Source organism: Pseudomonas sp. FW305-3-2-15-C-LB1 (assembly GCF_058787615.1).
In genome coordinates this window covers 230,686-346,028 of the sequence record NZ_JBYSZX010000003.1, presented here as the reverse complement: position 1 = coordinate 346,028, position 115,343 = coordinate 230,686, and the positions used below count along the sequence as shown (strand labels likewise).

General features: G+C 60.8%; 103 protein-coding genes and 2 tRNA genes (2 of these 105 only partly in view). 46 read left to right on the top strand and 59 right to left on the bottom strand.

Going from position 1 to position 115,343, the window contains the following annotated elements:
• Positions 1-1,439 carry the 3' portion of a methyl-accepting chemotaxis protein gene (locus AC3WP7_RS08365; protein WP_093121397.1) on the top strand. Its footprint begins 469 nt before the window's first position, so 1,439 of the gene's 1,908 nt are visible here — the last part of the coding sequence; its start codon lies off the left edge, out of view; it ends in the stop codon at positions 1,437-1,439.
• A 3-nt stretch (positions 1,440-1,442) separates the two neighbouring features.
• Here the strand turns inward: AC3WP7_RS08365 and AC3WP7_RS08360 are convergent, their stop codons facing one another.
• The 19 genes from AC3WP7_RS08360 to hutU form a co-directional block, all read right to left on the bottom strand.
• A complete protein-coding gene (locus AC3WP7_RS08360; RefSeq protein ID WP_071492395.1) occupies positions 1,443-2,177 on the bottom strand; it encodes an amino acid ABC transporter ATP-binding protein in 735 nt (244 codons plus the stop codon).
• On the bottom strand, positions 2,170-3,129 hold the full coding sequence (locus tag AC3WP7_RS08355) for an amino acid ABC transporter permease (RefSeq protein ID WP_071492396.1): 960 nt from the start codon (positions 3,127-3,129) through the stop codon (positions 2,170-2,172). Before AC3WP7_RS08355 ends, AC3WP7_RS08360 begins: the two co-directional genes overlap by 8 nt.
• A gap of 131 nt (positions 3,130-3,260) precedes the next feature.
• Entirely contained in the window at positions 3,261-4,058 is a 798-nt protein-coding gene (locus AC3WP7_RS08350) for a transporter substrate-binding domain-containing protein (RefSeq protein WP_071492533.1), read from the bottom strand.
• Positions 4,059-4,277: 219 nt separating this feature from the next.
• Entirely contained in the window at positions 4,278-5,078 is an 801-nt protein-coding gene (locus tag AC3WP7_RS08345) for a transporter substrate-binding domain-containing protein (RefSeq protein WP_092246342.1), read from the bottom strand.
• 186 nt (positions 5,079-5,264) lie between these two features.
• On the bottom strand, positions 5,265-7,835 hold the full coding sequence (mdoH, locus tag AC3WP7_RS08340; RefSeq protein WP_092246339.1) for a glucans biosynthesis glucosyltransferase MdoH: 2,571 nt from the start codon (positions 7,833-7,835) through the stop codon (positions 5,265-5,267).
• Positions 7,828-9,564: a glucan biosynthesis protein G gene (locus tag AC3WP7_RS08335; RefSeq protein ID WP_071492534.1), complete on the bottom strand. Its 1,737-nt coding sequence runs from the start codon at positions 9,562-9,564 to the stop codon at positions 7,828-7,830. The genes mdoH and AC3WP7_RS08335 overlap by 8 nt, the downstream gene beginning before the upstream one ends.
• A gap of 267 nt (positions 9,565-9,831) precedes the next feature.
• Positions 9,832-10,269: a D-aminoacyl-tRNA deacylase gene (gene dtd, locus AC3WP7_RS08330; RefSeq protein ID WP_102591506.1), complete on the bottom strand. Its 438-nt coding sequence runs from the start codon at positions 10,267-10,269 to the stop codon at positions 9,832-9,834.
• Positions 10,266-11,237 carry a prolyl aminopeptidase gene (pip, locus tag AC3WP7_RS08325; RefSeq protein WP_102591505.1) on the bottom strand — a complete coding sequence of 324 codons (972 nt, stop codon included), beginning with the start codon at positions 11,235-11,237 and terminating at the stop codon, positions 10,266-10,268. Before pip ends, dtd begins: the two co-directional genes overlap by 4 nt.
• Positions 11,238-11,340: 103 nt before the next feature.
• The gene (locus AC3WP7_RS08320) at positions 11,341-12,276 is read right to left on the bottom strand and encodes an alpha/beta hydrolase (protein ID WP_102591504.1); all 936 of its coding nucleotides are present in this window, start codon (positions 12,274-12,276) and stop codon (positions 11,341-11,343) included.
• Positions 12,273-13,205 carry a choline ABC transporter substrate-binding protein gene (locus AC3WP7_RS08315; protein ID WP_092246327.1) on the bottom strand — a complete coding sequence of 311 codons (933 nt, stop codon included), beginning with the start codon at positions 13,203-13,205 and terminating at the stop codon, positions 12,273-12,275. The genes AC3WP7_RS08320 and AC3WP7_RS08315 overlap by 4 nt, the downstream gene beginning before the upstream one ends.
• Before the next feature lie 204 nt (positions 13,206-13,409).
• On the bottom strand, positions 13,410-14,210 hold the full coding sequence (gene hutG / locus AC3WP7_RS08310; RefSeq protein WP_092246324.1) for an N-formylglutamate deformylase: 801 nt from the start codon (positions 14,208-14,210) through the stop codon (positions 13,410-13,412).
• 12 nt (positions 14,211-14,222) lie between these two features.
• Positions 14,223-15,428, bottom strand: coding sequence for an imidazolonepropionase (gene hutI, locus AC3WP7_RS08305; protein WP_092246322.1), 1,206 nt, complete (start codon positions 15,426-15,428; stop codon positions 14,223-14,225).
• A gap of 151 nt (positions 15,429-15,579) precedes the next feature.
• Entirely contained in the window at positions 15,580-17,118 is a 1,539-nt protein-coding gene (gene hutH / locus AC3WP7_RS08300) for a histidine ammonia-lyase (protein ID WP_093513492.1), read from the bottom strand.
• Between the two features lie 20 nt (positions 17,119-17,138).
• Entirely contained in the window at positions 17,139-18,650 is a 1,512-nt protein-coding gene (gene hutH / locus AC3WP7_RS08295) for a histidine ammonia-lyase (RefSeq protein ID WP_092246676.1), read from the bottom strand.
• Positions 18,651-18,786: 136 nt separating this feature from the next.
• Positions 18,787-19,611, bottom strand: a complete 825-nt coding sequence (locus AC3WP7_RS08290) for a quaternary amine ABC transporter ATP-binding protein (RefSeq protein WP_058423708.1) — start codon at positions 19,609-19,611, stop codon at positions 18,787-18,789.
• A complete protein-coding gene (locus tag AC3WP7_RS08285) occupies positions 19,608-20,459 on the bottom strand; it encodes an ABC transporter permease (protein WP_012721776.1) in 852 nt (283 codons plus the stop codon). The genes AC3WP7_RS08290 and AC3WP7_RS08285 overlap by 4 nt, the downstream gene beginning before the upstream one ends.
• 72 nt (positions 20,460-20,531) lie before the next feature.
• The gene (locus tag AC3WP7_RS08280) at positions 20,532-21,497 is read right to left on the bottom strand and encodes an ABC transporter substrate-binding protein (protein ID WP_071492407.1); all 966 of its coding nucleotides are present in this window, start codon (positions 21,495-21,497) and stop codon (positions 20,532-20,534) included.
• Positions 21,498-21,566: 69 nt separating this feature from the next.
• Positions 21,567-23,012, bottom strand: a complete 1,446-nt coding sequence (locus AC3WP7_RS08275) for a purine-cytosine permease family protein (protein ID WP_102591503.1) — start codon at positions 23,010-23,012, stop codon at positions 21,567-21,569.
• A gap of 42 nt (positions 23,013-23,054) precedes the next feature.
• A complete protein-coding gene (gene hutU, locus AC3WP7_RS08270) occupies positions 23,055-24,758 on the bottom strand; it encodes a urocanate hydratase (RefSeq protein WP_071492409.1) in 1,704 nt (567 codons plus the stop codon).
• 436 nt (positions 24,759-25,194) lie between these two features.
• On the opposite strand from hutU, the gene AC3WP7_RS08265 reads away from it, so the two are divergent.
• The gene (locus AC3WP7_RS08265; RefSeq protein ID WP_092246313.1) at positions 25,195-25,593 is read left to right on the top strand and encodes a hypothetical protein; all 399 of its coding nucleotides are present in this window, start codon (positions 25,195-25,197) and stop codon (positions 25,591-25,593) included.
• Positions 25,594-25,635: 42 nt separating this feature from the next.
• On the opposite strand, the gene AC3WP7_RS08260 is transcribed toward AC3WP7_RS08265, so the two are convergent.
• Together AC3WP7_RS08260 and hutC are read right to left on the bottom strand one after the other, a co-directional pair.
• Complete coding sequence (locus AC3WP7_RS08260; RefSeq protein WP_092246310.1) at positions 25,636-26,193, bottom strand: HutD/Ves family protein; 558 nt, start codon at positions 26,191-26,193, stop codon at positions 25,636-25,638.
• Positions 26,190-26,900: a histidine utilization transcriptional repressor HutC gene (gene hutC / locus AC3WP7_RS08255; protein ID WP_173668614.1), complete on the bottom strand. Its 711-nt coding sequence runs from the start codon at positions 26,898-26,900 to the stop codon at positions 26,190-26,192. The genes AC3WP7_RS08260 and hutC overlap by 4 nt, the downstream gene beginning before the upstream one ends.
• Positions 26,901-27,047: 147 nt before the next feature.
• Between hutC and AC3WP7_RS08250 the strand changes: the two genes are divergently transcribed.
• Entirely contained in the window at positions 27,048-28,412 is a 1,365-nt protein-coding gene (locus AC3WP7_RS08250) for a formimidoylglutamate deiminase (protein ID WP_102591502.1), read from the top strand.
• Positions 28,413-28,525: 113 nt separating this feature from the next.
• Here the strand turns inward: AC3WP7_RS08250 and AC3WP7_RS08245 are convergent, their stop codons facing one another.
• The 6 genes from AC3WP7_RS08245 to AC3WP7_RS08220 form a co-directional block, all read right to left on the bottom strand.
• Positions 28,526-29,095, bottom strand: a complete 570-nt coding sequence (locus tag AC3WP7_RS08245; protein ID WP_058423714.1) for a lipocalin family protein — start codon at positions 29,093-29,095, stop codon at positions 28,526-28,528.
• Positions 29,096-29,125: 30 nt separating this feature from the next.
• Positions 29,126-29,380, bottom strand: coding sequence for a hypothetical protein (locus AC3WP7_RS08240; RefSeq protein ID WP_092246304.1), 255 nt, complete (start codon positions 29,378-29,380; stop codon positions 29,126-29,128).
• 176 nt (positions 29,381-29,556) lie between these two features.
• On the bottom strand, positions 29,557-30,567 hold the full coding sequence (locus AC3WP7_RS08235) for a class 1 fructose-bisphosphatase (protein ID WP_092246301.1): 1,011 nt from the start codon (positions 30,565-30,567) through the stop codon (positions 29,557-29,559).
• A gap of 109 nt (positions 30,568-30,676) precedes the next feature.
• Positions 30,677-32,032 carry a DUF3999 domain-containing protein gene (locus AC3WP7_RS08230; RefSeq protein WP_093528632.1) on the bottom strand — a complete coding sequence of 452 codons (1,356 nt, stop codon included), beginning with the start codon at positions 32,030-32,032 and terminating at the stop codon, positions 30,677-30,679.
• Positions 32,032-35,091 carry a DUF2339 domain-containing protein gene (locus tag AC3WP7_RS08225; protein WP_102591501.1) on the bottom strand — a complete coding sequence of 1,020 codons (3,060 nt, stop codon included), beginning with the start codon at positions 35,089-35,091 and terminating at the stop codon, positions 32,032-32,034. The genes AC3WP7_RS08230 and AC3WP7_RS08225 overlap by 1 nt, the downstream gene beginning before the upstream one ends.
• A gap of 159 nt (positions 35,092-35,250) precedes the next feature.
• On the bottom strand, positions 35,251-37,701 hold the full coding sequence (locus tag AC3WP7_RS08220; RefSeq protein WP_102591500.1) for a glycogen/starch/alpha-glucan phosphorylase: 2,451 nt from the start codon (positions 37,699-37,701) through the stop codon (positions 35,251-35,253).
• A gap of 228 nt (positions 37,702-37,929) precedes the next feature.
• Here AC3WP7_RS08220 and AC3WP7_RS08215 point away from each other — a divergent pair, with 228 nt between their 5' ends.
• Positions 37,930-38,364 carry a YkgJ family cysteine cluster protein gene (locus AC3WP7_RS08215; RefSeq protein ID WP_012721764.1) on the top strand — a complete coding sequence of 145 codons (435 nt, stop codon included), beginning with the start codon at positions 37,930-37,932 and terminating at the stop codon, positions 38,362-38,364.
• 192 nt (positions 38,365-38,556) lie between these two features.
• On the opposite strand, the gene typA is transcribed toward AC3WP7_RS08215, so the two are convergent.
• Both typA and thiI read right to left on the bottom strand, forming a co-directional pair.
• The gene (gene typA / locus AC3WP7_RS08210; RefSeq protein ID WP_058423717.1) at positions 38,557-40,377 is read right to left on the bottom strand and encodes a translational GTPase TypA; all 1,821 of its coding nucleotides are present in this window, start codon (positions 40,375-40,377) and stop codon (positions 38,557-38,559) included.
• A gap of 139 nt (positions 40,378-40,516) precedes the next feature.
• Positions 40,517-41,971 carry a tRNA uracil 4-sulfurtransferase ThiI gene (gene thiI, locus AC3WP7_RS08205; RefSeq protein ID WP_071492415.1) on the bottom strand — a complete coding sequence of 485 codons (1,455 nt, stop codon included), beginning with the start codon at positions 41,969-41,971 and terminating at the stop codon, positions 40,517-40,519.
• Positions 41,972-42,305: 334 nt separating this feature from the next.
• Between thiI and glnA the strand changes: the two genes are divergently transcribed.
• The 5 genes from glnA to ntrC all read left to right on the top strand — a co-directional run bounded on the left by glnA (position 42,306) and on the right by ntrC (position 47,756).
• Entirely contained in the window at positions 42,306-43,712 is a 1,407-nt protein-coding gene (gene glnA, locus AC3WP7_RS08200) for a glutamate--ammonia ligase (protein ID WP_017529544.1), read from the top strand.
• Between the two features lie 190 nt (positions 43,713-43,902).
• Positions 43,903-44,439 carry a chorismate mutase gene (locus AC3WP7_RS08195; RefSeq protein ID WP_102591499.1) on the top strand — a complete coding sequence of 179 codons (537 nt, stop codon included), beginning with the start codon at positions 43,903-43,905 and terminating at the stop codon, positions 44,437-44,439.
• 77 nt (positions 44,440-44,516) lie between these two features.
• Entirely contained in the window at positions 44,517-44,942 is a 426-nt protein-coding gene (locus AC3WP7_RS08190; RefSeq protein WP_092246286.1) for a cupin domain-containing protein, read from the top strand.
• Positions 44,943-45,237: 295 nt separating this feature from the next.
• Positions 45,238-46,323, top strand: a complete 1,086-nt coding sequence (gene glnL / locus AC3WP7_RS08185; RefSeq protein WP_056860661.1) for a nitrogen regulation protein NR(II) — start codon at positions 45,238-45,240, stop codon at positions 46,321-46,323.
• Entirely contained in the window at positions 46,320-47,756 is a 1,437-nt protein-coding gene (gene ntrC / locus AC3WP7_RS08180; protein WP_058423720.1) for a nitrogen regulation protein NR(I), read from the top strand. Before glnL ends, ntrC begins: the two co-directional genes overlap by 4 nt.
• A 472-nt stretch (positions 47,757-48,228) precedes the next feature.
• Here ntrC and AC3WP7_RS08175 read toward each other — a convergent pair whose 3' ends face one another.
• Entirely contained in the window at positions 48,229-48,669 is a 441-nt protein-coding gene (locus tag AC3WP7_RS08175; RefSeq protein WP_071492417.1) for a hypothetical protein, read from the bottom strand.
• On the opposite strand from AC3WP7_RS08175, the gene AC3WP7_RS08170 reads away from it, so the two are divergent.
• Entirely contained in the window at positions 48,668-49,123 is a 456-nt protein-coding gene (locus tag AC3WP7_RS08170; protein WP_003171120.1) for a tRNA (cytidine(34)-2'-O)-methyltransferase, read from the top strand. The genes AC3WP7_RS08175 and AC3WP7_RS08170 overlap by 2 nt on opposite strands.
• Before the next feature lie 126 nt (positions 49,124-49,249).
• Here the strand turns inward: AC3WP7_RS08170 and secB are convergent, their stop codons facing one another.
• From secB to AC3WP7_RS08155, 3 genes are read right to left on the bottom strand one after another with little or no spacing between them, the layout of a single operon-like run.
• Entirely contained in the window at positions 49,250-49,729 is a 480-nt protein-coding gene (gene secB / locus AC3WP7_RS08165; protein ID WP_010213875.1) for a protein-export chaperone SecB, read from the bottom strand.
• Positions 49,730-49,770: 41 nt separating this feature from the next.
• Positions 49,771-50,025: a glutaredoxin 3 gene (grxC, locus tag AC3WP7_RS08160; protein ID WP_033896917.1), complete on the bottom strand. Its 255-nt coding sequence runs from the start codon at positions 50,023-50,025 to the stop codon at positions 49,771-49,773.
• Between the two features lies 1 nt (position 50,026).
• A complete protein-coding gene (locus tag AC3WP7_RS08155; RefSeq protein WP_010213877.1) occupies positions 50,027-50,440 on the bottom strand; it encodes a rhodanese-like domain-containing protein in 414 nt (137 codons plus the stop codon).
• A gap of 151 nt (positions 50,441-50,591) precedes the next feature.
• Here AC3WP7_RS08155 and gpmI point away from each other — a divergent pair, with 151 nt between their 5' ends.
• From gpmI to AC3WP7_RS08125, 6 genes are all read left to right on the top strand, one after another.
• Positions 50,592-52,118, top strand: a complete 1,527-nt coding sequence (gene gpmI / locus AC3WP7_RS08150) for a 2,3-bisphosphoglycerate-independent phosphoglycerate mutase (RefSeq protein ID WP_093513496.1) — start codon at positions 50,592-50,594, stop codon at positions 52,116-52,118.
• Between the two features lie 258 nt (positions 52,119-52,376).
• Complete coding sequence (locus AC3WP7_RS08145; protein WP_092246283.1) at positions 52,377-53,672, top strand: murein hydrolase activator EnvC family protein; 1,296 nt, start codon at positions 52,377-52,379, stop codon at positions 53,670-53,672.
• Between the two features lie 30 nt (positions 53,673-53,702).
• Complete coding sequence (locus AC3WP7_RS08140) at positions 53,703-55,010, top strand: S41 family peptidase (RefSeq protein ID WP_102591498.1); 1,308 nt, start codon at positions 53,703-53,705, stop codon at positions 55,008-55,010.
• Position 55,011: 1 nt separating this feature from the next.
• Entirely contained in the window at positions 55,012-55,782 is a 771-nt protein-coding gene (locus AC3WP7_RS08135; RefSeq protein ID WP_092246280.1) for a divergent polysaccharide deacetylase family protein, read from the top strand.
• 70 nt (positions 55,783-55,852) lie between these two features.
• Positions 55,853-57,436: a trypsin-like serine protease gene (locus AC3WP7_RS08130; RefSeq protein WP_102591497.1), complete on the top strand. Its 1,584-nt coding sequence runs from the start codon at positions 55,853-55,855 to the stop codon at positions 57,434-57,436.
• Positions 57,437-57,494: 58 nt separating this feature from the next.
• Complete coding sequence (locus AC3WP7_RS08125) at positions 57,495-58,790, top strand: Vps62-related protein (RefSeq protein ID WP_093121470.1); 1,296 nt, start codon at positions 57,495-57,497, stop codon at positions 58,788-58,790.
• Here the strand turns inward: AC3WP7_RS08125 and AC3WP7_RS08120 are convergent.
• From AC3WP7_RS08120 to AC3WP7_RS08090, 7 genes are all read right to left on the bottom strand, one after another.
• Entirely contained in the window at positions 58,743-59,498 is a 756-nt protein-coding gene (locus AC3WP7_RS08120; protein ID WP_092246272.1) for a substrate-binding periplasmic protein, read from the bottom strand. The genes AC3WP7_RS08125 and AC3WP7_RS08120 overlap by 48 nt on opposite strands.
• A gap of 66 nt (positions 59,499-59,564) precedes the next feature.
• Positions 59,565-60,335: an imidazole glycerol phosphate synthase subunit HisF gene (gene hisF / locus AC3WP7_RS08115; RefSeq protein WP_003171107.1), complete on the bottom strand. Its 771-nt coding sequence runs from the start codon at positions 60,333-60,335 to the stop codon at positions 59,565-59,567.
• A gap of 9 nt (positions 60,336-60,344) precedes the next feature.
• Positions 60,345-61,082 (bottom strand): 1-(5-phosphoribosyl)-5-[(5-phosphoribosylamino)methylideneamino]imidazole-4-carboxamide isomerase, encoded by a 738-nt coding sequence (hisA, locus tag AC3WP7_RS08110; protein WP_016972250.1) that lies wholly within the window; start codon positions 61,080-61,082, stop codon positions 60,345-60,347.
• Between the two features lie 39 nt (positions 61,083-61,121).
• Positions 61,122-61,379, bottom strand: a complete 258-nt coding sequence (locus AC3WP7_RS08105; RefSeq protein WP_071492426.1) for a DUF2164 domain-containing protein — start codon at positions 61,377-61,379, stop codon at positions 61,122-61,124.
• The gene (gene hisH, locus AC3WP7_RS08100) at positions 61,379-62,017 is read right to left on the bottom strand and encodes an imidazole glycerol phosphate synthase subunit HisH (protein WP_071492427.1); all 639 of its coding nucleotides are present in this window, start codon (positions 62,015-62,017) and stop codon (positions 61,379-61,381) included. The genes AC3WP7_RS08105 and hisH overlap by 1 nt, the downstream gene beginning before the upstream one ends.
• On the bottom strand, positions 62,017-62,610 hold the full coding sequence (gene hisB, locus AC3WP7_RS08095) for an imidazoleglycerol-phosphate dehydratase HisB (protein WP_017849940.1): 594 nt from the start codon (positions 62,608-62,610) through the stop codon (positions 62,017-62,019). The genes hisH and hisB overlap by 1 nt, the downstream gene beginning before the upstream one ends.
• A gap of 250 nt (positions 62,611-62,860) precedes the next feature.
• Positions 62,861-64,522, bottom strand: coding sequence for an OFA family MFS transporter (locus AC3WP7_RS08090; RefSeq protein WP_071492428.1), 1,662 nt, complete (start codon positions 64,520-64,522; stop codon positions 62,861-62,863).
• A gap of 325 nt (positions 64,523-64,847) precedes the next feature.
• Here AC3WP7_RS08090 and AC3WP7_RS08085 point away from each other — a divergent pair, with 325 nt between their 5' ends.
• The 4 genes from AC3WP7_RS08085 (at position 64,848) to AC3WP7_RS08070 (ending at position 68,570) form a co-directional block, all read left to right on the top strand.
• On the top strand, positions 64,848-67,058 hold the full coding sequence (locus AC3WP7_RS08085; protein ID WP_102591496.1) for an AsmA family protein: 2,211 nt from the start codon (positions 64,848-64,850) through the stop codon (positions 67,056-67,058).
• Positions 67,055-68,122 carry an A/G-specific adenine glycosylase gene (gene mutY / locus AC3WP7_RS08080; RefSeq protein ID WP_071492430.1) on the top strand — a complete coding sequence of 356 codons (1,068 nt, stop codon included), beginning with the start codon at positions 67,055-67,057 and terminating at the stop codon, positions 68,120-68,122. Before AC3WP7_RS08085 ends, mutY begins: the two co-directional genes overlap by 4 nt.
• A complete protein-coding gene (locus tag AC3WP7_RS08075) occupies positions 68,119-68,391 on the top strand; it encodes an oxidative damage protection protein (RefSeq protein WP_028615361.1) in 273 nt (90 codons plus the stop codon). The genes mutY and AC3WP7_RS08075 overlap by 4 nt, the downstream gene beginning before the upstream one ends.
• 103 nt (positions 68,392-68,494) lie before the next feature.
• Positions 68,495-68,570, top strand: a tRNA-Phe gene (locus AC3WP7_RS08070).
• Positions 68,571-68,701: 131 nt separating this feature from the next.
• Here AC3WP7_RS08070 and AC3WP7_RS08065 read toward each other — a convergent pair.
• Both AC3WP7_RS08065 and AC3WP7_RS08060 read right to left on the bottom strand, forming a co-directional pair.
• Positions 68,702-70,294 carry an ArnT family glycosyltransferase gene (locus AC3WP7_RS08065; protein ID WP_102591495.1) on the bottom strand — a complete coding sequence of 531 codons (1,593 nt, stop codon included), beginning with the start codon at positions 70,292-70,294 and terminating at the stop codon, positions 68,702-68,704.
• A gap of 87 nt (positions 70,295-70,381) precedes the next feature.
• A complete protein-coding gene (locus AC3WP7_RS08060; RefSeq protein ID WP_102591494.1) occupies positions 70,382-71,347 on the bottom strand; it encodes an arsenic resistance protein in 966 nt (321 codons plus the stop codon).
• Between the two features lie 178 nt (positions 71,348-71,525).
• On the opposite strand from AC3WP7_RS08060, the gene AC3WP7_RS08055 reads away from it, so the two are divergent.
• Positions 71,526-72,503 (top strand): alpha/beta hydrolase family protein, encoded by a 978-nt coding sequence (locus AC3WP7_RS08055; RefSeq protein ID WP_102591493.1) that lies wholly within the window; start codon positions 71,526-71,528, stop codon positions 72,501-72,503.
• Positions 72,504-72,515: 12 nt separating this feature from the next.
• Positions 72,516-72,929: a hypothetical protein gene (locus AC3WP7_RS08050; RefSeq protein ID WP_071492434.1), complete on the top strand. Its 414-nt coding sequence runs from the start codon at positions 72,516-72,518 to the stop codon at positions 72,927-72,929.
• Positions 72,930-72,971: 42 nt separating this feature from the next.
• On the opposite strand, the gene gabP is transcribed toward AC3WP7_RS08050, so the two are convergent.
• Positions 72,972-74,363, bottom strand: coding sequence for a GABA permease (gene gabP / locus AC3WP7_RS08045; protein WP_093121497.1), 1,392 nt, complete (start codon positions 74,361-74,363; stop codon positions 72,972-72,974).
• A gap of 554 nt (positions 74,364-74,917) precedes the next feature.
• On the opposite strand from gabP, the gene AC3WP7_RS08040 reads away from it, so the two are divergent.
• The 5 genes from AC3WP7_RS08040 (at position 74,918) to AC3WP7_RS08020 (ending at position 79,123) form a co-directional block, all read left to right on the top strand.
• On the top strand, positions 74,918-75,691 hold the full coding sequence (locus AC3WP7_RS08040) for an ABC transporter ATP-binding protein (protein WP_012721734.1): 774 nt from the start codon (positions 74,918-74,920) through the stop codon (positions 75,689-75,691).
• A 13-nt stretch (positions 75,692-75,704) separates the two neighbouring features.
• Complete coding sequence (locus tag AC3WP7_RS08035) at positions 75,705-76,457, top strand: ABC transporter substrate-binding protein (protein WP_071492436.1); 753 nt, start codon at positions 75,705-75,707, stop codon at positions 76,455-76,457.
• Between the two features lie 74 nt (positions 76,458-76,531).
• Positions 76,532-77,227: an ABC transporter permease gene (locus AC3WP7_RS08030; protein ID WP_016979103.1), complete on the top strand. Its 696-nt coding sequence runs from the start codon at positions 76,532-76,534 to the stop codon at positions 77,225-77,227.
• 38 nt (positions 77,228-77,265) lie between these two features.
• Positions 77,266-77,955, top strand: coding sequence for an ABC transporter permease (locus AC3WP7_RS08025; protein ID WP_092246670.1), 690 nt, complete (start codon positions 77,266-77,268; stop codon positions 77,953-77,955).
• A complete protein-coding gene (locus AC3WP7_RS08020) occupies positions 77,936-79,123 on the top strand; it encodes a methyltransferase (protein WP_092246251.1) in 1,188 nt (395 codons plus the stop codon). The genes AC3WP7_RS08025 and AC3WP7_RS08020 overlap by 20 nt, the downstream gene beginning before the upstream one ends.
• 241 nt (positions 79,124-79,364) lie before the next feature.
• Here AC3WP7_RS08020 and bcsQ (AC3WP7_RS08015) read toward each other — a convergent pair whose 3' ends face one another.
• The 10 genes from bcsQ (AC3WP7_RS08015) to bcsQ (AC3WP7_RS07970) form a co-directional block, all read right to left on the bottom strand.
• The gene (gene bcsQ / locus AC3WP7_RS08015) at positions 79,365-80,267 is read right to left on the bottom strand and encodes a cellulose biosynthesis protein BcsQ (RefSeq protein WP_102591492.1); all 903 of its coding nucleotides are present in this window, start codon (positions 80,265-80,267) and stop codon (positions 79,365-79,367) included.
• Positions 80,268-80,444: 177 nt separating this feature from the next.
• Entirely contained in the window at positions 80,445-81,569 is a 1,125-nt protein-coding gene (locus AC3WP7_RS08010; RefSeq protein ID WP_093513502.1) for an alginate O-acetyltransferase AlgX-related protein, read from the bottom strand.
• A gap of 12 nt (positions 81,570-81,581) precedes the next feature.
• Complete coding sequence (locus tag AC3WP7_RS08005) at positions 81,582-82,997, bottom strand: MBOAT family O-acyltransferase (RefSeq protein WP_102591491.1); 1,416 nt, start codon at positions 82,995-82,997, stop codon at positions 81,582-81,584.
• A gap of 17 nt (positions 82,998-83,014) precedes the next feature.
• Complete coding sequence (locus AC3WP7_RS08000; protein WP_102591490.1) at positions 83,015-83,680, bottom strand: cell division protein FtsQ; 666 nt, start codon at positions 83,678-83,680, stop codon at positions 83,015-83,017.
• The gene (locus AC3WP7_RS07995; protein ID WP_071492442.1) at positions 83,680-84,345 is read right to left on the bottom strand and encodes an SGNH/GDSL hydrolase family protein; all 666 of its coding nucleotides are present in this window, start codon (positions 84,343-84,345) and stop codon (positions 83,680-83,682) included. Before AC3WP7_RS07995 ends, AC3WP7_RS08000 begins: the two co-directional genes overlap by 1 nt.
• Positions 84,346-84,362: 17 nt before the next feature.
• A complete protein-coding gene (locus AC3WP7_RS07990; protein WP_102591489.1) occupies positions 84,363-88,190 on the bottom strand; it encodes a cellulose biosynthesis protein BcsC in 3,828 nt (1,275 codons plus the stop codon).
• Positions 88,172-89,368, bottom strand: a complete 1,197-nt coding sequence (gene bcsZ, locus AC3WP7_RS07985; protein WP_102591488.1) for a cellulose synthase complex periplasmic endoglucanase BcsZ — start codon at positions 89,366-89,368, stop codon at positions 88,172-88,174. Before bcsZ ends, AC3WP7_RS07990 begins: the two co-directional genes overlap by 19 nt.
• Positions 89,365-91,632, bottom strand: coding sequence for a cellulose biosynthesis cyclic di-GMP-binding regulatory protein BcsB (gene bcsB / locus AC3WP7_RS07980; protein WP_092246230.1), 2,268 nt, complete (start codon positions 91,630-91,632; stop codon positions 89,365-89,367). The genes bcsZ and bcsB overlap by 4 nt, the downstream gene beginning before the upstream one ends.
• Positions 91,629-93,848, bottom strand: coding sequence for a UDP-forming cellulose synthase catalytic subunit (bcsA, locus tag AC3WP7_RS07975; RefSeq protein WP_092246227.1), 2,220 nt, complete (start codon positions 93,846-93,848; stop codon positions 91,629-91,631). The genes bcsB and bcsA overlap by 4 nt, the downstream gene beginning before the upstream one ends.
• Positions 93,845-94,879, bottom strand: a complete 1,035-nt coding sequence (bcsQ, locus tag AC3WP7_RS07970; RefSeq protein WP_371917380.1) for a cellulose biosynthesis protein BcsQ — start codon at positions 94,877-94,879, stop codon at positions 93,845-93,847. Before bcsQ (AC3WP7_RS07970) ends, bcsA begins: the two co-directional genes overlap by 4 nt.
• Before the next feature lie 585 nt (positions 94,880-95,464).
• Between bcsQ (AC3WP7_RS07970) and AC3WP7_RS07965 the strand changes: the two genes are divergently transcribed.
• Entirely contained in the window at positions 95,465-95,689 is a 225-nt protein-coding gene (locus AC3WP7_RS07965) for a DUF2790 domain-containing protein (protein WP_093121538.1), read from the top strand.
• A gap of 53 nt (positions 95,690-95,742) precedes the next feature.
• On the opposite strand, the gene AC3WP7_RS07960 is transcribed toward AC3WP7_RS07965, so the two are convergent.
• Positions 95,743-96,150 (bottom strand): hypothetical protein, encoded by a 408-nt coding sequence (locus AC3WP7_RS07960; RefSeq protein WP_093513508.1) that lies wholly within the window; start codon positions 96,148-96,150, stop codon positions 95,743-95,745.
• A 184-nt stretch (positions 96,151-96,334) separates the two neighbouring features.
• On the opposite strand from AC3WP7_RS07960, the gene AC3WP7_RS07955 reads away from it, so the two are divergent.
• A tRNA-Thr gene (locus AC3WP7_RS07955) sits at positions 96,335-96,410 on the top strand.
• 188 nt (positions 96,411-96,598) lie between these two features.
• Here the strand turns inward: AC3WP7_RS07955 and AC3WP7_RS07950 are convergent.
• Positions 96,599-97,717 carry a phage integrase gene (locus AC3WP7_RS07950; protein WP_102591487.1) on the bottom strand — a complete coding sequence of 373 codons (1,119 nt, stop codon included), beginning with the start codon at positions 97,715-97,717 and terminating at the stop codon, positions 96,599-96,601.
• Positions 97,718-97,719: 2 nt separating this feature from the next.
• Positions 97,720-97,956 carry a helix-turn-helix domain-containing protein gene (locus tag AC3WP7_RS07945; protein ID WP_093513510.1) on the bottom strand — a complete coding sequence of 79 codons (237 nt, stop codon included), beginning with the start codon at positions 97,954-97,956 and terminating at the stop codon, positions 97,720-97,722.
• Positions 97,957-98,055: 99 nt separating this feature from the next.
• Here AC3WP7_RS07945 and AC3WP7_RS07940 point away from each other — a divergent pair, with 99 nt between their 5' ends.
• The 7 genes from AC3WP7_RS07940 to AC3WP7_RS07910 all read left to right on the top strand — a co-directional run bounded on the left by AC3WP7_RS07940 (position 98,056) and on the right by AC3WP7_RS07910 (position 103,592).
• The gene (locus AC3WP7_RS07940; RefSeq protein WP_102591486.1) at positions 98,056-98,289 is read left to right on the top strand and encodes a hypothetical protein; all 234 of its coding nucleotides are present in this window, start codon (positions 98,056-98,058) and stop codon (positions 98,287-98,289) included.
• Positions 98,289-100,970, top strand: coding sequence for a toprim domain-containing protein (locus AC3WP7_RS07935; RefSeq protein ID WP_102591485.1), 2,682 nt, complete (start codon positions 98,289-98,291; stop codon positions 100,968-100,970). The genes AC3WP7_RS07940 and AC3WP7_RS07935 overlap by 1 nt, the downstream gene beginning before the upstream one ends.
• 450 nt (positions 100,971-101,420) lie before the next feature.
• Positions 101,421-101,693 carry a hypothetical protein gene (locus AC3WP7_RS07930; RefSeq protein WP_102591484.1) on the top strand — a complete coding sequence of 91 codons (273 nt, stop codon included), beginning with the start codon at positions 101,421-101,423 and terminating at the stop codon, positions 101,691-101,693.
• Between the two features lie 19 nt (positions 101,694-101,712).
• Positions 101,713-102,348: a DUF7673 family protein gene (locus AC3WP7_RS07925; protein ID WP_177468522.1), complete on the top strand. Its 636-nt coding sequence runs from the start codon at positions 101,713-101,715 to the stop codon at positions 102,346-102,348.
• Entirely contained in the window at positions 102,345-102,596 is a 252-nt protein-coding gene (locus AC3WP7_RS07920) for a hypothetical protein (protein WP_028615339.1), read from the top strand. The genes AC3WP7_RS07925 and AC3WP7_RS07920 overlap by 4 nt, the downstream gene beginning before the upstream one ends.
• A 124-nt stretch (positions 102,597-102,720) precedes the next feature.
• Positions 102,721-103,029: a hypothetical protein gene (locus AC3WP7_RS07915; RefSeq protein WP_102591483.1), complete on the top strand. Its 309-nt coding sequence runs from the start codon at positions 102,721-102,723 to the stop codon at positions 103,027-103,029.
• 347 nt (positions 103,030-103,376) lie between these two features.
• Positions 103,377-103,592, top strand: coding sequence for a hypothetical protein (locus AC3WP7_RS07910; RefSeq protein WP_146012676.1), 216 nt, complete (start codon positions 103,377-103,379; stop codon positions 103,590-103,592).
• On the opposite strand, the gene AC3WP7_RS07905 is transcribed toward AC3WP7_RS07910, so the two are convergent.
• Positions 103,565-103,825, bottom strand: a complete 261-nt coding sequence (locus tag AC3WP7_RS07905) for an ogr/Delta-like zinc finger family protein (RefSeq protein ID WP_102591481.1) — start codon at positions 103,823-103,825, stop codon at positions 103,565-103,567. The genes AC3WP7_RS07910 and AC3WP7_RS07905 overlap by 28 nt on opposite strands.
• Before the next feature lie 329 nt (positions 103,826-104,154).
• On the opposite strand from AC3WP7_RS07905, the gene AC3WP7_RS07900 reads away from it, so the two are divergent.
• From AC3WP7_RS07900 to AC3WP7_RS07890, 3 genes are all read left to right on the top strand, one after another.
• Entirely contained in the window at positions 104,155-105,921 is a 1,767-nt protein-coding gene (locus AC3WP7_RS07900) for a retron Ec67 family RNA-directed DNA polymerase/endonuclease (RefSeq protein WP_102591480.1), read from the top strand.
• A 565-nt stretch (positions 105,922-106,486) separates the two neighbouring features.
• On the top strand, positions 106,487-106,777 hold the full coding sequence (locus AC3WP7_RS07895) for a DUF3077 domain-containing protein (protein WP_102591478.1): 291 nt from the start codon (positions 106,487-106,489) through the stop codon (positions 106,775-106,777).
• A 112-nt stretch (positions 106,778-106,889) separates the two neighbouring features.
• Complete coding sequence (locus tag AC3WP7_RS07890) at positions 106,890-107,591, top strand: hypothetical protein (RefSeq protein WP_102591477.1); 702 nt, start codon at positions 106,890-106,892, stop codon at positions 107,589-107,591.
• Positions 107,592-107,693: 102 nt separating this feature from the next.
• On the opposite strand, the gene AC3WP7_RS07885 is transcribed toward AC3WP7_RS07890, so the two are convergent.
• Together AC3WP7_RS07885 and AC3WP7_RS07880 are read right to left on the bottom strand one after the other, a co-directional pair.
• Positions 107,694-108,539, bottom strand: a complete 846-nt coding sequence (locus AC3WP7_RS07885; protein ID WP_102591476.1) for a phage portal protein — start codon at positions 108,537-108,539, stop codon at positions 107,694-107,696.
• Complete coding sequence (locus AC3WP7_RS07880; RefSeq protein WP_102591475.1) at positions 108,451-110,424, bottom strand: terminase large subunit domain-containing protein; 1,974 nt, start codon at positions 110,422-110,424, stop codon at positions 108,451-108,453. The genes AC3WP7_RS07885 and AC3WP7_RS07880 overlap by 89 nt, the downstream gene beginning before the upstream one ends.
• Before the next feature lie 162 nt (positions 110,425-110,586).
• On the opposite strand from AC3WP7_RS07880, the gene AC3WP7_RS07875 reads away from it, so the two are divergent.
• From AC3WP7_RS07875 to AC3WP7_RS07845, 7 genes are all read left to right on the top strand, one after another.
• Positions 110,587-111,390 (top strand): GPO family capsid scaffolding protein, encoded by an 804-nt coding sequence (locus tag AC3WP7_RS07875; RefSeq protein WP_102591474.1) that lies wholly within the window; start codon positions 110,587-110,589, stop codon positions 111,388-111,390.
• Positions 111,387-112,439, top strand: coding sequence for a phage major capsid protein, P2 family (locus tag AC3WP7_RS07870; RefSeq protein WP_371917381.1), 1,053 nt, complete (start codon positions 111,387-111,389; stop codon positions 112,437-112,439). Before AC3WP7_RS07875 ends, AC3WP7_RS07870 begins: the two co-directional genes overlap by 4 nt.
• The gene (gene gpM, locus AC3WP7_RS07865; protein ID WP_102591472.1) at positions 112,436-113,122 is read left to right on the top strand and encodes a phage terminase small subunit; all 687 of its coding nucleotides are present in this window, start codon (positions 112,436-112,438) and stop codon (positions 113,120-113,122) included. The genes AC3WP7_RS07870 and gpM overlap by 4 nt, the downstream gene beginning before the upstream one ends.
• A 94-nt stretch (positions 113,123-113,216) precedes the next feature.
• Complete coding sequence (locus AC3WP7_RS07860) at positions 113,217-113,678, top strand: head completion/stabilization protein (protein WP_102591471.1); 462 nt, start codon at positions 113,217-113,219, stop codon at positions 113,676-113,678.
• Entirely contained in the window at positions 113,678-114,133 is a 456-nt protein-coding gene (locus tag AC3WP7_RS07855; protein WP_102591470.1) for a phage tail protein, read from the top strand. The genes AC3WP7_RS07860 and AC3WP7_RS07855 overlap by 1 nt, the downstream gene beginning before the upstream one ends.
• Complete coding sequence (locus AC3WP7_RS07850; RefSeq protein ID WP_102591469.1) at positions 114,114-114,575, top strand: phage virion morphogenesis protein; 462 nt, start codon at positions 114,114-114,116, stop codon at positions 114,573-114,575. Before AC3WP7_RS07855 ends, AC3WP7_RS07850 begins: the two co-directional genes overlap by 20 nt.
• 12 nt (positions 114,576-114,587) lie before the next feature.
• Positions 114,588-115,343, top strand: the 5' portion of a protein-coding gene (locus tag AC3WP7_RS07845) for a DUF2586 domain-containing protein (protein ID WP_102591468.1). The gene runs 360 nt beyond the window's last position; only the first 756 of its 1,116 coding nucleotides appear in the window; the start codon lies at positions 114,588-114,590; the stop codon falls past the right edge of the window.

The following is a 115,343-nucleotide window of genomic DNA, read 5'->3' as shown; positions in this document are numbered from 1 at the left end:
AACTGCCTGACCAGCAGGACCAGCAGGCACTGGATGCCATCGAGAACCTGCGCCAGGCTATGGAGCAAGCCGAGGACCGCGCCCGAAGCCCCGCCTGGGCGGAGGAGTCGCTGCAAGCCTACGCCGAAGCCGTCGGCCAGGCCCTCGATGCCCTGGACATTGCCCAAGCGGCCGTGACAGACCTGCCGATCGATTCCACCTTGCTTAAAACCGACCTGGCGAACTATCGCGCGCAGTTGATCAAGCTCAAGGACGCTCAGCTCACCACCGAAACTGCGCAAGGGCGGTTTGAAACGCAGCTCAACCAGTTGCTTGAACACAGCGAAGCGGTGAGCAATGGCCAGATTCTCAAGCGCGGTAAGGAAGCCGACTACACCCGGACACTGCTCATCAGCGTCACGGTGGCTGCCCTGCTGCTCGGTGCCCTTGCAGCCTGGTGGATCGCCCGCCAGATCGCCGTGCCGCTACGCCAGGTGCTGGTGTCTGCCAACCGCATCTCCCAGGGCGATCTCAGCCATGAGATCCAAGTGGAACGCCGCGATGAGTTGGGGCAATTGCTGCGAACTATCAGCGACATGAACCGCAACCTGCGCAGCCTGATCAGCGGCATCGGCGACAGCGCCCGCCAGGTCGCCAGCGCCGCCACACAGCTGTCGGCCGTTACCGAACACAGTCACACCGGCATCAACCACCAAAAAGACGAAACCGATCAAGTGGCAACCGCCATGAACGAAATGCTCGCCACCACACAGGAAGTTGCCCGGCACGCCGAGCAAGCGTCGATCGCGGCGAACGAAGCCGATCTGCAAGCCAGCGCCGGGGAGAAAGTGGTGACCCAGGCCGTTGAGCAGATAAGCCAACTGGCAGATGAGATGGCCCTCGCGGGCCGGGCGATGCTGGCGTTACAGCAAGAAAGCCGGAAGATCGGCAGTGTGCTGGACGTAATCAAATCGGTGTCCCAGCAGACCAACCTGCTGGCGCTGAACGCCGCCATCGAAGCCGCACGCGCGGGCACGGCCGGCGAAGGCTTTGCGGTGGTGGCCGATGAAGTACGCAGCCTTGCACAGCGCACCCAGGAATCGGCCGAAGAAATCGAAGGACTGATCCAGGGGTTGCAGACCGGCACCCAGCAAGTCGCCGACATCATGGACAGCAGCCGCAGCCTGACCGACTACAGTGTCGGGCTGACCCGCGACGCAGGTGACGCCTTGGCGGCGATTGCGCGCACGGTCTCGGTGATCCAGGAAATGAACCCGCAGATTGCCGCAGCGGCCGAACAGCAAAGTGCAGTGGCCGAAGAGATCAATCGCAGTGTGTTGAAGGTGCGGGATGTGTCGGAACAGACCGCCGCCGCCAGCGAGGAAACGGCGGCGGCGAGTGTCCAACTGACCAAACTGAGCCTGGACTTGCAGACGCTGGTCGGCAAATTCAGGCTCTGAGTCTTACAGAACCTGGCGCAGGAACGCCTGGGCCCGTGGGTCTTTGGGTGCATCGAAGAACTCGGCCGGGGCGGCATCTTCGAGCAACTTGCCATGGTCGAAGAACAGCACGCGATCGGCCACCTCACGGGCAAAGCCCATTTCGTGGGTGACGCAGACCATGGTCATGCCTTCCAGGGCCAGGGTCTTCATCACGTCCAATACTTCGCCGACCATTTCCGGATCCAGCGCCGAAGTGGGTTCGTCGAACAGCATCACCTTGGGCTCCATCGCCAGGGCCCGGGCAATCGCAACCCGTTGCTGCTGGCCGCCGGACAGGCGTGACGGAAATTCATTGGCCTTCTGTGCAATGCCGACCTTTTCCAGCAGCGCCAGGGCCTTGGCCTCGCGCTCCTGCTTGCCGCGCTTGCGCACGACTTTTTGCGCCAGGCACAGGTTCTCCAGCACGGTCATGTGGGGGAACAGGTTGAAGTGCTGGAACACCATGCCGACTTCACGGCGATAGGCGTTCACATCGGTCTTCGGATCAGCCAATTGCAAGCCGTCGATGCTCACTGAGCCGGAATCGAACTCTTCCAGGCCGTTAAGGCAGCGCAGGAAGGTGGACTTGCCGGAGCCGGAGGGGCCGATCACCACCAGCACTTCGCCCTTGGCCACATGCGTGGTGACGTGGTCCACCGCGCGGACCACGTGGCCACGGGTGTCGAAGACTTTTACCAGATCGCGGACTTCAATCACTTTGTGCGAGCCTCCGCTCAAGCCGGCTGGCCATTTTCGACAGCGGCAGGTTGATCAGCAGGTACAGGCCTGCAACACAGAACAGGATTTCAAACGGTGAGAACGAGGTGGTGATGACTTCACGACCGCTCTTGAGCAGCTCGGTAATCGCGATCACCGACACCAGGGACGTGTCCTTCACCAGGCTGATAAATTGCCCGGCCAACGGCGGCAGCACACGCTTGAACGCCTGCGGCAACACCACGTGGCGCATCGACTGGCTGGCACTCAGGCCCAGGGAACGGGCAGCTTCGTTCTGGCCACGGGTGATGGACTGCACGCCGGCGCGGACGATTTCCGCCACGTAGGCACCGGTAAACAACGACAGCGCCGCGATGCCGGCAAACTCCCGGGACAGGTTGAGCACCGTGCCGATAAAGAAATAGAAAATGAAGATCTGCACCAACAGCGGCGTACCGCGTACCAGTTCGACGTAGATCGTCGACAGATCCCGCAGGGTCGGGTTGCTGGACAAGCGACACAAACCGGTGGCCAGCCCGATCGCCAAACCGAGGATGCCGGACACCACCGACAACCACAGCGTGGTCCACAAGCCCCACATCAACGGGCCCAACGCCCACTGCCGGGTCACGCCGACCACATCGCCTTCAGCCACATCGTCGCCACGGGCCACCTGCAGGCTGTTGTCGGCCACGGTCAGCTTTTGCTCGGCGCCCGCGTCGTTGCGCAGGGTCACCTCGGCCACATCGCCTTTGCGTACCAGCTCGACCACGGTGGAGATGTCAGCGGCGCGCTGGGACGTTTCGGCCTGGTAGGCGAAGTATTGCGGTACACGGTTCCAACGCCACTCGTAGGACATCAGCGAAGTGGCGTAGTACAAGGCGCCGGCCAGGCCGACCAGCACGACCACGGTCAGCAGGTGCCAGGGCCATTGGGCTTTTTTCTGTTTCATTTCACTTTCCGCGATTTGTGTTGCCTGTGAGGCCGCCATCGCGGGCAAGCCCCCTCCCACATGTTGATGTGTGAACACCGTCAAATGTGGGAGCTGGCTTGCCTGCGATACAGGCAACTCGGTCTGAAGCGTTATTCCATGTCCTTGAGCCACTCGGAGCTCTTGAACCACTTGTCATGGATGCGATCGTAGGTGCCGTCGTTACGGATCTGGTGCAGGAAGTTGTTGATGAAGTTGATGCTGTCGTAGTCGCCCTTCTTCAAACCAAACGCCAGCGGTTCGAAGGTGAAGGGTTCTTCCAGGAACACCAGCTTGCCGTTACCGACTTTCTTCTCGGCGACCACGTTGTACGGCGCGTCATACACAAAGGCATCGGCCTTGCCGTTGACCACGTCCAGCACGCCTTCCTGCTCGTTGTCGTAGCCGTGGTACTTGGCCTTGGAGATCAGCTTCTTGGCGACCATTTCGCCGGTGGTGCCCAGCTTGGAGGTGAGGCGGTATTTCTCGTCGTTCAGGTCTTTGTAGGACTTGACGGTGCCTTCCAGCTCCTTGCGGATCAGCAGGGTCTGGCCGACCACGATGAAGGGTTCGCTGAAGTTCAGGCGCAGGTTGCGTTCCTGGGTCAGGGTCATGCCGCTGCCGATCATGTCGAACTTGCCGGTCAGGAAGGCCGGGATGATGCCGTCGTAGCCGGTGGAGACCAGCTCCAGCTTGACGCCCATGGACTTGGCCATGGCCTTGAGGATGTCGACTTCGAAACCGATGATTTCGCCGCGTTTGTCTGTCATTTCGAACGGCATGTAGGTCGGGTCCATGCCGACCTTCAGCGTACCGCGCTTGACGGCATCGTCGATCGCGCCGGCCTGGGCCGCATTGGCCGCGACCAGCGCGGTGACGCCGAGCAGCAGCATCGAAAGATACTTTTTCATCATCAAGTCCCCTGAACCATTCTTATAAGGTCGGCGCGCAAAAGGGCTGCACCATTTCGGGGTGCGATCCTAACCCACTCGTCTGCCGTCACAAAGGTTTCACGGCTATTTGTTGTCGGCGTATGTCGGAAAAGCCCCACAACACTGCAGCAAAGCGCAGGGGTAGACACTCGCGCAGACCGCCCGGGCAACGGATTGATATGTAAGCAGTTATGACTTTCAGTCGATTTCCACCAGCCAGTCGGTGTCTTTAAACCACTTGTCGTGCAAGCGATCATAGGTCCCGTCCTGCGCTACCTGATTGAGGAAATGGTTGATCCAGTTGAGGCTGTCGAAATCACCCTTTTTCAAGCCGAACGCCAGGGGTTCGAAGGTGAAGGGTTGTTCCAGCGCCAACAGCGTGCGGTTTTCCGGGCGGCTCAGGGCGATCAGGTTGTAGGGGGCGTCATGAATAAAGGCGTCAGCCTTGCCCTGCACCACCTGGCGCACCCCTTCCTCGGGCGTGGCAAAACTGCTGATCCGAGCCGCCCCCAGAAACCGTCGGGCCGCCGCCTCGCCCGTGGTGCCTTCGGTGGCAGCAATTCGGTAGCTGGCGTCGTCAAGGTCTTCGACACCGTTGACCTTGCCCGCAAGGCTTGGGTGCAACAACACCGACTGGCCAACGACGATGAACGAATCGCTGAAATTCAACTTGAGGTTACGTTCCTGGGTGACGGTCATGCCGCTGCCGATCAGGTCGAATTTCTTCGCCAAGAGCCCCGTAACCAGTTCGGTGTAGGGCACCGCGACCAGCTCAAGCTCGACCCCGAGGGACTGGCTCATGACCTTGAGCAGGTCGATTTCAAAACCGACGATGCGCCCCTGTTTATCGGTCATTTCGAAGGGCACGTAAGTGGGTGTGGTGCCGACTTTCAGCACGCCGCGCCGAACGGCGTCATCGATTGCACCGGCCTGGGCCAGGCCCATGTGAATGAAAGCGACAGCGCCGATCAGCAGCGCCGAACCATACCGTTTGATCATGAATCCCCCCGTACCAAGTCAAATTCGGGGGCGATGCTAACGCAGCCACGCGCACGGCAATACGCCTCGAACGAGGGTCTTTTGTTTCGAAAAAACAAGGGGTTAACACAAAGAAGGAAGAACCGGGAAACGCTGTAGGATCAGCGCTTGAAGCACCCCCGAGGTGAGCCCTCGGGGGTATCCGAATCAGGCCGGTTGGGCCTGGGACGACAGCGGTTTCAGCGGCAGCAACGGTGCATGCGGATCTGCCTTGATCGAGTTCCGCCAGGCGGCGAGCCACTCGGCGTGACCTTCGCTCCAGACCTGATCGTGCAGGCGAGCCAAGGCGACCGGGTCGCTGAGCAACGCCAGGCGCTCGCCGTTGTTGAGGCCGGCAGGGCCGACTTTCAACGCGTGGCGCACACGCTCGGTACGCAGGTACTCGATCGGCTCGGCCTGGGCGTGACGCGAGGTTGCCAGGGCGCAAGCCAAAGCGTTCTGCTGCGGATCGACCACCGAGCGCACAAAGCCGTCATTCAGCGCGTGCCAGCGGTTTTCGTGGGTGTACTTGTCGGTGGACAGCAAGGCTTGCGGCGGGTTGTATTCCTCAGGGATCAGGAACAGGCTCTCGTCGCGAGACTTGAGGCCCAGCCCGACACGGCTGGAAATCACCGACACCGGGATCGACAGCATCAGCGAACCGACGATCGGCACCAGCCACCACAGGAAGCTCGGGTTCAACCATACCACCAGCAGCGCCCACAGGAAGCCCAGCACGGTTTGCGGACCGTGGCGCTTGACCGCCTCGCTCCACGGGGTGGAGTCGTCGTCACGTTGCGGCGAGTTCCAGGTTGCCGCCCAGCCGAGGAATGCGGCGAGCACGAAGCGGGTGTGGAAGATCATCCGCACCGGCGCCAGCAGCATGGAGAACAGCATCTCCAGCAGCATCGACAAGGTCACCTTGAACTTGCCACCGAACTCTTTCGCGCCCTTGGCCCAGATCAGGATGATGCTCAGCAGTTTGGGCAGGAACAGCAGCACGATGGTGGTGGAGAACAGCGCTACCGCCTTGTCCGGATGCCATTGCGGCCACAGCGGGTACAACTGACGGGGTGCCATGAAGTACTGCGGCTCCATCAATGTGTTCACCGCCAGCAGGGCCGTGGACAGCACCAGGAACAGGAACCACAACGGCGCCGACAGGTAGGACATCACACCGGTCAGGAACACCGCACGGTGCACCGGGTGCATGCCTTTGACGAGGAACAGGCGGAAGTTCATCAGGTTACCGTGGCACCAGCGACGGTCACGCTTGAGTTCATCCAGCAGGTTCGGCGGCAGTTCTTCATAGCTGCCCGGCAGGTCGTAGGCAATCCACACGCCCCAGCCGGCACGGCGCATCAGCGCAGCTTCTACGAAGTCGTGGGACAGGATGGAACCGGCGAACGCGCCCTTGCCCGGCAATGGCGCCAGGGCGCAGTGCTCGATGAAAGGCTTCATGCGGATGATCGCGTTGTGACCCCAGTAGTGGGATTCACCCAACTGCCAGAAGTGCAGGCCGGCGGTGAACAGCGGGCCGTACACACGGGTGGCGAACTGCTGCATGCGCGCGTACAGGGTGTCCATGCCCGACGCACGCGGCGCGGTCTGGATAATCCCGGCATCCGGCGTGGCTTCCATCAGGCGCACCAGGCTGGTCAGGCATTCGCCGCTCATCACGCTGTCGGCGTCGAGCACGACCATGTATTTGTAGTCACCGCCCCAGCGACGGCAGAAGTCGTCGAGGTTGCCGCTTTTACGTTTGACGCGACGGCGGCGACGGCGATAGAAAATCTTGCCGAAACCACCGGCTTCGCGGCACACGTCAAGCCAGGCTTGCTGTTCGGCGATGCAGATGTCGGCCTCGTTACTGTCGCTGAGCACGAAGAAGTCGAAGCGATCCAGGTCACCGGTGGCGGCGACTGACTCAAACGTGGCGCGCAGGCCTGCAAACACCCGGGGCACGTCTTCGTTGCAGATCGGCATCACCAGCGCGGTGCGGGCGTCTTTCGGGATCGGCTCGTCGCCGGCACTTTTACCGGAGATGCGGTATTTATCATGACCGGTGAGCAATTCCAGGAAGCCCATCAACGCAGTCCAGAAACCGGCCGACACCCAGCAGAACAAGATGCCGAACATGATCAGGATGCTGGTTTGCAGGGCGTACGGCAGTACCTGGGTCGCGGTTTGCAGCAGGGTCTGGTTGCGGATCTCGTCGAAGTCGACCAGCGACCAGCCCTGGTAAGGCATGATGCCTTTCATGTACCAGCCGGCCACGAGGGTCTGGCCGATCATCAGCACCAGCAGGATGTAGCGGCGGATCGAACCGACGGTACGCCAGCGGGCAGCCGGCAATACGCGCTCGTCCTTCGGCGGGGCCGGCGGGTTGCTGCGCCCGGTGATACGGCGCCAGCCACGCACCAGGATATTGGTGCGCCACGGCTCCGGGACCACGCGAGTGCGACGGATCGGCGGGGTGGCCTTGAGGCACACGCGGCCTTCGGCATCGAGGGCCAGCATTTCGGCGTCCTGCAGCTCTTCGGCGGTGCTGAGGGTCAACCGCGTGCCCACCGACGCCTGGGCGGCGTCGATGGGCGCGTCGAAGGTCTTCGACGACAAGCGCTCGTGCAACTCGCTGAAGGAGGTGCAGCCCGCCAGTTCGGCGCGCTGCTCAGCGGTCATGGGCAGATGCGCCAGATACTCGGAGAGGGTCTCTGGCTGGATTTGAGAATTACTCATCGGCAGGCAACTGATAGCTCCAGGTTTCGGTCAGGACTTGTTCGGTCTTGATCGGCTCCGGCGTGGCTGGGGCAGCTTCTGGCTGCTTGGCTTCCTTGTCTTTGGCGTCTTTCCTGGCCTGCTTCTCGTGTTGCTTGGCCAGGACCTTGTCGGCCTTGAGCACGTGGCTCGTGTCCTGCTCAGGGGCCGGAGGCGGAACGTCCTGCACCAGCGCTGCGCGCATTTCGGTCGGCTTGCCTGCGTCCTTGATCTTCATGCGCAGGGTCAGGCGCCAGCCTTTGGTGTGCTCGTTGTAGCGCACGCTGTTTTCAACCAGTTCGGCGTTGTCGCTGACGCTCACCTGGCTGCGCACTGCGGCATCCGGCGGCAGGGCCTTGAGGGACGGGCCCTCGAAGTCCACCAGGTAGGCCACGCTGCCATCCGGCTGGCGGATCAGGTTCGATTGCTTCACGTCACCGGTGGAACGCAGGGTCTGCTTGACCCAGGCGCTGTCGGCCGGGTGCAGGGCTTTTTCGTCCATGGTCCAGTGCAGGCGGTACGAAACGTCCAGCGGCTGGCCCACTTCCGGCAGTTTTTCCGGGCTCCAGAACGCAACGATGTTGTCGTTGGTTTCATCGGCCGTCGGGATCTCTACCAGGTTGACAGTGCCTTTGCCCCAGTCGCCTTCAGGCTCGATCCAGGCGCTTGGGCGCTTGTCGTAGTTGTCGTCCAGGTCTTCGTAGTGGCTGAAGTCGCGACCGCGTTGCAGCAGGCCGAAACCTCTCGGGTTCTCGACGGTGAAGTTGCTGACCGACAGGTGTTTAGGGTTGTTCAGTGGGCGCCAGATCCACTCGCCGTTGCCGGCATGGATCGACAGGCCGCTGGAATCGTGCAGCTCACGACGGTAGTTGAGCACCTTGGACGGCTGGTTCGCACCGAACAGGTACATGCTGGTCAACGGGGCAACGCCCAGCTTGCTGACCTTGTCGCGCAGGAACATCTGGGATTTCACATCGACAATGGTGTCGGTGCCCGGACGCAGGATCAGACGGTAAGCACCGGTAGCCCGTGGGGAGTCCAACAGGGCAAAGATCACCAGTTGTTTTTCACCCGGTTTTGGACGTTCGATCCAGAACTCGGTGAAGCGCGGGAACTCTTCGCCGGACGGCAATGCCGTGTCGATCGCCATGCCACGGGCGGACAAGCCATAGGCCTGGCCCTTGCCGACCACGCGGAAATAGCTCGCGCCCAGCATGGTCATGATTTCGTCTTGCTTGTCGGCCTTGTTGATCGGGTACAGCACACGGAAGCCGGCATAACCCAGCTGTTCGGTGGCCTTGGGATCAAACTTCACGTCGCCGAAATCGAAGCGCGTCGGGTCGTACTTGATTTCCTGGACGCTGTCGGCGGTGACTTCGTTGATTTTCACCGGTGTATCGAAATGCATACCCTGGTGATAGAAGGACAGCTTGAACGGGGTGTTCTGATCAGCCCACTCGGCTTTTTCGTTGCGGAAACGAATCTTCTGGTAGTCCGCGAATTTCATTTCGCGGAATTCATTCGGCAGATTGCTGCGCGGAGCTTCGTATTTCTGTCCGGCCAGCTCTTTTGCCTTGGCCGACACATCATCCAGACTGAATGCCCACAGTTGACCCGCGCCGAACAGGCAAAACAGGGCGGAGCCCGTCACCAGTGCGTTTCGTAACCGTTTGGCAGACAATTTTGGTGCATTACAGGGACTAACAATCACGAGCAACCCTCGCCGAAAACAGATCAAAAAACCAACGGCCAGCTATCTATATGCCAGGTTGGCGAGCATTGTTCCGACTCCCCGGGGGCAAAATGATTCCCCATTGGTTGTCGGACAAGTCTCTACCTAAGTCAAAAATGGACCAAACAACGCTGATCCCCGTAGCGCGCGATTATCTAGTAGCCCGCGAGACAACGCATCAGGGACAACGAAGTATTTGTAGCGAAACCCTGCGTTTTTAGGCATTAAAAGTCGTTTTTAATACATTCACGTCTGCAAGAGGAAGGTCACAGGGCCATCATTGACCAAATGCACCTGCATATCGGCGCCAAAACGCCCCGACGCCACCCTGCCATGCAATTGTTGCGCTTGTAACAGCAAGTGATCAAAAAGCGCCGCTCCCAGGGCCGGCGGGGCCGCTGTGGAGAAGCTCGGCCGCAGCCCGCTCTTGGTATCCGCCGCCAGGGTGAACTGCGACACCAGCAACAAACCGCCGTCGATATCCTTCAACGACAGGTTCATCTTGTCTTGGTCATCGCTGAACACCCGGTAGTTCAGCAGCTTATGTAGCAGTTTATCGGCACTCTGCGGCGTATCCGCAGGCTCGACGGCCACCAGCACCAGCAAACCCTGGTCGATGGCGCCGACGATTTCGCCCGCGACCTCCACCCGGGCGCCTCTCACCCGTTGCAACAGGCCCTTCATGCTTCTTCAGGCGGCAGATCGAGCAAGCGACGTGCCATTTGGCTGGTCGCACGCACCAAGGCATCGGTGATGCCGGGTTCGGACGCCGCATGGCCAGCTTCGCGAATCACCTGCAGCTCACTGTTCGGCCACACCTGGTGCAACTCCCAGGCGTTATCCAATGGGCAGATCATATCGTAGCGCCCGTGAATGATTACGCCAGGCAGATGGGCGATCTTGTGCATATCGCGGATCAGCTGGTTGGGCTCAAGGAACGAGTTGTTGGTGAAGTAGTGGCACTCGATTCGCGCGATGGACAGGGCGCGTTGTGGCTCGGAAAAGCGCTCCACATGTGCCGGGCTCGGGCACAGGCCCAGCATGCGCCCTTCCCAGCCGGACCAGGCCTTGGCCGCGTGCATCTGGGCGATCTGGTCGTTGCCGGTAAGACGCTTGTGGTAGGCCGCAATCATGTCGTGGCGCTCTTCCGCCGGGATCGGCGCAAGGTAGTCCTGCCAGTAATCCGGGAACAGGCGGCTCGCGCCCTCTTGGTAGAACCAATGGATGTCCTGCGGCCGAGCCAGGAAAATGCCGCGCACGATCAGGCCATGCACGCGTTCCGGGTGGGTTTGCGCGTAGGCGAGGGACAGGGTCGAGCCCCAGGAACCGCCGAACAGCACCCATTTGTCGATGCCCAGGTGCTCGCGGATGCGCTCAAGGTCGGCGACCAGGTCCCAGGTGGTGTTGTTTTCCAGGCTGGCGCGGGGAGTGGAGCGCCCGCAACCACGCTGGTCGAAGGTGACGATGCGGTACAGGTTCGGGTCGAAATAGCAGCGGCTCTGGGCATCGCAACCGGAACCAGGGCCACCATGGATGAATACGACGGGCAAGCCTTCGGGGGAGCCACTTTCATCGACGTACAGGGTGTGGGTGTCATCGACTGCCAGATCGTGCCGGGCGTAGGGTTTGATCTGCGGGTACCAAGTCTGCATTGCGCGCTCCGTAGGGGGTCGGGTTCATCCCTGGGGGGACGTCTTTTATTTTGCCGTCTGGCACTATAAACCCGAATTGTGCAATGAGCATGTCCTAGAGCGCTTAGACCTGTGTCAGCCCTTCGCTCCCCAGGTAATCCAGCAGGAAATCGTAGAGCCGATCCACCTCCGGCACGTGCCGCCGCGCCCTCAGGCAGCCGTGCACCAGGCCTTTGCCCGGATACAGCACGGTGCTCACACCCGCTGCTTGCAGACGCTCGGCGTAAAGCATGCCGTCATCGCGCAGCGGGTCGAACTGGGCCACGGCGATGAGCGCCCTGGGCAAACCGCTGAAGTCATTGGCCAGCAGCGGCATGGCATAGGCTATGGGCTTGCCGCTGCCCTGCAGGTACAGCGCCAGATAACAGTCAGTGTCGGCGCTGCTGAGCAAGGGGGCATCCGCGCAGTCGCGTCTCGACGGCAAGTCAGGCGGGCCGCCCAGCCCCGGGTAAATCAGCACCTGGGCCAGCGGCAGTGGCTGCCGGTCGTCGCGCAACCCCAGGCACAACGCCGCGGCCAGGTTGCCGCCCGCGCTGTCGCCGATCACCACCAGACGTTGCCGGTTGATGGCATGCGGCCCCTGCCCCGCCTGGATCGCCTGCCACACGACGCGGCAATCCTGATAGGCAGCGGGGAACGGATGCTCCGGCGCCAGCCGGTAATCGATGGCGATCACCAGCACCTGCAAGGTACTGGCCGGTTCGAAACAGATGAAATCGTGGGAATCCAGCCCACCGACCACCCAACCACCACCGTGCATATAAAGGAGGCACGGCCAGCCATCCAGGGGCGTGGGGGCAGTGGGCAAATAGCTGCGCACACTCACGCCAGCCAGGGAAAAATCCGCAATCGTCAGCCCCTCGGGCACCGGCGGGGTAAACGCCAGGCACATGCGGTCATAGCCGTTGCGCACCCCAGCCAGCGACGTGTCGTCGCTGGTGAAAGACTCGGTCCTCGCTACGAACGCTGCCAGTTCAGGCGAAATCGGGTATGGATTCATTTAAGGCTCGCCTGCACCGCCGCCACACCATCGCCGCCATCAAACGCCTTTACCCCGGCCAGCCAGCGCTGCAAATCCTCGGGATGGTCGCGCAGCCATTGTCTGGCCACGTCCTGCGGCGACTGGCGTTCCATGATCGGCACCATCAGTTGGCTTTCCTGGGCGGCGGTGAAGGTAAGGTTCTCCAACAGGCGGTTGGCGTTGGGGCAACGCTCGGCAAAGTCCGGCGCGGTGACGGTGGACACGGTGGCACGGCCTTCGTCGGGGCCGAACACGTCTTCGCTGCCGGTGAGGTAGGCCATTTTCATGTTGATGTTCATCGGGTGCGGGGTCCAACCGACGAACACCACGAACTCCTTGCGATTCACCGCGCGCTGCACGGCGGCCAGCATGCCCGCCTCACCCGAGGCCACCAGCTTGAAGCCGCCCAGGCCGAAACGATTGGTGTCGATCATTTTCTGGATATCGGTATTCGCGCCGCTGCCCGGCTCGATGCCATAGATCTTGCCGCCCAGTTTGTCCTTGAAGCGGGCGATGTCGGCAAAGGTCTTCAAGCCTGCGTCGGCTACGTACTGCGGCACGGCCAGGGTGGCCTGGGCGTCGGCGAGGCTCGGGGTGTCGAAGACCTTGACCTGCCTGGCCGCCAGGAACGGCGCAATGTTGTTGTCCATCGCGGGTTTCCAGTAGCCGAGGAAGATGTCCAGACGCTTGTCACGGATGCCGGCGAAGATGATCTGCTGCACCGCGCTGGTCTGCTTGCTGTCGTAGCCCAGGCCATTGAGCAGCACGTCGGCCATGCCCGAGGTGGCGATCACGTCGGTCCAACTGACCACGCCCATGCGGATGCTTTTGCAGGAGATCGGTTCGGCGGCCATGGCGTGTGCACTGAGCAGTGCGACACAGGTGAGGGGCAACAACAGTTTTTTCATGGGTGAGCACTCACTCGGCTGTTTTTATTAAACAACCTTACGCAGTGAGCATGCATTCAACACGAACTGTGGCGACCGGCAGTTGCACTGGGGCGACGGTGAGACCGCCATCGGGGGCAAGCCCCTTCCCACATTTGACTGGGTTCACCAATCAAAAGGTGGGAGGGGGCTTGCCCCCGATAGCTATTTCAGGAGCCCCCCAATTCACCGATAGCGCGCTTGCCCCCAGGCCAATACCCCCTCCAGCAATTGCTTCAACACCACCCGCGTCGGTTCGGCCAAATCAGGGCGATACCGAAACGGTTCAACCTCTTCCATATAAGTGCTCTGGCACAACTCCAACTGCACCGCGTGGACATCCTGAGCCGGATCGCCGTAATGCCGGGTGATGTGGCCGCCCTTGAAGCGCCCGTTCAGTACATGGGAGTACTGCGGGTGCGCGGCGCAAATGGCTTCCAATTGGCAGGCCAATTCGGGATCACACGCGGCGCCATTGAAAGTGCCAAGGTTGAAGTCCGGCAGCTTGCCGTCGAACAGGTGCGGGATCACCGAGCGGATCGAGTGCGCATCGAACAGCAAGGCATAGCCGAACTCGGCCTTGAGGCGCGCCAGTTCTTCTTGCAGGGCACGGTGGTACGGCCCCCAGATTTTCTGGAGGTAGCTGACGCGTTCCTCCGGGGACGGCTCCAGCCCTTCGCGGAACAACGGCACGCCGTCGAACAGCGTTGCCGGGTACAGCCCGGTGGTCGCGCCGGCGTACAGCGGCTTGTCGTCGGATGGCCGGTTCAGGTCGATGACAAACCGCGAGTATTCGGCGGCCAGGGTGCTGGCGCCCAGCTCTTCGGCGAAGTCATACAGCGCAGGAATGTGCCAATCGGTATCCGGCAGGCTTTGCGCCTCGGGGATCAACCCCGCTTCGACCGCAGGCGTCAGGCGCAGACCGGCATGGGGCATGCTGATCAGTAGCGGAACGCGGCCTTGTTTGAAGTTCAGAACCTTATCCACAAGCAGTACTCCTCACACAGTGACGTCGACGCCATGGCGCACGACGCGTTTATCCAGCTCGCCACCCAACCAGTAGGCGAGGTCGGCGGGGCGATCGATTTGCCAGGCGACAAAATCCGCGACCTTGCCCACTTCCAGGGAGCCGTGGGTGTCGCCCATGCCTAATGCGGTAGCCGCATGTTGCGTGGCACCGGCCAGGGCTTCTTCCGGGGTCATGCGGAACAGGGTGCAGGCCATGTTCAGCATCAGGCGCACCGACAGCGCTGGCGAGGTGCCGGGGTTGAGGTCGCTGGCGATGGCGATCTTCACGCCGTGTTTGCGCAGGGCGTCCATCGGCGGCAACTGGGTTTCGCGCAGGAAGTAGAACGCGCCCGGCAGCAACACCGCGACGGTGCCGGAGGCGGCCATGGCGATGGCGTCTGCTTCGGTCATGAACTCCAGGTGATCCGCCGACAGCGCCTGGTAACGCGCGGCCAGGCTGGAGCCGTGCAGCGACGAAAGCTGCTCGGCGTGCAGCTTCACCGGCAAGCCCAGTTGCTGGGCGACCTTGAACACCCGCTCCACCTGCTCGGTGGAAAACGCCAGGTATTCACAGAACGCATCCACCGCGTCCACCAGCCCTTCCGCGGCCAGGGCCGGCAGCATCTCGGCGCAGATGTGCTCGATGTAATCGTCGGCGCGGTCCTTGTACTCCGGCGGCAACGCGTGGGCCGCCAGGCATGTGGCGCGCACGCTGACCGGCAGGGCTTCACCGAGGCGACGGGCCACACGCAGCATCTTGCGCTCGTTGGCCAGGTCCAGGCCGTAGCCGGACTTGATCTCCACGGTGGTGACACCGTCCCGTAGCAGACTGCGCAGGCGTTTTTCAGCACTGGCAAACAGCTCATCTTCGGTTGCGGCGCGAGTGGCGCGCACCGTGCTGGCAATACCGCCGCCCTTGGCCGCGATCTCGGCGTAGCTCACGCCTTCGAGACGCTGCTCGAATTCGCCGCTGCGGTTACCGCCGAACACCGTGTGGGTGTGGCAGTCGATCAGCCCGGGGGTGACCCATGCGCCACGCAGGTCATGCACCTGGGCGTAATCCGCCGCAGGGACTTGACTGCGCGGGCCGACCCACTCGATGAGCGAACCGGCGGTGACCAGGGCGGCATCCTCGATGATCGAGTATTTGCCCTGGGCCATGGTTGCAATGTGGCAGTGTTGCCATAGCGTTTTCATCAACGCCTCCGTCTGTGGTCGGTGAAACTAATCCCTGTGGGTGGCTTGCCTGCGAAAGCGGTGGTTCAGGCTCAACATCTCCATCGCCAGTGCCGCCGTCTTCGCAGCCTCGCTGGGGCTCGACAGCTCCCACATTGGATCGCGTGCGCAGTTACAGGCTCGGCAGCAACCGAGCTGGCAGCAGCTCGTTGAGGCAGCGAGTGGCGAGCAGTTCGCTGGCGGCATTGATGTCCGGGGCGAAGAAGCGGTCCTTGTCATAGAAGCCCACTTTGGCGCGCAGGATGCCACGCGCCTTTTCCAGCTTCGGCGAAGTTTTCAGGCCTTCGCGCAGGTCCAGGCCCTGGCACGCGGCCAGCCACTCAACCGCGAGAATGCCACGGGTGTTCTCAGCCATTTCCCACAGGCGTTTGCCCGCAGCCGGGGCCATCGACACGTGGTCTTCCTGGTTGGCGGAGGTCGGCAGGCTATCGACGCTATGGGGATGAGACAACGCCTTGTTCTCGCTGGCGAGCGCGGCAGCGGTCACCTGGGCGATCATGAAACCGGAGTTCACACCGCCATTGCCCACCAGGAACGGCGGCAGTTGCGACATGTGCTTGTCCATCATCAACGAGATACGGCGCTCACTCAGGGAGCCGATTTCGGCGATGGCCAGCGCCATGTTGTCGGCCGCCATGGCCACCGGTTCGGCGTGGAAGTTGCCACCGGAAATCACGTCGGCTTCAGCGGCAAACACCAGTGGGTTGTCCGACACGGCATTGGCCTCGACCACCAGCACTTCAGCGGCCTGGCGGAACTGGGTCAGGCAGGCGCCCATGACTTGTGGCTGGCAGCGCAGCGAGTACGGGTCTTGCACCTTGTCGCAGTTCTGGTGCGACTGGGACACCTGGCTGCTTTCGCCGAGCAAGTCGCGGTAGGCCGCTGCCGCGTCGATCTGGCCGCGCTGGCCGCGAGCCGCGTGGATACGCGCGTCGAACGGCGAACGCGAACCCAGCACCGCTTCCACGGTGAGGCCGCCGCAGGCCAGGGCGCCGGCGAACAGGTCCTCACCTTCGAACAGGCCACGCAGTGCATAAGCCGTCGACACCTGCGTGCCGTTGAGCAACGCCAGGCCTTCTTTGGCGGCAAGGGTCAGCGGCGTGAGGCCGGCGACTTTCAGCGCGTCGATCGCTTCCAGCCACTCGCCTTTGTAGCGTGCCTTGCCTTCGCCCAGCAGCACCAGGGACATGTGCGCCAACGGCGCCAGGTCGCCGGAGGCACCCACCGAACCTTTCAGCGGAATATGCGGGTATACCTCCGCGTTGATCAGCGCGATCAGCGCGTCGATCACCTGGCGGCGGATGCCGGAGAATCCACGGCTCAGACTGTTGACCTTGAGCACCATGACCAGCCGCACCAGCGCATCGCTGATCGGCTCACCGACGCCGGCGGCGTGGGACAGCACCAGGGAACGCTGGAGGTTTTCCAGGTCTTCGCTGGCGATGCGGGTCGAGGCCAGCAGGCCGAAACCGGTGTTGATGCCGTAGGCGGTGCGGTTCTCGGCGAGAATCTGCTCCACGCAGGCCACACTGGCGTCGATCTGCGCCGTAGCGCTGTCATCCAGACTGAGGGTTACCGGCTGCTGGTAGATGGCTCGCAGCTGGGCAAGGCTCAGTTGGCCTGGAATCAGGTTTAGCGCAGTCACATTCATACTCCTTCTGAATTGTTCTTTTAAAAGTGCACATTCGGTAAATCGGTGTTTTTCAGCAACTGAGCGGCGGCGGCAATGTCCGGCGCCAGCCAGCGGTCCTGTTCATAGGCCGGGACGACTTCACGCAACAACCGCCAGGCACGGTCGGTGCCGGCGCCGAAACGTTGTTCCTTGAGAAACTCGAACGCCTGGGCCGCCAACAAGTACTCGATGGCGAGAATCTGGGTCACGTTGGCCAGCACCTGGTGCAGCTTGAGCGCGGCATTGGTGCCCATGCTCAGGTGGTCTTCCTGCAGGCCCGAGGTGACGAAGTTGTCGAGCACCGCCGGTTGCGCCAGTTGGCGGTTTTGCCCGCACAGGGAGGCGGCGACGTACTGCACGATCATCATCCCGGAGTTGACCCCGGGGTTGCTGACCAGGAACGCCGGCAAGCCGCTGACGTGCGGATTGATCAGGCGGTCCAGGCGACGTTCGGCCACCGAACCGATTTCGGCCATGGCGATCGCCAGCATGTCCGCCGCCAGCGCCACGGACTGGCCGTGCGGGTTGGCCTGGGACACCACGCGGTAGTGTTCCGGCGTGCCGAGCACCAGCGGGTTATCGGTGGCGCTGTTGAGTTCGGTCTCGATCTGACGGGTGGCGTGCTCTACCTGGTCGCGGGCCGCGCCGTGGATCTGCGGGATCGAACGAATGCTCAGGGCGTCCTGGGTACGGATGCCTTTGCTGCTGGCGATCACTTCACTGCCATCGAGCAAGGCGCGCAGATGGGTCCCCACGTGCTGCATGCCCGGGTGCGGCTTGAGCGCGATGATTTCTTCATCGAAGGCATCGATCTGCCCACGCTGGGCTTCGAAACTCATGGCGCCGATCACGTCAGCCCATTGCAGCAAGTGATGGGCGTCAGCCAGGGCCAGGCAGCTCAGGCCGGTCATGCACGGCGTGCCGTTGACCAGGCACAGGCCGTCCTTGGCGCCGAGCACCACCGGCTGCAGACCTTCCGCGCTCAATGCCTCTTGAGCCGGAACGACCCGACCTTGGTAACTCACGTTACCCACGCCCAGCAAAGCCACACCAACATGGGCCATATGGGTCAGGTAACCCACCGAGCCCTGGGATGGCACTTGCGGCGTGATGCCGTGGTTGAGCAGCGCCAGCAGCGAATGCACCACCTGCGGATGCAGGCCGGATTTGCCGTGGCTGTAGTTGATGATGGCGGCGCAGATGATCGCGCGGGTCTGCTCGTCGCTCAGCACCGGGCCGACGCCACAGGCGTGGCTGAGCAAGGTGTTGCGCGACAGTTGGCTGAGTTGCTCGCCCTTGAGCGACACATTGCACAGCGCGCCCAGGCCGGTGTTCACCCCATAGGCGCGCTCACCGCTGGTGACGATGCGCTGCACAATGGCCTGGGCATTGTCGATGCGCGCCCAGGCCTGGCCCGAGAGTTCGAGCACGGCGCCGTGGCGGGCGACGGCGACCACGTCCTGCCAGCGCAGCGGGGTGTCGGCGATGGTGATTTTTGTTGCCTGGGACATGTTCATACTCTCTTCAATTCTTGTGCAGCCTTACCGGCCTTATCGGGGGCAAGCCCCCTCCCACATTTGGAATGCATTCCCCTGTGGGAGGGGGCTTGCCCCCGATGAGGCCATCAGCCTCACCAACACATCCAGATCAGACCACCGCCGCCCGCCGCTGGACAAACCGATCCACATACTCATCCGCCGGCGAATGCAGGATCTCCCGAGGCGTGCCGACCTGGATCAGCTTGCCGTCCTTGAGGATCGCAATGCGGTTGCCGATACGCACGGCCTCGTCGAGGTCGTGGGTGATGAACACGATGGTCTTGTGCAGGGTCTTTTGCAGTTCCAGCAACTGGTCCTGCATCTCGGCGCGGATCAGCGGGTCGAGTGCGCTGAAGGCTTCGTCCATCAGGATGATGTCGGTGTCAGCCGCCAAGGCGCGGGCCAGGCCGACACGCTGGCGCATGCCGCCGGAGAGCTGGTGCGGGTATTTGTTTTCGTAGCCCTTGAGGCCCACGGTTTCGATCCACTGCAACGCGCGCTCGGCGCAGACCTGCTTGGTTTCGCCACGCACCTTCAGGCCATAGGCGACGTTGTCGAGCACGCTCTTGTGGGGCAGCAGGCCGAAGCTCTGGAACACCATGCTGATCTTGTGCCGACGGAATTGGCGCAGGGCTTCCATGTCCAGTTGCAGGATGTCTTCGCCGTCCACCAGGATCGCGCCGCTGGTGGGGTCGATCAGGCGGTTGAAGTGACGCACCAGTGTGGACTTGCCGGAACCCGACAGCCCCATGATCACAAAGATCTCACCGGTGCCGATGCTCAGGGACAGGTCGTTCACACCGACCACGCAGCCGGTCTCGGCCAGCACCTGGTCCTTGGTCTTGCCCTGGCCGATCAACGACAGCGCATCCTTGGAACGCGCGCCGAAGATCTTGAAGACGTTTTTGACTTCGATTTTGCTGACAGTAGTCATTTGCTCGCCTCATGCCGTGGACGACCATAGGCCTGGGTAATGCGGTCGATGACCACTGCGAGAATCACGATGGCCAGGCCAGCTTCAAGGCCACGCCCGACGTTGAGGGTCTGGATGCCGACGAGTACGTCTTCACCCAAGCCACGGGCGCCGATCATCGAGGCGATCACCACCATCGACAGCGCCATCATGGTGGTCTGGTTGATACCGGCCATGATGCTCGGCAACGCCAGCGGCAGTTGCACACCGAACAGTTGCTGCCAGCGGTTGGCACCGAAGGCGTTGATGGCTTCCATGACTTCACCGTCGACCTGGCGAATGCCCAGGTCGGTGAGGCGAATCAGCGGTGGCGCGGCGTAGATCACCGTGGCGAAAATCGCCGGGACCTTGCCCAGGCCGAACAGCATCAGCACCGGGATCAGGTACACGAAGCTCGGCATGGTCTGCATGATGTCCAGCAGCGGCATCAATACCGAACGCAAGCGATTGCTGCGCGCCGACAGGATGCCCAGCGGAATGCCGATCAGCACCGAGATCACCGTAGCGACCATCATCAGGGCCAGGGTCTGCATCAGCTTGTCCCACAGGCCAACCGCGCCCACCAGGAACAGCAGGCCGACGATCACCGCCGTGGTCACCACCTTGCGGGTCGCGTGCCAGGCGACGGCGCCGACGATGGCCAGCATCAGCCACCAGGGCGCTGCGCGCAGCAAGCCTTCCAGGTTGACGATGGCCCACAGCAGGGTGTCGGAGATGTGCCGGAACACATCGCCGTAGTTGGTGACCAGTGAGTCCACCCAACCGTTGACCCAGTCGGCGATGGAAAACGTAAAACTCTCAGGAAACATATCGTGCTCTCGATCCAGTGGGTTGTGGCCAGGCGCCCGGCCGGCCCTTCAGGGTAGCCGGGCACGCTTGACCTACAAGGCCGCGTCGATTTTCTTGGCTGCGTCGTCGCTCACCCAGGCGTGCCAGACTTCAGGATGTTCCTTGAGGAAAATTTTCGCCAGTTTTGGCGACTCAATTCGCTCCTTGGCCATGCGGCCCAGGTTCTGGTTCAGCAGGTCGATGGGCAGGTTGACCTTTTCCAGCACGGCCACCAATTCAGGGGCTTGCTCGTGGAAGGTCTTGGACAAGCCGACCTTGATGCTCACGCTTTTATCCACGCCGGGTTTTTCTTCCAGCTTGACCAAATCGACCTGGCCCATCAGCGGCGTGGGCGACCAGTAGTAGAACAGGATCGGCTCGCCACGCTTGTAGCTCGACAGCACCGCCGCATCCAGCGCCGGGCCGGTGCCTGGGCGGAAGTTGGTGTAGGTGCTTTCCAGCCCGTAGCTTTTCAGCATCTCGCTGTTGTCGAGCTCGCAGGTCCAGCCGGCCGGACAGTTGTAGAAACGGCCCTTGGAGGGCTCTTCCTGGTCCTTGAACACCGAGGCGTACTTGGCCAGGTCGGCGATGTTTTTCAGGTCCGGGGCCTTGGGTTCCAGCTTGCGCTTGGCGTCGCCTTCGATCACATAGCGCGGCACGTACCAGCCTTCGATAGCGCCCACTACAGGGGCACCGACGCCGACGACTTTGCCGGCCTTCTCGGCCTTGTTCCAGACCTCGCTGCGGCCGACCCACTCTTCGGCAAACACCTGGATATCATTGCTGCTCAGGGCGTTTTCCATGGTGATGGAGTTGCCCGGCAGGCTGTCGGTTTTGCAGTCGTAGCCTTTTTCCAGCACGGTTTGCAGGATGTCAGTGAGCAACATGCCGCTCTCCCAGTTCAGCCCGGCGAATTTCACCGGTTTGCCGGATTCGCACCAACCGGCTGCCTGGGCGCCAGCGCTGGCCAGCAAGCCCGCAGAGAGCAAGGTAGCCATCAGGGTTTTATGCATTTTCATTGTTGTGACGCTCCCAATCTTGAAATGGATTACGGCAGTCAGTAGGCATCCTGCCCTGTCCACGTCCCATCAGGCCTGTGCAGCCAGCCCGTTTGTTGTGGGTATAGCGCCCTGCTCTGTTGGCAGGATCAGTTGATCGGGCACGGTGCCGTGCCATTTTTTCGCACACAGGTAATACAGCGCTGCGGGCAGTATCAGGCCGATGATCCAGGAGATATCCACATCACCCAGCGCGGCCACCAAGGGACCTGTGTAGAACTTGGTGGAGATGAACGGCAACTGCACCAGCACGCCGAACACGTAGACGCTGATTCCCAGCAGGTTCCAGCGGCCATAGCGACCGTTCGGGTCGGCCAGCGCCGGTACGTCATAGCGCTCGCGAGTGATGCAGTAGTAGTCCACCAGGTTGATCGCGCTCCAGGGCGTGAAGAACGCCAGCAGGAACAGGATGAAGGACTTGAACGCCCCCAGGAACGAGTGCTGGCCGAGCAATGCGATCAGGGTCGCCGTGCCGACAATCGCCAGCACGAACACCAGGCGCTGCAGGCGCGTGACCTCCAGGCGACCACGAAAGCCGCTGATGATGGTCGCGATGCACATGAAGCTGCCGTAGGAGTTCAGCGTCGAGATGGTGACCTTGCCGAACGCGATGCTGAAGTACAGCAACGCAGCGGTAGCACCCGTGCCACTCAAGCCCACGATGTACGCCACTTCATGCCCGGCGAACTGACCGTTGGACATGGCCGCGGCAAACACGCCCAGCACCATGGCCACCTGCGCGCCCACCACCGAACCGGCGCCGGCGGCGAAAAAGGTTTTCACCGATGACGTCTTGCTTGGCAGGTAACGCGAGTAGTCCGCCACGTACGGGCCGAAGGCAATCTGCCAGGAGGCCGCGAGCGATACCGCCAGCAGGAAACTGCTCCAGCTGAAGTGGCGGATTTGCAGGAGTGCGCCCACATCGGTCTGGCTCATCAGCCGGCTGAACAGGTAGACAAAGGCGACCACGCCAATGACGCTGGCGACGCGACCAATGAAATGGATCACCCGGTAGCCGAGCACCGTGACCAGCACGATCACACTGGCGAAAATCAGGATGCCCACGCTGTCGCTGACCCCGAACAACTGGCCCAGCGCCTGCCCCGAAAGCACGGTGCCGGTGGCGGTGAAACCCAGGTACATCAGGCACACCAGCACGATCGGAATCGCCGCGCCATACACACCGAACTGCACCCGGCTGGAGATCATCTGCGGCAGGCCCAGCTTGGGCCCTTGCGCCGCATGCAACGCCATGACCCCACCGCCGATCAGTTGACCGATCAACAGACCGATCAACGACCAGAACACATCACCGCCCAGCACCACGGCCAGGGCCCCGGTGACAATCGCGGTGATCTGCAGGTTGGCGCCCATCCACAGGGTGAACTGGCTGAACAGACGACCGTGTCTTTCCGCTTCCGGGATGTAGTCGATCGAACGCCTTTCGATCAACGGGGTGGTGTCATTTGCAGCCATGTCGGTTCAACCTCTGATGGATTGTTTCAGGGTGGTGCTGGCTTACTTGATCATCGGCAGGTTCAAGCCCTGCTCCTTGGCGCAATCGATCGCGATCTGGTAGCCGGCGTCTGCGTGGCGCATCACCCCGGTGGCCGGGTCGTTGTGCAGCACACGGGCGATCCGCTCAGCCGCTTCATCGGTACCGTCGCAGACGATGACCATGCCGGAGTGCTGGGAGAAGCCCATGCCCACACCACCACCGTGGTGCAGCGACACCCAGGTCGCGCCGCTCGCGGTGTTGAGCAGAGCGTTGAGCAGCGGCCAGTCGGATACGGCGTCGGAGCCGTCCTGCATGGCTTCGGTTTCGCGGTTCGGGCTTGCGACCGAGCCGGAATCGAGGTGGTCACGGCCGATCACCACCGGTGCCGACAACTCGCCGCTGCGCACCATTTCGTTGAACGCCAGGCCGAGCTTGGCGCGCTGGCCCAGGCCAACCCAGCAGATACGTGCCGGCAGGCCCTGAAAGCTGATGCGTTCGCGGGCCATGTCCAGCCAGTTGTGCAGGTGCGCGTCGTCCGGGATCAGCTCTTTGACTTTGGCGTCGGTCTTGTAGATGTCCTGCGGGTCACCGGACAGCGCCGCCCAGCGGAACGGGCCGATGCCACGGCAGAACAGCGGGCGGATATAGGCCGGAACGAAACCCGGGAAATCGAAGGCGTTTTCCACGCCCTCTTCCTGGGCCATCTGGCGGATGTTGTTGCCGTAGTCGAAAGTCGGGATGCCTTGCTTCTGGAATTCCAGCATGGCTTTGACGTGCACGGCCATCGACTGCTTGGCGGCCTTGATCACGGCGGCGGGCTCGGTCTTGGCGCGGGCGCGGTATTCGTCCCAGGTCCAGCCAGCGGGCAGGTAACCGTTGAGGGGGTCGTGGGCGCTGGTCTGGTCGGTGACCATGTCCGGGCGCACGCCACGCTTGACCAGTTCCGGCAGGATTTCGGCGGCGTTGCCCAGCAGGGCGATGGAGATAGCCTTGCCTTCCTTGGTGTATTTGGCGATGCGTGCCAGGGCGTCGTCGAGGTCGGTGGCTTGTTCGTCGACATAACGGCTGTTCAGGCGGAAATCGATGCTGACCTGCTGGCACTCGATGTTCAGCGAGCAGGCGCCAGCCAGAGTGGCCGCCAGCGGCTGGGCGCCGCCCATGCCGCCGAGGCCGGCAGTCAGTACCCAACGGCCTTTGAGGTCACTGTTGTAATGCTGGCGACCGGCTTCGACGAAGGTTTCGTAGGTGCCCTGGACGATGCCCTGGCTGCCGATGTAGATCCAGCTGCCGGCGGTCATCTGGCCGTACATGGCCAGGCCCTTGGCATCCAGTTCGTTGAAGTGCTCCCAGCTAGCCCAGTGCGGCACCAGGTTGGAGTTGGCGATCAGTACACGCGGTGCATTGCTGTGGGTCTTGAACACGCCGACCGGCTTGCCGGATTGCACCAGCAGGGTTTCGTCGTCATTCAGGTGGGTGAGGCTCTCGACGATCTGGTCGTAGCACTCCCAGTTGCGTGCTGCGCGGCCAATACCGCCATACACCACCAGCTCTTTCGGGTTCTCGGCCACTTGTGGATCGAGGTTGTTCATCAGCATGCGCAGCGGCGCTTCAGTCAGCCAGCTTTTGGCGGTGAGCTTGTTACCGTGGGCGGCACGGATTTCGACGTCACGGTATTTTGTAGGCCTGGCTTTAGAAAAATCGGTCACGACTGGACTCCTCGGCATGATGCGCGAACATGGATGGTGCGAAGGAGAGTCTTACGCACACATCTTTACTTGTACATACAAGCATATGCAATCAAGCGGCCAACTTTAGAAAGGCGTTGTCGGGATTTTTTGTGAAGGGGTGTGCAAGCCTTGGAAATTGAGGCTTTGAGGCTTGATGAAATTTCTTGCAGACGTTTCTTCCCGGGAGAGGGGTTTGTCACCCCAATGCAGCATTGCGCCGCATTGGGGCATTCGGTAACAAAATGGTGCGCACGGTTGGGAATCGAGGGTGGGCATGCGTAGCAGTGAAATGGCGCGCCTGGCCTGCCAGGTAAAAGGCGCGTCCCAACGACGATTTTTCTGAGTTATCTGTAGCCCAGTAAAAACGGATTTTTTTGTATATTCAGTGGTTTAGAGTCGGCTTTCACACACCCAACACCATGGAAGACTTATCGTGACCACTCTAAAACGGGCAGGCATCTTTATCGTACTCATGGCGACAAGCATGGCTTCAGTCCAGGCCATTGCCGACACCTTTACTGCGACCCTTGATAAAACAGGAAAAATTACTGCGCAGTCACCCAAGTGGATCAAGGACGTGAAACTCACCGCCCAACCTGATTACTTCTCCGATTACAAAGTCAGGTTTGTGCCGGGAGTGTTCAAGGACGCGCCACGGTTTTGCACCGTGTCGGTGACGGACGTCAGCTCCAATGATCACATCTTCTACGGCCACGCCAAGTTGGGGAGCGTCCCGGCGATCAACTACGTCAACGTTTTAACGCTGAAAGTGGGAGACAACAAACCCGCGGGCGATTCTTCGATGGGCTTTCAACTGATGTGCGTTAAGTAAACCCATCTCCCCACGCTGGCTGAGCGCCGGTGATACAAGCGCTCAGCTGTTGCTCAGTTCGATAACACAACAGCGACCGCTCACGGCAACCTCCAGCAGGCCAGTGTTACCGTCCACTTGCAGGCAGTCGTGATGGCCTAGCTTTTGGTCCAGCACCTTCACTTCATCCGCGACACTGAACACCAGCACTGTCTGCGCCGTGCTGAAGAAGCGCTGTTCGCCATCGATCCATTGCAGCCGTGCGTGGTAACGCTGGGGCGAATAGATCAGGTTGAAGTCGCGGATCGGCCCGGTGATCAAACGGCATGACACCTGGCTGTCACCCTTGAACGCAAAAGCTTGCAGCGGCAGCAACCCGCGCTGCTCCTCGCCGTCCACGGTCAAGACCATGCCGGCGCCCTTGATTACGGTGATCACGCGCTGATAGCCGGCAAAGGTGGAGAAACCGCCGGATTCAGCGATATCCGCAATCGACAAGCGCCAGCCAAAGCCATCCAGCCCTGTACCTGCATCACGGGTGATTTCTTCAGTGCTGCCGCCGCCGTTTTTCCACGGCATGCGTACGTACTCAGCGGCGCGCCAGACTTTTACGCTACTCATTTACTGAAACGTCCTTCCAGGCTGTGACGGGAACCGGGGTGGATCAAACGCGCAGCGGTCACCGGCTGGCGACCCGACCAGGTGCGTCGGCGGATCAACAGGCACGGCTCACTGGGCTCGATCTGCAGCAGTTTGCATTCGGCCGCATCGGCGAGGATGGCTTCGACCACATGCTCGCCTTCGGTCAGTGGCGCCACTTGGTTCAGGTAGGCGTAAGGCGTTTGCTGGGTGAAATCCTGCTGCAGGTATTCCGGCGCGACCAGGGCATTGACGAAGCGGTCTTCGATTTGCACGGGAATATCGTTTTCGAAGTGCACGATCAATGAATGGAACACCCGCCCGCCTTCACGCATCTCCAAGGCAACGGCGCGCTCGGAACCGGCGGCCTCTTCACCCAGGGTGATGACCTGGCAGGTATGCCGGTGACCGCGGGAGGCGATCTCATCGGCGATGTTGTGCACCTCGAACAGCGCCGACTGGCTCTTGGGTTCGGCGACAAACGTGCCGACGCCTTGCATGCGCACCAGCAACCCTTCGGCGGTGAGTTCGCGCAGGGCGCGGTTGATGGTCATGCGACTGAAACCCAGTTGGCTGACCAACTCGCTCTCCGATGGCACGCGGTAATGGGGCGGCCAGTTGCCGTTGAGGATCTGCTGGCTGATCATCTGTTTGACGCGGGCATACAAGGGCGCCGGACTTTCGTCCATGTGGGCAGCCAGCGAAGAGTTGGCGGGCGGAGTCGGCACGGGGAATCCTTGCAGGGGAAAAAGATGCATAGATTGCCGGAGTTTACCGAGCAGGCAAACGTCTGTATATGTATATACAAATAAACACACGACCGGGGTGCCTTGATCATGTCCGCTTTCTTCGCCGAACGCGCGCTGCTGCCTGATGGATGGGCCAATGATGTACGTCTTGAAGTCAGCGACGATGGCCTGCTGACCAACGTTGGGGCCAATGCCAGCGCAGAGGGGGCCGAACGGCTGAGAGGGCCGGTCTTGGCGGGTATGCCGAACTTGCATTCTCACGCATTCCAGCGTGCCATGGCCGGCTTGGCCGAGGTGGCCGGCAACCCGAATGACAGTTTCTGGACCTGGCGTGACCTGATGTACCGCATGGTCGGCAAGATCGACCCGGACCAACTCCAGGTCATCGCGCGCCAGCTGTATATCGAGATGCTCAAGGCCGGCTATACCTCGGTGGCCGAGTTTCACTACGTGCACCATGACGTCAGCGGCCAGCCCTATGCCGATCGCACACAATTGTCGCGGCAGATCAGCCAGGCGGCGGCCAGCAGCGGGATTGGCCTGACGTTGTTGCCGGTGCTCTACACCCACTCTGGGTTTGGCGGCCAGGCGCCCAATGAAGGCCAGCGACGCTTTATCAACAGCACTGAAAATTATCTGGAGCTGCAAGCGCGTCTGCAGCCAATTCTGGCCGCGCAACCCGCACAGCAACTGGGCCTGTGTTTTCACTCGCTACGCGCCGTCACACCGCAACAAATCAACGAAGTGCTGGCCGCCAGCGACAAGGCGTGCCCGGTGCATATCCACATTGCCGAGCAGCAGAAGGAAGTCGACGACTGCCTGGCCTGGAGCGGCAAACGCCCACTGCAATGGCTGTATGACAATGTCGACGTCGATGAACGCTGGTGCCTGGTGCACGCCACCCATGCCGACGCCGATGAGGTGACGCGCATGGCCAAGAGCCGGGCGATTGCCGGTTTGTGCCTGACCACCGAGGCCAACCTGGGTGATGGGATTTTCCCGGCGGTGGACTTCCTCGTCCAGGGCGGACGCCTGGGTATCGGCTCCGACAGCCATGTGTCACTGAGCGTGGTGGAAGAATTGCGCTGGCTGGAATACGGCCAGCGCCTGCGTGATCAACGGCGTAACCGCTTGTATCGCAGTGACCAGCCGATGGTTGGGCGCACGCTGTTCGATGCCGCGCTGGACGGTGGTGCCCAGGCGCTGGGACAGCCAATTGGCCGATTGGAAGTGGGCAAACGTGCGGATTGGATTGTGCTGGACGGTAATGATCCGTACCTGGCCACGGCGACCGAGGACGGGATTCTGAATCGCTGGTTGTTTGCCGGCGGTGATCGGCAGGTGCGGGATGTGCTGGTGAATGGAAAGTGGGTGGTGCGCGATGGGCAACATGCCGGCGAAGAAGAAAGCAGCCGAGCGTTCACACAGGTCTTGAGGGATTTACTCGGTTAAAAACGGTGGGAGGGGGCTTGCCCCCGATTGCAGAGTGTCAGCCAGCAAATCAGATACTGACACACCGCTATCGGGGGCAAGCCCCCTCCCACATTGATTGAGGAGTTCTCAGATTATTGCGAAGTCTTCGCCATCTGCTTGTCCGACGTACGCCAGATCAACCGTGTGGTGTCATACCCCTGCTGTCGCGCCCTGCTCAGCAGGTCTTCGCGGGTGTCCGCATTGACCGTTGGCGTGCGCGAAAGGATCCACATGTAGCGCCGGCTCGGGCTGCCGACAATGGCGGTCTTGTAGTCATCGCTGACATACAGCACCCAGTAATCGCCCTTGGCGACGCCCGGCAGCAGCGAGGTGAACCAGTTGTTGAATTCCACCCAGAGCTTGTCGGTCTTGCCCGGCACTTGCGGGGTGGCGGTACCCTTGGCTTCCTCCCACTTCCATTCGGTCGTCAGGCAGCGGTTGAACACCGACATGTCGCCGTCGGGCAACAGGGTGTAGCGGGCTTCGGACTGCGCACAGTTGCGCTGGAAGTACATCGGCAATCGGGCCAACTCATACCAGGTGCCCTGGTAACGCTTGAGGTTGACGTTGCTCGCTGTCTTGGGTTGCAGATCATCGCCAGAATGGCTGGCACAGCCCGCCAAAAACAGGCTGGCACAAAGGAACAAAACAAAACGCATCATTCTTCTTCTCCCGCAGGCTTGCGCCCCGGTTTACTTCAGGCCTTGCCCGGAAAACATCAGAACCTTGTCACCGGCATATTGAACGCTGATAAAGCTGTTTTTATCGCCCCAGGTACAACTGGACATGCCCAGTGCGCCGGAACAATCGGTCGGCTTGCCCAGCAACGACTCCACCTCAGCCTTGGCCATGCCAGCCGACAATTTTTGATAGTTTTCTTGGTTGACCTTGCTGCAAGCGGCCAACAGCACGCAAAAAGCCAGCAAAGCGAAACGGCGTAACGACATGGAAACACTCCTGGAGGGACGAAGCAGCGTGGGTATCTGCCAGAAGCTTAGAAGGGAAAAGAGGTGTCTGGTTCCCGATGAGCGAAAACAAAAAAGCCCCGAAAACGCTGAAACGTTTCGGGGCTTCTTCAACGGTGAACCGGCTCACAACAACACCAGTCACTTGTCGCCGCAGCTTACTTCTTGTGGTAAGCCGTCACGCGCTCGACTTCTTCCTTCGACCCCAGGAACACCGCCACACGCTGGTGCAGGCCTTCCGGCTGAATGTCGAGGATGCGCTGATGGCCGTCGGTGGACGCGCCGCCCGCCTGCTCAACCAGGAACGACATCGGGTTGGCTTCGTACATCAGGCGCAGTTTGCCCGGCTTGGACGGCTCGCGGCTGTCGCGTGGGTACATGAACAGGCCACCACGGGTCAGGATGCGGTGCACGTCGGCGACCATCGCGGCCACCCAGCGCATGTTGAAGTTTTTCTTCAACGGGCCTTCCTCACCTTCCATCAACTCGTTGACGTAGCGCTTCACCGGCTCTTCCCAGTGGCGCTGGTTGGACATGTTGATCGCAAATTCCTGGGTCGACCCAGGAATGGAGATGTCTTCGTGGGTCAGTACGAAGCTGCCCATTTCACGGTCCAGGGTGAAGCCCTTGACGCCGTCACCCAGGGTCAGCACCAGCATGGTCTGCGGGCCGTAGATCGCGTAGCCGGCAGCGACCTGCTCGGTGCCTGGCTGCAGGAAGGCTTTTTCGTTCAGCGCTTCGTTCTGGCTCAGGTATTCATTCGGGCAACGCAGTACCGAGAAGATGGTGCCGACCGGTGCGTTGATATCGATGTTGGACGAACCGTCCAGTGGGTCGAACACCAACAGGTACGCGCCTTTCGGGTATTTGCCGGGGATCTGGTAGGCATTGTCCATTTCTTCGGACGCCATGCCGGCCAGGTGACCGCCCCATTCGTTGGCTTCGAGCAGGATTTCGTTGGACAGGACGTCGAGCTTCTTCTGCACTTCGCCCTGCACGTTTTCAGTGCCCATGCTGCCCAGGACACCACCCAGTGCGCCTTTGGAAACGGCGTGGCTGATTTCCTTGCAAGCACGCGCCACCACTTCGATAAGGAAGCGCAGATCGGCAGGCGTGTTGTTGCTGCGGGTCTGCTCGATCAAATAGCGACTCAAGGTAACGCGGGACATGTAAGGCTCCGGAGAATGGGGGGCTTGAAAACCCGCGCAGTTTAACGCGAGTCGGGGCGTATTTCCTCCTATCAGAGGATTTAAACCCAATAGAGTTCATGGACTTTATTTAACGTGCCGCCGGCGGCTTGCGCAGCAAACTGTAGGCCATGGCGCCCAGTGCCGCCACGCCGAGCAGCAGTACGGCCCAGAGCCCAAGCTTTTTCCAGTTCGTCCCGGGATCGGCAGCGGCTACCATCGCAACCGGTGTGACCGCGACTTCCCCGACGACCTTGGCCTGCCCCAGCGTCTCGAAGCGCTCGGGTTTGTAGTCCGGGATCAAGGTCGACAGCGGCAAGCTCGCGGCCTTGGCGGACGCATTGCCCAACGCCAGCGTAAACGGTGGCTCCCCCCGCGCCAGGAACACCAACTGCGTGGCACGCACTGCAAAGCGCAGCGCCGGCGCCTCGACGCCCAGACCACCACCGCGCTCATCTACCTGCAATTTGAGCTCGGCCACCGTTTGCCCCGGCAGTTGCAGTTCATCCTGCACCACGTCCTGGCCATTCTGGGTCAGGCGATACAACAGACCATTGCTCAACGGCTGCCATGCCTGCTTGCTGTCCCTTCGACCGGATAACGTCACGGGCGCCAGCGTGTTGGGTTGCTTCAACTCGACGCGCAAGCGTTCGATGCTCACCCCCGCCGACAACTGCCAACTGTATTCCCCGGCGCCAAGCCGCGTACCCGTGAGCGGCTGCGACCATACCAACGGCAGCGGCACGCTGCTGCGGGTAGCGCTCACCAGTTTGGCCGAGGTCAGCAGCGGCGCCGCCTGGCCCTGCCAGACCAGACGCAGGTAGCGCGCCGATTGCCCGGGCAAGTTCACGTCATGTTGCTCGACCCGTTCGTCGGCAAACGACAAGCGCGCCACCTGCCCATCGCCCCAGGCGTCCCAGTGCTGCAAGTCATCACTGGCCTCGATGCTGAAACGCTGGAAGCCCTCCTGTTCGCGGCTCCAGTCCAGGGTCAATTGCTGCAAGGGCGCCTTGATCGCGCTGGCGTCCAACACCCAGCCGCGCAGTACTTGCTTGCCGGGTTTGGGTGCAGTGGATGGGGTTATTTCCACCAAGGTGCCTGTGGTAGAGGCCTTCATCACCACGTCGGGCAACGCTGTTTGAGTGTCGGCGGCGTACAGCGGGAACCACTTCACGTCAGTGACGTTGCGACTCTCGGAGCGTTGCGCGGACTGGCGAGACAGCGCATAGGCCTGGGGTTCACCGGCGGCGTTAAACACTCGCACATCGCTGAGATCGGCCTGGCGTGCATTCAGTTGAACCGCCAACGGCAGGTCCAGGCGATACCAGGGGCCAGTGCCGCTCACGGCGAGCGGCACCTGGGTGGCGAAATCAGCCGGCCGCTCTTGAGCAAACGCCACCGAGCACAGCGTCCATATCGTTAACCCACTCAGACTCAGCTTGCCTATCAAGAAGACGCTCCCTCAGTTTCAATACGTTTGGGCGGCAACGGTGCAAAATAGCCCACCACCAGCAACAACCCGCCCACGCCGATAAACGACACGATCCGCGCCAGGCCGCCGCGGTTACTCAATTCGACGAAGAACAGCTTGGCCACCACCACCGCAATCAGCGCCGCGCCGATCAGCCACACTTCACGACGATGGCGCAGGTGGCCGCCGATCATCAGGCCGAGGGCGATCAGGGTCCAGACAATCGACAGGCCGGCCTGTACCAGCATCGACTCCAGCAACGCATCCAATTGAAACGGCACGCCGCCCCAATGGTGGGCCGTGCGCATCACCAGCGCGGTAAAGAAGGCGAACAGCGAAAGCCCCGCGACACCTTGGGCGATCGACTCGACACGCGGCCCACGCTGCGGCGCGGCGCTGCGCGACCACAGGTAAATGCCCAGCAACGCGAACAGCAGGCCCAGGTCCAGCGGATTGAGCATAGGCAGATAGGGCAGCGGCTTGGCAGTGCCGTCACTGAAGATGTTCGCCAGCCAGAACCAACCGAGCATCAGCACCGCCAGCGGCAATGCGGCGAGCACGCGGTATTCCCTTGGGTACGCGGAAACAGGCCACGGCCAGCTGCGCGGCGCGGCGGCCAGCACCAGGTACAGGCTTGGCAGGATCGCCCAGCCCAGCCAGCGCCAGGCGTTGTATTCGCTCGAGAGCATCAGCAAGCCGTAGCGCAGTTCCAGTGCCAGTACGCCGATCAGCATCCAGCAGCCCAGTACATGAGCCGCACTTAAGACCTTTCCAGGCACCAGTGCCGCCAAGCGTCGCAGCGAGATGAAATGCACCCCGAACACCGCCAGCCAGGCCAGCCAGCCGAACTGCGCGGCTGGGTGGTAATACTCGGTCCATGCGCCCCACAACACCAGGCCCGCCGCAGGCATCAGCAACGTGCTGGCGAGACCCAACGCCACCCAGCGCAACCGCAGCGCCAGTAACGTCCAGATCAGTCCGCTCAGCGCAGCCGCCAGCAGCAACAGTGCAGCGTGCAGAGGTACAGGCGCCAAGCGCCACACTTCAATGATCACCGCCAGCGCCCACCACGCCACACCCCAGGCCAGCAGAGCTGAGGACAAACGGCCACGGGGCAAGCGCCAGGCGCCGGGCATTGCCGCCAAGGCAATGATCATCGGCGTCCAGGCATTGCTCACGGGGTCGAGGGCAAACAGCGCGCCCGAAAGGACTTGCACAGCAATGCCACAGCGCACTACCACCGGCGAGCCGATACGCTGGCCCACCCATAGGGTCGCAAGGCCCGCAACTGCCCAACTGACGATGCTGCCTTGGGTTGAAAACAACAGCGGCGCCAGCAGGTAGGCGCAACCCAGGCCGAGTATGGCGAGCCCTGGAGCGCCGAGACGCTCCCAACGCCGGCTCTGCTCCGGCGCGGCTTTGTGTAGTTGGTAAAAACTGAACAACAGTGCGGCGCCCAGCAACAACGCCCCTAATGGAGGGCCCAGCAGCAAGGTGTCCTGGCCATCGCGCAGTTCGCTGAGGAAGGCGAGCAACGAACCCAGTTGCAACAGCAAGGCGAACGCCCGCGCCACGGGGCGATGCTGGCGTAGGCCGAGCCAGAAGATCCCGGCGCCTTCGACAGCCCACGCCGCAGCGGTCCAGCGTGCATCGAGGCCCAAGGGAATGGCCAGGCTGGCGAAGATCACCCCCAGGGCCAGACAGGTTTCCGTCAGGAGCCCGGCGCGCCCACCACTGAATACACGGGCCAAGACCATGTAAATAATGCCCAGGCCCAGCGCACTGAACGCAGCGGCGAACTCAAGGTGTTGCACCAGCGCGAACTGCAAGCCAAAGCCCACCAGCGGCGGGCCGAACAACAAGGTGCCGTCGACATAGTCGCCCTTGCGCAATTGCGTACCCAGGCTGTCGCCCTCGCCCATCTCCAGCAACTTGCGCCAGGCATACAACAGGCCGATTGCCAGGTACATCGCGAAAAACAGGAGCAGGAACGGCTCGGTGCTCCACAACAGCTCCGGCGTGTAGGAACGCATACCCCAGGCGAAACCGATCCCGAAGGTGCCCACAAAGCCGATCACATTCAGCAGGCGCCAGGCCTTGAACCAGGCAATCGCGAGAATGCCGGCATTGAGCAACGCAAAGTAACTGAACAACGCCACATGGCTTCCGGCGCCGGTCGATACCAGGATCGGTGCCGCAAAACCGCCCAAAGCCGCCGCACAGGCGAGGCCGAGGGCATCCTGGGTGATCGCCAGGATCGCTGAAAATACCGTGACGGCGACCAGCAACCCCATTGCCGCGCCGGGATCGATCAGCAGATGCACACGCATCGCCGCAAACACCGTGAGGTACAACACCGCAATGCCCGCGCCCTGCAGCATCAACCCGTAGTTGCTGTTGCGCAGCCGCAGCCACCAGCCCAGGCCCAGCAGGCCCACCGCAGCCGCAGCCACACCGGCATAACGCAGCTCGATCGGCACCACCATGCCTTCGGTGGCGTAGCGCAGCAGGAACGCCAGGCCGAGAAAGAGCAGCACCACCCCGACGCGCAGCACCGTGTTGCCGCCAAACAGCCAATTGCGTGCACCGTTGAGGGCACGCTCGATAAGGTTGGGGCCACGCGGGATGGCAGGTTCTTTAGGGGACGACGACGCAGCCGGTGCCCACACATCATCCGGCAGCGGCTGGCTCGCTTCGGCGACCATGGTCACAGGTGTCAGCTCGGCAGGCAGCTCCCAGACCAGCTCAGGCGTTTGGGCGACGGGGGTGGGCTCTGCAACGGCGGGCTCGACAAACACGCTGCTGGTTGCAGGCGCAGGCACTTCCAGTTGCCGCAGGCGCTCACCCAGCGCTATCAGCGACTTCTGCGTGGTTTCCAACTGACGCGCCTGTTGGTCCACCTGGGAGGACAGCTTCGCCAGGCGGATCGCCTGGCCAATGCCCAGCCCCAACAGCGCACCGATGCCCGCATCGCTGAACGACTCATCGAGCGTCCAGCCGAGCACCAGGCCAATCAGCATGAAAATCCATTGCATGGTCGATATTCCCTAGGCAAACCGGCGCCCAGTATATCGATGCAGAACCAATGTGGGAGGGAGCTTGCGCCCGATAGCGGTGCACCAGTCGACATATCTGCAAACTGACAGGCTGCTATCGGGGGCAAGCCCCCTCCCACATTTTTGGATCAGCGATGTTTAGTCGAGGGCTTTCCAGATCTCGGTCGCGTACTCCCTGATCGTCCGGTCCGAGCTGAACCAGCCCATGCGCGCCGTATTCAGCACCGCCGAACGCCACCACGCCTTGGAATCATGCCAATGCGCCTCGACCCGCGCCTGGGCGTCCCAGTACGAATCGAAGTCGGCACACACCAGGAATCGATCGTAGTCGATCAACCCATCGATCAACCCCACGTAGCGGCCCGGATCATCCGGCGAGAACACCCCGCCGCGGATCGCTTGCAGCACATCGTTCAACCGATGGGAGGCGACGATGTCCGGCCCGGCGTTGAACTCCCCGGCGTGTTTGCGGGCTTCCACTTGCTGCGCGCTGAGGCCAAAGATAAACATGTGCTCGGCCCCCACGCGCTCATGCATTTCAACGTTGGCGCCGTCCATGGTGCCGATGGTCAGCGCACCATTGAGGCCGAACTTCATGTTGCTGGTGCCCGAGGCTTCGAAGCCGGCGGTAGAGATCTGCTCCGACAAGTCCGCCGCCGGAATGATGCTTTCCGCCAGGCTGACGTTGTAGTTAGGCAGGAACACCACCTTGAGCAGGCCGCGCACGGTCGGGTCGTTGTTGACGGTGCGCGCGATGTCGTTGGTCAGCTTGATGATTAACTTGGCCTGGTGGTAACTGGCCGCCGCCTTGCCCGCGAAGATCTTCACGCGCGGCACCCAGTCGGTGCCCGGTTCGGCACGGATTGCCTGGTACAGCGCCACGGTGTGCAGCAGGTTGAGCAGTTGGCGCTTGTACTCGTGGATACGCTTGACCTGCACGTCGAACATCGCCGCCGGGTTCACTGCAATGCCCAGGCGCTCGTGGATGATGTCGGCCAGTGCACGCTTACTGTGTAAACGTTGCTCGGCAAACGTCTTGCGAAATGTCTGTTTCTCGGCAAAGGGTTCAAGCTCCAGCAGTCGCTCTTCGGGCTTGTCGAGAATGTCCGGACCGAGCGCCTCCACCAGCATGGACGTGAGCTTGGGGTTGGCCTGGTACAACCAGCGGCGGAAGGTAATGCCGTTGGTCTTGTTGTTGATGCGCTCCGGGTACAGCTTGTGCAGTTCGGAGAATACGGTGCTGCGCATCAGTTGCGTGTGCAGGCCGGACACGCCGTTGACACTGTGGGAACCGAGGAATGCCAGGTTGCCCATGCGCACACGGCGGCCGTTGTCTTCTTCGATCAGTGAGACGGCGCGCAGCACATCGAAATCGTGGATGCCTTTGGCGCGTAGCGAATCGATGTGCTGGGCGTTGATCAGGTAGATGATCTGCATGTGCCGGGGCAGCATGCGTTCCATCAGGCCCACAGGCCAGGTTTCCAAGGCTTCGGGCAACAGCGTGTGGTTGGTGTAGGAAAGGGTTTCAACGGTGACGTCCCAAGCTGCTTCCCACGGAATATCGTGCAAATCCACCAACTGCCGCATCAACTCGGCCACGGCAATGGACGGGTGCGTGTCGTTGAGCTGGATCGCCGCGTGTTCGCCCAGGCTCAGCACCGAGCCGTGCATGTTCTTGTGACGGCGCAGCAGGTCCTGCAATGAAGCGGAGACAAAGAAGTATTCCTGACGCAGGCGCAGCTCCTGCCCCGCTTCGGTGCTGTCGGCTGGGTAAAGTACGCGGGAGATGCTTTCAGCCCGGGCCACTTCGGCGACAGCGCCCAAGTGGTCACCGGCGTTGAAGCGCTCCAGGTGCAAGTCTTCCACCGCACGGGCGCGCCACAGGCGCAGGGTGTTGACGCTGGCGCCACGCCAGCCGACCACCGGAGTGTCGTAGGCCACGGCCCGGACGGTTTCGTTGGGCGACCACACCTGAATCATCTTGCCGGAGGCATCCGCCAGGGTTTCGACGCTGCCGCCAAAGCCGATCGGGTAAATCACTTCGGCCCGCTCGAACTCCCACGGGTTGCCGAAATCCAGCCAACGCTCGGTCTGCTCCTGCTGCCAGCCATCGACAATCGCCTGGCGGAATAAGCCGTGCTCATAACGAATGCCATAACCATGGCCGGCAATGCCCAGGGTCGACATGCTTTCCATGAAGCACGCAGCCAGGCGGCCCAAGCCACCGTTGCCGAGCGCCGCGTCGGGCTCCAGCAGGCGAATGCGCTCCAGGTCGACACCCAGCTCGGACAACGCTTCGCGCGCAATCTCCAGCACGCCAAGGTTGCTCAGACTGTCGTAGAGCAGGCGGCCGATGAGGAATTCCAGGGAAAGGTAATAAACGCGCTTCTGGCCTTTGCGGTAGATACGCCGCGTATGGTCCATCCAGTGGTCGACCATCTGGTCGCGGGCGGCCAGGGCAATGGCTTCGAACCAGTCGTGGTCGAAGGCGTGATCCGGGTCCTTGCCCACCGCGTAGGTGAGTTTGGTCAAGACGGCATCGCGGAATGCGGCTACCTCTGCTTCTCGTGCAAGTGGTTCCTGAGACATCAATTGCGACCTCGGGCGAGATAGAAGGAGTTGCTAGAGCCTAGACGGTCTGACAGGCGGTAGACGCGCTGGTTCGGCAGTTTTTTAACGCATTCACCGTTGCGTGAATTAGATGCAGGGGTCGTGCCCGATCTGCCTTTGAGCTGAAACCCAGAAAATATTGTTCAAAAAATCACCAATCCCGGTATGATCGCGCGCCCGGATACAGCCCCACCTTTTGGAACCCTGATGAAGCCTCAATTGATCGCCGCCGCGGAACTCGACCGTCTTGAAACGTGGCAGAAATATTCCGCGCATATGTGCGGTGGTTGCGTGTCCAGCTGCTGCACGCTGCCGGTCGAAGTGAAGATCAAGGACCTGATCCGCATTGGCATCGTCGATGAATTCGAGCGTGGCGACCCGCCGAAGAACATCGCCAAGCGCCTGCAGAAGGAAGGCATCGTCGAGCGCTTCAATTCCAAATCCGAGATTTTTACCCTGCAGCGCATGAGCAACAACGATTGCCTGTACCTGGATCGTAAGACGCGCTTCTGCACTATTTATGACAAGCGCCCGGATACCTGCCGCAACCACCCGAAGATCGGGCCGCGTCCGGGATACTGCGCGTACAAGCCGAAGGAAGTGGTGCGCGAGACCACGTTCAAGACCCTCGACAAGTTCTGATCAGGGTTTTGCGGGGCTTTCAAGGGCCCTATCGGGGCAAGCCCCCTCCCACACTTGAAAGTGTTCACAGTTCAAAATGTGGGAGGGGGCTTGCCCCCGATAGGGTCGGCACAGTCACCACAAAACCTGCAGGCATAAAAAAACGCCCCCGGCCTTTCGACCGGGGGCGTTTTTCATTCAGCCTGAGTTAACTCAGTTCTTGGCTTTCTTGGCAGCGCGGGTACGCTCGCCTTCGTCCAGGATCTTCTTACGCAGGCGGATCGACTTAGGCGTGACTTCACACAGCTCGTCGTCCTGGATGAATTCCAGGGCCTGTTCCAGGGTGAAGCGAACAGGTGGAACCAGGGCGATGGTTTCGTCTTTACCCGAAGCACGCATGTTGTCGAGCTTCTTGCCTTTGGTTGGGTTGACGCCCATGTCGTTGTCACGGCTGTTCAGACCGACGATCTGACCGTTGTAGATCTCTTGACCGTGTTCAACGAACAGCTTGCCACGCGCCTGGAGGGTTTCCAGGGAGTAGGTCAGTGCCTTGCCGGTTTCTACCGAGACCAGAACACCGTTCTGACGGCCGGACATGTCGCCGGACTTCATGGTGTCGTAGCGATCGAAGATCGAGGTCAGGATGCCAGCACCGTTGGTCAGGGTCAGGAACTGGTTACGGAAACCGATCAGACCGCGAGCAGGGATGTTGTATTCCAGACGCACACGGCCTTTGCCATCCGGCACCATGTTGGTCAGGTCGCCTTTACGCAGGCCCATCTCTTCCATGACCTTGCCCTGGGATTCTTCAGGGGTGTCGATAGTGACGTTTTCGAACGGTTCCTGCTTCACGCCGTCAACTTGACGGATGATCACTTCAGGACGACCAACGCCCATTTCGAAGCCTTCGCGACGCATGGTTTCGATCAGTACCGAGAGGTGCAGCTCACCACGGCCGGAAACCTTGAACTTGTCAGCCGAGTCGCCTTCTTCAACGCGCAGTGCAACGTTGTACAGCAGCTCTTTGTCCAGACGCTCCTTGATGTTACGGGAGGTCACGAACTTGCCTTCTTTACCGCAGAAAGGCGAGTCGTTTACCTGGAAGGTCATGGAAACGGTTGGCTCGTCAACGGTCAGAGGCTTCATCGCTTCTACCGCGTCCGGGTGGCACAGGGTATCGGAGATGAACAGCGAGTCCATACCGCTGATGCACACGATGTCGCCAGCTGCAGCTTCTTCAACGTCGATGCGGTGCAGGCCGTGGTGGCCCATCAGCTTCAGGATACGACCGTTGCGCTTCTTGCCGTCGGCGCCGATAGCGACAACCGGGGTGTTCGGCTTGACGCGACCACGGGCGATACGGCCAACGCCGATAACACCCAGGAAGCTGTTGTAGTCCAGTGCCGAGATCTGCATCTGGAACGGACCGTCACGGTCAACAGCCGGCGCAGGTACGTTGTCGACGATCGACTGGTACAGCGGGGTCATGTCTTCAGCCATGTCGGTGTGGTCCAGACCGGCAATACCGTTCAGGGCCGAGGCGTAGACGACTTTGAAGTCCAGCTGTTCTTCGGTGGCACCCAGGTTGTCGAACAGGTCGAAGATCTGGTCCAGAACCCAGTCCGGACGCGCGCCTGGACGGTCAACCTTGTTGATGCACACGATCGGACGCAGGCCGGCTTCGAAGGCCTTCTTGGTCACGAAACGGGTTTGCGGCATAGGGCCGTCTTGAGCGTCAACCAGCAGCAGAACGGAGTCCACCATCGACATTACGCGTTCGACTTCGCCGCCGAAGTCGGCGTGGCCCGGGGTGTCCACGATGTTGATGTGGTAGCCGTTCCAGTTGATGGCGGTGTTTTTCGCCAGGATGGTAATACCGCGCTCTTTTTCCTGGTCGTTGGAGTCCATCACGCGCTCGTCGTTGAGCTCGTTGCGCTCCAGGGTGCCGGACTGACGCAGGAGTTTGTCTACCAGGGTGGTTTTACCATGGTCAACGTGAGCAATGATGGCGATGTTACGTAGATTTTCGATCACTTGTGTATCTCGATCAGAGGATTCGGTGTGCTGACAGGTCGTGGCAGCGATTAACAGTAGAGTCAGGCCTTGCCGTTACAGCTTGACGGCAGAGTCGGGGGGCCGGTGACGCAGGCCACAGGCAAACAGCCCCGGGCTCTTAGCTCGGTCGATAAACGCGCACATTGGCATGCCCCTCACTGAGCAAATGGTGGGCATGCAGGCGACTCATCACGCCTTTGTCGCAATACAGCAGGTACTGACGGCTGTTATCCAGTTCCTTGAAACGCGCGTTCAATGCATAGAACGGCAGCGTTTGTACGTCGATGCCGGCGATTTCCAGCGGCTCATCCTCAGCGGCATCCGGGTGACGGATGTCGATGACGATCTGGCCGGCCAGGGCTTCGCTGACTTCTTCGATCTTGATGTCCTGGCCCAGCTCGTCGATGACGCGATCGATCGGGACCAGTTTGGCGTTCTCGAGCGCACGCTCCAGAATCGCCATGTCGAATTCTTTCTCTTCATGCTCCACGCGGTGACGCTTGGCGTGGGTCTTGGGGTTCACCGAGATGACCCCGCAGTACTCGGGCATGTGCTTGGCAAAATCGGCGGTGCCGATCTGCTCTGCCAGGTCGATGATGTCCTGCTTGTGGCTGGCGATCAGTGGGCGCAGTACCAGCTTCTCGGTAACACAATCGATGATCGACAAGTTCGGCAGCGTCTGGCTCGATACCTGGGAGATCGCTTCACCGGTGACCAGCGCGTCGATCTGCAACTGGTCGGCGATCCGCGAGGCAGCGCGCAACATCATACGCTTCAATACCACGCCCATATGACTGTTATCGACTTTGCCGAGAATTTCGCCCAGCACTTCCTCGAACGGCACGCTCACAAATAGCACGCGTTGGGAGCTGCCGTACTTCTTCCAGATAAAGTGCGCAACTTCCATCACGCCCAATTCGTGTGCACGCCCGCCCAGATTAAAGAAGCAGAAGTGGCTCATGAGGCCGCGACGCATGATCTGGTAGGCCGCCACCGTGGAATCGAAACCGCCGGACATCAGTACCAGGGTCTGTTCCAGAGCGCCCAGCGGGTAGCCGCCGATGCTGTTGTGCTGGCTGTGGATCACAAACAACCGTTGGTCGCGAATTTCCATGCGCACTTCAATTTGCGGTGCTTTCAGGGAAATTCCGGCAGCGCCGCACTCGCGACGCAGCTTGCTGCCGACATATTTCTCGACGTCCATGGAGCTGAAGCTGTGCTTGCCGGCACGCTTGCAGCGCACCGAAAAGATCTTGCCGGTAAGCGAGTCGCCGTAGTGCTGTTTGCACTTCTCGGTGATGTCGTCGAAGTCGCCCAGCGGGTACTCATCCACCTGCAGGAAGTGCGCGATCCCCGGCATGCAGCTCAGGCGCTCGGTCATGTCCTTCAAGGCTTTGGGCTCGGTGACACGGGTTTCCAGCTCGAGGTTGTCCCACACGCCGTTCACCACCACAGCCGGGTCCAGATCGCGGAGCACGGCACGGATGTTCTTGGCCAACTGACGGATGAAACGCGTCCGTACCGGTCGGCTTTTGATGGTGATCTCGGGGAAGACTTTAACGATTAATTTCATGGAAACAGCGCGCGCCGGGCCTGCTGAAAAAGGGGGGCGCGGATTATAGCGGAAATCGCTCAAGGTTTAACCAGTTAATATGCACAGCAGGCGCAACGCACTAAATGGGTGCACCTGCACGCCTTTGCGCTACATTGAGGTGCGCTATTTTCGGGCTTTTGTCGTAATGCACCGTTATAGGGGCGTTTTTGGAACAGAAAACCCATGTTGGCGCACTGGCATGCAATTTGCTCTCTTGTGAGGCAGGTTGCCATGGCGGAGTATCCGCGCCGGCATCACCCACATTCTAAGGGCTAACTCCACTACCCCAGCCCGAAGCCACCCGGAGGACACTATGTCGAAGTCGGTTCAACTCATCAAAGATCATGACGTTAAATGGATTGATCTGCGCTTCACGGACACCAAAGGCACTCAGCACCACGTGACCATGCCGGCTCGCGACGCGCTGGATGATGCTTTCTTCGAAGAAGGCAAAATGTTCGACGGTTCCTCCATCGCTGGCTGGAAAGGCATCGAAGCTTCCGACATGATCCTGATGCCGGACGACAGCACTGCCGTTCTCGACCCGTTCACCGAAGACCCAACCCTGATCATCGTCTGTGACGTGATCGAGCCTTCGACCATGCAAGGCTACGACCGCGACCCACGTGCGATCGCCAAGCGTGCCGAGGAATACCTGAAGTCCACCGGTATCGGCGACACCGTATTCGTAGGCCCGGAGCCAGAATTCTTCATCTTTGATTCGGTCAAGTTCAAGTCCGACATTTCCGGCTCCATGTTCAAGATCTTCTCCGAACAAGGCTCCTGGATGTCCGACCAGGACGTGGAAGGCGGCAACAAAGGCCACCGTCCAGGCGTCAAGGGAGGCTACTTCCCGGTTCCGCCATTCGACCACGACCACGAAATCCGTACCTCCATGTGCAACGCCATGGAAGAAATGGGCCTGGTCATCGAAGTGCACCACCACGAAGTGGCCACTGCCGGCCAGAACGAAATCGGTGTGAAGTTCAACACCCTGGTCGCCAAGGCTGACGAAGTACAGACCCTGAAGTACTGCGTACACAACGTGGCTGATGCCTACGGCCGTACCGCGACCTTCATGCCTAAGCCACTGTACGGCGATAACGGTTCGGGTATGCACGTTCACCTGTCCATCGCCAAAGAAGGCAAGAACACCTTCGCAGGCGAAGGTTACGCCGGCCTGTCCGACACTGCCCTGTACTTCATCGGCGGCATCATCAAGCACGGTAAGGCCCTGAACGGCTTCACCAACCCGTCGACCAACTCCTACAAGCGTCTGGTCCCAGGTTTCGAAGCTCCGGTAATGCTGGCCTACTCCGCTCGCAACCGTTCCGCCTCGATCCGTATTCCTTACGTGTCCAGCCCACGTGCTCGCCGTATCGAAGCGCGCTTCCCGGATCCGGCAGCCAACCCATACCTGGCCTTCGCGGCGCTGGTCATGGCCGGTCTGGACGGTATCCAGAACAAGATCCACCCTGGCGACGCCGCCGACAAAAACTTGTACGACCTGCCGCCTGAAGAGGCCAAAGAGATCCCACAAGTGTGCGGCAGCCTGAAAGAAGCCCTGGAAGAGCTGGACAAGGGCCGTGCGTTCCTGACCAAAGGCGGCGTATTCAGCGACGACTTCATCGATGCCTACATCGAGCTGAAAAGCGAAGAAGAAATCAAGGTTCGCACCTTCGTACACCCACTGGAATACGAGCTGTACTACAGCTGCTGATCCGGTAGCGCTGCTTAACGTGGCGTGACGAAAAAGACCTCCTTCGGGAGGTCTTTTTTTTGCCTGGGGTTTAGCTGGCCGGCGGATTCTCGCGTAACTATAAGGTAGCCTCTGACTGACGCTGCTGTAGACCTGCAAACCCAATCAAAAAGGTGGGAAGGGGCTTACCCCTCCCACAAGGAGATCTTCATTGAAACATAGACTTGTGTTCGCCCTGTTGTTCGCAAGTGCCAGTGCCAGTGCCGCGCCGCCCACCCTGGAGCCGCTGCTCAACAGCATCGCCGAACGCCTGGAGATCGCCGACCAGGTAGCCCTGAGCAAATGGGACAGCCACAAGCCGGTAGAGGACAAAAAGCGCGAACAAGAAGTGATCGCCAGCGTCGCCGCCCAGGCACCGAGCTACAAATTGGCGTCTGCCGCCGTCGAGCAGTTTTTCTCGGCGCAGATCGAGGCGAACAAACTGGTGCAGTACACCCATCTGTCAGACTGGCAGTTCCAGGGCAAGGCACCTGACGATCCACGCCCCGACCTGGTGAAACAGATCCGCCCGCAGTTGGACGAATTGCAAAAACGCCTGCTGCAGCAATTGGCTGACTTCACCCCGCAGCGCACCGATCCACAGTGCCCACAATGGCTGGCCGAAGCCGTGCATGAGCCGCTGAACGATCCGTTGCGTCAGCTGGCGATGATCCGCGCCACGGCCGAACTGTGCACTGGACCTACTTGATTTGAGGACCCGTCCTGCATCTTCACCGAGGCCGGCAGCCATAGCCTGACTGTTCATTTATCGAACAGGATGGAACCATGATCACCCTCAAGTGCTGGATTGCAGCAGCGGTGGGTTTGTCGTTGCTTGGCTGCGGCACCCACCCAAAGAACGCCGTACACATCGAAAAGGAGGTGTTGCTTGAACGCAGCGCGTCATGGGATGGCACACCTTACAAAGCCTACCCCTCAGGTCCGCCGCAACTGACGCTCATACGCCTCAAGATCCCTGCGCACACGCAATTGCCCTGGCACACTCACCCAATGCCAAATGCCGCCTACATCGTTTCGGGAGAGCTGACCGTTGAAACCCGTAAGAGCGGGCTGACGCGCACCTTGAGGCAAGGGCAAACCCTTGCCGAGATGGTAGGCATTGAGCATCGCGGTATTACCGGCAACACCCCGGTCGAGCTGCTGGTCTTTTACGCGGGCCGTCCGGGCATGCCACTTTCCGAACAACACTGATCCATCCCCCACTCCGGATCGTTTTCACCGCGCCCTGAAAACGATCCACTCGCCACTTCCTGAACAACCTTCACAAAACCGCACTATATTGGTGCGATAGGCTGCACCCTTCCCACTTGCCCAGCCCATTTTGGTTCGAAACTTCCCGTGCAAGCTGGCAGAACGCCACAGTTTCGCGCCTGAAACACCCATTTCAGGGCTTTCACGCTTCTTTTCGGAGCCTTGGTTTGGTTTTTGCATTTTCCATGTATCAGCGTGTGCCTCAAGCCCGCGCCTTGCTCCAAAAGAGGTCCTGATGACCATCAGCGATGCACTGCACCGTTTGCTACTCGACAACCTGACCACCGCGACCATCCTGCTCAATGACGACTTGCGTCTTGAGTACATGAATCCGGCGGCGGAGATGCTCCTGGCCATCAGCGGCCAGCGCAGCCATGGGCAGTTCATCAGCGAATTGTTCACCGAGTCGGCCGAAGCCCTGAGTTCGTTGCGCCAGGCGGTGGAGCAGGCACACCCGTTCACCAAACGCGAAGCGATGCTCACCGCCCTCACCGGCCAGACGCTGACCGTCGACTATGCCGTGACCCCCATCCTGAGCAACGGCGCGACGTTGCTGCTGCTGGAAGTACACCCGCGCGATCGCCTGCTGCGCATCACCAAGGAGGAAGCGCAGCTGTCCAAGCAGGAAACCAGCAAGATGCTGGTGCGCGGCCTGGCCCATGAGATCAAGAACCCACTGGGCGGCATTCGCGGCGCAGCGCAGTTGCTGGCCCGTGAGCTGCCGGAAGAACACCTCAAGGACTACACCAACGTCATCATCGAGGAGGCCGATCGCCTGCGTAACCTGGTGGACCGCATGCTCGGCTCCAACAAGTTGCCGTCACTGGCGATGACCAACGTGCACGAAGTGCTCGAGCGCGTCTGCCAGTTGGTGGAAGCCGAAAGCCAGGGCTGCATCACCCTGGTGCGTGACTACGATCCGAGCATTCCCGACGTATTGATCGACCGCGAACAGATGATCCAGGCAGTGCTCAACATCGTGCGCAATGCCATGCAGGCCATCAGCAGCCAGAATGAGCTGCGCCTGGGTCGCATCAGCCTGCGCACCCGCGCCCTGCGCCAGTTCACCATCGGCCACGTGCGCCATCGCCTGGTGACCAAGGTCGAAATCATCGACAACGGCCCGGGCATTCCTGCGGAACTCCAGGAAACCATTTTCTTTCCCATGGTCAGCGGCCGCCCGGACGGTACCGGGCTGGGCCTGGCCATCACCCAGAACATCATCAGCCAGCACCAGGGTCTGATCGAATGTGAAAGCCATCCCGGCCACACCACGTTCTCGATCTTTCTGCCTCTGGAACAAGGAGCCCCATCGACATGAGCCGTAGTGAAACTGTCTGGATCGTCGATGACGACCGTTCTATCCGCTGGGTCCTCGAGAAAGCCTTGCAACAGGAAGGCATGACCACCCAGAGCTTCGACAGCGCCGACGGGGTGATGAGCCGCCTGGCGCGCCAGCAGCCCGATGTGATCATCTCCGACATCCGCATGCCCGGCGCCAGTGGCCTGGACTTGCTGGCGCGGATTCGCGAGCAGCACCCGCGCCTGCCAGTGATCATCATGACCGCGCACTCGGACCTGGACAGCGCTGTCGCGTCCTACCAGGGCGGTGCCTTTGAGTACCTGCCCAAGCCGTTCGACGTGGACGAGGCGGTGGCACTGGTCAAGCGCGCCAACCAGCACGCCCAGGAACAGCAGAACCAGGAAGCCCCACCGGCCCTGACCCGCACCCCGGAAATCATCGGCGAAGCGCCGGCGATGCAAGAAGTGTTTCGCGCCATCGGGCGCTTGAGCCACTCCAACATCACCGTGCTGATCAACGGCGAATCCGGCACCGGTAAAGAGCTTGTCGCTCATGCACTGCACCGCCACAGCCCACGGGCGGCCTCGCCGTTCATCGCGCTGAACATGGCGGCGATTCCCAAGGACTTAATGGAATCCGAGCTGTTCGGCCATGAAAAAGGCGCGTTCACCGGCGCGGCCAACCTGCGGCGCGGGCGTTTTGAACAGGCTGACGGCGGCACCTTGTTTCTCGATGAAATCGGCGACATGCCGGCCGATACCCAGACCCGCCTGCTGCGGGTACTGGCTGACGGTGAGTTCTATCGCGTTGGCGGGCACACGCCGGTCAAGGTCGACGTACGCATCATTGCGGCAACCCACCAGAACCTGGAAACCTTGGTACACGCCGGCAAATTCCGTGAGGACTTGTTCCATCGCCTCAACGTGATCCGTATCCACATTCCACGCATGTCGGACCGTCGCGAAGACATCCCGACCCTCGCCCGTCACTTCCTCAGCCGCGCCGCCCAGGAGCTGGCCGTCGAGCCGAAACTGCTGAAAAGCGAGACCGAGGAGTACCTGAAGAACCTGCCGTGGCCGGGCAACGTGCGCCAGCTGGAGAACACCTGCCGCTGGATCACCGTGATGGCGTCCGGGCGCGAAGTGCATATCAGCGACCTGCCACCGGAGCTGCTGAGCCTGCCGCAAGACTCTGCACCGGTAACCAACTGGGAGCAGGCGCTGCGCCAGTGGGCCGACCAGGCCCTGGCACGCGGCCAGTCGAGCCTGCTGGACAGCGCTGTGCCGGCCTTTGAGCGGATCATGATCGAGACCGCCTTGAAACACACCGCCGGTCGCCGTCGCGATGCCGCCGTGTTGCTGGGCTGGGGCCGCAATACCCTGACGCGCAAGATCAAGGAACTGGGGATGAAGGTCGACGGTGGGGATGATGACGAGGGTGATGAAACCTGAATCTCGGATCCACTCAAGACCCAATGTGGGAGAGGGCTTGCCCCCTCCCACATTTGGACCTCTACAAGGCTCCAGCACCGTGCACCGCTTCAATGCACCATGAACCGGCATCGGGCATGGATCTGGTAGCGAAAGCCAGAGCCTCACTCAATAGAACCCGCGAACCGAAAACACCAAAGCCCCGTATTCCGGGGCTTTGCGCTTTCTGGCGTAATTTTTTGGCCCATATTGCGAATTTTGGCACGCGCCCTGCAATAACCCTGTTACTACCCAGTTTCGGGGACCTTGGTACAGGCAGGCCGAGAATCCCCTCTTTACACCCGGGGTGCTTGATGCGAATCGCGTCGCGCTCCACACCGCTTTGGGGAACCTCGGTACAGGCAGGCCGGGGATTCCCTCTTTAACACCGAAGCTTTGCAAGCTTCACCCCGTTTTGGGAGCCCTGGTACAGGCAGGCCGGGAACTCCCTCTTTTATTCCTCCTGGAGATGGATCTCCAGCCGCCAACGGCCATCGGCCTTCTCGCCCTTCCACTCCCCACGCAATGGTCGCGCCGCCACGAGGTTCAGCAGCAGGCCGCCATCGGTCTTGCGTACGCGCCAGTTCACGTCCTTGTCATTGACCTTGAGCCGTCCACTCGCGGCCTTGCCCTGGGCGTCGAACAACAGCGCCACAGTGCCGTCGACGTGCTCGCCGTGCAACTTGGGTTCGCCGTTGAACCACACCACCACGCCGTCCCTCGCGGTCTCGACCTGTTGCAGTTCGACCGGCTCCGGGGTGGTCAGGCGACCGATCATCAGGCCGACCATCATGCCGACAATCGCCAAAGAGCCCATGACCCTCGGCATAAGCTTCGGCCTCGGGTCCTCTTCGAGGGTAGAATGCAGCGCATCTTTGCCTTCGGAGCCGTGCATGTTTCACGTCATCCTTTTTCAACCAGAAATTCCGCCGAATACCGGCAACGTTATCAGGCTGTGCGCCAACAGTGGCTGCCACCTGCATTTGATCGAACCGCTGGGCTTCGACATGGACGACAAGCGCCTGCGCCGTGCCGGGCTGGATTACCACGAGTACGCCACGCTCAAACGCCACGCCGACCTGGCCAGTTGCCTGGAAAGCCTGGGCCACCCACGGCTGTTCGCGTTCACCACCAAGGGGTCGCGGCCGTTCCATGATGCCAGCTTTGCCGAGGGCGATGCGTTCCTGTTCGGCCCGGAAAGCCGGGGCCTGCCGGCCGAGGTGCTCGACGCCCTGCCCGACGGCCATCGCCTGCGTTTGCCGATGCGCGAGGGCTGCCGCAGCCTGAACCTGTCCAACACCGTGGCCGTCGCCGTCTACGAAGGCTGGCGCCAGCTCGGCTTCAAATAACACACATAACAAATGTGGGAGGGGGCTTGCCCCCGATGACGGAGTGTCAGTCGACATCTATGTGACTGATCCACCGCTATCGGGGGCAAGCCCCCTCCCACATGGGGTCCTGCACCGGGTTCGAGATTACTGAACCGTCGACGAACCTTCCTGTTGCATGCGCTGCAGCTCTTGCGCGTACAGGGCATCGAAGTTCACCGGAGCCAGCATCAGCGCAGGGAACGAGCCACGGGTGACCAGGCTGTCCAGGGTCTCACGGGCATACGGGAACAGGATGTTCGGGCAGAACGCGCCCAGGGTGTGACTCATGGACGCTTCGTCCAGGCCCTGGATCAGGAAGATACCGGCCTGTTGCACTTCAGCGATGAAGGCCACTTCTTCGCCATTCTTGACAGTCACGGACAGGGTCAGCACGACTTCGTGGAAGTCGCCTTCCAGTGCCTTCTGGCGGGTGTTCAGGTCCAGCGCAACGCTTGGCGTCCATTCCTGACGGAAGATGGCCGGGCTTTTCGGCGCTTCGAACGACAGGTCACGCACGTAGATGCGCTGCAGCGAGAACTGTGGCGCTTGGGCTTCTGCAGCTTCGGTGTTCTGTTGGTCAGTCATCGCAGATCCTTGTGATCTTGAGGTCTTTTAGGGTTTAGGAGTCAGACGAGCAGCAGCGCATCCAGTTTACCGGCGCGCTCCAGGGCGAACAGGTCGTCGCAGCCACCGATGTGCCTGGCGCCGATCCAGATCTGCGGCACGGACGTGCGCCCCGCCTTCTGGGCCATTTCGGCGCGCACTTGCGGTTTGCCGTCGACCTTGATTTCTTCGAAGGCAACACCCTTCTTCTCAAGCAGGGCCTTGGCCCGCATGCAGTAAGGGCACCAATCGCTGGAATACACGACAACCTGGCTCATATCACTTCACCAGCGGCAGGTTATCGGCGCGCCAGCTGCTGATGCCACCGGACAACTTGGCGGCGGTGAAACCGGTCTTGAGCATTTCGCGGGCGTGGGTGCCGGCGTGCTGGCCTTGGGCGTCGACCAGGATGATGGTCTTGGCCTTGTGCTTTTCCAGCTCGGCCAGGCGCGCGATCAGCTTGTCCTGAGGAATGTTCAGGGCGCCGACGATGTGACCGGTGGCGAAATCCTTGGCCGGACGAATGTCCACGACAACGGCCTCATCCTTGTTGACCAGCGCGGTCAGCTCCGCCGTGCTCAGGCTGCGGCCACCGCGGCTCAATTCATGAGCGATCAGCAGCGCCAGCAGGATAACGAAGGCACCCACGAGCAGGTAGTGGGCAGTGGCAAATGCAATCAGGTGATCAACCATCAAGGAGGTTCCAGGGCGTTAAAATGGCGGTAAGTATACACAGCCGCCAGGGGGGGCCAACCCCCGTAAAGCGGTGACGTGGTCGGAACTTCGCTTTAAACTGCCACTCCCTTTTCAATTGTCTTCCTTTATTACCGCCGCGAGAGGATCTATGACTACTACGCCTAAACCTTTGGTCCTGATAATTCTCGATGGCTTCGGACACAGTGAAAGCCACCACGACAACGCGGTATACGCGGCCAACAAGCCTGTCCTCGACCGCCTGACCGCCACCGTACCCAACGGCCTCATCTCCGGCTCGGGCATGGACGTGGGCCTGCCGGACGGCCAGATGGGCAACTCGGAAGTCGGCCACATGAACCTCGGCGCCGGACGAGTGGTGTATCAAGACTTCACACGCGTGACCAAAGCGATCCGCGATGGCGAGTTCTTCGAGAACCCGACGATTTGCGCGGCGGTCGATAAAGCAGTGGCTGCCGGCAAGGCCGTGCACTTCATGGGCCTGTTGTCCGATGGCGGCGTCCACAGCCACCAGGACCACCTGGTCGCCATGGCCGAACTGGCCTTCAAGCGCGGCGCCGACAAGATCTACCTGCATGCCTTCCTCGACGGCCGCGACACCCCGCCGAAAAGCGCGCAATCGTCCATCGAACTGCTCGACACCACCTTCGCCGCCCTCGGCAAGGGCCGCATCGCCAGCCTGGTGGGCCGTTACTTCGCCATGGACCGTGACAACCGCTGGGACCGCGTCTCCCAGGCTTACAACCTGATCGTCGACGGCCAGGCCGAATTCAACGCCGCCACCGCCCAGGAAGGCCTGGAAGCCGCCTACGCCCGTGGCGAAAGCGACGAGTTTGTCAAAGCCACCACCATCGGCGAGCCAGTGAAGGTCGAAGACGGCGACGCCGTGGTGTTCATGAACTTCCGCGCCGACCGCGCCCGTGAGCTCAGCCGTGTGTTTGTCGAAGACGGCTTCAAGGAATTCGAGCGCGCCCGCCAGCCAAAAGTGCAGTACGTGGGCCTGACCCAATACGCCGCCAGCATCCCGGCCCCCGCCGCCTTTGCCCCGGGCAGCCTGGACAACGTACTGGGCGATTACCTGGCAAAAAACGGCAAGACCCAGCTACGCATTGCCGAAACCGAAAAATACGCCCACGTAACCTTCTTCTTCTCCGGTGGTCGCGAAGAGCCGTTCCCGGGTGAAGAGCGCATCCTGATCCCATCACCAAAGGTCGCCACCTACGACCTGCAGCCGGAGATGAGCGCGCCGGAAGTCACCGACAAGATCGTCGACGCCATTGACCACCAGCGTTACGACGTGATCGTAGTCAACTACGCCAACGGCGACATGGTGGGCCACAGCGGCAACCTGGAAGCTGCGACCAAGGCCGTGGAATGCCTGGACCTGTGCGTCGGCCGTATCGTCGACGCCCTGGAAAAGGTGGGCGGCGAAGCGCTGATCACGGCCGATCACGGCAACTGCGAGCAGATGTCCGACGAATCCACCGGCCAGGCCCACACTGCTCACACGACCGAACCGGTGCCGTTCATCTACGTCGGCAAGCGTGATTTCAAGGTGCGTAGCGGTGGCGTGCTGGCGGATGTGGCGCCGACCATGCTGATGCTGATGGGGCTGGAGAAGCCGGTGGAGATGACCGGGACTTCGATTCTGGTCTGATTTCCAGCTTCACCGAAAAACAATGTGGGAGGGGGCTTGCCCCCGATTACGGTAGATCAGCTGACACCTATGTGGCTGACACACTGCAATCGGGGGCAAGCCCCCTCCCACATTGGATCTGCGGTGTTTGGAACATGTCTTTTTGCCATACCACTGCCACTCGGCACCTATCTTGCGCTACAGCCCGAATTGGGCGTTTTTTTTGCCGCGCTTGGCGGGCATACTAGGCCGTCCATTTCCCTGGTGTCGCCCGCCTCTATGCTTCGCGCCTTGATTACCCTTGCTCTTGTCTGCCTGCTCCAACCGGCGTTTGCCGACGAGCGCGCACAAACCCAACAACAGTTGGACGCTACGCGTCAGGACATTACCGAGCTGAAGAAACTGCTCGGCAAGCTCCAGGAAGAGAAATCCGGAGTGCAGAAAGACCTGCGCGGTACGGAAACCGAGATGGGCAAGCTGGAGAAGCAGGTCCAGGAGCTACAAAAAGAATTAAAGAAGAGCGAGTCGGAACTGGAGCGACTCGACGCTGAGAAAAAAAAACTCCAGAGCGCCCGCGTTGAACAGCAACGCCTGATCGCGATCCAGGCCCGTGCCGCCTACCAGAACGGCCGCCAGGAATACCTCAAGCTGCTGCTCAACCAGCAGAACCCCGAGAAATTCGCGCGCACCCTCACCTACTACGACTACCTGAGCAAGGCCCGGCTGGAGCAACTTAAAAGCTTCAACGAAACCCTGCGCCAGTTGGTCAACGTCGAACAGGAGATCGCCAACCAGCAGTCGCAGCTGGAAGACCAGAAAAGCGCCCTCAACGCCCAGCGCGACGAGCTGGACAAGGTTCGCAAGGAGCGCCAACTGGCCCTGGCCAAGCTCAATGAGGATGTGAAGGCCCGCGACGCCAAGCTCCAGGCCCGCGAGCAGGACCAGGCCGACTTGGCCAAAGTGCTTAAAACCATCGAGGAAACCCTGGCACGCCAGGCACGCGAGGCCGAAGAAGCGCGGCAGAAAGCGCTGATCGCCCAGCAGGAAGCCGAAAAAAAGCGCCAGCGTGAGGCCGAGCTGGCCGCCACTACGGATGCGCCAGCACCGCGTAAACCGGCGCATGCAGCGCCTGGCCCGCTGGTTTCCAGCGCCGGTGAGTCGTTCGGTGGGCCTTTTGCTTCGGCCCGCGGCAAACTTCCATGGCCAGTTGATGGTCGATTACTGGCACGCTTCGGGGAAACCCGTGGCGATGACACCCGCGCCAAGTGGGATGGGGTGATGATCAGCGCCTCCGCCGGCAGCCAGGTCCACGCCGTTCATGGCGGGCGTGTGGTGTTTGCCGATTGGCTGCGGGGCGCCGGTTTGCTGGTGATTCTCGACCACGGCAATGGCTATTTGAGCCTTTACGGCCACAATCAGACATTACTCAAGTCGGCAGGTGATGTTGTAAAAGCCGGTGAATCCATCTCCACTGTGGGTAACAGTGGTGGCCAGGACACTCCGGCGCTGTACTTCGCTATTCGTCAGCAGGGTCGCCCGAGCGATCCCGCACAATGGTGCCGTTCCCAAGGATAGGGCCGCATCTACATTAGGAGTTCGTTCGACATGCTGCATTTGTCCCGCCTCACATCGCTGGCCCTGACGATCGCCCTGGTGATCGGCGCGCCTCTGGCATCCGCCGACCAGGCTGCCCCGGCCAGCACGGCCGCGACCACCAAGGCGCCGCTGCCGCTGGACGAGCTGCGCACCTTTGCCGAGGTCATGGACCGGATCAAGGCCGCTTATGTCGAACCTGTAGACGACAAGACCCTGCTGGAAAATGCCATCAAGGGCATGCTCAGCAACCTCGACCCGCACTCCGCCTACCTGGGACCGGAAGATTTTGCCGAGCTGCAGGAAAGCACCAGCGGCGAATTCGGCGGCCTGGGCATCGAAGTCGGCTCCGAAGACGGCAACATCAAGGTCGTCTCGCCGATCGACGACACCCCGGCGTCCAAGGCCGGCATCCAGGCCGGCGACTTCATCGTCAAGATCAACGGCCAGCCGACCCGTGGCCAGACCATGACTGAAGCCGTCGACAAGATGCGCGGCAAGATCGGCCAGAAAATCACCCTGACCCTGGTACGCGACGGCGGCAACCCGTTCGACGTGACGCTGACCCGGGCAACCATTGTGGTCAAGAGCGTGAAGAGCCAGCTGCTGGAGTCGGGCTACGGCTACATCCGCATCACCCAATTCCAGGTCAAGACCGGCGACGAAGTGGCCAAGGCCCTGGCCAAGCTGCGCAAGGACAACGGCAAGAAGCTCAGCGGTATCGTGCTCGACCTGCGCAACAACCCGGGCGGCGTGCTGCAGTCGGCAGTGGAAGTGGTCGACCACTTCATCACCAAGGGCCTGATCGTGTACACCAAGGGCCGCATTGCCAACTCCGAACTGCGCTTCTCGGCAACGGGCAACGACCTCAGCGAAAACGTCCCGTTGGCCGTGCTGATCAACGGCGGCAGCGCCTCGGCGTCGGAGATCGTCGCCGGCGCCCTGCAAGACCAGAAGCGCGGCGTGCTGATGGGTACCACCAGTTTCGGCAAAGGCTCGGTGCAAACCGTGTTGCCGCTGAACAACGAACGTGCGCTGAAGATCACCACGGCGCTGTACTACACGCCAAATGGTCGCTCGATCCAGGCCCAGGGCATCGTGCCCGACATCGAGGTGCGCAAAGCCAAGATCACCAACGAGATCGACAGCGAGTACTACAAAGAAGCGGACCTGCAAGGCCATCTGGGCAATGGCAACGGCGGCGCCGACCAGCCCACCGGCAGCGGCAAGAAAGCCAAGCCGATGCCACAGGACGATGACTACCAGCTGGCCCAGGCGCTGAGCCTGCTCAAGGGCTTGAGCATTACGCGCAGCCGTTGATATGCGTTTTGCCCTGATCATCGCCGTGCTGTGCAGCCTGGCCGGAGTCGCCCATGCGACCCCGGCCAACGAGCCCAACAAAGCCTACCTGACCCTTATCATCGACGACCTCGGGCAAAATCTGCCCAGGGATCGTCGCGTGCTGGCCCTGCCCGGGCCGGTGACCACGGCGATCATGCCCGACACGCCCCATGCCGCCGAATTCGCCCGCGAAGCCCACAAGGCCGGCAAGATCGTGATCCTGCACATGCCCATGGACCCGGCCACCGGCCCGTTCGCCTGGCACCCGGAGTTGCCCATCGAGGAACTCGGCAGGCGCCTGGACGCTGCCTTCAAGGCAGTGCCCTACACCGCGGGCATCAACAACCACATGGGCAGCCGCATGACCGCGCAGCCCGAGGCCATGGCCTGGTTGATGGGCGAACTGCAACGGCGCAACAAATTCTTTGTCGACAGCCGCACCAGCGCCAAGACAGTCGCCGCCGCCGAGGCGCAGAAGATCGGCCTGGCCAGCGTCTCGCGGGACGTGTTCCTGGACGACGAACGCACCGAAGCGGCAATCACCACGCAGCTGCAGAGCGCAATCAAACTGGCGCACAAACAGGGTTCGGCGGTGATGATCGGCCATCCCTACCCGCAAACCCTGGCGGTGCTGGAGCGCGAGCTGCCCAAGCTCAAGGCCCAGGGCGTGGAGTGGATCGATATCAAGTTGATGATCAGCGTGCGCAGTAACCAGGCAATGGCCGGCCATGGCAAGAATGGCAAGTACTAGATAGCTACCGTACTGCCCAGCTGACATTCCTGAATAGTCGAACCTTGCGCTCACTCTTTCAGGACATGCCATGAACACGCTCCACCACTTGATTTCGGGGCTGCTGCTCTGCAGCCTTTCCAACCTGCTTATCGCGGCACCAAGGGACTATGGTGAAGGCCTTGCCAACGCCAGCCCGCCCAGAATGCTCGCCAATGCGCAGCATCAGCACGCCCATTGGACTGGCGTCGGTCGCATCCGCAATGAAGCCCAGGCCCTCTGCACCGCCTCCCTACTGGACACCCGCGACGACGCAGGCAAGTCCGGCCCGGCCTATGTGCTCACCAGCAGCCACTGCCTTCATCGCCATAACGGCGGGGTACAAAAAGACCTGGATATCAAAGGCAACATCAGCTTCAACTACTTCGACGACACGCTGGAGAGCCTCAAGACCTTTCCGTTGAAAACCCTGAAATGGAGCAGTAGCCAGGGAGTGGACCTGGCGATCGTCGAGCTGAAAGCTTCGCTTGCCGATTTGCTGAAGGCAGGCATCGCCCCTTTGAAACTGGCCGAAGCGGTCCCCGCCGACGGGGTCGATATCCTCGCGCTGGCTGCACCGGAATGGGACACCCTGCATCTCTCCGCCTGCGCGCAGCAAGCCTCGCGCGAACTGGTGGAACAGCCGTTCGTGTGGCGGGTGACCATGAAAAACCAATGCCAGGGTATCGGCCGCGGCGGCTTCGGCGGGCCACTGCTGGAGCGGGCGACTAATACGCTCTTCGGCATTCTCAGCACCAGCACTTCAGGCCAGACCGAAGAACGCAAATGCCAAAGGGACGCGCCCTGCGAGGTCAACAACGGTATGCCCACCTGGCACTCCGAAACGAACTACGGCAGCCCGGTGACGTTCCTCAACCGGTGCTTTGTCGAAGGCGTTCTGAAAGCCGACAGTGAACACTGCGAACTCTTCCCGACCACCACCATTTCCTTTCGGCACCCGGACCCCATCCAGCAATACTTCGTCAAGCGACCCGACGGCACACACAAGGATATCGTGCCGCGCTGGAACCTTTCCTTCACGACCAACACTGCGCTCTATCGCTACAAAACCACTCGGCGCGCCATTGATTGCGAAAAACCGGAGCTTTACAGCACCCCGATCAAGGCGCAGGACGCGTACGTGAATGACGCCATCGGACCGGAAACCGGTATGCACATGCTGTGTATCGTCGGCTTGGATTCCGAGGAACAACAGGCGACCAACGGCATGATGAAAAATGCCCTGACCCTGGCGGTGGAACTGGCCGAACCCGGGCCGGCACGCACGCCGAACTTGAGCATCAGCCTGGATAAACAGGGGCTGGCGGCCTACACCGTGATCTGGAAGCTCGCGCCGCCATTCATGCATCGCTACTCCTACAAGTTCGGCCCGGCCACCACGACCGATTGCCTCAGGCCAGTCGATTACCTGGCCTTTCCGCCCCCTCCCGTGGAGGAGGAGGAGGACGAACCTATCGAGATATTTTCCACGCTCAATGACTCCCCCAGCACGCGAACAGAGCAGTACGCACGGCTGATCACCGTTCGGGACAGACCCTACAAGATCTGCACCTACGCCTACGACCAGGCTGACCAACCCTCAACACTGCGCGTGGACTTGCTCAAACCCCGCTAACCGGTCCGGCTCGACCACATCGAGAGACAGAACCATTCCATCCACAAGGAGTACCCCCATGGAACCCATCCAAGTCAAAGACCTGCTGATCAACTTCACTTCGGAGTTCACCCCACTCTGGAACGACCAAGGCTCGGGCGCCAAAAAGTCGGCCAGCTTTTGGCGCCCGAGCACCAGTGCCGATCACTTGATCTCGTTCTCCTCATTGGGAGATGTCGCTCACCCGAGCCATGACAATTTGAATCATCGCAAGACCGTCGTTGTTGTCAGCGAAGCCAACAAAACCAACGGCACCGCACTTCGCCAACCGAAAGACTTCATAGAAGTCTGGAACAGTCGCGGCACAGGCGCCAACGCTGATATTTCCATCTGGCAGCCGGTCCCGCCTGATGGCTATGTGGCCCTGGGTACCGTATGCGGCGTGGGCTATCAACGGCCTTCGCTGAACACCGTGCGCTGTGTGCGGGCTGACCTGGCCGTGCCGGCTTACGTTGCCGATCACATCTGGAATGACAAAGGCAGTCGCGGCCAAATCGACTTCAGTGCCTGGGACGTCATGCCGCCGACCGCTCATCCTGGAGAGGCTTACCTGGCACCAGGGACATTTTTCGGGGTGCGGGGCTATGCAAAGCCGGAAGCGCCCGGGTTAGCGCATGCCTTGCATATCCCCCTGACCGAGGTGGCGGGGCACGAGCTCCCGGCCCCGCCCGCACCGTCTGCAGACGGGCAACCTTCAACCCTGGACGCCGAAGAGTCCTTGCATGTCTGCCAACTCCCCTGGTTTCTAGTCTCCGACCCGGAGCTGCCAGCCGACGAGCAACCCTTGCGGTCCCCCTTCTACAGGCTGCAAAGACGCGACAAGTACGTACTGGTCGATGTGGCGCGCAACCCAACGACCACCAGCCAGACCTTCAAATGGACGATTACCAAAGGCTCGCCCGGTTTCGCAGCCAACTTCCTCAAGTGGGCCACGGGTGTCGACATGACCGAGGCATGGACAGGCCATTCTCTCAGAACCAACCCGAAAAGCTCGGTAAGGCTGGGCAGTGCATTCACTCACTCGAGCGTTTCGTCCAAAGGCTGGACCGCCCCGCAAACCACCGACATCGCTGCATATGTCCCGGCCCACAAGACCGTGGCAGCCTATGTGGTCGAAAGCGAGTACACATTGCTGCGCAGGGATGCCAGCCCCCTGGCAACATCAGTGACCTACACCAATACCGAGCAGGTGTATTTCAGTGAGGCAAATACCACCGATTCCGTAGAGGCCGAGCGCCCGCAGCCCGTGCCCGCAAAGGAGCCGCCACTAGAGGTAACGCCCCATGATGTCAGCCACGACCCCCTCGTCTCGTAACTGATCCAACGCCGCTTGAAGCCTGCTCACTACTTCATCCGGCACCTGCTTGTTGAGCGCCAGGTACAGTTCGGCACTGTTGAAACGCAGGATTGTCTTGAGCCCGGAGACCCCGATCTGGCGCGCCAGATAACGCCCGGCGGGGTCGCCGGTGGCCCACAGGTCGATCTGGCCATCCAGCAGCTTTTGCGCGTTGTCCTGGTCGCGCAGCACGACGACCGGGTTGAGTCCCTGCTTTTCCAGGGTCTCGGCGATGGCATCGCCCTTGTAGGCACCGATCCTGTAGCGGCGCGCGTGCTCAAGGTCGTTCAGCTGGATCTTGCTGTCGGCCTTGGCCAACAGCACCCAATCGTCCGGACCGATGGGGCCGACCCATTTGAACAGCGCCTCCCGGTCCGGCAGGCGCGCCATCACGAACACGCCGTAGCCTGGTTTCTCCAGGGCGAGCTTGTAGATGCGCTCCCAGGGGAAACGCAGGGTGAGATTGTAGGAAATGCCCGCACGCTTGAAGGTTTCGCGCACGATGTCCACGGCGATGCCTTCGATGTTCTCGTCCTTGGCGAAGTTCTTGCCGTTTTTCGCCATGTTGTAGGGCGGGAAGTTTTCCGTCAGCAACACCAGGGAGGCGTCGGACGGTTCCTCGGCGCGGGCCGGAACGGTCAACAGGAGGGACGTACTGGCAAGGGCGAGCAGCAGGTGCTTGAACATGAAAGTTACCGGAATCCATGGCAAGCGCAGAGAGTGCCTCTGGCCTGCCATGGTGTCCAGCAGCGTTCAGCGAACGACGATACCGCGCGCCGCCATGTAGGCCTTGGCCTCGGGAACGGTGTATTCGCCAAAGTGGAAAATACTCGCCGCCAGTACCGCGCTGGCGTGGCCTTCGATCACGCCGTCGGCCAGGTGCTGCAGGTTGCCGACGCCGCCGGAAGCGATCACCGGGATGCCCAGCGCATCGCTGATGGCCCGGGTCACGCCCAGGTCGAAGCCGTTTTTCATGCCGTCCTGGTCCATGCTGGTCAGCAGGATTTCACCGGCACCCAGGCCTTCCATCTTCATCGCCCACTCCACCGCGTCCAGGCCGGTCGGCTTGCGACCGCCGTGGGTGAAGATCTCCCAGCGCGGGGTTTCGCCCGGGCCGGAGACTTTCTTGGCGTCGATGGCGACCACGATACATTGCGAGCCGAAGTGCTGTGCGGCCTCGCCCACGAACTCCGGGTTGAACACCGCCGCCGTGTTGATCGAAACCTTGTCCGCGCCGGCATTGAGCAGGTTGCGGATGTCTTGCACAGTGCGCACGCCACCGCCCACGGTCAGCGGGATGAAGACCTGGCTGGCCATGCGCTCGACGGTATGCAACGTGGTATCGCGGCCGTCGACACTGGCGGTGATGTCGAGAAAGGTAATCTCGTCGGCACCTTGCTCATCGTAGCGGCGGGCAATTTCCACCGGGTCACCGGCGTCGCGGATGTTCTCGAACTTGACGCCCTTGACCACGCGACCGTTGTCGACGTCCAGGCAAGGGATGATGCGTTTGGCCAGCGCCATGGTCAGTCCTCAGCCGTTGTAGGCATCGCAGTAAGCCTGGGCTTCAGCGACGTCCAGGGTCCCTTCGTAGATAGCACGGCCGGTGATGGCGCCGATGATGCCGGGCGCCTTGGCGTCCAGCAGCGACTTGATGTCGCCCAGGTTGTGGATGCCGCCGGAAGCGATCACCGGGATCTTCGTGGCGGCCGCCAGCGCAGCGGTGAATGGCACGTTGCAGCCCTGCATCATGCCGTCTTTGGCGATGTCGGTATAAACGATGGCGGAGACGCCGTCGGCTTCAAACTGCCTGGCCAGGTCTATCACCTGCACCGTGCTGATTTCAGCCCAGCCGTCGGTGGCGACGAAACCGTCCTTGGCGTCCAGGCCCACGATCACTTTGCCCGGGAACGCGCGGCAGGCTTCGGCGACGAACGCCGGGTCTTTCACCGCCTTGGTGCCGATGATCACGTAGCTCACGCCGGCCTTGACGTAGTGCTCGATGGTTTCCAGGGAGCGAATACCGCCACCGATCTGGATCGGCAGGTTCGGGTAACGCTTGGCAATGGCGGTGACCACTTCACCGTTCACCGGCTGGCCTTCGAAGGCGCCGTTCAAGTCCACCAGATGCAGACGACGGCAGCCCCCTTCCACCCATTTGGCGGCCATGCTCACCGGGTCATCGGAGAACACGGTGGAGTCTTCCATGCGGCCTTGGCGCAGACGTACGCAGGCACCGTCCTTGAGATCGATAGCGGGGATAATCAGCATCTGGCAAACCTTATTCGATATTCAGCAATGCTTGGGAAATCAGGGTTTCTCAAGCGACCACAGGTCGCTTTCGATGCTTTCGAACCTTTCTTTAAGGAGCGTCTGCGCATCGAAAATCGCCCTGTTGTAATAGTGCGGAGCCACTTCGGTGGTGAACAGTTCGAGGATCTCGGCGACCTCGAACGACCCCAGCTTGAGCTCGAAGCGATCTTCCATGAAACGCTTGATCTTGAGGGTAGCCTCACTCTCCTGTTCAGGCGTGAGGTTCAAGACCGGCTGCTTCGGCTTCCTGGCCATTACCAGCGCCCGTCCCAGGCGGCGAAGTTCTGCAGCAATTGCAGGCCATGGGTATGGCTCTTCTCCGGGTGGAACTGCACGGCAAACCGCGAGCCTTCGGCCAGTGCAGCGGCGAAGTCGACGCCGTAGTGCCCGCCACCCACCACCTGGCCCGGCTTACCGGCGGCAATGTAGTAGCTGTGCACGAAGTAGAAGCGCGCCATGTCCGGAATGTCGTGCCACAGCGGGTGATCCACCGCCTGGCTGACTTCGTTCCAGCCCATGTGCGGGACTTTCAGGTGAGCGCCGTCTTCATGCAGGTCTTTGCCGAAGAACTTCACTTGCCCAGGGAACAGGCCGATGCAGTCGACGCCCTCATTCTCTTCACTGCGGTCGAGCAAGGCTTGCATGCCCACGCAGATGCCGAGGAAGGGACGGTCCTGGCTGACTTCGCGCACCAGGCTGTCAAAGCCCAGGCGGCGAATCTCGGCCATGCAATCGCGAATCGCGCCGACGCCGGGAAACACCACGCGATCGGCTTCGCGAATCACGTTGGCATCGCTGGTGATCAGTACCTTGCCGGCCCCTACATGCTCGAGGGCCTTGGCCACCGAGTGCAGGTTACCCATGCCGTAATCGATAACCGCGACCGTCTGCATTACAGGACGCCCTTGGTCGAAGGCATTTGCCCGGCCATGCGCTCATCCAGCTCCACAGCCATGCGCAGGGCGCGGCCGAAAGCCTTGAACACGGTTTCGATCTGGTGGTGGGTGTTGGTGCCGCGCAGGTTGTCGATGTGCAGGCTGACAAGCGCGTGGTTGACGAACCCCTGGAAGAACTCCTGGAACAGGTCGACGTCGAAGCCGCCCACGGTGGCGCGGGTGTAGGGCACGTGCATCTGCAGGCCTGGACGGCCGGAGAAGTCGATGACCACACGCGACAGCGCTTCGTCCAGCGGGACATAGGCATGGCCGTAGCGACGGATGCCTTTCTTGTCGCCGATGGCCTTGGCAAACGCCTGGCCGAGGGTGATACCGACGTCTTCCACCGTGTGGTGGTCGTCGATATGCAGGTCGCCCTTGCTGACGATATCCAGGTCGATCAGCCCGTGACGGGCGATCTGGTCCAGCATGTGCTCAAGAAAAGGAACACCGATATCAAATCGGGCCTTTCCGGTGCCATCCAGGTTGATCGAGGCTTTGATCTGGGTTTCCAGAGTGTCGCGCTCGACGGACGCCTTACGTTCGGCCATCACCAGCTCCGCAAAATCATTGGGCGAAAAAGGCAGCCATTATAGGGGCGCGGGCGCCAAACAGAAACATCGGAGGGGATAAGACTGATGGAGTGTCGGGGATAGACATGTGCATACATGTGAGAACCAGCTTTTGTGGAGCTGGCTTGCCTGCGATGCAGGCACCTCGGCGTTTCAGTTGCACCGAGGTGATGCCATCGCGGGCAAGCCCGGCTCCCACAGGAACCGCGCCCACAAAATTTTTGCGGTGTTAGTGGAACAGGACTGCGGTCTTCTGCAGGGTCACCCACACACCCCACGCCAACGGAATACCCACCACCAGCCAGGCAGCGATCGCCAATGGCACGGTGCCAGGGGCTGCTTTCCACTCCAGGGAAGTGGTGGCATCCGCGCCTTTGTCATGGCCCAGCGCCTGTTCGGCGGCCAGTTCGGCGTCGGTCATGAAGTACTTGTCCGCCACCGGGCGGACCAGCAGGTTGCAGATGAAGCCCAGCACCAGCAGGCCAGCGAGGATGTACAAGGTGATGTCATAGGCCGCAGCGCGTTCAACGCCGATGCTCAGTTGATACTCACGCAGGTAGTTCACCAACACCGGGCCCAACACACCAGCCGCCGCCCAGGCGGTCAACAGGCGACCGTGGATCGCGCCGACCATTTGCGTACCGAACAGGTCGGCCAGGTAGGCCGGGACGGTCGCAAAACCACCACCGTACATCGACAGGATGATGCAGAACGCCGCCACGAACAGCGCCACGTTGCCCAGGTGCCCCAGGTTCGGGATCAGCGCGTACAGGGCAAAGCCCAGGGCGAAGAACACGAAGTAGGTGTTTTTGCGGCCCAGGTAGTCGGAGAACGACGCCCAGAAGAACCGGCCACCGATGTTGAACAGGCTCAACAGGCCAGTGAAGCCCGCCGCAATGGCGGCGATGGAGGCCAGTTGACCGGCGTCCAGCTGGCCGAATGGCACATCCACACCCAGCAACTTGCCGCCGAACACTTCCTGCAGCAGGGGCGAAGCCATGCCGAGGATGCCGATACCGGCGGACACGTTCAGGCACAGCACCAGCCATACCAGGCGGAATTGCGGGGTTTTCCACGCCACGTTCACGTGTACGTGACGGTGGGTGATCATTGCATTGCTGGCTTTTTTCGCCGGCGCGGTCCAGCCTTCAGGCTTCCAGCCGGTCGGCGGGACGCGGTAGGACAAGGCGCCACCGATCATGAACACGAAGTAGATCGCGGCCATCACCAGGAAGCTCTGCCACACGCCCACGCTGGTGGGCGTAGCAAAGTGACCCATCAATGCCGCTGCCAACGGGGCACCCACCATCGCGCCACCGCCGAAGCCCATGATCGCCATGCCGGTGGCCATCCCGCGCTTGTCCGGGAACCACTTGATCAGGGTCGACACGGGCGAGATATAGCCCAGGCCCAGGCCGATACCGCCAATGACCCCGGAGCCGATCCACATCAGCCAGATCTGGTGGGTATAGATCCCCAACGCCGAAATCAACAGGCCGCCACACCAGCACAGCGCCGAAACAACGCCCGCCTTGCGTGGCCCGGCATGTTCCAGCCAGCCGCCCCAGATCGCTGCCGAGCAGCCCAGGAAGATGAAGAACAGCGTGTAGATCCAGCCCAGCATGGAGATGGGCCAGTCGCATTGGGACGAAAAGACTTGAGCGATAAAGCTCATGTCCGGCGCGCAGGCGACCGGTTTGGTGATACCCAGCGCTTTGGACAGTGGCAGCCAGAACACCGAGAAGCCGTAGGCCATGCCGATGCACAGGTGGATGGCCAAGGCGGCCGGCGGAACCAGCCAGCGGTTGAAGCCGGGCTTGGCGATAATACGTTCCTTGGACAGGAACGCAGGCTGCGCGGCAGATGAAGCTGCCGCAGTGCTAGTGCTCATTGGTGTTTCCCCCAGTTGTTAGTATGTGTCCGTCAGGCGCTCTCTCCCTCGGCCTTGCACGCAAAGCGCGGCCGTTTTGTTGAGTGAAGCTCCGTTTTAGGCGCGACGTTAAGTCGCAGAAGGCGGACGAACATGCAGAGATTAGCATCTGTGGATGACAGAAAAACCAAACTGCCATCACCTTTTTCAGGAAATCTGCTTTGTTTGACGTCAAAAACCCGTTTCCCGGCCCCTGGATACAATGTAACGATCGGGGCACTGACGCAGGCCGTCGGGCGTTATACTCTGCGGCTAAATTTTGAAATCGACATACAAGGACTCGCCCATGAAAGCGTTCGGCAAAATCCTGGGTCTGGTACTTCTCGGGCTGTTGCTGATCATTGTGGCCCTGGGCTTTGCCCTGACCCACCTCTTCGATCCCAACGACTATAAAGATGAGATCCGCCAGATTGCCCGCGACAAGGCCCACATCGAGCTGACGCTCAATGGCGATATCGGCTGGAGCCTGTTCCCCTGGCTCGGGCTGGAACTGCACGAAGCCAGCGTGGCGACCCTGACCAACCCGACCAAACCGTTCGCCGACTTGCAGATGCTCGGCCTGTCGGTACGGGTTTTACCGCTGCTGCGTCGTGAAGTGCAGATGAGCGATGTGCGTGTCGAAGGCCTCAACCTGCGCCTGAACCGCGACAAACAAGGCCATGGCGATTGGGAAGACATCGGCAAGAACGCCAATGAGCCGAGCGCCAGCGCACCCGCTGCCGCGGAACAGGCCGCCGAGCCCGAGCCGGAGAAACCCTCGAAACCTATCCGGCTGGACATCGACAGCCTGACCATCAACAACGCCCGCATCGAATACAACGACGAGCAGACCGGCAAGCAGTTCAGCGCCGAAAGCATCCAGCTGAGCGCCGGCGCCGTGCACGAAGGCGCCAGTATTCCGGTGAAGCTCACTGCCTTCTTCGGCACCAACCAGCCGGTGATGCGCGTCAAGACCGAACTCAACGGCAACCTGCGCATCCAGCGCGCCCTCAAGCGTTATCAGCTGGAAGACATGAAGATCACCGGCGAAGCCACGGGCGAACCGCTGCAAGGCAAGACCGTGACCTTCTCCACCCAGGGCCAACTGCTGGTGGACCAGGCGGCCAATATCGCCGAATGGACCAACCTGAAGCTCTCGGCCAACCAGTTGCGCGCCTTGGGCGAGCTTAAGGTCAACGACCTGGACAAGACCCCGCAGCTCAGCGGCGCCCTGTCCATTGCCCAGTTCGACCTGGCCAAGTTCCTCGACAGCGTCGGCCACCCCCTGCCACCGATGGCCGAGGGCAGCCTGAGCAAGGTCGAACTGGTCAGCCGCCTCAAGGGCACCCCGACCAGCCTGGCGCTGGAAGACCTGAACCTGAAACTCGACGGCAGCACCTTCACCGGTCGCCTGGCGGTGGACGATTTCGCCAAACAGTCGCTGCGCGTGCAGCTCAAGGGCGATACATTCAACGCCGACAACTACCTGCCGGCCAAGTCCGAATCCGCCAAGGGTGCAAGCGCCGCACGCCAGGCCGAGGTGCAGAACAGCGAAGCCGGTGCCATGGCCGCCGGCGGCACCACGCCATTGCCCGACGCCCCGACCAAGGGCGCCTGGAGCACCGACAAGCTGCTGCCATTGACGCGCCTGCGCACGCTGGACGTGGATGCCGACCTCGCCTTCGGTCAACTGACCCTGAGCAAATTGCCGATCCAGAATGCGGCGCTCAAAGCGTCCGGCCTCGACGGCCAACTCAAGCTCGACACCTTGAGCGGCGGTCTCTACAACGGCACCTTCCAGGCCAACGGCAGCCTCGATGTGCGCCAGGATATTCCGGTGCTGGCGTTGCAGAGCCGGATCAAGCAGGTGCCGGTCGAGCGCATCCTGCAGGCCCAGGGGCAGAACCCGCCGGTAAAAGGCCAGATCACCCTGGACAGCAACCTCACAGGCCGCGGCAACAGCCAGAAAGCCCTGATCGACAGCCTCAACGGCACCGCCAGTTTCGTGATCAACAACGGCGTGCTGCTCAACGCCAACCTTGAGCAACAACTGTGCACCGGCATTGCCCTGCTCAACCGCAAGACGCTGAGCAGCACGCCGTCAGGCAAGGACACGCCGTTCCAGGAGCTGAAAGGCAACCTGACCTTGCGTAACGGTGTAGCCAGCAACCCGGACCTGAAAGTGCGCATCCCGGGCCTGACCGTCAACGGTAACGGTGATGTGGACTTGCGCGTGCTGGGCATGGACTACCGCGTCGGCATCATTGTCGAGGGCGACCAGCGCGAAACGCCGGACCCTGCCTGCCAGGTCGGCTCCAACTTCCAGGGCATCGAAGTGCCGCTGCGCTGCCGTGGCCCGCTGGAGCTGGGCGCCAAGGCCTGCCGCCTGGACAAGGACGGCTTGACCCAGGTCGCCATCAAGGCGGCCGGCAACAAGCTCAGCGACAAGCTGGAAGAGAAGCTCGACAAGGTGAACCCGCAGTTGAAAGATGCATTGAAGGGTCTGTTCAAGCGATGAGAAACGAGCAGTTTTCAGAGGCCGTGCTCAATTGGTACGACCGCCACGGTCGCCATGACCTGCCCTGGCAACAGGGCATCACGCCTTATCGGGTGTGGGTCTCGGAGATCATGCTGCAGCAGACCCAGGTCAGCACGGTGCTCAATTACTTCGACCGCTTCATGGCGTCATTGCCAACGGTCGAAGCCTTGGCCGCCGCGCCGGAAGATGAAGTGCTGCACCTGTGGACCGGCCTGGGTTACTACACCCGGGCGCGCAACCTGCAAAAGACCGCGAAGATTGTCGTGGCCGAGTACGGTGGCGAGTTTCCCAGGGATGTCGAAAAGCTCACCGAGCTGCCCGGTATCGGCCTGTCCACCGCCGGCGCGATTGCCAGCCTGAGCATGGGCCTGCGTGCGCCGATCCTCGACGGCAACGTCAAGCGCGTGCTGGCGCGGTTTACCGCACAGGAGGGCTACCCCGGCGAACCCAAGGTGGCCAAGCAGCTGTGGGCCACCGCAGAGCGCTTCACGCCCCAGACCCGCGTCAACGCCTACACCCAGGCGATGATGGACATGGGCGCCACCCTCTGCACCCGCAGCAAGCCCAGCTGCCTGCTGTGCCCGCTGGAAAAACATTGTGAAGCCCACATGCTCGGCCTGGAGACGCGCTATCCGATCCCCAAGCCGCGCAAGACCATCCCGCAAAAGCGCACGCTGATGCCGATGCTGGCGAATGCCGAGGGCGCGATCCTGCTTTACCGTCGCCCTTCCACCGGGCTGTGGGGCGGCCTGTGGAGTTTGCCGGAGCTGGATGACCTGCAAGACCTGGAACACCTGGCCCACCAGCATGCGCTGGAACTGGGCAACCAACAGGCGCTGCCGGGGTTGATCCACACCTTCAGCCACTTCCAGCTCGCCATCGAACCCTGGCTGATCCAGGTCGAGGAAACCGCCCATCACGTGGCCGAGGCCGACTGGCTCTGGTATAACCTCGCCACCCCGCCGCGCCTGGGCCTTGCCGCCCCGGTAAAAAAACTGCTGAAACGCGCGGCCGACGTATTGAATGCAGGAGTGTCGTCATGACCCGCACCATCATGTGCCGCAAGTACAAAGAAGAATTGCCCGGCCTGGAACGCCCTCCGTATCCAGGCGCCAAGGGCCAGGACATTTTCGAACATGTCTCGGCCAAAGCCTGGGGCGACTGGTTGAAACATCAGACCCTGCTGATCAACGAAAAACGCCTGAACATGATGAACGCCGAAGATCGCAAATACCTGGCGGGCGAGATGGACAAGTTCTTTTCCGGCGAGGAATACGCCAAGGCCGACGGCTACGTGCCGCCTGCTCAATAATTGATCAAAAACCGGGGCCGGCACGTAAGCGACGGTAATAATTAAATATTTTTCGAAAACTTGCTTGACGACCCCCTGAAAAACCCGTTTAATGCGCCCCGTTGCCCAGATAGCTCAGTCGGTAGAGCAGGGGATTGAAAATCCCCGTGTCGGCGGTTCGATTCCGTCTCTGGGCACCACTATTCAGTTTCAAGTGGTGCAAACGTCATTTGAAACACACAAAAACCCGCCTAGTGCGGGTTTTTTGTTGTCTGTCGTTTATTGCGTTGTCCAGGGGCGGCCTACGCCACCCCGAAACGAACGACCTCTATTACTTCAACAAGAACACCATCAGCGGATTGTCGTTCAGCCGCCCTTCAAACCTTGGCGTCTGCTTCTCCAGAGGCGTTCCTTGCAGCAACGCGGTTTCCTTGCGCGACACAATTGCCCAGGCGGGTCGAGGCAAAGTCCCCAGTCGCTCTATTTCGCTGCCTTCGATAAAGATCGGTTGCTCATCATGGTCCAGGTTCATCATGTAGCGCACCGCCCAAGTGTCTCGGCCGAGATTGATGAACACCAGCGGCCCCGGCTGCGCGGCACGCAACGCCTCCACCTGGCCGACAAACTTCCGGGTATCGAACTGCATATCCTTGGAGGGCTCCACCACAGTGACCAACACCACCCACTGCGCCATCAACGCGATCAGGCTGAGCCACACCAACCGCCCTCCCCGATGCCAGGCGATCAGCGCCGCCACCTGCAGCACCACCAGCCCGCCAATCAGCAGCGGCAGTGAAACCGCCGGCCAGTAACCGTGCTTCTGCCAGCCATGCCGACACACAAAGATCGCAACCACGCACAACGCCGGCAGCGCGACGACAAGCGCTTCGTAGCAGCGGCGCACGCCCGTGAGCCAGCCTTGCGCCTGGAGCAGCCCATAGGCCGCGACAGCCGCGAACATCGGCACCATGGGCAGGATGTAATAAGCGCGCTTGAAGTGCGGTATCGACAGCCCGAGCAAGATCATCAAGCCGCAGGCACCCAGCCGCGCGACCAGTTGCATGTCGCCCTCAAACCGCTCGGGCCAGCGATGACGCAGGGCAATCATCGTGGCGAGCGCCAATGGCACCACCGGAAAATAGCGGTACAGACTCAGCTGGAAATAGAAGTAGAACGGCTCTCCGGTTTCATCCAGGCGCCCGCCGACCTGCATCTTGAACACCTCATCGGCAAACGCGTCGCCCCCACTGATGCGCGCCAGCTTCACCAGCAGCCACCAACAGGCTGCCAGCAGCACCACGCCGACGATGCCGTGAATCAGCACCTGTTTCACACGCTCGCCAGGCTTGGCCAGCGCCCAATACACACACACCACACCACAGACCTCGATCAACCCCAATGGCCCGCGTATCGCAAAACCCAGGACAAACAGCGGGAACACCGCAAGCCGCCTCCAGCGTCCGCCGCTGTGCAGCAGGTAGAAACTGCCTACACAGAGCAACGCCACCATCTGGTCCAGGCATACCGAGCGGGACTTTTCGAGCAGTTGGGTGGTGAGCAACGTCAGCAGCACCGTGAGCAGTGCCCACGGCCGGCTCGCAGGCACCAGCAAGCGATAGATCACCGCGACTACGCCAGCAGAAGCCAGGGCGGTCGGCAGGATATTCGCCAGATGGTTGGGCGCACCGAACAGCCTGGCAAATACATAACTGAAGAAGGTCGCGGTGCCGGGATAATCCGCGTAGGGCAGGCCATAGGTGGTCGGGAAAAAGCTCACGCCATGGCGAAACATCTCTTGCAGGAACAGCGCCCATCGCCCATCAAACCCTTGGGGCTGTTGATCCCAGATGCCCAGGGTGAACAACAATAGAGCGAAGAGGAAAATCCCTGAGGATTCCAGGCGAAAACGGTTGCGGTGATCCATCGGTTGACCTGTCAGGTAAGGGGCGCCGACTTATGGTGCCGACCGCCCTGCTGAATAGCGCCTGAACAGACTGGAAGATTTGTGCGCCTACCGACCTGCGGGCCACACCCACTTCGGGATCAGCCGCACGTAAATCAACTCCCCGACCAGTTCGACCAGGGTTTGCAGGATCACCGCCGTCGCCGCCAACCCGCGCACATCGTCGGGAAGGGCCAGCGCCAAGGGCAGCACCACCAACGAATTGCGTGTCGATGCGCTGAATGTTACCGCCCGCGCCGTTGCGGCCGGGAGCGCAAACAGCCGCGACGCCAGCGCACCCATCAACGGCGCCAACAGCAGAAAGCCGATATACACCGGAATCACCGGCAACAGCAGGTTGATATCCCGCACCACGGAAGTGATTTGCGAACCGATCACCACAAACAACACCAGCGCCATCGCCGGCACGGGCAGCCACGCCCAGGCGCTGCTCCACGCATTGACGACAGATGATCGCCGCGCCAGGGAAGTCGTGAGCACTGCCAGAATCATCGGCATCACAATCAACAACAGGAATGCTTCGACAAATGGTCCCGCCTCCACCACGACCTCAGACTGCGGCCCCAGCATCAACCCCAAGTACAACGGCAACAGCGCCAACTGCAGCAGCAACAGCACTGGCGTGGCCGCCAGCATCAGCCGTGAGTCGCCCTTGCCGATATGCGTAAACACCACCACGTAGTCGATGCAAGGCGTCAGCAACACCAGCAACGCACCCACCAGCAACGCCGGGCGCCCGACCAGGCTTTGGGTCAGCGCCCATACCAGCAAGGGCACCAGGATGAAGTTGGCCAGCAGCAATGCCGACAGGAAGCGCTTGTTACCCAAGCCTTGGCGCAGGTCCAGAAACGGTATTTGCAGGAACATCGCGTACATCAGCACGGCGATGGCGGGGGTGACCAGTGCGCTGAGATCGTGGGCGAATGAAAGGGGAAGCAGACCGAAGACGACGGCCAGAAACACAGTGACGAGGTAGATCGGAATCTGGTTGTGTTCGAGGGTATCGCGGGTCATAAGGTGGTCTAGTCGAATCGAAAGAGCGCAAGGTTATGTATATACCAGCTCCAGGTCGAGCGACGTAAGCAGGCGATCCAATCCGTCATTTGATAAACCACCAAATGACAGCGCAAGTGCTGGCAAACTGAGCAATTGTTTCTAGAAAAACAAGAAACCGATCAAGGTCGAGAAACCAATGAATTTGAACGACGCCTCTTTACAATTGCCTCCAGCCCCGCCTGCACGCGATCACAGCGAACCCTTCAAGGAACCCGCCGCCGACGGCCATATCCTGGGCGGCTTCGCCTGGCGCCATATCAGGACCGACCCCGCACGCCCGGTGGTGATCATCAACGCCGCCACCTCCGTACGCTGCCGCCACTACACTCGCTTCGCCGACTACCTGTTCGCCAACGGCTTCGATGTCATCACCTACGACTACCGTGGCATCGGCGAATCCCGCAACGGCTCGCTGCGCCACTTCAAGGCCTCGTGGTCGGATTGGGGCGTGCTGGATTTCGAGGCGATGCTCACGCGTGCCCAACGGGAGTTCCCAGGGCAGCCGATTGACGTAGTCGGCCACAGCTTTGGCGGTTGCGCGGCAGGACTCGCGGCGTCGGGTGCTGTTATTCGACGGATCGTCACGGTGGGCGCACAGTTCGCCTACTGGCGCGATTACGCACCAAGCGGGCGCTGGCGCATGTTTGCCAAGTGGCATGTGGTAATGCCGCTGCTGACGGCACTGTGCGGATACTTCCCCGGCAAGCGCCTGGGCTGGCTGGAAGATACGCCAGCCGGCGTAGTGCGCGACTGGAGCATGCCGACGCCCCGGTATGAAACACGCCCCAGCGGTCGAGCGCTGGGCAACCTGCCCTTCAGCCGCGTGAAAGCGCAGATACTGGCAATCAGTATCACGGATGACCCCTTCGGCACCGTGGCGGCCATCGAGCGGCTGCTGGGTTATTTTGACGGCAGCGAGCGTACGCACCTGCGCATAGCGCCGGAAGATATCGGCGAAAACCAGGTCGGGCATTTCGCCTTTTTCCGCAGCGAATATCAGGACCGGTTGTGGCCGATTGCATTGGCGTGGCTTCAAAACGGTCAATTGACGGCAGATACCCTTGGGATTTCCCCCAACCTGCGCTTCAATACTCCCCCCGATCCAGAACCCTAGGACGCCAACCCCATGGCCTCGCCGAACAAGCAGCAAAAACGCGCCCACCGGGCAAAGGCCAAGGCCAAGCAGAACCGCACCCAGCGCGCCGTCGCGACCAAACCGGATGCGTTTGCCGGCGATGACAGCCGCATTGACTTGGAGTCGGTGGATTTGACGGAGATGTTTGTCGAGATGCGCACCGCAGGCGAAACCAGCCAGCAGGCGTTGTGCACGGCATTCCTGGCGCACCCGCTGTTGGCGCTGGTGCTGGAGCAGGAAGGCGAAGAGCAAGCCACCGATTTCATCCTGGCGGCGCTGATCGAGTATCGACAGTGGGCGACGGATACCGATGATGAGGCGGCTGCATTGGCGTGGATCGAGTCGCCGCAGTTCCAGGCGGATTACGTCGCGGCGTCTCAGGCGCTGATCACCCCAGAAGCCTGACGCGAAAACAAAGTGGGAGGGGCCTGCCCCTCCCACATTGGGTCAGCTAAGTACCGCAGCGCCCACTCGCTGCGCCTTGCGGCGACTCGCCACCATCAGGCCCGCCGCTACTACCAGCAAGCTCAGCACACCGGTCGCAATGATCTCGACCCGATGCGCTTCCTGGAACAGCATGATGGTCAACGTGCCCACGATGAACACCATCACCGCGTAGGTCAGGCCAGGGAACAGCCACATCTTGAAGACAATCTTCTCGCCCGCCGCCGTGCGCTTCTGGCGCATGCGCAGTTGCGATACTGCGATCACCAGGTACACCAGCAGCGCGATGGCGCCGGAGCTGGCCAGCAGGAACTCGAACACCGCCGCCGGGGCCACGTAGTTGGCGAAGACCGCCAGGAACGCCGCACCGGTGGACAACAATACCGCCCAGTAAGGCGTGCCGCTCTTGTTGGTACGCTTGGCAACAGCCGGTGCATCACCGCGACGCCCCAGGGAGAACAGCATGCGCGAAGCGGTATACAGCGCCGAGTTCAAGCAACTGGTCACGGCCACCAGTACCACCAGGTCGACGATCAGCTTGGCATTCGGGATACCCATGCGTTCCAGCACGGTCTGGTAGGAACCCACGGCCGCCAGGGTCGGATCGTTCCAAGGCACCAGGGACACCACGATGAAGATCGACAGCAGGTAGAACAAACCAATCCGCCAGATCACCGAGTTGGTGGCCTTGGTGATTTGCTGGCCTGGGTTCTTCGATTCAGCGGCGGCGATGGTGACGATCTCGGTACCCATGAACGAGAACATGGTGGTCAGGATCGCAGCCAGTACGGCGCCCATGCCGTTTGGCATAAAGCCCTGGGTATCGAACAGATGGGAAACACCGCTGACCTGGCTGGTCGGCAGGAAACCGAAAATCGCGGCCAGGCCAAGGATTACAAAGCCTACGATCGCCACGACCTTGATCAACGCGAACCAGAACTCGAACTCGCCGTAGTTCTTCACGCTGAACAGGTTGGTCGCCGTCAGCAGCAGGGTGATGATCAGGGTAAAGGCCCAGATAGCCACATCCGGGAACCAGGCATGCAGGATGGTCGCGGCGGCGTTGGCTTCCAACGGAATCACCAAGACCCAGAACCACCAGTACAACCAGCCGATGGTAAAGCCGGCCCAATGGCCAATCGCACGGTCGGCATAAGTGGAGAACGAACCGGTGTCCGGCGACGCCACGGCCATTTCGGCCAGCATGCGCATCACCAATACCACCAGCGTGCCCGCTGCGGCATACGCCAGCAGTACGGCCGGGCCGGCGGCAGCAATCGCGTGGCCGGAGCCGACAAACAGACCGGCACCGATGACGCCGGCAATCGACAGCATGGTGACGTGACGCGGTTTTAGCCCCTGTTCGAGGTCATTGGAGCTTTGCGTACTACTCATTGACACACCTTTGCGAGGAATTGCGAAAACGGTCCACCCGGCCCGGGATCTTTCTCGTGAAAAGAAACCAACAGGGCGTTCTTTATTTTTTACGCAAGATTTGCGCCAAAATGTTACAGAGCCACGATTGACGCGGGCTGTAGGACGATTCAACAACCATCGCAAGTCATTGAGAACAATGGCATTCCGCTATAGCGTTACCGTGCGACTCACATTCAAGACGAATAAACGCACCATAAACACACACAAAAAGTACGTGACGCTCCATAAAAGGGCTGATAAGCACCGTTTGCCCGGTTAACCCTTCCAACACCCGGCCAAAGCTGGCACCATCGCGCCCTTTTTTACGCAAAGCCTGCGGTTTTCCGGGTTCAAACGGTTGTTCGGTTGTTGATGGCGCGACACGCTGCTGTGCCGATGCGACACCCCGCCGCACACCATCGGTTTACCGCCGGCCGCGCTGTTGGCTGCCATCAGGACGCTATGCTAGCTTGGCGCCTCGCCAGGAAGGCGGCCCAACAGCAGGATTGCAACGAACACAATGAGGACCCCACATGGCCGAGGCCACGCCCGCGCTTGAAATCCGCAACTTGCATAAACGCTATGGTGAGCTGGAGGTACTCAAAGGTATCTCGCTGACCGCTCGCGACGGCGATGTGATCTCGATCCTGGGTTCCTCCGGTTCCGGCAAGTCCACCTTCCTGCGCTGCATCAACCTGCTGGAAAACCCGCACCAGGGCCAGATCCTGGTGGCCGGCGAAGAACTCAAGCTCAAGGCCGCGAAAAACGGCGAACTGATGGCCGCCGACGGCAAGCAGATCAACCGCCTGCGCAGCGAAATCGGTTTTGTGTTTCAAAACTTTAACCTGTGGCCGCACATGAGCATCCTCGACAACATCATCGAGGCCCCGCGCCGCGTGCTCGGCCAAAGCAAGGCCGAAGCCATCGAAGTCGCCGAAGCGCTACTGGACAAGGTCGGCATTGCCGACAAGCGCCACGCCTACCCCGCGCAATTGTCCGGCGGCCAGCAACAACGGGCCGCCATCGCGCGCACCCTGGCGATGCAGCCCAAGGTCATCCTGTTCGACGAGCCCACTTCCGCGCTTGACCCGGAAATGGTTCAGGAAGTACTTAATGTGATCCGCGCGCTGGCCGAAGAAGGCCGCACCATGCTGCTGGTCACCCATGAAATGGGCTTCGCCCGTCAGGTGTCCAGTGAAGTGGTGTTCCTCCACCAGGGCCTGGTCGAAGAGCAAGGATCGCCACAGCAGGTGTTTGAAAACCCGCTTTCGGCGCGCTGCAAACAATTCATGTCCAGCAACCGCTAACGGAGCAACATGCATGCAGAACTATAAAAAATTCCTTCTGGCCGCGGCCGTCTCGATGGCGTTCAGCGCCACGGCCATGGCAGAAACCTTGAAAATGGGGATTGAAGCGGCCTACCCGCCGTTCAACAACAAAGACGCGAGCGGCAACGTGGTCGGCTTCGACAAAGACATCGGCGACGCCCTGTGCGCCAAGATGAAAGTCGAGAAGTGCGAAGTGTATGTGTCCGACTGGGACGGCATCATCCCGGCCCTGAACGCCAAGAAGTTCGACTTCCTGGTGTCCTCGCTGTCGATCACCGACGAGCGCAAGCAGGCCGTCGACTTCACCGACCCGTACTACTCCAACAAGCTGCAATTCATCGCGCCTAAAGCCACCGCCGACTTCAAGACTGACGCGGCGTACCTGAAAGGCAAGGTCATCGGTGCACAACGCGCGACGCTGGCCGGTACCTACCTGGAAGACAAGCTGCCTGAAACCGAAGCCAAGCTGTACGACACCCAGGAAAACGCCTACCTCGACCTGACCTCCGGTCGCCTGGATGGCATCCTCGCCGACAAGTACGTGCAGTACGAATGGCTCAAGAGCAAAGACGGTTCGGCCTACGAGTTCAAGGGCGACCCGGTTGTAGAAAGCGACAAGATCGGTATCGCCGTACGCAAGGGCGACCCACTGCGCGAGCGCCTGAACAAAGCCCTGGCAGAGATCAAGGCAGACGGCACCTACAAGAAGATCAACGACAAGTACTTCCCTTTCAGCATCGAATGATCTGAACGGTATGCCCGACGCGCTCACCTGAGCGCGTCGGCTTTTTGCAATGCCTGCCGCGATATGAAAACACCATGAATTTCGATCTCTACGGATTCGGCCCGGCGCTTGCCGCCGGCGCGCTGATGACCGTCAAACTGGCGCTCACGGCCCTGTGCCTGGGGTTGGTGCTCGGCCTTGCCGGGGCCTTGGCCAAGACTTCGCCGTACAAGCCGTTGCAATGGGTGGGCGGTGCGTATTCGACCATCGTGCGTGGCATTCCCGAATTGCTGTGGGTGCTGCTGATTTACTTCGGCACGGTCAACCTGATGCGTGCCCTCGGTGAGTTCTTCGGCAACCCCGACCTTTCCCTGAGTGCCTTCGCCGCCGGGGTCATTGCCCTGGGCCTGTGCTTTGGCGCCTACGCGACCGAAGTGTTCCGTGGCGCGATCCTCGCCATTCCCAAGGGCCACCGTGAAGCGGGTGTAGCCTTGGGGCTGTCCAAGTTCCGGATCTTCACCCGGCTGATCATGCCGCAGATGTGGCGCATCGCCCTGCCGGGCCTGGGCAACCTGTTCATGATCCTGATGAAGGACACCGCCCTCGTATCGGTGATCGGCCTGGAAGAAATCATGCGCCATGCGCAGATCGGCGTGACTGTCACCAAGCAGCCCTTCACCTTCTTCATGGTCGCCGCCTTCATGTACCTGGGCCTCACCGTGCTGGCCATGACCGGCATGCACTTCCTGGAAAAACGCGCCGCCCGCGGCTTTGCAAGGAGCACCCAATGAGCGGCGACTACAGCTGGCTGGCGCATTTCGACCTGGGCCTGAACTGGTCCGTGATCATCAAGTGGCTGCCCAAGTTGGCCCAGGGCGCCATTCTGACCCTGGAGCTGGTGGCCATTGCGGTGATCGCCGGCCTGCTGCTGGCGATCCCGCTGGGCATCGCCCGTTCCTCGCGCCGCTGGTACGTCAGCGCCCTGCCCTACGCCTATATTTTCTTCTTCCGTGGCACGCCGCTCCTGGTGCAGTTGTTCCTGGTGTACTACGGCCTGGCGCAGTTCGATTCAGTGCGCGAGAGCTTCATGTGGCCCTACCTGCGCGATCCGTTCTGGTGCGCCACCGCCACCATGACCCTGCACACCGCCGCCTATATCGCCGAGATCCTGCGCGGCGCCATCCAGGCCATCCCGCCCGGCGAGATCGAAGCGGCACGAGCCCTGGGCATGTCCAGGCCGAAGACGCTGTTCTACATCATCCTGCCGCGTGCCTCGCGCATCGGCCTGCCGGCGTACAGCAACGAAGTGATCCTGATGCTCAAGGCCAGCGCCCTGGCCAGTACCGTTACTCTGCTGGAATTGACCGGCATGGCACGGACCATCATTGCCCGTACCTACTTGCCGGTAGAGATTTTCTTCGCTGCGGGCCTGTTCTACCTGTTGATGGCCTACGTGCTGGTACGCGCCTTCAAACTGCTGGAACGCTGGCTGCGCGTCGATGCCTGCCAAGGACGTTGAGGCACGCTTCCAGGCGCTGGATGCGTTCCTGATCGAGCACCAAGGGCTGTGGAAACCACGGCCCTTTACTCATCTGCACTTGCCCTGGGAAACCCAGCACCCCGAACTCGCCCAGTGGCTGCGGCAACGCTCGCTGGACGATGCCGAAACCTGTCACAACCACCCCCATGACCTGCCGGCACCGGCGCCTTTTGCGCAACTCGCCGCGCACGCTCGCGCGCTCAGTGCTGTGGATAAGTTACCGACGCAACCCCTGGCTCCTGCTCGTCACCGCCTGAACGTCGATGTTCCGGGCCGCAAGTGGGAACAGATTGAAGCCTTCGGCAGTGCGCTGCAGTTTGCGCAAGCCCCCACACACTGGCTGGACTGGTGTTCAGGCAAGGGCCACCTGGGTCGCCGGCTGTTGCAAGCCGATCAGGCCCTGACCTGCCTGGAATACGACCCGGCACTGATCGCGGCAGGCCAGGCCTTGAGCGATCACCATGGCCTGTCCGCCACCCATCGCTTGCAAGATGTGATGGCCGATGTGGCGATCCACGCCGAACACACCCCCGTCGCCCTGCACGCCTGTGGCGACCTGCATGTGCGCCTGCTGCAACTGGCCAGCGCGGTCGGCTGCAAGCAGCTGGCGCTGGCGCCATGCTGCTACAACCGCATCACTGCCGACACCTACCAGCCACTGTCCAACGCAGGCCGTGCTTCAACCCTGCAACTGTCCATCGATGACCTCGGCCTGCCGCTGAGCGAAACCGTCACCGCTGGCAAACGCGTGCGCTTGCAACGCGATACGTCCATGGCACGGCGCCTGGGTTTCGACCAACTGCAACGCGAACTGCGCGGCCTCGACGAATACCTGCCCACACCGTCCCTGCCTGCCCGTTGGCTGGACAAGTCCTTCGCCGATTACTGCCGGGAGCTGGCGAACCTCAAAGGGTTATCCACAGGTGAACAGGATTGGGCGGCACTGGAGGCCCACGGCTGGCGCCGCCTGGCTGAGGTGAGAAACCTGGAATTGGTGCGTGGTCTGTTTCGGCGCCCGCTTGAGGTGTGGCTGGTGCTGGATCGGGCGTTGTTTCTCGGTGAGAACGGCTACAAGGTCGACGTAGGCACCTTCTGCGATCCTGCACTGACGCCGCGCAACTTGATGGTGCTTGCCCAGCGCGATTAGAGGGCAAAATTGTCGCAGTGCAGCCTGTGGATAACTCTGTTGATGGATTCTTTACGGAGCTTGTAGGCATCTGCGCTACAGGCCAAAAGCCGTACTGGTCATTTTTTGTTCACAAAATAAAATGCACGCAAAACAGGCAGTTGCAGCGTGATGAGAAACGCTCCACAAAATGGCTGTTGGGTGACAGGTGCATCCAACCGATTGTGCATAAGCATCTGGGGTCAAGCGTATAACCAGCGCTTTATGCTCGGGTGTTTGGCGCCTTCAGCAGTTGGCAAAGATCGTTGATATCGTCACCCGCCAGGCCCTTCTCTGCGCTTTCCACCGGGTCGTCACCAGAAGCCAGCGCTTCATGGATCCGCATGTCGCGATGCACCTGCAGCGCCTCTTTCCCCAGCCTCTGGGTAAAGGCCTCGATCATGTCCAGGCAGAAAGCATTCCTTTCATCCACTTGGTTGATAACCACGTGCACGCGAGGCGCGTGTCCACTTTCAAGGTGCGGGGCAAGCAGTGCATCCAGATGGTCGAGGGTGCCCAGGCATGCAGCGTCTGCCTGCACAATGACCAGCACCACATCGGCGACACTCAGCGCTTGATGGAAGTAGATGTTGTTACCGGCAGGTGTGTCGATGATCACTGTCTGTCGCGCACTCAAGTCGAGGGCTGCCAGGTGTTGAGCCAGCCAGCGCGGCTCCTGCTTGAGCCAGCGCTCCAGGCTTTCCTGCTGTGGGATGTCGATTTCGCCAAAGGGGATTACCTGGCAGCCGGCGAAGCTGAGCTGTTGAAGCGGGTTCCATGGCCCATGTTCCAGGCTGGTACGCCCGATGCCCGGCAACGCCGGACTCACGCCGAAGTGAAGATGCAAGGCGTTCTGCGGGTCCAGGTCCAGGGCCACGACGGACTCGCCCTGACGCTGCAGACCACTGCTCAAGGCAGTGGCCAGGGTACTGCGGCCGACGCCGCCATTGATCGACACCAGCGCCACCACTTTTGGCTTGAGGGGCACGGTGTCTGCGTCCTGGCTGACGGCAACATCATCCGCGCGGGGAATACTGCCGAAGAAATACATCCGCGCCTCCTTGCCGCGCTCATCCTGGCAGATGTCCTTGCCGAGCAAGGCTAAAAGACCATTGGTAATGCTCATAGCTGACCCCTCATCACGGCGAAGCCCAAAGACGTGAAAAGGTCAGCTGATACGACTGCTTACCGCAGGTCTTTTTGTGGTCGCCCTAGTGCAAGCCAGTCTGCTTCAGGCACGCAAAAGTGTCATTATTTTGATGAGGAAGCTGTCTATTTTTTAGACAAACGGAAAATCGTCAAATTACTGACCAACCGTGATCGCATCGTAGGGCGTTTGCAGGTCCCGCTCCGGAATCTCCCAAATCAATAACTTGGGCGGTGTTTGCTTGAAGGCCGGGCTTTCGAAATAGGCCTTGGCCGCCCCCGAGAACTCGCCCCCGTCCTTGCTGAAATTGCCGACCGGCGCATTCAGGGCTTTTTGCAGGAAGCCGACAAAGTTGGAGTTGCGCGAAAACGAGGTGCCGATCAGCGCCACATTGGGCAGGCCAGCGTCGCCAAACAGGTCGTCGGCATTGCTGGTCGCGCCGCCGGTTTCATGGGCGCTGCTGGCCGCGACCGACTCCCCCGGCGGCTGCAACGTGGGCGGCAACCAATCCAGACCGGCCAGGCGCACCAGGTCTCCCGGGCGTACGGCGAGCGGCGCCTGGGTGATATCGAACGTCTGCTCCGGCGTGGCCTTGATGCCACGCTGCTGGATGCGCTGCGCGAGCGCCTGTGCGCCGGCGTTGGAACCGATTTCGCTCCAGTGGGTATCGGTGCGCAGGTAGGCTTCGGCGCCCAGGGGTTTCAAAGTGTCGGTCAGGTCCAGCGCGGAAACGCCGGCAGCTTGCAGCCGTTTGGTCCAGTCCTGAATGCGGCCGTCGAGCACCGCCGGGCGGTACAGGCCACAGCGTTCGGCAGCGGCGATGCGGCTCTTGTCCGGCACCACCACCACTTGCAGGTCGATGCCTTTTTGACCCAGTTGTTTTTGCAGGTCGATCACCGCCTGGGCCTTGGTCTGGGCATTGGCCTCGGCATGCCGGTTGATGCGCAGTTCATCACTGATAAACAGCCAGCCCGGGCAACCTCGCCGTACCCGCGGCCCGGTGTCACCGAACGCCAGCCAGCTGCCGCCGCGCTCCAGGTTGGCGGCCTGGATTGCCATCGGCGCCTTGGCCAGTTCCTTGGCAAAACGGTGGGTCAGGTCGCCGTGCAGCAGCATGTCGCTGTCGACCTTGGCCGGCACATAGCTGATCGGTCCCTTCACCATCAGCCAGGCGCATGACAACAGCCCCGCCGCCAGGAAGGGCACCAGCACCCAGGCCGCCAGGGGGCTGGTGCGAACGGCCAGTTCACTCGGAGGCGTCGGCGCGGTAGGAGCAGGCATGGTCGGGCGTCCTTAGAACTGAAAGTACAGAAACGGTACGGCGTCACGGCTGGCGATCAGCGCGAACGACAACACAAACCCGGCCACCGGCCACAGCGAAGCCGCCAGCACAAACCACGGTTGGGTGCCGAAGCGCTGTTCAAAACGCACCTGCCAGATTGGCGCGATGATGCAGACCAGGCCCAACAGCGCGGCCATGCCATGGGCCGGGCGCATGGCCACGGCCATCGCGTCACCCAACGCCATGCCATGCAGGCCGAACTGGCCGGCGTACATGGTCAGTGCCGAGTGGAAGTCCGGCGCGCGGAACAAGGTCCAGGCCAGGCACACAAACAGCAAGGTCAGGACGTGCGACAACACCGGCGGAATGCTCGGCAGGCTCGATCGCGACCAGGCGCGGTCGACACACAGCGCCACGCCATGGGCCGAACCCCACAACAGGTAGTTCCAGCTGTCGCCGCCGTGCCACAACCCGGCAATCGCCATGGTCAGGAACAGGTTGCGATAGGTGCGCCACACGCCGTCGCGGTTCCCGCCCAGGGCGATGTACAGGTAGTCGCGCAACCAGCTGGACAACGACAAGTGCCAGCGCCGCCAGAAATCCTGGATGCTGCTGGCCAGGTACGGCCGATTGAAGTTTTCCGGGAAGTGGAAGCCCAGCATCAGGCCCAGGCCGATGGCCATGGCGCTGTAGCCGGCGAAGTCGAAGAACAGTTGCAGCGAATACGCCAGGCAACCGATCCAGGCGTCCACCAGGCTGGGGTGTTCCAGGTGGAAGGCGATGTCCACCAGCGGCGACAGGGTGTCGGCCACCAGCACTTTCATGCCCATGCCGATCATGAAGCGTCGCGCGCCCAGGGAGAAATTCGCCCAGTTGAAATACCGCTGGTTCAGCTCGCGGCGAACCCAGTCGTAACGGATGATCGGGCCGGCAATCGAGTGCCCGAACATCGAGATATAGGTGGCGTAGTTGATGAAGCTGCGTTCCACCGGCACCGTATGCCGGTGCACATCCACCAGGTAGGAAATCGCCTGCAACACGATGAACGACAAGCCGGCCGGCAAGGCCACACGCTGCCAGTCCAGCGGCATCGCGCCGTACCAGGTGATCACCTCGCTCACCGTGCCGGCGACGATGTTGGCGTACTTGTACCAACACAGCACCGCCGTGTTGAACACGATCAATGCGATCAACAGGCGCACCCGGCCTTTGCCGTCCTCACGGGAGCGGTCCACCAGCAAGCCGCCGACCCATGCCACCACGGTCAACACCATGTGCAGCAACAGGAACAACGGGCTCAACCAGCCGTAGAACAGCCAGCTGCCGATCAGCAGGATGACGTTGCGCCAGCTCGGACGAGCCAGCGCGTAGATCAACAGGAAGGCCGGCAGGAACAGCGTGAGGAATTCGAGTGAGGCAAAGACCATGGTGGTGTCGGGCCCGATCAGTTAGCGAGTGCGTCAGAGGCGAACAGCAACTTCGAGCCTTTATCTGAAGGAACGGCCAATACGCTGTAGCGCTCGCCCGCCTTGAGCGTGAACGCCAGCGGCTGACCGACCGGCGCGCCGGCGCATTTGAGCTGCACCGACAGTTCCACCGGGTTGATCATGCGCCGCTGCACCGCACCTTCAGCGACCTTCTTGAACAACTCGGCCTTTTGCGCAACGGCTTCCAGGCTGGCGTCGGCGCAGCTGGCGTCGGCGTTGATGAAGGCCAGGGAGGCCTTGAGCGCATTAAAGTCGTCCGGCACTTCGCGCACCACCAGCTGGCGCGTGGCACCCTTGGCGTCGACCAATGCGACCACTGTGGCGAACTCACCCGGCGCGACGTTCACCGAGAAATCCGCGTTTTTGCCGCCGCCGCTCAAGACGCCCTTGATCGGCTTGTCGCCGCCGACCACCGGCAGGAACGCCGACACGGCTTTGTCGCCGCTCAGGACCAAGCTGGCCTTGGAACCGTCCGCCACCAGCTTCAATTCGCCCGGGGTGCCGTTGGCAAAACGCAGGAACGCTGCGTCTTGCTCCGGACCGGTCGGATACAGCGGGATGTCGGCACTGTAGGCGCTGACGCTGGCGAGCAAGGTCGCCAGGCCCAGGGTCATTCGCTTCATTATTTGCTTCCTTTACCGTAGGCCGATGGCGGCAGGTTACCCAAGGCTGTCCCGATCGCCTTGGCCCACTTCTGGTAGCCGTCGATGGTGAAGTGCTGGCCGTCGGTGGTGATCCACTCGCCCGGCTTGGAGAAGGTCAGCGAGTCGATGTAAGTGCACGGCGCCACGTTGCTGGCCAGGAACGACGACATCAGCTTGGTGCGGGTGTCGTCCTTCTTGTACTGCGAACCGACCTTGCCCCATGGCGGGCCGACCCACACGCACTTGGTGCCGGTGGCGGCGATTTCCTTGGTCAGCGAGGTCACGCTTTTCCAGGCCCAGGCTTTGGGGAACACCGGGTTGGTGTAGGAGCCCATGGTGTCGCCGATGATCAACACAACCACGTCGGGCTTGTCCTTGGCGATCAGGTCTTTGATCGGCGTGGTGCTCATGGCGTTCTTGCCATAGATCACAGCCTTGCCGGTGGGCATGCGCTCGCCGCCGCACTCGACTTTTTTCGGCACCACCCAATCCGCCGCGCCGGCACCGCACGCACCGATGGAGTGAACCACCGCGCCTTGCTGGGTGAGGTTGTCTTGCAGCGGGTTGAGCAACGAATCGGGAAAGCTCATATGACTTTCGCCCAATACCAGCATGGTCAGGCCGGCAATCGCAGAAACAGGCATGAATGACTCCGATTTAATCAGTTGGAATAAGGGGAACGGTAAGGGCTGACCGGCAAGGGCATCGGCCCGCTCAGGTCTTCGAACAAGTAGCGCAGGTAAGCATTACCGGCGTACTGGCGGTAGTCCTGGGCGTTGTCGACACCGATCTCGCCACCCAGGTAGAAGCGCGAGCTGAGGCGATATTCGGCGGCGGCATTGAAGCTGTAGCCGATGCCGGTTTTGTCCGAGCTTTTGTACTCCTGGGTACCCAGGTCTTTGTGGCCCGGGAAAAAGTCCGCGCTATCTTGGCCGATATACTGCACACCCACCGAACTTTTTACCTGGTAGCTGAAGCGATCGAAGCTCTGCGCCCACCGGATCGGCACACCCAGGGAGAAGAAACGCTGCGGGCTGAAGTAGCCGCCGTTGCCATAGGTGTAGAAGTCCTGGTTTTCCTTGAAGCTCAGCGCCGAGGCACTGACACCCAGGGTCAGCGTGTCCTGCGGGTTATTGCGCAGGTACCAGTAGATGCCGCTGCCCAGCTCCATGCGAGTGTTGTCGTCAACGTGGTTACCCATCAGTTGGTGCAGGGAGCCGTAACCGTAGACGCCCAGCTTCTGGTTGTCGTAGCTCAACTCACCCCGCCCGCCGTTGGCGGTCACACCGCCCCATTTATAGCCATCACCGTCTTTGGAACCGGCGAAGGACGTGACGCTGTCGGTGACCGGGCGCCGCGAGATATTCGCGCCATAACGGAAATTCGAATTGGCCTCGAACGGACGCGACACGCTCACCCCACCGACGATGGTGTTGTAGAGGAAGCCCAGTGGGCTGACGCCGACGTCGGCCTTGAGGCCTTCATCCGGGTTCTCGAAAGCCACGGCCAAGCCCACACCGGTCGCGTTCTGGGTGCGGGGTGAGGTGGCTTTGCCGCCGCCAAAGCGTGATGCAGCGTCATCGCTGACACTGCCGGCACTCAAATGCACCGGCGTCACTCGCAGCGCCACGGTGTTATCGCCGACCGGCATGCGCGCTTCAAACGGCGCTTCGATATCGGTGAGTTTGCTCAAGCCTTTTTCGCCGTTGTTGCTGCGCGCGCTCAAGCCTTGCACCACATAACCGGTACGGTCGCGCAGGATGGTGTCCAGCGCACGACGCGCCGGGCTCAGCTCGGGGCTGTCGATGGAGGCGATTTTCGACGGCGGAACAAACGGATCGCTCAGGTCGTTGGACGTTGCACTCGCAAATGCGTTGGAGGTCACGCTGTTGGTCGGCGCATCGATCGGTGGTGGCACCGCACCGGCGATGGTCAGGTCGGTGACCTGGCGACGCTGGCCGGGCAAGCCCACGAACGGGTTCGACGACTTGGCTTCGGTGCCGGCCTGGGCCACCTGGGTCCTGGCCTTCATCGCGTTCTCGATCACCAGGGCCCTGCGCAGCAGTTCAGCGGCTTCGCTGTTTTTGCCCAGGCCTTGGTAGACACCGGCCGCCGAGGTGAGGATCTCCGGGTTACCCGGCTCCAGCGCCAACGCCTTGTCAGTGGCGCGTTGTGCCAGGTCACGGTCGCGACCTTTCAGGGCGATGTTCGCCAGGCCCAGTTGCAGACGTGCATTGTCGGGGTTCTGCTGGATCAACGGCGCATACAGCTCCATAGCCTTTTTGCCGTTGCCGCTGTCGGCATACATGCGCGCCAGGGCGCCGACACCCAAGGCATCGTTCGGGCGCTGGGCCAGGGCCGGTGACAGCATGTCGTAGGCGGCCACCAGGTCGTTTTTCTCACGCAGGGCGTCGGCCTGCTTGACCCGGTACAGGTAGATCAAATCGTCGTAGCGCTGGCGCCCGGTCTCGGTCAGCGGCTGGCCTTGCACTTCGCGCAGGATCTCACCCGCCGCGCTGTATTTGTTGGCCTTGAGCAGCACGTTGGCGTACAGCAGCTTCTGGTCGACCGTCGGGTTGGGATTGTTCTCCACCACCTTCTGCATCATGTCCAGGCCGTACTGCGCAGCGCCCACTTCCACATAGGCGGCGGCCAGCACGGCCACGCGCTCGGGTTTCTTGCGGGTCAGCGGTTCGGAACGCCCCAGCAACGCCAGGGCTTCCGGGCGTTGGCCACGGCGGGCGGTCTCGATGGCGATGTCGGTCTGCTGGTGCAGCGCGATATCGGTCGCCAGTTCGTTCATGTCGGCGGTGCGCTGCGCCATGGGGATACGTCCCAAGGTCGCTTCGGCCTGCTTCCATTCGCTCAATTCCGCCGACAGCAGGGTGCTGGTGTACAGCGCGTCCGGCTGGTTGGGTTGGGTCTTGAGCAAGCCGTCAATCAAGGCACGGGCAGCGCGGATCTGGCCGTCACGCAGGTACATGCGTGCCAGGGCAAAGCGCGTCCAGGGGTTTTCCGGGTCAGCGTCGAGCGCCTGTCGGTAAGCGGCTTGCGCACCTTTCAAATCGCCACGTTGCTCGGCCAGCTTGCCGACCTGAGTCGCCCGCAGCGCGTTGATTTTCACGCTCGGCGCGAACTTGGCGCGCTGGGCCGGCGACACCGAGTCGATCAGCTTCAAGGCCTCATCCGGCTGGCCCGACTGGGACAACACGTTGATCAAGCCGCTCAAGGCATCCGGGTCGCCAGGGTGACGGGCCAGCACCTTGCGGTAGCCGGCTTCGGCTTCCTCGAACTGATTGTCCTGGGCCTGGAAGCCCGCCAATGCGACAGCCGCGCCGGGCTGGCCCGGGTTCAGGCGCTCGGCCTGGGCCACCAAGTCGCGGGCCTGGGCGCTGCGACCGGCGCGCTGAGCGTCACGGCTCTGGCTGATCAGGTTCCAGTAGCGCACATCGTTCAAGGCCGACTGCCAGGCCGCACCACCGGGCAAGCGCGTGGCTTGAACCAGGTAGTTTTCCGCTTCGCCGTAGCGTTCCTGCTGCTGACGCAACACGCCCATGCCGCCGAGGGCATCGACGTCGTTGGATTTTTGCGCGAGGCGCGCTGCCAGCAGGGGCTCGGCGGTTTTCAGGTCGCCATCGTCCAGGGCCTTGAAGGCCTTGGTCATCTGCGGATCACGCTGCCAGGCACCACCGCCTTTGCCTTGGGCGATGCCTTTTTCCATGATGGCGCGGATCTCGGTGTCATCCGGGTGCGCGGTCAGGAATTGCTGGAACAACGCCACCTGGTCCGGCTTCGGCGGGCCGAGCCAGATCAGCGCAAAGCGCCAGGTTTCATCGGCGTTGCCGCCCACGTCGTTGTTCGGTGCCAGCTTGGCCAGCGCCCGGATGCCGTCCGGCCGCGTGGCGGGGTTACGCGCCAGGTGCTTGGCCAGGAACAGCGCAACGATCGGGTCGTTCGGCCGCTCACGGGACAAACGCTGCAAGCCGGCGATGGCTTCATTGGTGCCCTTGGCGGTGAAACCCAGGGTGTTGTAGTACTCACGGGCGATCAGGCCTTGGGGCTGGCGACCCTGGAAAATCTGGCGGTACAGGGCCACGGCCTTTTCGCGCTCGTCCTCGGGTTCACCCAACTCGCGGGCCTGCTCCAGCAACCTGGCGTTGTCCGGCACCGCCACGGTGATGTCCTGCTCCAGCTGCAACGCCTGGCGCGGCACCGGGCTCAGCGCCTGCAAGCGGGCCAGGTACTTCCGGGCTTCGGCCGGGCGGTTCTGCTGCACCTGGATCAAACCGATGCCGTACAACGCGTCCGGTTGCTCCGGGGCCAGGTTCAAGAGTTTCTGCCAGGTTTCCAGGGCGCGCTCGGGGTTCTTTTTCGACTGCCAGTAGTAGCCCTGCTCGATCAGCAAGGACTGTGGGTCGCTGGTTTCAGCGAGGCTGGCGGTGGAAGCCAGGGCAGCGAGAATCGCAATGGCTAGCGTGTGACGGCGCATGCTGCCTCCCAGGAAAGTTTGACCGTACCGTCTTGTTCAAACCGGTACTTCTGATCGGCGAAGCCCTGGCCGAACAGGCTGAGCATGTAGTCGTAGTAGATCGGCTGCGCACTGTCGGGCGCCGAGGGCGCCAGGGCTTTATTGAGCGCGTCGTCGACCTTGGCTTTTTGCAATTGCGCCAGGGCGGTTTCGCCGCGGGCCTGGAAGAAGGCCAAGGTAGCGGCCGAGAAGCCCATCGGCGTATAGCCGTTGTTTTTCTCGGCTTCGCCGGTCAGTACGTGGATTTTTTCCGGCGGGAAGCCGGTGACCGACGCCGCCGTCGCACGGGAAATACCCCCCAGCGACTTGAGCATCGCCGCTGCCAAAGGATCGCCCTTGGCGGTCATGCCGGCCCACATATACGTGCGGATTGCATCGTAGCTGCCCAGGTCATCGGAGAACGGATCGACCACGAACACCCCGGTGTTGGCGCTGGTGGCGCGGTAACCAACCCAGTTGGCCGCAAGGCCATGGGGGTTGCTGGCGCTGTCGGCAAGCATCCGCGCATTGCTTTCGGCGACTTCGTTCCAGCCGCCGTTCGGCCGTTCTTTCTGGAAGCGACGCAGTTGCGCAAGCACCTGGTAGCTCGGGTTGAAACGCCACAAGCCACCCGGATGCACATAGCCGACAGGCCCCGGCAACAGCATCTTGCCCAGGCCCGGCACACGCACGATCAGGTTGCGTTCGACGTTGGCCAACAACAGCTGTGCGTCGGCGCGGTACTGCGGTGCATTCCACACGCGGGCCGCTTCGAGCAAGGCGTAGGCCATCCACAAGTCCGCGTCGCTGGCGGAGTTCTGGTCGATCACGCCCCAGGTGTTATCGGCTTTTTTACCCCACAACCAACCCGGCAGATTCTGGCCGATGTCGGAGCCCGACATGTTGGCCTTGGTCCAGGTCCACAGCTTGTCGAAGCTCGCGCGATCGTTGCCGACCAGGGCGAAGAACATCGCATAGGACTGCCCTTCCGAACTGCTCTCGGTGGGCTTCATGGACGAGTTCAGCACCCGGCCGTCGTCCTGCACGAAGCGCTTGGCGTAGTTCTGCCACAGCAGCCAGTCACAGGTCTGCGCCTGGGCGCCGCCGGCGAACATCATCGCGCCCAGTGTCGCCAGGGCCATACGCTTGAGCAGGCTCATGCCAACCGCCGTTTTGCACGTGCGCGCAGCGACAGGTAGACCAGGCTGGTCACCACGGCCAGGCCGAGGAAGGTGATCAACAGCATCCAGCCCAGGTTCTGTGACAGTTGCCACTGCATGAGTTTGAAGTAGTTGAGCTTGCCGACGTAGTACTGCTCGTCACCGACCAGCGAGCTGATGGTTGTGCCCTGCACCACGGCCAGGCTGCCCTGGATCGAGTCTTTGTAGTCGTCACCGCCGATCAGCGCCGAGGTGGCTTCCAGCAGGCCCTGCGGCTGGTTGCTGGCGATCAGCACCACGCTGCGGCCCGATTTGAGCGGCGATTGGAAACCGGCCAGCCAGGTGCTGTTGCTCAGGCCCTTGAACGTAATGCCGGTGTTGGCCGGATGCTGGTTGGCCGCCGGGTCGGGGCTGATCCAGCTGCGCACATAACGCGGCAGGTCGGACAGCAGGAAGTGGTGCTGTTCGCCATCACTGGTCGCCGGCAGGTATTGCTGCCACTGCTTGAGCAACGGCTGGTTGGCGGCGGTGGCAAGTACCAGCAGGTCTTTGTCGGCAACGCTCTGCACGTCCTTGGCCTGTACCACTTTGACGGCGGTGGCCGGGTAGCCGGTGGCTTCGCCGAAGCGACCGAGCACGGTCAGGTAGGCGGTCAACTCGTCGGTGCCGTAGTTGTCGGGCATGACCACGGCGGATTCCGACAGGTCGGCCAGACGGGTGAACGGGAAGCCAGAGTCGTTGAACACGCCCAGGTTAGGCATGGCGATGTAGTGCTGGTAGCCGGTGACGTCGAGGGTCGAATCCGGGTCGATGGAACCGCGCATGTTGTCGACGATGATGTCGCGGCATTCGCCTTCCTTGATGTAGTCGTACATGAAGCGCAGCTGCAGCTTGGATTTGGGCGATGCTGAGCTGATCGGCAACAGCGTGGTCACTTCACGCGGCAGGCTTTCGTCTTTCTTCAACTGGTCGAGCAGGGTCTGGCCGCCGCCCAGGTTGGCCACCGACGGCAACGCCACGGACTTCATGAACTGGTCATTCAGGCCGATCAACAGGGAGGAGTTGGTCGACACTTGCTGCGGCGTGTAGCGGTATTTGACCTTGAGCGGCACGCCCTCTTCACGCCAGTTGAACAGGTCGGGCGGCAGGCGCATGTCGACGCTGATGGCGCCCGGGTTGTAGCCCGACACGCTGAGTTTCTGCTGTTCGATCAGTTCGCCCAGGCGTACCGGGCGGTTGCTCGGCAGCCAGTTCGGCGCATCGTACGGGCGGCGCGGTGCCAGGGTGTCGAGCTTGGTGATGACCACGCTGTTACCGGCCAGCACCGGGTTGCCCAGCACCACCGCGTTGGCGGCGCGCTTGAGCTCTTCGCCGTCACGCCCGGTGACGATCAGCAGCTTGCCGTTGGCGTCGTTGGGGTTGGCGATAAGGGTCAGCGTCGGGCCGGTCGGCTTGGCGATGGCCACACCGTGCACGTCCATCGCGTCGGCGGTTTGCACCAGCACGATGGCGTTGCCTTTGGCCGGCAGCTCGCCGAGGGTGGTCGGGAAGGTCGCGCCCCGGTAGCTGGCGAGGCCGCCGATCCACGACGACAAGGCGCCAGCGGCTTCCAGTGCGGCGCTGTCCGGCGCGGTGGCAAACACGAACGGCAGGCTCACCTGGCGAGCGTCGCGCTTGTCGAAGAACGGCAGCGGCAGCACCGCCAGGTCGTCTTTGAGCACGATCGGCTCGACCTGCACTTTCAGCTCGCTGCTGTTGCTGATCTTGGCCCACAGGCTGCTGTGCAACGGGTCTTCGCAGGACATGGTGTAGTGGCCGATGAACTGCAGGCTCAGGCGGTTGAACTCGGTGATCAACTTCGGCGGGATCTGCACCAGTTGCTCTTGCGGGGTGCCCGCGCCTTCTTTAGGCAGCGCCAGGCTGGCGGCGACTTCGCCGTTGACCAGCACGTTGATCTGCGACAGGTCCGCCAGCAGCGCCGGCGAGTAGCTGTACTTGAGCAGCAGTTGCGCGCCCTTCACCACTTCATCGGCACGGATATCGAAGTTGACGCTGTCGGACGACTCCACGCCTTGCAGGTTCATGGTGTCGCGACGGCCCAACTGCTTGAGCGTCAGGCTGTAGCCGTTATCGGTGCTTTGTACCGGCACGGTGGCAGCCGCTTGCTCGGCAGCTTGCGCCAGGGTGTTGAGGCCCATCAGCGAGGCGATCATCAGCGCGAGTGCACGGCGCGGATGAGGGCGAGCGAATATCTTCGAGGTCATGGCTTGTCCATCAGCGTATCTAGCGGTTTTGTGGGGGTGCGGCTCAAGGCCAGACGCAGTTCGTGCAGGGTGGCGCGGCCGAGGGTGAACAGACCGCCGATGCCGATAGCGCCGACTTCGCGCAGGGCCGCCAACGGTGTGTCCGGCTGGCCGGCGCCCCAACTCGCGGCCCAGGTATCGGCACGGGAGAAGGTCAGGCGTACCAGTTCGCTTTGCTGGCGCAGGCTGAGGGGTTCGAACTGGGCGCCGATCTGCGCGCCCTTGCTGAACACCACGCGCGCATCGAACAGGCTGTCCTGGCCGTTGCGCGACAGCACCAGTTGCACGCGTTCGCCACGGGTGATCGAGTGCCCATCGCTGAGCATCAGGCCGAAGCCGTTTTGCGAGAAGTCCTGGGTAGTGCCGTCCAGCACACGGCCGTCGGCACAAATGATGCTCACCGGCAGCTTGGCGCTGACCCGTGGCTCGGAACGTACCTGACGCGCTTCCGAGGCCACGGCCACGGCGGCACTGGTGATGATCAGGTTGTAGAGGGTCCAGGTCAGGTTGATCGCCACCGTCACGGCTGTGGACGCATCGCCCCAGACCAACTGGTGGATACCGAAGCCCAGGCCGACCAGGTTCACCGCCAACAACACCAGGTACGGGCGGGCGAGTTTCCAGTCGAAGAACTGCTTGTCGATGATGCCGCCCTTGTCGGTGACGTTGAAGCCACCCGCCTTGGGGTTGACCAGCGCGACCAGCACCGGCGGCAGGATGTACCAGGCCAGTACGGTCTCGTACACCTCGTTCCAGAACGAGTGACGGAAACGCCCCTGGATCCGTGAGTTGGTCAGGCTGGAGTGCACCAGGTGCGGCAGCACGTAGGCGACGATCATCAGCGCCGAGGCGTGGAAAATCTCGGCGCCGAAAATCAGGTAGGCCAGTGGCGCGGTGAGGAACACCAAGCGCGGCAACCCATAAAAGAAGTGCAGCATGGCGTTGGCATAGCAGATGCGCTGCCCCCACTTCAGGCCTTTGCCCAGCAGCGGGTTATCGGTGCGGAAAATCTGCGCCATGCCTCGCGCCCAGCGAATCCGCTGGTTGATATGGCGCGACAGGCTTTCGGTGGCCAGGCCCGCGGCCTGCGGGATAGCCAGGTAAGCGGTGTTGTAGCCCAGGCGGTTGAGCTTGAGCGCGGTGTGGGCGTCTTCGGTCACCGTCTCGATGGCCACGCCGCCGATTTCCAGCAGCGGCTCACGGCGGATGACGGCGCAGGAGCCGCAGAAGAACGTGGCGTTCCACAAGTCGTTGCCGTCCTGCACCAGGCCGTAGAACAGCTCACCCTCGTTGGGCACGGCGCGAAAGGTATCGAGGTTCTTTTCGAACGGGTCCGGCGAAAAGAAGAAGTGCGGCGTTTGCAGCATCGCCAGCTTCGGGTCCTTGAGGAACCAGCCCAGGCTCACTTGCAGGAAGGAACGCGTCGGCACGTGGTCGGCGTCGAACAGCGCGATGTATTCGCCGTCGGTGACTTTCAACGCTTCGTTGAGGTTACCGGCCTTGGCGTGGAAGTTGTTGTCGCGGCGGATGTAGTTCACCCCGACCTTGCGGCAGAAGTCGCGGAAGTCGTCGCGACGGCCGTCATCGAGCACGTGGACGCGCAGCTTGTCCTTGGGCCAGTCCATCGCCTGGGCGGCGAAGATGGTCAGTTTTACGATGCTCAGCGCTTCGTTATAGGTGGGAATGAACACGTCGACCGTCGGCCACTCCTCCGGCTCGGTCTTGAGCCATACCGGCGTGCGGCGCAGCGGCCAGGCGGTTTGCACGTAGCCGAAGATGAGCACGACCAGGGCGTAGAACTCGGCCGCGACCAGGCCGTAGCCGAAGAACATGTCGAGCCAGGTTTCAAAGCCGAGGGTGGAGGTGAGGCGCCAGAACATGTAGCGCAACGACGCCACCAGCGACAGCACCACCAGCGCGAGGATCGCCAGGCGCCCCGGGATCTTGCGCAGCACCAGCACCGCGAGGAAGCACACGCCGGCGAACAGGCATTGGCTGTAGAGATCGAGCGGCGCGCTGATAATGCCCAGCAACAGCAGCGCGCCGAGCACGCAACTGGCGACAACCAGCACCGTACGCAGCGCCGCAGGCCACCGATTGAAGCGCGCGATGGCGTCATTGAGGCGCTGTTCGGCGTGCCCTTCGACGAAGGGCGTGGAGGACGTAGTGTCGGTCATGGAAGGTCCGAGTCGATGTGTTCGAGCAAGGTGCGGCACAGGGCGTGGACGTCCTGGCTGCCGATACTGTTGACGGTTGGGTCGAGGGGGTCACGCCCGTAGGCCTGGGCTTCGCTGAACGCGGGGTCACGGTGGACAGTCCCCAACAACGCAGCGCCCAGACGGGTCTTGAACACCTCGGCCATGTCCAGGCTGAAGCGGTGGGCACCGTCCAGCTGGTTGATCACGTAGAAGCGTTGTGGCGGTTTGGCGCGCTTGAGGTGCGGCGCCAGCAGGCTGTCCATCTGGTCGAGTGTGCTGAACGAGGCCACGTCCGGCTGTACGACCACCAGCACAGCGTCGGCGACCGACAGGGCCTGGCTGAGGTAGACGGTGTTGCCGGCGGGGACGTCGATGATCACGGTGTCCTGGCCGCTCAACCTGAGGCCGGACAATCGCTTGCCGAGCCACTCGCTGTCCTGGCCCAACCAGCGATTGAGGCTGTGCTGTTGCTCGTGGTCAGTGGCACCGAATGCCACCAGCCGGCAACCGGCAAAACCGCGCTCGGGCAGGGCGGCCCAGCTTTCGTTGAGCAGGCTGGTGGCGCCGACGCCGGGCATGTCCAGGCCCAGGCACAGGTGGTGGCGCAGGGCGTTTTGCGGGTCCAGGTCCAGGGCCAGCGCCGGGCGGCCCTGGCGCTGCAGACCGCTGGCAATCGCGGCGGCCAGGGTACTGCGGCCAACGCCACCCTTGACCGAGACCAACACTACGACTTTAGGGCTGGATTGCTCGGAGTACACCTGGCCGTCCCGCCCTTCCACCACTTCGGGCGGCTGCAGGTGGTCGGCTTCACCTTGGCTCAGTTCCTCCAGCAGGCGCAGCAGCGGCGCCGAGGGTGCTTCGATCACAGGGGGAGCGTGAGTGACTGCGGGGGCTTCCAGGACCTCTATTTCGTCCTCGATGAACTCATGGACAAAGTCGATCTCGCGATAGCCGCTCGGGTTGGCACCCAGCTTGTTGAATAGCTTTGAAATATCATCTGCCCGACTCACTCACTGCCCCCCCACCTGATTTGCGCTTTAAAAGGCGATAAAAAGGCCAGCAATGAGCTGACCTCGTATTTTTCTAGTTATGTGGTGTCGGGCGCATTCTGTGATATCACATTGATGGTGTCAGTATTTTGATGATTTTAGTTCAAATCTATCCGACGAACGGCTTAACGCCATTTTTATGACGATTTTATAGAGAAAACGCCATTCGCTGTAAGAACATGAACTTGCATCATTATTTCGCAAAAAAAGTTGGCCGAGTGGACAGAAACGGCACAAAACTGACATACGCTTCAACAGATTTTCAATTGCCCTACATTGTCTCGGAAATTTGCCTACAAGGAACCGCGATAAAACTGACGGTTTATATCGCGGCACAGAATACGGAAACCGCACCTGTATTCAAGGGAAAACCGGCTGAGCGGTCGATCCAAATGGTCCATAAAGCCACCGCCCGTGTATCGCTGTGTATGCAGTCACGGCCTCGCTACACAACGAAGCAAAACCCGCGCCGCATGACACAGTGCAGATACCTCCAGGGCGCTCAATAAGCCCACACCCACTTGTTGAACCCGGAGGATACCTACCATGAACTGGAACACCTTGATCGCCGTCAGCCTGCTGGCTTTTGCCGTCAACGCCCACGCCGACGTACAGCCCAAGCTGGATATCCAGCGCGTGCTGACCACTGTCGAAGACACAAACGGAGCGTGTGGGATCGTGAATGCGCACATGACCTACCTGGATTCCCACGGGCAGAAACAGGTATTGGACTACAAAAAGTTCGCAGATAACTGCGCAGAAGGCAGTTGAGGCTTGCGCGAACCGGGCACCTGAGTGCCCGGTTTCGGAGCGTTTCTGAAGGCTTAGCGCACACGACGCTCGGTGAACGCGTAGTCATCCTGGCAATCGCTGGTCGGATCCGACGCCACACTCACGTAATGCACCGTGTCTGCGTCCAGCAGCTTATAGGTGTACACATCCGGCGAACGCACGCCGTCGGTACGCAACTCATTCCTGCCATTGGCCGCCGACCACGAACCCTGCTCGGTCTGGATCACCTTGGTCTGCTGTGCATCGCGGTAGAAGGTAATCACAAAACGACCGTCGGGCTTGAGGGTGTTGGTCCACGACAGGAACTGACATTTACCGGTTTCGGTGCGCAGACCTTTCCAGGTGCCCACCAGCGCCGGGTCGTTGGCGGGTTTGTTGGACGAACACGCAGCGAGCGCGACAGTGAGGAGGATGAGGGACAGCGAGAGAGTCCGTTTCACGTGGGGCATCCTTGGGTTTGGAGAAGATTTTTGCCGGGGTAGGCCCTTCGGTGGCAAGGGAGAAATCCTACACTCGCCAGCTGGAAAAAGGGGCGAGCGTGGAAAAAGCGTGGGTTCTGCAAAAATAGTCAGAATTCAGGGGTTTACAGAACCTTGCCAATCGCTATAATCGTCGCCCTAACACGCCGGTATAGCTCAGTTGGTAGAGCAACTGACTTGTAATCAGTAGGTCCCGGGTTCGACTCCTGGTGCCGGCACCATATCTCGAAGCCCCGCAATGCGGGGCTTTGTGGTTTCTGGGGTTTGGGAAACACGAAAAATTTCGGGCGTCGTATTGGCCGAAATGCCCAAAAAGTGTCCACACTTAAAAATCGAGGCCCGCTTGCCTCAAACCCGATCCTGACATTTAAGACGCAGCTGCCAGCTCCGACAGCGCTTCGCCGCCAACCTAAGGCAAATTTGCCGACTCGCAAAAGTGATCAGCTTCGGCGCTCACCGGCAAACGCTGCGACATTCCACCCGCGCCCTTCCTTGCAGCCAAAACAGCAGCCAACGGATTCAACACCACCACCTCAGCCAAATGCCCTGGACTGAAATGCGCGTACTTCATCGTCATCGCCAGCGAGGCATGACCAAGCACGCGCTGCAACGTGAGGATGTCTCCGCCATTCATCATGTAATGACTCGCGAAGGTATGCCGCAGCACATGGGTCAACTGACCCGCAGGAAGATCCAGCTTCACCGCCTCGACCGATTCGCCAAACTTCTTGTAGCAGTCCCCAAACGGCAGCGCCGCCTTGATCTGCTTCTGCAGTTTTTCGGAAATCGGTACAGTGCGGCTCTTTGATGACTTGGTGCGGACAAAATGAATGCGCCCACCCTTCACCTGCCGACTGGTTAGACCCTCTGCCTCAGACCAGCGAGCCCCAGTTGCCAAACAGATCCTGGCAACCACCCCAGCAGCAACCGACCGATTATCCAGATCGGCCAGCAACGGGAAAATCTGCTCGGCCTCAAGGTACGCCATTTCCGTTTCATCGAACTTCAAGGCTCGCACCTTGTGGACGGGATTATCCCCTTCCCACTCTCCCAGCCGGCTCAGCTCATTGAACACCGCTCGCAGATAAGCCAATTCGTGGTTCAACGTATTGGCGCCAACCGGCTTCGCATCCTCACCCTTTTTACGACCACTGCCGATCGTCTCGCGGGTAAACTTCCCAGCCAGGCGCTCGGCACGATAGGTGCTGAAATGGGAGGTATTAAATTCACATGCAAGCGGATCCCCCATTCGCTGCGCCATGCTCTCCAACGCTCGCCTACGCTCTTCACCCCGCTTGAGCGTTTGCCCGTGAAGGTCAAACCACAGGGTGACCAACGTAGATAAGCGCCGCTCATCACGCTTTTTCTTCTTCTGAAACTCCCCGATTGCCCCCTGCCCCATGACTGTATTTTCGTACGCCATCGCTTCGTTCTTGGTGCGAAAAACCTTCCTGACCCTCGCCCCGCCACGTCCCAACGGCCTGATATCGACTTTATAGCGCCCGTCCTCGAGCTTAATGATCGGCATACCTACACCGCACTGACTTGCCCACACTCCACAGCAGTGTGACCAGTCATCAACCAAAGGGTGTATTTGGTAAACCGTGGATTCGAGAGCACCTTACACAGCACCCCGTACCCCATCTCAAACAGATCAGTTTCATACTTTTTGTAACTGCTGATGCTGATATCCACCAGCGTGCAGAACTCCTGCTGCGTCAACCCTTCCAGCCGTCGAATGGCTTTGAGCTTCACCGACAAATCCATGCCCACTCTCCTCTTGACAGGTTCCTATTTAGGAACCATGATTGAGTTCCTATATAGGTACTTTATTTCCCCTATATTTGCGAGTGGGAGGTTAACAGAATGCAAATAAACATCGACACGCCATACGTAACAGTCGGCGAATACGCCCGACGTTCCGGACAATCCGATACGGCTATCAGAAAAGAGATTGAGCAAGGTCACTACCTGATCCGGCCAAAAAAACCGGGCTCCAAATCGGCGGTGCTGATCAACATGGTCCACATCGCCATCGAGGCCGCTGAACAGGCGCAGCGCGTTCTGCCCCATATCGTCAAAAAGAGCGGAGCGCGCTAATGGCCCTTCGCAAAAAAATCGACCAAAAGGTCTACGACGACATCTACCTAAAAGAAGTCGTCCAAGCCCTACAAGAAGACCGCGACCTCGCCTTCGAAACCATCGACACCAAATACATGCAAAAGGGCACCTGCCCCAAATGCGGCGAACGCACCCTCTACATCGCCCTCGCCCAGCCCTACCAGCTCAAATGCAACCGCCTCAACAACTGCCAATACGAGGAAAAAACCCGCGAACGCTACCGCCACCTGTTCGAAAACCTCAGCCAGCGCTTCCCCAAAACCGAAGCCAACCCCAACGCTACGGCTGACGCCTACCTGCAGCGCAACCGCGGCTTCGACATCAGCAAATTGAAGGGCTGCTACACCCAAGGTCGACGAAAACTCAAAGACGGCCAGTGGGCCGACACAGTCCGCTTCCCCCTCTGCAACGGCCACTGGGAGCGCTTGATCGACGCCACTGCCGTGACGGCCAACGACGGCGTAAAAGCCGGCATCAAAAAGGGAATGACCTACCTGGGCAACGGCTGGCTGCCGCCAGGCATGGCCATCAACAAAAGCGACCGCATCTACATCGTCGAAGGCATCTTCCACGCCATCGCGCTGCACCTGGCGGGCTACAAGGCCATCGCCTCCATCTCGGCCAACAACTTCCCCTGGGACCTGGTGGAGGCCAACAAAGGCAAATCCATCACCTGGGTCATCGCCCTGGACGACGACCCGGCCGGGCACACCATGACCACCAAATACCTGCGCCAACTGCGCGAGCAAAACGAAATCGCCTGGGTCGCCCTCGCCGGCACCCGCGACTGGGACGACGTCTACCGCGACGGCCAACTCGACGCCGCCTTCATGGCCGAGGCCGAATACCAAGGCCGCCTGTTCACCGCCGACAGCACCGGCAAACTCGCCTACCTTCTCTACCTGCGCCGCCCAAAAGGCTTCTACCTGATGGAGTTCCGCAACCGCCTCTACTCCGCCAAGGTGGCCCAGCGCGACCTGCACGACGACTTGGGTGAAGACAAAGTCGAAGGCAACCGCGAGACCTTCGCCAAGCACGTCAAAATTCGGCAGGTCGCCAACTGCATCCCCAACCTGGAATACCTGGAAAAGGACATCATCACCAACGAGCAACGCTACTTCTTCGACTTCCGCTTCCCCGACAAATCGCGCAGCTGCAAGGCGCCGCTGGCCCCCAACGCCATCGCCGACCCTAGAAGCTTCGCCCGCTCACTGCTGGAACAAACCCCCGGCGGCAACTTCGAAGGCGGTGAACCGGTGCTGGCCAGCCTGCGCGACAAATGGCTCAACGACGAACACCGCCCGGTGCGTACCGTGCGCAGCCTGCCGTTCGTGGGCTACGACGAAACCACTGGCCTTTATTGCTACCCCACCTTCGGCTTTCACCAAGGCAAAGAACTGCCAGTCAACGACCACGGTTTCATCGACATCGCCGGCAACGGCATCAAAACCTCCCTGGGCAACTTCAAGATCGAGCGCGGCCAAGACTTCGACCCGGAATGGTTCGAGGACTTCCTGGCGGTCAACGGGCTTAACGGCCTGGCGCTACTGTCATGGTGGACGGCCACCTACTTCATCCAGCAGATCGGCGAGCAGCAAGTGTCGTTTCCCTTCCTGGAATTCACCGGCAAACCGGGGGCGGGCAAGTCGTCGCTGCTGCGCTTCCTGTGGCGGCTCACCGGCCGCGAGAACTTCGAAGGCATCCAGCCCGGCGGCGCCGGGGCCAGCCTGGTCGGCCTGGCGCGCAGCTTCGGCGAAGTCAGCAACCTCCCCGTGATCCTGATCGAATCCGACAAAGAACAAACCGACAGCCAGGGCCGCAAAATCGTCGTGCAGTTCAACTGGGACGAATTCAAAAGGCTGTTCGACTACCACGCCACGCTGCGCGTCACCGGCGTCAAAAGCACCGGCAACGAGACCCGCGCCACCCACTTCCGGGGCGCCATCGGCATCTCGCAAAACCAAAGCGTCGAAGGCTCTCGCGCCATCCTGTCGCGTATCGTCGAACTGCACGCCACCAAGGACCACCACTCGCTGGCCCTCAAGCCCCGCGCCGATCGCCTCAAAAACATGAAGGCCAAGACACTGGGCGGCTACCTGCGCCGCTGCCTGGCCTGCGAACAACAGTGGCTTGCGCACTACTTCGAAGCGTTCCCTCACTGCGAACAGCGCCTGCAAAGTGTCGCGACCATCACCGAGGCGCGCATCGTGTTGTGCCACGCCCAAGTGCTGGCCGCTGCCTACGCCACTCAGGCCCTGTTCCCGGCCTGGACCGACGCCGACACCGAACACTTGGCCAAGCACCTGGAACAACGCGCCATGGCCCGCCAGCGCCGCCTCGGCAGCGAGAACGCCGATGCCGCAGCCTTCTGGCAGATCTACCACTACCTTAACGAACGCGTGGTCACCATCACCGACAGCGACGGCACCCGCGAAGAAAAACACCAAACCCTCAACCACTCCAACGAACGCGGCGTTGTGGCCATCAACATCGAGCACTTCCAAGAGGCCTGCCGCAAAGCCGGCCAGGAAGTCCTCACCCGCGCCCAACTGCAACGCGCCTTGCCGCAAAGCACCACCTACACCTTCGTCGAGACGCGCAAGGCCTACTCCAAACTCGAACGTCGCACCATCAACTGCTGGATCTTCAAGACCCCCTAGCCACACCTGAATACCTGGGCGTTTACGCCCATGGCGAAGCCTTGCCTGCGATTTGACCAAGGGCATGCGAGCAGAAGATTTGGCGTCTGGAATGTTTGAACTATTGAGGTATTTCTAAATGAATACAGTCACTTACAAAAATGACCCACTGGAATGTCACTGGAAGGCACCGCACTACCTTTCCTTCCACCCATATTCCGTACACGACCACACTGGGCAAAACCGCCACACGCCTTTAACCATAAGGCCTACAGCCTATTTCCCCGGTGCCCATAGTTCAGCGCATTCCATTCGCACCGAACTACTTTTTCGGCCACTCGACCCCAGCAAAAACAGGGCGTTCAGCCCTGTAAATCTGGCAACCGTTCAAACATTCCACCCACACCCAACCCCCGCGCAGAAATCCCTGCGCGCGCCATCCCCTGCCCACTGAAAAAAGGAGCCTCAACCATGCCACTCCACGTCCTCACCGGCCCCCAAGCCAGCGGTAAAACCCGCCGCCTGCGCGCCCGCCAAGACGAGCTGCATGCCCAAGACATCAGCGTCGTGATCATCACCGGCAACACCTGCACTACCCCCTACCTGATCGCCCGCATCCAGCAACACGTCGAGGCCGGCGCCCGGTACTTCCTGGCCGACGACTGCACCCGCGAACAGATCAAGGCCGTGCAGCAACTCGACCTGCCCGAGCACTTCACCCTCTACCTGGTTCGCCAGGCTTAACCCCCGCAAGGAGCAACACATGAACGACTCACTCATCAACGCACTCGCCCAGGTCTGGGCCTACCAACGCCGCCGCCCGGCCATCATCCGCAGCGGCACCCAGGCGTTGAATCGGCTGATCCCCATAGCCCTCAGCCGCACCCCGGCGGGCAACACAGTCGGCCACTTTCTGCTGGGTCTGTACGACGGCGCGACGTTTCGCTTCAACCTCAAACACCTGCACGGCCTGGGGCTCAGCGAGTTTGAAGACTGCATACGCGTGCTGGAAATGGATTACATGCCTGAAGTGGAAGTGCATCAACGCATCGACCAAGGAGAATCCGTGTGGAAGGAGCTGATGGAGGTCTGGCGTACCCAGCCCCAAGAGTACGTGGGCCACAGACTAGCGAATCAGCGCAATGCAGCGCTGTGTCCACAACGTTCCAGGGAGATCAAAACCGACGGCATCCGGGCCTTCGATAACTTGATCCACGTCGTCGAAGCCAGCACCGGCCAAAGCCTCATCGCCGGCCTGTTCTTGATGAGCCTGATTCACCCCCACCACTACCGGCTCAACCTCACCGACCTGCGCGGCCTGGACCTCAGGCTCTTTGAAGACTGCCTGAGCCTGCTGCGCATGGACTACTTCACCCACGCGGAGGTACGCAAACCATGATCCTGCATTACAGCGCGAACGGCCTGATGGGCCGCGTCTACCTGCCCAACTGGTACCGCGAAAAAGGCACCCCGGAAGAAATGGCGGAATTCGCCACCATCGATCACTGGCGCGCCCACCCCGACAGCCGCCCGACTTTCGTTACGGTCGTGCATTTGCACAACGTAGAAGGCCACGACCTGGGGTTGTTTGAAGTGCGCTGCCAATGGCGGTCCGTGTACACGGCCACCGCCTTGCAGCAAGCCTGAAAGAGACGGTGCCGAGGAGTTCGCACCTCCCCGACACCTGCCACTACAAAAAGGAGCCACACCATGCAAGCACAGCACCTCCGCAGCAGCGGGCACAAGGCTACCACGGCCCGAGGACACCACCATGGATAAGCGTCGAATCGCGCAATTCCCCACCCAACAACACACCGGCACCCGCTGCCTGCGCATCGATGGCGAACTGGTATTCGTGCCAGCAGACCAACTCAAACAAGCACGCCAACAACTCGGCCTGCGCTCTGACGCGTACCTGCTGGGCGCCACCCGGTTGTTGGAGTTCGACAGCGGTTACGGTGTGGTCCGCATTCCACTGCCCGGCAAACAAGTGGTCGTCGCGTTCGAGGGGCCAGACGGCCAGCGTGTCTATGGCGTCGTCACCCTCGACGCCTTGAGCTTCCACCTCAGCGCGCCCTGACGCACACACCAGGGTGAAACAAGGGCGCTTCGGCGCCCTTGTTTTTGTAATCGAATGAAACAGCGCCAGAACTCAACGCACGCGCAGCACCACGCTGTTCAATGCGCCACGGCTCGTTGAAACCATTGGAATAGAGCCATCTAACTTTTCAAATTCAAGTCAAAACTTTTCAGCAGAACACAGCGTGGATCACACACAACAGAGGCAAAAGCGCTGACGATTGCACGGCTTTTCGTAGGACGGCTGGCGATATTACCTACTTACAAATGCAGGGAAAAAGCCCACTGGCGGAGAAAAATCCGGCCCTTAAACTACCGGCCAACTACATCGAAAAAGGAGAAATCGTTGTGTTGAATGCCCCCGTCTGCATCATGAAAATGCGCGACCAATTTGAGGAATGCGGCGACAGCTTCGCCCTGCTGGTTGCCCTGCTCACCACCGACCTGCAACTGACGCAACGCGCCAGGCTCGCCCTGATCGACTACGGCGTGGCCCAGCTCAATGGCTTTGAACAAGCTGAAGCGATGCTGCGCAACTACGTGGAGGAGACCACGCCCAGTTGATCAAACAGGTCCCGCTGCTGGACCTTGGACAAACTGCGCAGGCGGTCGAACAGCAAACGATCGACCGCCTGGGCGGAAGGGCTCAGGGTGTGGGAGAAGGTGAGGTTGGCGACCCAGGTGTGGCCGCAGTGGGGGGAGCTGCATTGGCAGTAGAGGCGGGCGAACTCCAATGAAAGCTCGTCGCGGGAGGCGATCCGGCCTTTCTCACCACACATCTTGCAACACACTCGCATCTCCTATCTCCCGTCGAGGCGCATTAATCAAAAAGCATTTTAACACTATATGTAGTAAAAACCTTAAAAAACGACCCCACATATAGTACCGGCATTTGTACTCTCCCCCTCAAAACGGCACAGTCTTTCAGAGGATTCACATCTTGCACCCATAATGTCACTTTGATAGCTTGGAGATTGGCTTATGGGCAGATTTTGGATCGCGAATCGCGATCAGTGGGAAAAATGTTGGAATGCTTTGCCCGGTGAGAATTGTCATGTCTTGAGGTTCTCTACGTTTGCGAAAGAGTGCCCATAAGCCTTCTTCCCTTCAGCTCTGAAGTGATAAAATGAGAAAAATAAATGCTCTTCGAGCAGCAAAAACAAAACCCGAACTCGCATTACTTTTAGGTGTTAAGGCGACAGCGCTGACTTACGTGTTATATGTTTTGAAACCTGACACTCAATATTCCACCTTTACAATCCCTAAAAAAAGTGGTGGGCTCAGAACCATATGCTCACCAAGTGACCGTTTAAAAACAATCCAATCAGCGCTCTCAGAGTTACTTCAAGACTGTCTGGATGAGCTTACAGCAGTAAAAGTAAAAGAAAACCATGACTACAAATCCAACTTATCACATGGGTTCTTGCGTAACAAATCAATCATTACCAACGCCATAGTACATACAGGTCAAAGAAACGTACTAAACCTGGATCTAAAAGACTTCTTCGACAAATTTAATTTCGGGCGAGTCAGAGGTTTTTTTATATCCAATAAAGATTTTCAGCTTAACGAACACATAGCGACGGTTATAGCCCAAATTGCTTGCTACGACAATAGGCTGCCACAAGGCAGCCCTTGCTCGCCGGTTATTACAAACCTAATAACGCACATCCTAGATATAAAACTAGCTGCGCTAGCAGAGTCGTACTCCTGCATTTACTCCCGTTACGCCGACGACATAACTTTTTCCACAAGGGAAAGACTATTCCCTCCAAAATTGATGAAGGAAATAGCAGGCGAATACATCCCCGGAAAAAAACTCAGAAGCGAAATCCGCAGGGCTGGATTTGAAATTAACGCCCCTAAGACACGAATTCAATTCCAAGACTCTCGACAAGATGTTACAGGGCTAGTAGTCAACAAAAAGCCAAACGTAAAGTCTGAGTACTGGCGAACAGTCAAGTCACAATGCCACTCCCTTTTTCGAACCGGCTCTTTTAAGAAAAAAGTTGACGGCACTTTTGCAGATGGAAACATCTACGAGCTAGAAGGCCAATTAAACTTTATTGACCAGGTCGACTATTCAAACCGTCTTCGTCAAAAACCGCCCTTGGACACAGAATATGAACAACGAAAATCAAATATCAAAACCCGAGAATTGCTAAGCGGGCGAGAGACCACTTTTAGCCGCTTTCTATACTATAAGTTTTTCTACGCCAATGAAAAACCCACTATAATTTGTGAAGGGAAGACAGATAACATATATCTTAAATCCGCAATAAGCAGCCTTGCTGCAAACTATCCAAAGCTGGCCACTCCAAAATCTGCAAACAACCCTTACGAGTTACTGGTCAAATTTTTCAATTACAACAACCGCACAAGATTTCTACTTCAACTTCATGGAGGCACAAATTATCTACATACGTTCATTAATGACTTTGAGAGCCATTACGATTTTTACAAAGCTCCGCGCCCCAAACAGCCTATAATAATTATTTTAGATAATGACTCTGGCTTTAATGGAATAGACGGACTTTTAAAAGGTAAAGCATCAGCCAAACGATATCCGGTTGCGAAGGGGAAAAAGAAAGATTTTAGAAACGCAAATTTTATACACGTAGCACACAATCTTTACATCGTTTTAACCCCACCAACAGCAACAGGGGGACACACAGCTATTGAAAGTCTTTTCACTGCCGCCACCTTGAATGAAAAGGTCCAAAAGAAAACTTTCAATCCCGAAAGCAAAATAAATACCACAACTGAGTACGGCAAAGAAATCTTTGCAAAAAAAGTAATATTAGCCAACAAAAAAACAATCAACTTTTCAGGTTTCGATGTGATCTTAAAAAGAGTGATCCAATGTATGAAGCACTACGAAACCGCTAAATAAACACTCTAATATCATTCGCCAACCGCAACCACCAAAAGTTACATATTTGCCAGCCTAATATCTCACTCAACTTTCATTATAAATAATAAAGTCCCAGCATATATTATTTAAGAAAAATTAGCTAAGCGACAAAAAACTCAACAACCCGCTTAGCCACTTGCTCAACATTGGTTAATAGGAACTGAAGCATCCTCCCCAAATATTAGGTGTTGCCTTGCCTGGATGTTGCACCGCTGAATCTATCGCGTTAACCTCTCTCTCGTCGCTGCTCATCAGTGACCGGGCCTGGAAACCCGATGCTTAAGGACGCTACAGCGTCGTCAAACAATCAGCAGGCGCTTTTTTTTCGCCTGTCGTTTGTGCTTTTTGGCGGCTGTACGTGGGAGACCTTCGGGTCTGCCGGGTTCCTTTTGCCTCGGTTTCCAGCCCGCGTACAGCTGCCACCTTTCGCCTGGAAACGTCTGGGGCAGCTCTTTTTGTTCATGCAAAGGGAGTTAGCTATGCCGTACGGAAGACCTTCTACCTCGGGCAATGCCTGCCAATCTCTGTTTTCAGGAGGTGAGCAATGAGCACCCCACCCTCAGCAAAAACCATAGGCGTCCAAACCTTCGCAGATTGCGGAGAGGGCAAACACCATTTGAAGCTGTTCCGTGTAAACGCTGGGGTTCCACTGCGTGAAGCCCTTGAACACGCAGCGCACGTCCTCGACTGCGCCACCACCCTCTCGCTTGAAGTAGCCATGGACCCCAGAAACGCGAGGCTTGCCTTTGCCGCGCATTATCTGTGTGAGATGGGCAAAGCGATTCTGGATGACCTACACTTGGCGATGCAGCCGGGTGGCCCACACCCGCAGTAAGTAGTTCGCGCCCGGTGCTATGCACCGGGCGCCAAAGAACTCAAGAGGCCAGATGCCATCATGCATTCATAGCTGATAGCATGACCCAACTCTGTGGGATGTGGTGTTGGCAATGGATGATGAAGGCGATTTCAAAAAGGCACGTGGCTTCCTGCTAATGTATTCAGCTCTGGTACTCGCGCTGTGGTACTTCGGAGCAGATTTGACGCAGTTCAAGCTGATGGGCAATGAAATTAAGCTTCAACACCGTATCGAAAGTGTTTGGCTGGTTTTAGCATTGCTCAACATGTACTTCTGGTTTAGGTGCTATCAACGACTACCCACCCTAGGCCTCTGCTTCGACAAATCGATGAATGACCTCTACGATACATCGCTGATTTGGAGCGCTACTCACTTGAAGCGCCGCGCACTCTATAAAAGCATGTATGCAAACTTTGCCAAGGAGTACGATTCGGTTGGAACGATTACCTTTGGAAAGCCCCAAGTAAAACTCAGAGCTTACTTCACCTTAACAATAACTAAGGCAAAAAATGGCAACCCCATTCAAATTCATCAACTTTCCAGAACTGAACGAACCACAATGGAACTGCGTTTACAATACGATAGAAAAACAGCTGACCACTGGAGCAAAGATGCGGGCTCAGGATTTGTTTTATATAGCCCTTCCCCTTGGACAACCCTCCCGATAAAGGCCTTCACCATCGCACGAGGCGCTTTTATTACTCCTTGGTTTACCGACTACTTTGCTCCCTTGGCTCTTGGCGGATTTAGCATAATTTGCGCACTATGTAAGTGGTACACCATTAATTTCTGAGCTTCTAATCACCCTTAAGCGACGACCGTGCTTGGGACACAAGCCTAAATATATGCACTAGTCTATACAACTATAAATCGTCTAGTTCAATATATCGGGGGCTTAGAGGTCAGCCCACTCTACCAGTCGATCCCTACGTAACTTCCCATTCACCTGCAAAAACAACTGCCTAATTGGTCGTATTTCATTATTCATGTACACCCGATCAATCTTCTCCACATCCCCAAACCCCGCCGCATTCTCCGGCATGCACCCCGCCAACGCCGGGTTCATCCGCCACGCGGCGATCACGTCGTTGCGGGTGATGTTCTTGACCCGCTCAAACTCATCCTTCGTCGCAATATCCCCCACCGGAATAATCTGAATCGCCTTATCCCCACCCCCAGGGATATTCACAAACAACGACCGAAAATTCCCCACGCCCTTACTCGCCCCAATCTGCGCCTGCATCCGCTCCTCGTCCGCCTCCGACAGGTTCGGGTCATTGGTGTAGAAGATGAACCCCGCATGCGCCCCATTGTTGTAGTACCGGCGCCGAAACAGCGTGGCTGATTCGTTGAGCAACAGCGCATGCATTCCGCCCAGGTAATCCGGTACGCCGTAGATGTTCTGTTCCACGTCGTAATCCATCACATGCTCCACCTGGTCCTCTTCAAAATCGATCTGCTTGCCGCCCGGCAGCAGCAGCGCAAACCCACCACCGACCTTTCTGCGCATGTTCAACGCCGGCAGGTGCTCCAGTTCCAGCACCTGCCCCAGCACGTTGGTTTTGCGCTGAAAGTACCCCTCCCCAAACACCATAAAATCCAGCGCCGCCCGCCCCATCGTCTGCACGCTGCACCCGGCCGAGGGGATGAAGTCACGCAGCAGCAGGTTGCGTTTGAAGCGCGGGATGGTGCCGTGGTGCGCGTTGGCGCGTAGCAGCTTGGCCAGCCCAGTGCGGGACACGGGCGGTGTGTAGAGCTGGCCGTCGTCGCTGGCGAATACGCCCATGTATTCGCCCAGGTGGCCGGTCAGGACCGACTCGGGCGCGCCGAAGCTGAATGTTTTGACCTTGCGGGGGATGGCCGGTGGCGCGTGATCGTTCATGGCTGCCTTCGAGGGTGGACCAGCGGCTGCGCCGCTTTTTGTGGACATTGAGGGGTTCGTGAGCCAGTGCGTGCATCACCGCCCAGGCGATGTCGGCGTGGCCGGTGGCGTCGGTGCGTGAGGCGCTGTAGGTGATCTGGCCGCTGGTGGTGGCGCCGCGTTTGATGGTCAGAAAGGCGGCGGCGATGTCGTTCCAGCTGGCGTCCCATTCGATGCGCCGGCCCTGGATCGTGTCCTGGGCTTTGAGCACCAGCGTGTTTTTGGTTTCGAGGCTGTAGTGGATCGGTGTGGCTCGCGGGAAGAAGTCGCGCACTAGGTCGAACACGCCGTAGCCGACGCCCGTGATGTCGATGCCGATGTGCTGCACGTTGAAGCGTTCGCACAGTTTTTTGACCTGGGCGGATTGGTAGGTGAACGAGTGGCCGCGCCAGGAGTGTTTTTCCAGGATGCGGAACTTACCGCCCGGCTCCAGCGACGGCGCCACCACCACGCAGGTGGCGTCGTCGCGGGTGCGGCTGGGGTCGTAGCCGATCCACACTGGGGCATTGCCGAAGGGGCGCTCGGCGTTGGGTTGGTAGTCTTTCCACAGGCTCAGGTCGGAGTAGCAACGCTCCAGGTCGGCCAGGTTGAACGCGCTCTGGCTGCTGTCGATGAATTGGCACAGGTAGAGCTGTTCGAAGACTTCATCGGAATTTTCCAGCCGCAGCTGTTCCAAGTCGAACAGGTCGCAGCCGCCGTCGATGGCGTCGTGGATGTTGATGATCTTGCGCCACTGGCCGTCCGGGCACAGCGCGCCCTGGCGCAGTTCGGGCTCGCTGGGGAACGGTTGACTGGCCTTCTTGTGCTTGCCACGCCGGAAGGTATCGCCGGTCCAGAACGGGTAAGCCTGGTGGCTGACGGCGCTAGGTGTGGAGAAGAACGTCTTGCGCCATTTTTTGTGGGTGGCCATGGCGCCGGCCAGGCTGCTCAGCTTGTCGAAGTCACGAATCCAGAAGTATTCATCAATGTACACATGGCCGTGCGGTCCCTGCGCGGTGCTGCTGTTGGTGCTCAAAAACCGCAGTTCGGCACCGTTGCTCAGGATGATCGGGTTGCCGGTCAGCTCGATGCCGAACCAGTCTTTCGCAAAACCGACGATATAGCCCCGGAACAGCTCAGACTGGGCCCGGCTGGCCGACAGGAACATCTGGTTATCACCGGTCAGCACCGCATCCATGAATGCTTCGCCGGCAAAGTAGTACGTCAGCCCGGACTGGCGGCATTTGAGGATATTGCGGATACGCCGGGTCAGCGGGTTCTGTTTGGCGGCGAATAGTTCTTTCTGATAGCCGAAGAGCTTGCTGGTGAATTTCTCCACGAAGTCCACTTCGGTCAGCGCGGAGATATCGTTTTTTGCGGCCTTCGGTTTGCGCGGGGGCTTATCGCTCTTTACCCGGTTTTGCTCCACGGCGGGGGCCTTGCCGCACTGCTTCAGCAGCCGTTCGCGCAAGGTGGTCAGCCGGTCCAGCTCATCCAGATCCGCCTTGGCCAGCGTGCCCGGCCGCTCCAGAACCAAGGTGATGCGTCGGCTCACCGCCGTCAGCGGTTCCTCATCCGTCAGCAGTTCGTCCCAGCCGCCCTTGGCGATCCAGTAGTAAACGATGCGCACATTGGCCAGCTTGAGTTCAGCCTGTATTTCACGGGGTTTGCAGCGGCGCAAGTAGAGGCGCTTGGCCGCGTCTTTGACTTCGTTCGAATAGGGCATGCACCGCAGTCTATGCAGACAAAACCCCGCAAACCCGCGCCAAAAACCCTCAGTATTCCTACCTGCCCGATCTAGGAATTACCCGCAGCCGAACCGTTTGTTCGGTGTGTTCCGGCTGCCTATCGTGACGCTCATCGCCACCGCAACCGAGCGTTCACCCCCATGCCCCGCACCCTTGTCTCCGATTGGAAACGTGTCGCCACCAGCGGCAAAACTGCCGACGGTCGCACCATCGATCCGCAAGACCTGCGCGACATGGCCAACGCCTACGACCCGGCCGTGTACACCGCCGTGATCTGGTTCGAACACATCCGCTACATGGGCAACTTCGGCAGCGTGGCCGAGGTAAAAGCCGAAGACATCGACGGTGGCAAAGTCGCGCTGTTCGCCAAGCTCGCCCCCAATGACCGGCTGCTGCAACTCAACAAAGAGGCGCAAAAGCTGTTCACCAGCATCGAGATCCAGCCCGAGTTCGCCGACACCGGCAAACCCTACCTGCGCGGCCTGGCGATCACCGACGACCCGGCGAGCCTGGGCACCCAGCCCCTGCACTTTTCCCGGCGCGCTGAAACCGGCAACTACTTCGCCCCCGTTGAAGCCTTGGATGAGCTGCTGCCGCCCGCCCTGGGCGATGAGTCGGCCCTCAACTTTGTCACCCGCTTATTCCACCAGTTGAGCGGCAAACACACCCCCAAACCCGAGACGCCCCCCATGGACCCAAAAACCGCCGAAGCCTTCACCGCCGCCGTGGACAAACTCGACGCCGTAGCCACCCGCATGGAACAGGCCGCTCCCGCGCCGGTTGAGCCGCCAGCAACCCACGTTACCGCCGAGCAATTCAACAGCCTGAAGACTTCGCTGGAACAGCTTCAAGAAACCTTCAACACCGCGCTCAACCAATCCACCGGCAAAACTATCCCCAGCACCACCGGTCCTGTCACCGAAGAACTGGAGCCCATTTACTGATGAGCCAGCTCAGCCCTATCGCCCGACAGCGTTACCACGCGCTTCAAGCCCGCATCGCGCAAAGCTATGGCGTGGAATCGGCCCGCGAAGAGTTCAACGTCGAGCCCAGCCTGGCGCAAACCCTCAACGACCAGATCACCCTGACCTCGGCGTTTTTGCAGCGCATCAACGTGATCCCCGTGAGCGAGATCAAAGGCGAGAAGGTCATGATGGGCGTCAACGGCACTGTCACCGGCCGCACCGACACTGACAAGCGCGACCGCGAGCCACGCAATGTGCTGGGCCTCGATGGCAAGGGCTACGAACTGCACGACACCCACAGCGACGTGACGCTTAAGTTCGCCACCATCGACGCCTGGGCCAAGTTCAAGGACTTCGCCCAACGCTACACCGCCGCCGTGCGCCGCCAAATCGCGCTGGACCGCATCATGGTCGGCTGGCACGGCGTCAAGGTCGCAGCCGACACCGACCGTGTGGCCTTCCCCCTGCTGCAAGACGTGAACAAGGGCTGGCTGCAAATCGTGCGCGAACAGGCCGCCCAGCAGATCCTGGTGGAAGGCGCGACCACGGGCAAAATCCAGATCGGCGCCGGTGGTGACTACGCCAACCTCGACAGCCTGGTGCACGACGTGTCGCTGATGATCGATGAAGAATTCCGCGACGGCGACGACCTGGTGGCAATCATCGGCCGCGACCTGCTGGCCCACGACAAGGGCAAGCTGTACGCCAAGCACGGCCACACGCCCAGCGAAAAAACCAAGGTCGAGATGGCCCAGGTGATCGACACCTACGGCGGCCTGCCCTCCTACACCTGCCCGCATTTTCCGTCCAAGGGCGTGGTGGTGACCTCCTTCGACAACCTGTCGATCTACTTTCAAGACAGCTCCTGGCGCCGCTACCTGATCGAAAACCCCAAGCGCTCCCGCGCCGAGGACTACAACAGCCGCAACGAGGGCTACGTGGTCGAGCAACTGGGCAAGTTCGCCGGGATCGAGGCCGGCAACGTGGAATTCGTCGAGCCGTCGTCGCCCGAGGAGCCAGAAGCATGAGCCTGGCCCTTAAGCACAAACAGCGCGTACTGGACCAAGGCCCGGACGTCAGCGTCGAGATTTACACCCACGCCACCGCCCTGGCCGGTCCCGCCAATGCGCAAAAACACCTGGCGCTGATGACCACTGCCCTGGCCGAAGACTGCGCACGCCTGTCCGACCTGAACAACCTGGGCGAACGCCAGCGACTCAAGCGTGACGAACTGCTGCCCAAATACCTGGACTACGTGCGGCGTTACCGCGAGTCCGGCCTCAACCACCCCAACCCGGTGTTGATGCAAGTGATGGTGTGGCTGTTCGACACCGAGCAGTTTGAGGCGGGCCTTGAATTAGCCGACTTCGCCCTGCAGCAAGGCCAGGCGATGCCCGAACGATTCCGGCGCGACATCCCCACCTTCGTCGCCGACGCGATGATCGACTGGGCCGAGGCCGAGCACGACGCCAAACGCAGCCCCGAGCCGTACCTGTCACAACTGTTGCCCCGGGTGGACGGTGAATGGCAGCTGTTTGAACGTATCCCGGCGCGCTACCACAAGCTCCTAGGCATCCTGGCTATGGACCAAAAGCAATGGGCACAAGCCATCGTGCACTTCGAACGGGCCACTGCGCTGTACCCCGGCATTGGCGTGAAAACCCGCCTTGAAGACGCTACCAAAGCGCTGCGCCGACAAGACTCCCCCTGAACCGACTTACCCCCCCCAGCGGGGGCCTGCCGAGGCCATGGCTCCGTGCCAATGACCACAAGTAGCCACCCCCGCGTTTATTTGAGCGCTGCCCATGAGCTTTTCCGGTCGACCCACCACCCTGATCCAACAGCCGATCGCCAATGACGGCTTCTGGCCCGACCTGGACGTGGCCGAGTTTCAGCGCGGCTACCGGCTGCCGGCCGAGTACCTGCTGGAACTTTTGATGGACGGCATCGCCCTGGCCATGGGCGAAGTGAACCACGACCTGGCCCGGCGCAAAGCGCAGTGGCAAGGCGTGGGCATCCACAACGTGTTGAAAGCCGACCCGATGCTGTTACCGGAACGCACCTTCATGGCCGCCAGCTACAAACGCGCCGTGTACTGCCGCGCCAAGGCGTACCTGCTTAGCCAGTTCGCCACCGTTCTGCGCCGCGAGTCGGCCGAGAACCTGGCCAAGGAAGCCCCGGAAACCGCCGAGCGCTTTCTGAGTTTCAGCCAGCAAGCCGTGCGCTTGATCCAGGGCCGCAGCCGCGTCACGGCGGAGCTGATCTGATGAACAAACTGCGCGCCCTCACCCGTGACCTGGTGGACTGCTTTCTGGTGCCCTCGGAGCAGTTCGACAGCTGGGCCGAACAGGTCACGCTCAGCCTGAACTGGAAACCCACCGAACAGGGCCTGCACTTGGGCGACATGCGCTACCGCGCCGTGATCGTGATCGCCCGCTTTGCCGACAACCCGGCACGGCTGATGGCCTTGCTCGGCTCATGGCTGGAAACCCACGACCCCCACCGCGAAGACGAGGCCTTGCCCGCCCCGGTGATCGAGATCGAACAGCTCACCCCGGACGTGGCCGACATCGAGCTGCAACTGGACTTTATCGAACCTCTGCACCTGGCCGAAGCCGCCGACGGCGAGATCCAGGCCTTCAACAAACGCTGGGCGTTTGTGCCCTACGACCTGTGGGTCGCCGAGCAAGGAGCCGTCAGCCATGACCGCACCGACGCTTAGTTTCGATATCCGTGGGTTGATCGAGGCCGAACAGCGCCTGCAACTGCTGGCCCTGCCGGCAGGAAAACGCCGACGCCTGTTGAACAACGCCAGCAAGCGCCTGCGCACGCGCAACACCCGGCGCATCGGCACCCAGCGCAATCTCGACGGCTCGCCCTTCGCACCGCGTAAACAAAAGAGCCGCCGCAAAATGCTGCGCCGCCTGAGCACGCGCCTGCAGGTGACCAAACTCTCGCCCGACGCCGCCACTCTCGGTTGGCGCCAACGCCGCAACGCACGCATCGCCCTCAAACACCAGTTGGGGCTGCCCACCACCGTGACCAGCAAACGCCGCAGTTGGAAGATCGACCTACCCGCCCGCGACACCCTCGGCGCCGACCCGCAGGACATCCGCGAGATCCTGCGCACCGTGTTGCAGCAAACCCTTCACTCGCCCAAGTAACGAGGCCGCTTAATGGCTCAAGGTCAAGTCAGCGTCAACAATCTCAACCTGGGCCAGGGCCCGGTCACCGCGATTGAGCGCCACTTTCTATTTATCGGCCCGGCGACCAAGAACATCGGCAAGCTGCTGGCACTCAACACCCAAAGCGACCTGGACACCGAACTGGGCTTAGCCGCCAGCGACTTGAAAACCCAGATCACCGCCGCCCGCCACAACGGCGGCGACCGCTGGGCCTGCGCCGCCGTGCCGCTGGCCGCCGATGGCGACTGGAAGGACGCCTTGGATCAGGCCCAAAGTGCGGGCGTTTCGGTCGAAGCCGTGGTCATCACCAAACCGGTGGCCGCTAGCGCCGAACTCGAATCCATGCACACCGCTGCCGTGAACCTGATCAATCGTTACGGCCGCCGCGTATTCGTGCTGGCCGCCAGCGCCGGCATCACGCCCGCGCTGGACTGGTCGGCGTACCGCGATGAACAGCGCGCCCTCCTGCGCGATGTGGCCGCGCCACGTGTGGCGGTGGTGCCGCAACTGCACGGCAACGACCTGGGCGTGCTGGCCGGCCGCCTGGCGAATGCCGCCGTGAGCATCGCCGACAGCCCCATGCGGGTCGCAACCGGCGCGCTCGTCGGCCTGGGCCCTAGGCCTGTGGACAAAGACGGCGTGCCCCTGACCACTGCCACCCTGGCCGAGCTGGACAAAATGCGCCTCTCGGTCCCGCAGAGTTACCCCGATTACCCCGGCATGTTCTGGGGTGACGCCAACCTGCTG

Excerpts from the sequence above, each read along its gene's own strand:
- AC3WP7_RS08355 (WP_071492396.1), bottom strand. The coding sequence starts at position 3,129 with ATGAAACAGAAAAAAGCCCAATGGCCCTGGCACCTGCTGACCGTGGTC.
- AC3WP7_RS08350 (WP_071492533.1), bottom strand. The coding sequence starts at position 4,058 with ATGAAAAAGTATCTTTCGATGCTGCTGCTCGGCGTCACCGCGCTGGTC.
- AC3WP7_RS08345 (WP_092246342.1), bottom strand. The coding sequence starts at position 5,078 with ATGATCAAACGGTATGGTTCGGCGCTGCTGATCGGCGCTGTCGCTTTC.
- mdoH (WP_092246339.1), bottom strand. The coding sequence starts at position 7,835 with ATGAGTAATTCTCAAATCCAGCCAGAGACCCTCTCCGAGTATCTGGCG.
- dtd (WP_102591506.1), bottom strand. The coding sequence starts at position 10,269 with ATGAAGGGCCTGTTGCAACGGGTGAGAGGCGCCCGGGTGGAGGTCGCG.
- pip (WP_102591505.1), bottom strand. The coding sequence starts at position 11,237 with ATGCAGACTTGGTACCCGCAGATCAAACCCTACGCCCGGCACGATCTG.
- AC3WP7_RS08320 (WP_102591504.1), bottom strand. The coding sequence starts at position 12,276 with ATGAATCCATACCCGATTTCGCCTGAACTGGCAGCGTTCGTAGCGAGG.
- AC3WP7_RS08315 (WP_092246327.1), bottom strand. The coding sequence starts at position 13,205 with ATGAAAAAACTGTTGTTGCCCCTCACCTGTGTCGCACTGCTCAGTGCA.
- hutI (WP_092246322.1), bottom strand. The coding sequence starts at position 15,428 with ATGAAAACGCTATGGCAACACTGCCACATTGCAACCATGGCCCAGGGC.
- hutH (WP_093513492.1), bottom strand. The coding sequence starts at position 17,118 with ATGAATGTGACTGCGCTAAACCTGATTCCAGGCCAACTGAGCCTTGCC.
- hutH (WP_092246676.1), bottom strand. The coding sequence starts at position 18,650 with ATGTCCCAGGCAACAAAAATCACCATCGCCGACACCCCGCTGCGCTGG.
- AC3WP7_RS08290 (WP_058423708.1), bottom strand. The coding sequence starts at position 19,611 with ATGACTACTGTCAGCAAAATCGAAGTCAAAAACGTCTTCAAGATCTTC.
- AC3WP7_RS08285 (WP_012721776.1), bottom strand. The coding sequence starts at position 20,459 with ATGTTTCCTGAGAGTTTTACGTTTTCCATCGCCGACTGGGTCAACGGT.
- AC3WP7_RS08280 (WP_071492407.1), bottom strand. The coding sequence starts at position 21,497 with ATGAAAATGCATAAAACCCTGATGGCTACCTTGCTCTCTGCGGGCTTG.
- AC3WP7_RS08275 (WP_102591503.1), bottom strand. The coding sequence starts at position 23,012 with ATGGCTGCAAATGACACCACCCCGTTGATCGAAAGGCGTTCGATCGAC.
- hutU (WP_071492409.1), bottom strand. The coding sequence starts at position 24,758 with ATGCCGAGGAGTCCAGTCGTGACCGATTTTTCTAAAGCCAGGCCTACA.
- AC3WP7_RS08260 (WP_092246310.1), bottom strand. The coding sequence starts at position 26,193 with ATGAGTAGCGTAAAAGTCTGGCGCGCCGCTGAGTACGTACGCATGCCG.
- hutC (WP_173668614.1), bottom strand. The coding sequence starts at position 26,900 with ATGGACGAAAGTCCGGCGCCCTTGTATGCCCGCGTCAAACAGATGATC.
- AC3WP7_RS08250 (WP_102591502.1), top strand. The coding sequence starts at position 27,048 with ATGTCCGCTTTCTTCGCCGAACGCGCGCTGCTGCCTGATGGATGGGCC.
- AC3WP7_RS08245 (WP_058423714.1), bottom strand. The coding sequence starts at position 29,095 with ATGATGCGTTTTGTTTTGTTCCTTTGTGCCAGCCTGTTTTTGGCGGGC.
- AC3WP7_RS08240 (WP_092246304.1), bottom strand. The coding sequence starts at position 29,380 with ATGTCGTTACGCCGTTTCGCTTTGCTGGCTTTTTGCGTGCTGTTGGCC.
- AC3WP7_RS08235 (WP_092246301.1), bottom strand. The coding sequence starts at position 30,567 with ATGTCCCGCGTTACCTTGAGTCGCTATTTGATCGAGCAGACCCGCAGC.
- AC3WP7_RS08225 (WP_102591501.1), bottom strand. The coding sequence starts at position 35,091 with ATGCAATGGATTTTCATGCTGATTGGCCTGGTGCTCGGCTGGACGCTC.
- AC3WP7_RS08220 (WP_102591500.1), bottom strand. The coding sequence starts at position 37,701 with ATGTCTCAGGAACCACTTGCACGAGAAGCAGAGGTAGCCGCATTCCGC.
- AC3WP7_RS08215 (WP_012721764.1), top strand. The coding sequence starts at position 37,930 with ATGAAGCCTCAATTGATCGCCGCCGCGGAACTCGACCGTCTTGAAACG.
- thiI (WP_071492415.1), bottom strand. The coding sequence starts at position 41,971 with ATGAAATTAATCGTTAAAGTCTTCCCCGAGATCACCATCAAAAGCCGA.
- glnA (WP_017529544.1), top strand. The coding sequence starts at position 42,306 with ATGTCGAAGTCGGTTCAACTCATCAAAGATCATGACGTTAAATGGATT.
- AC3WP7_RS08190 (WP_092246286.1), top strand. The coding sequence starts at position 44,517 with ATGATCACCCTCAAGTGCTGGATTGCAGCAGCGGTGGGTTTGTCGTTG.
- glnL (WP_056860661.1), top strand. The coding sequence starts at position 45,238 with ATGACCATCAGCGATGCACTGCACCGTTTGCTACTCGACAACCTGACC.
- ntrC (WP_058423720.1), top strand. The coding sequence starts at position 46,320 with ATGAGCCGTAGTGAAACTGTCTGGATCGTCGATGACGACCGTTCTATC.
- AC3WP7_RS08170 (WP_003171120.1), top strand. The coding sequence starts at position 48,668 with ATGTTTCACGTCATCCTTTTTCAACCAGAAATTCCGCCGAATACCGGC.
- AC3WP7_RS08175 (WP_071492417.1), bottom strand. The coding sequence starts at position 48,669 with ATGCACGGCTCCGAAGGCAAAGATGCGCTGCATTCTACCCTCGAAGAG.
- secB (WP_010213875.1), bottom strand. The coding sequence starts at position 49,729 with ATGACTGACCAACAGAACACCGAAGCTGCAGAAGCCCAAGCGCCACAG.
- grxC (WP_033896917.1), bottom strand. The coding sequence starts at position 50,025 with ATGAGCCAGGTTGTCGTGTATTCCAGCGATTGGTGCCCTTACTGCATG.
- AC3WP7_RS08155 (WP_010213877.1), bottom strand. The coding sequence starts at position 50,440 with ATGGTTGATCACCTGATTGCATTTGCCACTGCCCACTACCTGCTCGTG.
- gpmI (WP_093513496.1), top strand. The coding sequence starts at position 50,592 with ATGACTACTACGCCTAAACCTTTGGTCCTGATAATTCTCGATGGCTTC.
- AC3WP7_RS08145 (WP_092246283.1), top strand. The coding sequence starts at position 52,377 with ATGCTTCGCGCCTTGATTACCCTTGCTCTTGTCTGCCTGCTCCAACCG.
- AC3WP7_RS08140 (WP_102591498.1), top strand. The coding sequence starts at position 53,703 with ATGCTGCATTTGTCCCGCCTCACATCGCTGGCCCTGACGATCGCCCTG.
- AC3WP7_RS08135 (WP_092246280.1), top strand. The coding sequence starts at position 55,012 with ATGCGTTTTGCCCTGATCATCGCCGTGCTGTGCAGCCTGGCCGGAGTC.
- AC3WP7_RS08130 (WP_102591497.1), top strand. The coding sequence starts at position 55,853 with ATGAACACGCTCCACCACTTGATTTCGGGGCTGCTGCTCTGCAGCCTT.
- AC3WP7_RS08125 (WP_093121470.1), top strand. The coding sequence starts at position 57,495 with ATGGAACCCATCCAAGTCAAAGACCTGCTGATCAACTTCACTTCGGAG.
- AC3WP7_RS08120 (WP_092246272.1), bottom strand. The coding sequence starts at position 59,498 with ATGTTCAAGCACCTGCTGCTCGCCCTTGCCAGTACGTCCCTCCTGTTG.
- hisF (WP_003171107.1), bottom strand. The coding sequence starts at position 60,335 with ATGGCGCTGGCCAAACGCATCATCCCTTGCCTGGACGTCGACAACGGT.
- hisA (WP_016972250.1), bottom strand. The coding sequence starts at position 61,082 with ATGCTGATTATCCCCGCTATCGATCTCAAGGACGGTGCCTGCGTACGT.
- AC3WP7_RS08105 (WP_071492426.1), bottom strand. The coding sequence starts at position 61,379 with ATGGCCAGGAAGCCGAAGCAGCCGGTCTTGAACCTCACGCCTGAACAG.
- hisH (WP_071492427.1), bottom strand. The coding sequence starts at position 62,017 with ATGCAGACGGTCGCGGTTATCGATTACGGCATGGGTAACCTGCACTCG.
- hisB (WP_017849940.1), bottom strand. The coding sequence starts at position 62,610 with ATGGCCGAACGTAAGGCGTCCGTCGAGCGCGACACTCTGGAAACCCAG.
- AC3WP7_RS08090 (WP_071492428.1), bottom strand. The coding sequence starts at position 64,522 with ATGAGCACTAGCACTGCGGCAGCTTCATCTGCCGCGCAGCCTGCGTTC.
- AC3WP7_RS08085 (WP_102591496.1), top strand. The coding sequence starts at position 64,848 with ATGAAAGCGTTCGGCAAAATCCTGGGTCTGGTACTTCTCGGGCTGTTG.
- mutY (WP_071492430.1), top strand. The coding sequence starts at position 67,055 with ATGAGAAACGAGCAGTTTTCAGAGGCCGTGCTCAATTGGTACGACCGC.
- AC3WP7_RS08075 (WP_028615361.1), top strand. The coding sequence starts at position 68,119 with ATGACCCGCACCATCATGTGCCGCAAGTACAAAGAAGAATTGCCCGGC.
- AC3WP7_RS08065 (WP_102591495.1), bottom strand. The coding sequence starts at position 70,294 with ATGGATCACCGCAACCGTTTTCGCCTGGAATCCTCAGGGATTTTCCTC.
- AC3WP7_RS08060 (WP_102591494.1), bottom strand. The coding sequence starts at position 71,347 with ATGACCCGCGATACCCTCGAACACAACCAGATTCCGATCTACCTCGTC.
- AC3WP7_RS08055 (WP_102591493.1), top strand. The coding sequence starts at position 71,526 with ATGAATTTGAACGACGCCTCTTTACAATTGCCTCCAGCCCCGCCTGCA.
- AC3WP7_RS08050 (WP_071492434.1), top strand. The coding sequence starts at position 72,516 with ATGGCCTCGCCGAACAAGCAGCAAAAACGCGCCCACCGGGCAAAGGCC.
- gabP (WP_093121497.1), bottom strand. The coding sequence starts at position 74,363 with ATGAGTAGTACGCAAAGCTCCAATGACCTCGAACAGGGGCTAAAACCG.
- AC3WP7_RS08040 (WP_012721734.1), top strand. The coding sequence starts at position 74,918 with ATGGCCGAGGCCACGCCCGCGCTTGAAATCCGCAACTTGCATAAACGC.
- AC3WP7_RS08035 (WP_071492436.1), top strand. The coding sequence starts at position 75,705 with ATGCAGAACTATAAAAAATTCCTTCTGGCCGCGGCCGTCTCGATGGCG.
- AC3WP7_RS08030 (WP_016979103.1), top strand. The coding sequence starts at position 76,532 with ATGAATTTCGATCTCTACGGATTCGGCCCGGCGCTTGCCGCCGGCGCG.
- AC3WP7_RS08020 (WP_092246251.1), top strand. The coding sequence starts at position 77,936 with ATGCCTGCCAAGGACGTTGAGGCACGCTTCCAGGCGCTGGATGCGTTC.
- bcsQ (WP_102591492.1), bottom strand. The coding sequence starts at position 80,267 with ATGAGCATTACCAATGGTCTTTTAGCCTTGCTCGGCAAGGACATCTGC.
- AC3WP7_RS08010 (WP_093513502.1), bottom strand. The coding sequence starts at position 81,569 with ATGCCTGCTCCTACCGCGCCGACGCCTCCGAGTGAACTGGCCGTTCGC.
- AC3WP7_RS08005 (WP_102591491.1), bottom strand. The coding sequence starts at position 82,997 with ATGGTCTTTGCCTCACTCGAATTCCTCACGCTGTTCCTGCCGGCCTTC.
- AC3WP7_RS08000 (WP_102591490.1), bottom strand. The coding sequence starts at position 83,680 with ATGAAGCGAATGACCCTGGGCCTGGCGACCTTGCTCGCCAGCGTCAGC.
- AC3WP7_RS07995 (WP_071492442.1), bottom strand. The coding sequence starts at position 84,345 with ATGCCTGTTTCTGCGATTGCCGGCCTGACCATGCTGGTATTGGGCGAA.
- AC3WP7_RS07990 (WP_102591489.1), bottom strand. The coding sequence starts at position 88,190 with ATGCGCCGTCACACGCTAGCCATTGCGATTCTCGCTGCCCTGGCTTCC.
- bcsZ (WP_102591488.1), bottom strand. The coding sequence starts at position 89,368 with ATGAGCCTGCTCAAGCGTATGGCCCTGGCGACACTGGGCGCGATGATG.
- bcsB (WP_092246230.1), bottom strand. The coding sequence starts at position 91,632 with ATGACCTCGAAGATATTCGCTCGCCCTCATCCGCGCCGTGCACTCGCG.
- bcsA (WP_092246227.1), bottom strand. The coding sequence starts at position 93,848 with ATGACCGACACTACGTCCTCCACGCCCTTCGTCGAAGGGCACGCCGAA.
- AC3WP7_RS07965 (WP_093121538.1), top strand. The coding sequence starts at position 95,465 with ATGAACTGGAACACCTTGATCGCCGTCAGCCTGCTGGCTTTTGCCGTC.
- AC3WP7_RS07950 (WP_102591487.1), bottom strand. The coding sequence starts at position 97,717 with ATGCCGATCATTAAGCTCGAGGACGGGCGCTATAAAGTCGATATCAGG.
- AC3WP7_RS07945 (WP_093513510.1), bottom strand. The coding sequence starts at position 97,956 with ATGGATTTGTCGGTGAAGCTCAAAGCCATTCGACGGCTGGAAGGGTTG.
- AC3WP7_RS07940 (WP_102591486.1), top strand. The coding sequence starts at position 98,056 with ATGCAAATAAACATCGACACGCCATACGTAACAGTCGGCGAATACGCC.
- AC3WP7_RS07935 (WP_102591485.1), top strand. The coding sequence starts at position 98,289 with ATGGCCCTTCGCAAAAAAATCGACCAAAAGGTCTACGACGACATCTAC.
- AC3WP7_RS07930 (WP_102591484.1), top strand. The coding sequence starts at position 101,421 with ATGCCACTCCACGTCCTCACCGGCCCCCAAGCCAGCGGTAAAACCCGC.
- AC3WP7_RS07925 (WP_177468522.1), top strand. The coding sequence starts at position 101,713 with ATGAACGACTCACTCATCAACGCACTCGCCCAGGTCTGGGCCTACCAA.
- AC3WP7_RS07920 (WP_028615339.1), top strand. The coding sequence starts at position 102,345 with ATGATCCTGCATTACAGCGCGAACGGCCTGATGGGCCGCGTCTACCTG.
- AC3WP7_RS07915 (WP_102591483.1), top strand. The coding sequence starts at position 102,721 with ATGGATAAGCGTCGAATCGCGCAATTCCCCACCCAACAACACACCGGC.
- AC3WP7_RS07905 (WP_102591481.1), bottom strand. The coding sequence starts at position 103,825 with ATGCGAGTGTGTTGCAAGATGTGTGGTGAGAAAGGCCGGATCGCCTCC.
- AC3WP7_RS07900 (WP_102591480.1), top strand. The coding sequence starts at position 104,155 with ATGAGAAAAATAAATGCTCTTCGAGCAGCAAAAACAAAACCCGAACTC.
- AC3WP7_RS07895 (WP_102591478.1), top strand. The coding sequence starts at position 106,487 with ATGAGCACCCCACCCTCAGCAAAAACCATAGGCGTCCAAACCTTCGCA.
- AC3WP7_RS07890 (WP_102591477.1), top strand. The coding sequence starts at position 106,890 with ATGGATGATGAAGGCGATTTCAAAAAGGCACGTGGCTTCCTGCTAATG.
- AC3WP7_RS07880 (WP_102591475.1), bottom strand. The coding sequence starts at position 110,424 with ATGCCCTATTCGAACGAAGTCAAAGACGCGGCCAAGCGCCTCTACTTG.
- AC3WP7_RS07875 (WP_102591474.1), top strand. The coding sequence starts at position 110,587 with ATGCCCCGCACCCTTGTCTCCGATTGGAAACGTGTCGCCACCAGCGGC.
- gpM (WP_102591472.1), top strand. The coding sequence starts at position 112,436 with ATGAGCCTGGCCCTTAAGCACAAACAGCGCGTACTGGACCAAGGCCCG.
- AC3WP7_RS07860 (WP_102591471.1), top strand. The coding sequence starts at position 113,217 with ATGAGCTTTTCCGGTCGACCCACCACCCTGATCCAACAGCCGATCGCC.
- AC3WP7_RS07855 (WP_102591470.1), top strand. The coding sequence starts at position 113,678 with ATGAACAAACTGCGCGCCCTCACCCGTGACCTGGTGGACTGCTTTCTG.
- AC3WP7_RS07850 (WP_102591469.1), top strand. The coding sequence starts at position 114,114 with ATGACCGCACCGACGCTTAGTTTCGATATCCGTGGGTTGATCGAGGCC.